General features: G+C 70.9%; 86 protein-coding genes and 1 pseudogene. 37 read left to right on the top strand and 50 right to left on the bottom strand.

Translation table 11 applies throughout. The features are described 5' to 3' along the window. Together BY998_RS24800 and BY998_RS17325 are read left to right on the top strand one after the other, a co-directional pair. Positions 1–140: pseudogene (locus BY998_RS24800) on the top strand (sugar transporter); the annotation flags it as partial. A 23-nt stretch (positions 141–163) separates the two neighbouring features. Beyond that, positions 164–841 (top strand): phosphorylase, encoded by a 678-nt coding sequence (locus BY998_RS17325; protein ID WP_110352855.1) that lies wholly within the window; start codon positions 164–166, stop codon positions 839–841. A gap of 136 nt (positions 842–977) precedes the next feature. Here BY998_RS17325 and hpnH read toward each other — a convergent pair whose 3' ends face one another. Beyond that, the gene (gene hpnH / locus BY998_RS17320) at positions 978–2,141 is read right to left on the bottom strand and encodes an adenosyl-hopene transferase HpnH (RefSeq protein ID WP_110352854.1); all 1,164 of its coding nucleotides are present in this window, start codon (positions 2,139–2,141) and stop codon (positions 978–980) included. A gap of 743 nt (positions 2,142–2,884) precedes the next feature. Here hpnH and BY998_RS17315 point away from each other — a divergent pair. Further along, complete coding sequence (locus BY998_RS17315) at positions 2,885–5,533, top strand: MMPL family transporter (protein ID WP_110352853.1); 2,649 nt, start codon at positions 2,885–2,887, stop codon at positions 5,531–5,533. A gap of 19 nt (positions 5,534–5,552) precedes the next feature. Here BY998_RS17315 and BY998_RS24795 read toward each other — a convergent pair whose 3' ends face one another. The 6 genes from BY998_RS24795 to BY998_RS17285 form a co-directional block, all read right to left on the bottom strand. Next, a complete protein-coding gene (locus BY998_RS24795; RefSeq protein WP_245421628.1) occupies positions 5,553–5,816 on the bottom strand; it encodes a hypothetical protein in 264 nt (87 codons plus the stop codon). Positions 5,817–6,238: 422 nt separating this feature from the next. Then, positions 6,239–7,081 (bottom strand): hopanoid biosynthesis-associated protein HpnK, encoded by an 843-nt coding sequence (gene hpnK, locus BY998_RS17305; protein ID WP_110352852.1) that lies wholly within the window; start codon positions 7,079–7,081, stop codon positions 6,239–6,241. A gap of 129 nt (positions 7,082–7,210) precedes the next feature. Continuing rightward, entirely contained in the window at positions 7,211–8,635 is a 1,425-nt protein-coding gene (gene hpnJ / locus BY998_RS17300; RefSeq protein WP_110352851.1) for a hopanoid biosynthesis associated radical SAM protein HpnJ, read from the bottom strand. Between the two features lie 57 nt (positions 8,636–8,692). Then, a complete protein-coding gene (gene hpnI, locus BY998_RS17295) occupies positions 8,693–9,892 on the bottom strand; it encodes a bacteriohopanetetrol glucosamine biosynthesis glycosyltransferase HpnI (RefSeq protein ID WP_110352850.1) in 1,200 nt (399 codons plus the stop codon). A gap of 218 nt (positions 9,893–10,110) precedes the next feature. Beyond that, positions 10,111–10,728, bottom strand: a complete 618-nt coding sequence (locus BY998_RS17290) for an ABC transporter substrate-binding protein (protein ID WP_110352849.1) — start codon at positions 10,726–10,728, stop codon at positions 10,111–10,113. Continuing rightward, on the bottom strand, positions 10,719–11,846 hold the full coding sequence (locus tag BY998_RS17285; protein WP_110352848.1) for an HpnL family protein: 1,128 nt from the start codon (positions 11,844–11,846) through the stop codon (positions 10,719–10,721). Before BY998_RS17285 ends, BY998_RS17290 begins: the two co-directional genes overlap by 10 nt. A 211-nt stretch (positions 11,847–12,057) precedes the next feature. On the opposite strand from BY998_RS17285, the gene BY998_RS17280 reads away from it, so the two are divergent. Then, a complete protein-coding gene (locus BY998_RS17280; protein ID WP_110352847.1) occupies positions 12,058–13,239 on the top strand; it encodes an amidinotransferase in 1,182 nt (393 codons plus the stop codon). A gap of 227 nt (positions 13,240–13,466) precedes the next feature. Here the strand turns inward: BY998_RS17280 and BY998_RS17275 are convergent, their stop codons facing one another. The 6 genes from BY998_RS17275 to BY998_RS17250 form a co-directional block, all read right to left on the bottom strand. Then, positions 13,467–13,679 carry a hypothetical protein gene (locus BY998_RS17275; protein ID WP_110352846.1) on the bottom strand — a complete coding sequence of 71 codons (213 nt, stop codon included), beginning with the start codon at positions 13,677–13,679 and terminating at the stop codon, positions 13,467–13,469. Positions 13,680–13,748: 69 nt separating this feature from the next. Then, positions 13,749–14,360, bottom strand: coding sequence for a glutathione S-transferase (locus BY998_RS17270; protein WP_110352845.1), 612 nt, complete (start codon positions 14,358–14,360; stop codon positions 13,749–13,751). Positions 14,361–14,448: 88 nt separating this feature from the next. After that, the gene (locus BY998_RS17265; protein WP_110352844.1) at positions 14,449–15,594 is read right to left on the bottom strand and encodes an alpha/beta hydrolase fold domain-containing protein; all 1,146 of its coding nucleotides are present in this window, start codon (positions 15,592–15,594) and stop codon (positions 14,449–14,451) included. A gap of 213 nt (positions 15,595–15,807) precedes the next feature. After that, complete coding sequence (locus BY998_RS17260) at positions 15,808–16,029, bottom strand: hypothetical protein (RefSeq protein ID WP_110352843.1); 222 nt, start codon at positions 16,027–16,029, stop codon at positions 15,808–15,810. Between the two features lie 97 nt (positions 16,030–16,126). Next, the gene (locus BY998_RS17255) at positions 16,127–16,975 is read right to left on the bottom strand and encodes a metallophosphoesterase (protein WP_110352860.1); all 849 of its coding nucleotides are present in this window, start codon (positions 16,973–16,975) and stop codon (positions 16,127–16,129) included. A gap of 41 nt (positions 16,976–17,016) precedes the next feature. Then, complete coding sequence (locus tag BY998_RS17250) at positions 17,017–17,649, bottom strand: cation transporter (RefSeq protein WP_110352842.1); 633 nt, start codon at positions 17,647–17,649, stop codon at positions 17,017–17,019. Positions 17,650–17,949: 300 nt separating this feature from the next. Between BY998_RS17250 and croR the strand changes: the two genes are divergently transcribed. The 14 genes from croR to BY998_RS17180 all read left to right on the top strand — a co-directional run bounded on the left by croR (position 17,950) and on the right by BY998_RS17180 (position 34,011). Next, positions 17,950–18,423, top strand: coding sequence for a 3-hydroxybutyryl-CoA dehydratase (gene croR / locus BY998_RS17245; RefSeq protein ID WP_003606989.1), 474 nt, complete (start codon positions 17,950–17,952; stop codon positions 18,421–18,423). A 7-nt stretch (positions 18,424–18,430) separates the two neighbouring features. Then, positions 18,431–19,261 (top strand): RNA methyltransferase, encoded by an 831-nt coding sequence (locus tag BY998_RS17240; RefSeq protein ID WP_110352841.1) that lies wholly within the window; start codon positions 18,431–18,433, stop codon positions 19,259–19,261. A 210-nt stretch (positions 19,262–19,471) separates the two neighbouring features. Further along, on the top strand, positions 19,472–20,974 hold the full coding sequence (locus tag BY998_RS17235) for an ATP-binding protein (protein ID WP_110352840.1): 1,503 nt from the start codon (positions 19,472–19,474) through the stop codon (positions 20,972–20,974). A gap of 124 nt (positions 20,975–21,098) precedes the next feature. After that, entirely contained in the window at positions 21,099–22,691 is a 1,593-nt protein-coding gene (gene crtI, locus BY998_RS17230; protein ID WP_110352839.1) for a phytoene desaturase family protein, read from the top strand. Continuing rightward, positions 22,688–23,113 carry a DUF2141 domain-containing protein gene (locus BY998_RS17225; protein WP_110352838.1) on the top strand — a complete coding sequence of 142 codons (426 nt, stop codon included), beginning with the start codon at positions 22,688–22,690 and terminating at the stop codon, positions 23,111–23,113. Before crtI (BY998_RS17230) ends, BY998_RS17225 begins: the two co-directional genes overlap by 4 nt. A 7-nt stretch (positions 23,114–23,120) precedes the next feature. Further along, positions 23,121–24,083 (top strand): ABC transporter ATP-binding protein, encoded by a 963-nt coding sequence (locus BY998_RS17220; protein WP_110352837.1) that lies wholly within the window; start codon positions 23,121–23,123, stop codon positions 24,081–24,083. Beyond that, positions 24,080–25,273, top strand: coding sequence for an ABC transporter permease (locus tag BY998_RS17215; protein ID WP_110352836.1), 1,194 nt, complete (start codon positions 24,080–24,082; stop codon positions 25,271–25,273). The genes BY998_RS17220 and BY998_RS17215 overlap by 4 nt, the downstream gene beginning before the upstream one ends. A gap of 102 nt (positions 25,274–25,375) precedes the next feature. After that, positions 25,376–26,275, top strand: coding sequence for a type 1 glutamine amidotransferase (locus BY998_RS17210; protein ID WP_110352835.1), 900 nt, complete (start codon positions 25,376–25,378; stop codon positions 26,273–26,275). A 66-nt stretch (positions 26,276–26,341) separates the two neighbouring features. Beyond that, on the top strand, positions 26,342–27,895 hold the full coding sequence (gene crtI / locus BY998_RS17205; RefSeq protein ID WP_110352834.1) for a phytoene desaturase family protein: 1,554 nt from the start codon (positions 26,342–26,344) through the stop codon (positions 27,893–27,895). 62 nt (positions 27,896–27,957) lie between these two features. Next, positions 27,958–28,713, top strand: coding sequence for a lysophospholipid acyltransferase family protein (locus BY998_RS17200; protein ID WP_110352833.1), 756 nt, complete (start codon positions 27,958–27,960; stop codon positions 28,711–28,713). Positions 28,714–28,718: 5 nt separating this feature from the next. Further along, positions 28,719–29,879: a glycosyltransferase family 2 protein gene (locus tag BY998_RS17195; RefSeq protein WP_110352859.1), complete on the top strand. Its 1,161-nt coding sequence runs from the start codon at positions 28,719–28,721 to the stop codon at positions 29,877–29,879. A 158-nt stretch (positions 29,880–30,037) separates the two neighbouring features. Then, a complete protein-coding gene (locus BY998_RS17190; protein ID WP_110352832.1) occupies positions 30,038–31,177 on the top strand; it encodes a Ppx/GppA phosphatase family protein in 1,140 nt (379 codons plus the stop codon). 67 nt (positions 31,178–31,244) lie between these two features. Continuing rightward, positions 31,245–31,961: an RlmE family RNA methyltransferase gene (locus BY998_RS17185; RefSeq protein ID WP_110352831.1), complete on the top strand. Its 717-nt coding sequence runs from the start codon at positions 31,245–31,247 to the stop codon at positions 31,959–31,961. A gap of 244 nt (positions 31,962–32,205) precedes the next feature. Beyond that, positions 32,206–34,011 carry an adenine deaminase C-terminal domain-containing protein gene (locus tag BY998_RS17180; protein ID WP_110352858.1) on the top strand — a complete coding sequence of 602 codons (1,806 nt, stop codon included), beginning with the start codon at positions 32,206–32,208 and terminating at the stop codon, positions 34,009–34,011. Between the two features lie 114 nt (positions 34,012–34,125). On the opposite strand, the gene BY998_RS17175 is transcribed toward BY998_RS17180, so the two are convergent. After that, on the bottom strand, positions 34,126–35,025 hold the full coding sequence (locus tag BY998_RS17175) for a DUF3313 domain-containing protein (RefSeq protein WP_110352830.1): 900 nt from the start codon (positions 35,023–35,025) through the stop codon (positions 34,126–34,128). Positions 35,026–35,288: 263 nt separating this feature from the next. On the opposite strand from BY998_RS17175, the gene BY998_RS17170 reads away from it, so the two are divergent. Then, a complete protein-coding gene (locus BY998_RS17170; protein ID WP_110352857.1) occupies positions 35,289–36,770 on the top strand; it encodes an MFS transporter in 1,482 nt (493 codons plus the stop codon). On the opposite strand, the gene BY998_RS17165 is transcribed toward BY998_RS17170, so the two are convergent. The 3 genes from BY998_RS17165 to BY998_RS17155 all read right to left on the bottom strand — a co-directional run bounded on the left by BY998_RS17165 (position 36,727) and on the right by BY998_RS17155 (position 39,367). Further along, the gene (locus tag BY998_RS17165; RefSeq protein WP_110352829.1) at positions 36,727–37,242 is read right to left on the bottom strand and encodes a DoxX family protein; all 516 of its coding nucleotides are present in this window, start codon (positions 37,240–37,242) and stop codon (positions 36,727–36,729) included. The genes BY998_RS17170 and BY998_RS17165 overlap by 44 nt on opposite strands. A gap of 78 nt (positions 37,243–37,320) precedes the next feature. Beyond that, on the bottom strand, positions 37,321–38,487 hold the full coding sequence (locus BY998_RS17160) for a multidrug effflux MFS transporter (RefSeq protein WP_110352856.1): 1,167 nt from the start codon (positions 38,485–38,487) through the stop codon (positions 37,321–37,323). 253 nt (positions 38,488–38,740) lie between these two features. Beyond that, on the bottom strand, positions 38,741–39,367 hold the full coding sequence (locus BY998_RS17155; RefSeq protein ID WP_110352828.1) for a hypothetical protein: 627 nt from the start codon (positions 39,365–39,367) through the stop codon (positions 38,741–38,743). Between the two features lie 199 nt (positions 39,368–39,566). On the opposite strand from BY998_RS17155, the gene BY998_RS17150 reads away from it, so the two are divergent. The 4 genes from BY998_RS17150 (at position 39,567) to BY998_RS17135 (ending at position 44,234) form a co-directional block, all read left to right on the top strand. Then, the gene (locus tag BY998_RS17150) at positions 39,567–41,360 is read left to right on the top strand and encodes a serine hydrolase (protein ID WP_245421627.1); all 1,794 of its coding nucleotides are present in this window, start codon (positions 39,567–39,569) and stop codon (positions 41,358–41,360) included. A gap of 277 nt (positions 41,361–41,637) precedes the next feature. Then, complete coding sequence (gene adh, locus BY998_RS17145) at positions 41,638–43,161, top strand: aldehyde dehydrogenase (RefSeq protein ID WP_110352827.1); 1,524 nt, start codon at positions 41,638–41,640, stop codon at positions 43,159–43,161. A 63-nt stretch (positions 43,162–43,224) separates the two neighbouring features. Next, the gene (locus tag BY998_RS17140; RefSeq protein WP_110352826.1) at positions 43,225–43,641 is read left to right on the top strand and encodes a hypothetical protein; all 417 of its coding nucleotides are present in this window, start codon (positions 43,225–43,227) and stop codon (positions 43,639–43,641) included. A 107-nt stretch (positions 43,642–43,748) separates the two neighbouring features. After that, positions 43,749–44,234, top strand: coding sequence for a hypothetical protein (locus BY998_RS17135; protein ID WP_146221794.1), 486 nt, complete (start codon positions 43,749–43,751; stop codon positions 44,232–44,234). Positions 44,235–44,336: 102 nt separating this feature from the next. On the opposite strand, the gene BY998_RS17130 is transcribed toward BY998_RS17135, so the two are convergent. The 6 genes from BY998_RS17130 to BY998_RS17105 all read right to left on the bottom strand — a co-directional run bounded on the left by BY998_RS17130 (position 44,337) and on the right by BY998_RS17105 (position 54,223). Then, positions 44,337–45,623, bottom strand: a complete 1,287-nt coding sequence (locus BY998_RS17130; protein ID WP_110352824.1) for a type III PLP-dependent enzyme — start codon at positions 45,621–45,623, stop codon at positions 44,337–44,339. Further along, on the bottom strand, positions 45,616–47,145 hold the full coding sequence (locus BY998_RS17125; RefSeq protein WP_110352823.1) for an AMP-binding protein: 1,530 nt from the start codon (positions 47,143–47,145) through the stop codon (positions 45,616–45,618). The genes BY998_RS17130 and BY998_RS17125 overlap by 8 nt, the downstream gene beginning before the upstream one ends. A 7-nt stretch (positions 47,146–47,152) precedes the next feature. Further along, positions 47,153–47,404: an acyl carrier protein gene (locus BY998_RS17120; protein WP_110352822.1), complete on the bottom strand. Its 252-nt coding sequence runs from the start codon at positions 47,402–47,404 to the stop codon at positions 47,153–47,155. Positions 47,405–47,505: 101 nt separating this feature from the next. Continuing rightward, positions 47,506–48,405, bottom strand: a complete 900-nt coding sequence (locus BY998_RS17115; protein WP_110352821.1) for a transglutaminase family protein — start codon at positions 48,403–48,405, stop codon at positions 47,506–47,508. Beyond that, the gene (locus BY998_RS17110; protein WP_110352820.1) at positions 48,402–50,942 is read right to left on the bottom strand and encodes a circularly permuted type 2 ATP-grasp protein; all 2,541 of its coding nucleotides are present in this window, start codon (positions 50,940–50,942) and stop codon (positions 48,402–48,404) included. The genes BY998_RS17115 and BY998_RS17110 overlap by 4 nt, the downstream gene beginning before the upstream one ends. After that, positions 50,939–54,223 (bottom strand): transglutaminase family protein, encoded by a 3,285-nt coding sequence (locus BY998_RS17105; protein ID WP_245421625.1) that lies wholly within the window; start codon positions 54,221–54,223, stop codon positions 50,939–50,941. The genes BY998_RS17110 and BY998_RS17105 overlap by 4 nt, the downstream gene beginning before the upstream one ends. 242 nt (positions 54,224–54,465) lie before the next feature. On the opposite strand from BY998_RS17105, the gene BY998_RS17100 reads away from it, so the two are divergent. Then, on the top strand, positions 54,466–55,626 hold the full coding sequence (locus tag BY998_RS17100) for a putative zinc-binding peptidase (protein ID WP_110352818.1): 1,161 nt from the start codon (positions 54,466–54,468) through the stop codon (positions 55,624–55,626). Positions 55,627–55,707: 81 nt separating this feature from the next. On the opposite strand, the gene BY998_RS17095 is transcribed toward BY998_RS17100, so the two are convergent. From BY998_RS17095 to msuE, 10 genes are all read right to left on the bottom strand, one after another. Then, positions 55,708–56,379, bottom strand: coding sequence for a DUF2147 domain-containing protein (locus tag BY998_RS17095; protein WP_110352817.1), 672 nt, complete (start codon positions 56,377–56,379; stop codon positions 55,708–55,710). Positions 56,380–56,692: 313 nt separating this feature from the next. Beyond that, positions 56,693–56,902: a hypothetical protein gene (locus tag BY998_RS17090; RefSeq protein ID WP_110352816.1), complete on the bottom strand. Its 210-nt coding sequence runs from the start codon at positions 56,900–56,902 to the stop codon at positions 56,693–56,695. A 324-nt stretch (positions 56,903–57,226) separates the two neighbouring features. Then, complete coding sequence (locus BY998_RS17085) at positions 57,227–58,636, bottom strand: FAD/NAD(P)-binding protein (protein WP_110352815.1); 1,410 nt, start codon at positions 58,634–58,636, stop codon at positions 57,227–57,229. A gap of 38 nt (positions 58,637–58,674) precedes the next feature. Next, on the bottom strand, positions 58,675–59,637 hold the full coding sequence (locus BY998_RS17080) for an aliphatic sulfonate ABC transporter substrate-binding protein (RefSeq protein WP_110352814.1): 963 nt from the start codon (positions 59,635–59,637) through the stop codon (positions 58,675–58,677). Positions 59,638–59,724: 87 nt separating this feature from the next. Next, positions 59,725–60,693 (bottom strand): sulfonate ABC transporter substrate-binding protein, encoded by a 969-nt coding sequence (locus BY998_RS17075; RefSeq protein ID WP_110352813.1) that lies wholly within the window; start codon positions 60,691–60,693, stop codon positions 59,725–59,727. An 18-nt stretch (positions 60,694–60,711) separates the two neighbouring features. Further along, entirely contained in the window at positions 60,712–61,887 is a 1,176-nt protein-coding gene (ssuD, locus tag BY998_RS17070; RefSeq protein WP_110352812.1) for an FMNH2-dependent alkanesulfonate monooxygenase, read from the bottom strand. Positions 61,888–61,918: 31 nt separating this feature from the next. Further along, positions 61,919–62,707 (bottom strand): ATP-binding cassette domain-containing protein, encoded by a 789-nt coding sequence (locus BY998_RS17065; protein ID WP_110352811.1) that lies wholly within the window; start codon positions 62,705–62,707, stop codon positions 61,919–61,921. A 39-nt stretch (positions 62,708–62,746) separates the two neighbouring features. Next, on the bottom strand, positions 62,747–63,595 hold the full coding sequence (locus BY998_RS17060; RefSeq protein WP_110352810.1) for an ABC transporter permease subunit: 849 nt from the start codon (positions 63,593–63,595) through the stop codon (positions 62,747–62,749). Between the two features lie 8 nt (positions 63,596–63,603). Further along, entirely contained in the window at positions 63,604–64,605 is a 1,002-nt protein-coding gene (locus tag BY998_RS17055; protein ID WP_110352809.1) for an aliphatic sulfonate ABC transporter substrate-binding protein, read from the bottom strand. A gap of 8 nt (positions 64,606–64,613) precedes the next feature. Further along, positions 64,614–65,189, bottom strand: coding sequence for an FMN reductase (gene msuE, locus BY998_RS17050; RefSeq protein ID WP_110352808.1), 576 nt, complete (start codon positions 65,187–65,189; stop codon positions 64,614–64,616). Positions 65,190–65,608: 419 nt separating this feature from the next. Here msuE and BY998_RS17045 point away from each other — a divergent pair, with 419 nt between their 5' ends. Continuing rightward, positions 65,609–66,784, top strand: a complete 1,176-nt coding sequence (locus BY998_RS17045) for an MFS transporter (protein ID WP_110352807.1) — start codon at positions 65,609–65,611, stop codon at positions 66,782–66,784. A gap of 58 nt (positions 66,785–66,842) precedes the next feature. Here the strand turns inward: BY998_RS17045 and BY998_RS17040 are convergent, their stop codons facing one another. The 8 genes from BY998_RS17040 to BY998_RS17005 form a co-directional block, all read right to left on the bottom strand. After that, positions 66,843–67,547, bottom strand: a complete 705-nt coding sequence (locus BY998_RS17040; RefSeq protein WP_110352806.1) for a metal ABC transporter permease — start codon at positions 67,545–67,547, stop codon at positions 66,843–66,845. A 123-nt stretch (positions 67,548–67,670) separates the two neighbouring features. Continuing rightward, the gene (gene tatC, locus BY998_RS17035) at positions 67,671–68,471 is read right to left on the bottom strand and encodes a twin-arginine translocase subunit TatC (RefSeq protein WP_110352805.1); all 801 of its coding nucleotides are present in this window, start codon (positions 68,469–68,471) and stop codon (positions 67,671–67,673) included. Further along, complete coding sequence (gene tatB, locus BY998_RS17030; protein WP_110352804.1) at positions 68,468–68,905, bottom strand: Sec-independent protein translocase protein TatB; 438 nt, start codon at positions 68,903–68,905, stop codon at positions 68,468–68,470. The genes tatC and tatB overlap by 4 nt, the downstream gene beginning before the upstream one ends. Positions 68,906–69,050: 145 nt before the next feature. Continuing rightward, a complete protein-coding gene (locus BY998_RS17025) occupies positions 69,051–69,326 on the bottom strand; it encodes a twin-arginine translocase TatA/TatE family subunit (protein ID WP_110352803.1) in 276 nt (91 codons plus the stop codon). Positions 69,327–69,485: 159 nt separating this feature from the next. After that, positions 69,486–70,499, bottom strand: a complete 1,014-nt coding sequence (gene nagZ, locus BY998_RS17020; protein WP_110352802.1) for a beta-N-acetylhexosaminidase — start codon at positions 70,497–70,499, stop codon at positions 69,486–69,488. A 347-nt stretch (positions 70,500–70,846) separates the two neighbouring features. Beyond that, a complete protein-coding gene (locus BY998_RS17015; protein ID WP_110352801.1) occupies positions 70,847–72,232 on the bottom strand; it encodes an SPOR domain-containing protein in 1,386 nt (461 codons plus the stop codon). A gap of 31 nt (positions 72,233–72,263) precedes the next feature. After that, on the bottom strand, positions 72,264–74,024 hold the full coding sequence (argS, locus tag BY998_RS17010) for an arginine--tRNA ligase (RefSeq protein ID WP_110352800.1): 1,761 nt from the start codon (positions 74,022–74,024) through the stop codon (positions 72,264–72,266). 86 nt (positions 74,025–74,110) lie between these two features. Beyond that, positions 74,111–74,566, bottom strand: a complete 456-nt coding sequence (locus BY998_RS17005; protein ID WP_110352799.1) for a thioesterase family protein — start codon at positions 74,564–74,566, stop codon at positions 74,111–74,113. A 156-nt stretch (positions 74,567–74,722) separates the two neighbouring features. Between BY998_RS17005 and BY998_RS17000 the strand changes: the two genes are divergently transcribed. Then, positions 74,723–75,241: a hypothetical protein gene (locus tag BY998_RS17000; protein WP_110352798.1), complete on the top strand. Its 519-nt coding sequence runs from the start codon at positions 74,723–74,725 to the stop codon at positions 75,239–75,241. Between the two features lie 22 nt (positions 75,242–75,263). On the opposite strand, the gene BY998_RS16995 is transcribed toward BY998_RS17000, so the two are convergent. Then, positions 75,264–76,565 carry a deoxyguanosinetriphosphate triphosphohydrolase gene (locus BY998_RS16995; protein WP_110352797.1) on the bottom strand — a complete coding sequence of 434 codons (1,302 nt, stop codon included), beginning with the start codon at positions 76,563–76,565 and terminating at the stop codon, positions 75,264–75,266. 87 nt (positions 76,566–76,652) lie between these two features. On the opposite strand from BY998_RS16995, the gene BY998_RS16990 reads away from it, so the two are divergent. Together BY998_RS16990 and BY998_RS16985 are read left to right on the top strand one after the other, a co-directional pair. Beyond that, the gene (locus BY998_RS16990) at positions 76,653–76,979 is read left to right on the top strand and encodes an iron-sulfur cluster assembly accessory protein (RefSeq protein WP_110352796.1); all 327 of its coding nucleotides are present in this window, start codon (positions 76,653–76,655) and stop codon (positions 76,977–76,979) included. Positions 76,980–77,106: 127 nt separating this feature from the next. After that, complete coding sequence (locus tag BY998_RS16985) at positions 77,107–78,996, top strand: hypothetical protein (RefSeq protein ID WP_110352795.1); 1,890 nt, start codon at positions 77,107–77,109, stop codon at positions 78,994–78,996. Between the two features lie 69 nt (positions 78,997–79,065). Here the strand turns inward: BY998_RS16985 and BY998_RS16980 are convergent, their stop codons facing one another. The 3 genes from BY998_RS16980 to BY998_RS16970 form a co-directional block, all read right to left on the bottom strand. Next, on the bottom strand, positions 79,066–80,463 hold the full coding sequence (locus BY998_RS16980) for a septal ring lytic transglycosylase RlpA family protein (protein WP_110352794.1): 1,398 nt from the start codon (positions 80,461–80,463) through the stop codon (positions 79,066–79,068). 279 nt (positions 80,464–80,742) lie between these two features. Further along, a complete protein-coding gene (locus BY998_RS16975) occupies positions 80,743–81,099 on the bottom strand; it encodes a ribbon-helix-helix domain-containing protein (RefSeq protein WP_110352793.1) in 357 nt (118 codons plus the stop codon). Further along, positions 81,083–81,766: a ParA family protein gene (locus tag BY998_RS16970; RefSeq protein ID WP_110352792.1), complete on the bottom strand. Its 684-nt coding sequence runs from the start codon at positions 81,764–81,766 to the stop codon at positions 81,083–81,085. Before BY998_RS16970 ends, BY998_RS16975 begins: the two co-directional genes overlap by 17 nt. A gap of 377 nt (positions 81,767–82,143) precedes the next feature. On the opposite strand from BY998_RS16970, the gene BY998_RS16965 reads away from it, so the two are divergent. Further along, entirely contained in the window at positions 82,144–82,710 is a 567-nt protein-coding gene (locus tag BY998_RS16965; protein WP_110352791.1) for a hypothetical protein, read from the top strand. Between the two features lie 486 nt (positions 82,711–83,196). Here BY998_RS16965 and BY998_RS16960 read toward each other — a convergent pair whose 3' ends face one another. The 3 genes from BY998_RS16960 to BY998_RS16950 form a co-directional block, all read right to left on the bottom strand. Next, positions 83,197–84,495: a hypothetical protein gene (locus BY998_RS16960; RefSeq protein ID WP_110352790.1), complete on the bottom strand. Its 1,299-nt coding sequence runs from the start codon at positions 84,493–84,495 to the stop codon at positions 83,197–83,199. Positions 84,496–84,727: 232 nt separating this feature from the next. Then, the gene (gene cobF, locus BY998_RS16955) at positions 84,728–85,486 is read right to left on the bottom strand and encodes a precorrin-6A synthase (deacetylating) (protein WP_110352789.1); all 759 of its coding nucleotides are present in this window, start codon (positions 85,484–85,486) and stop codon (positions 84,728–84,730) included. Positions 85,487–86,027: 541 nt separating this feature from the next. Continuing rightward, on the bottom strand, positions 86,028–86,828 hold the full coding sequence (locus tag BY998_RS16950) for an invasion associated locus B family protein (RefSeq protein ID WP_110352788.1): 801 nt from the start codon (positions 86,826–86,828) through the stop codon (positions 86,028–86,030). 24 nt (positions 86,829–86,852) lie between these two features. On the opposite strand from BY998_RS16950, the gene BY998_RS25180 reads away from it, so the two are divergent. Next, entirely contained in the window at positions 86,853–87,395 is a 543-nt protein-coding gene (locus tag BY998_RS25180; protein ID WP_210205503.1) for an SDR family oxidoreductase, read from the top strand. A 122-nt stretch (positions 87,396–87,517) separates the two neighbouring features. Here the strand turns inward: BY998_RS25180 and BY998_RS16940 are convergent, their stop codons facing one another. After that, positions 87,518–88,420 carry a DNA-binding response regulator gene (locus BY998_RS16940; RefSeq protein ID WP_110352787.1) on the bottom strand — a complete coding sequence of 301 codons (903 nt, stop codon included), beginning with the start codon at positions 88,418–88,420 and terminating at the stop codon, positions 87,518–87,520. Then, on the bottom strand, positions 88,413–91,628 hold the full coding sequence (locus BY998_RS16935; protein ID WP_110352786.1) for an ATP-binding protein: 3,216 nt from the start codon (positions 91,626–91,628) through the stop codon (positions 88,413–88,415). The genes BY998_RS16940 and BY998_RS16935 overlap by 8 nt, the downstream gene beginning before the upstream one ends. Positions 91,629–92,085: 457 nt before the next feature. Here BY998_RS16935 and urtA point away from each other — a divergent pair, with 457 nt between their 5' ends. From urtA to BY998_RS16900, 7 genes are all read left to right on the top strand, one after another. Next, positions 92,086–93,339 (top strand): urea ABC transporter substrate-binding protein, encoded by a 1,254-nt coding sequence (gene urtA, locus BY998_RS16930; RefSeq protein ID WP_110352785.1) that lies wholly within the window; start codon positions 92,086–92,088, stop codon positions 93,337–93,339. A 109-nt stretch (positions 93,340–93,448) separates the two neighbouring features. Then, positions 93,449–94,375, top strand: a complete 927-nt coding sequence (gene urtB, locus BY998_RS16925; protein ID WP_110352784.1) for an urea ABC transporter permease subunit UrtB — start codon at positions 93,449–93,451, stop codon at positions 94,373–94,375. A gap of 12 nt (positions 94,376–94,387) precedes the next feature. Then, positions 94,388–95,569: an urea ABC transporter permease subunit UrtC gene (urtC, locus tag BY998_RS16920; protein WP_110352783.1), complete on the top strand. Its 1,182-nt coding sequence runs from the start codon at positions 94,388–94,390 to the stop codon at positions 95,567–95,569. 10 nt (positions 95,570–95,579) lie between these two features. Continuing rightward, positions 95,580–96,368 (top strand): urea ABC transporter ATP-binding protein UrtD, encoded by a 789-nt coding sequence (gene urtD / locus BY998_RS16915; protein WP_110352782.1) that lies wholly within the window; start codon positions 95,580–95,582, stop codon positions 96,366–96,368. 133 nt (positions 96,369–96,501) lie between these two features. Further along, on the top strand, positions 96,502–97,191 hold the full coding sequence (gene urtE / locus BY998_RS16910; RefSeq protein ID WP_181425545.1) for an urea ABC transporter ATP-binding subunit UrtE: 690 nt from the start codon (positions 96,502–96,504) through the stop codon (positions 97,189–97,191). Positions 97,192–97,330: 139 nt separating this feature from the next. Then, on the top strand, positions 97,331–98,560 hold the full coding sequence (fmdA, locus tag BY998_RS16905; protein WP_110352780.1) for a formamidase: 1,230 nt from the start codon (positions 97,331–97,333) through the stop codon (positions 98,558–98,560). A gap of 2 nt (positions 98,561–98,562) precedes the next feature. After that, positions 98,563–98,880 carry a zinc ribbon domain-containing protein gene (locus BY998_RS16900; protein WP_110352779.1) on the top strand — a complete coding sequence of 106 codons (318 nt, stop codon included), beginning with the start codon at positions 98,563–98,565 and terminating at the stop codon, positions 98,878–98,880. Positions 98,881–99,214: the final 334 nt, after the last annotated feature.

The raw sequence follows: 99,214 nt of genomic DNA, 5'->3' as shown, positions 1-99,214 counted from the left end.
TCCGCATGCGCAACCGCGACCTCGTCTACGTGTCGAGCGCGCCGTTCGCCGAGGTGGGCAAGGTGCTCGGCGTGTTCTCCACCGTGGCCGCTCCGGTCGCCTCCGGCGCCTCCCTCTACTCCGTCGCGCGCCAGCGGTGAGCCGCGGCGCGGCGGCCGCTCCGATGGGCGCGGGGACGGTTCTCGCCGTGGTCGGGCTGGCCCGCGAGGCGCGCATCGCCGCCGGGCCCGGCGTCGAGACGATCCAGGCCGGAGGCAATCCCGCCCGGTTGCGGACTGTCCTCGACGGGCGCCCGCCCGCCGGACTGCGCGCGGTGATCAGCTTCGGCATCGCCGGCGGGCTCGACCCGGCCCTCCGGCCAGGCGACGTGGTCGTCTGCACCCGGCTCGACGCAGACGGGCGCGATCCGGTGGATTCCGATCTCGCCCGACATCTCTCCGAACGCCTCGCGGGATCGCGGGATCGCGTCGTCGCCGGCGGCCTTGCGGGCTCGGACGTCGCGATCATGGCGGTGGCCGACAAGACGGCGCTGCACGCCCGTACGGGCGCCCTGGCAGTCGACATGGAATCCCACGTGGCGGCCGCCTACGCCGCCCGCCACGCCCTCCCCTTCGCGGCGATCCGCGTCGTCTGCGATCCTGCCGGACGCGCCCTGCCCGCCTTCGCCGCCTCGGCCCTCACGCCCGCGGGCGAGCCGGATCTCCGGGCGGTGCTCGGGGCGCTGCTGAGCGGTCGAGCCCGGATCGGCGAGCTGATCCGGCTCGGCCGCGACTCCTCGGCGGCGTTTGCTGCACTCACGCGCTGCCGGGCACGGCTCGGCCCCGGTCTCGGCCTGCCCTGAGCCTCGGATGGGTCGCTCCGGCGCCTGGACTCCGCCTCGAGTCCTCTCCGACGCCATGATTGGAGCCCGGACATGAAAAGGCCTGCGCGGCGGAACCGCGCGGGCCTTTTCGTTGGACGTCTGCCGACGTGAGCCCTCAGGCGGCGGTGCGCTTGCGGGCTTCCTGCTTGGTGTCGACGCCCGAGGCTTTGATCTCGGAGAGCTTCTGGGCGACGTTGCGGGAGAACACGAACTCGGCCGGGCGCTGGTTCTCCAGGCTGACCTCCGGCGCCATGTCGCCTTCCGTCTTGATGCCGCGGATCGCGTGCACCAGCGGCTTCCAGGGCTTGCGCACGGAGTCGACCACCGAGGAGGCCTCGTAGCCCGAGTGGACCATGCAGTCGGCGCACTTCTCGTAGTTGCCGGTGCCGTAGGCGTCCCAGTCGGTCTCCTCCATCAGCTCCTTGAAGGTCGCGGCATAGCCCTCGCCGAGCAGGTAGCAGGGCTTCTGCCAGCCGAACACGGTGCGGGTCGGGTTGCCCCACGGGGTGCAGTGGTAGGTCTGGTTGCCGGCCAGGAAGTCGAGGAACAGGCCCGACTGCTGGAAGGTCCACTTCTCGCGGCCCTTCTCCTTGCCGTGCCGGAACACGCCGCGGAACAGGTCCTTGGTCGCCTTGCGGTTGAGGAAGTGCTTTTGGTCGGGCGCGCGCTCGTAGGCGTAGCCCGGCGAGACGGTGATGCCGTCGATGCCCATACGGGTCACCGAATCGAAGAAGTCGGCGATCTTGTCCGGCGAGGAATTGTTGAAGAAGGTGCAGTTGATGGTGACCCGGAAGCCCATCTCCTTGGCCTTGGCGATCGCCGCCACCGCCTTGTCGTAGACGCCGCGCTGGCACACCGAGCCGTCGTGCATCTCCTTGTCGCCGTCGAGATGGATCGACCACGTGAAGTAGGGGCTCGGCTTGTACTCCTTGATCTTCTTCTCAAGGAGCAGCGCGTTGGTGCAGACGATCGCGAACTTCTTCTGCGCGATGATGCCCTGCACGATCTGCGGCAGATCCTTGTGGAGAAGCGGCTCGCCACCCGCGATCACGACTACGGGAGCCCCGCACTCGCGCACGGATTCGAGCGCCTCGTCCACCGGCAGGCGCTTGTTCAGGATCTCGTCGGGGTAGTCGATCTTGCCGCAGCCGGCGCAGGCGAGATTGCAGCGGAACAGCGGCTCCATCATCATGACGAGCGGATAGCGCTTCCGCCCCGTGAGGTGCTGCTTGAGGATGTAGCCGCCGATCTTCGCGACGTACCGTATGGGGATTCCCAAGACGCGGCTCCTTGAATGCTGTTCCCGGATTCAGCCGGGCTGATTAGCGTGAGAAGGACAAGAATTCCAGCGCATTAGGCTGGAATCATTCCGAGAGGGCGTTTGACGCGCCCGATTTGTGCTGACTGTGTCGTCGCGGACGCGCAGGCGGTTTCAGGCATCGGGGTGAGGCCTTCGGCTGGGCGGACCGAAACGGGAATGATCTGCTGATTTCCGGGTTCTGCGGCGGATTTTTGACCTTGCGAAACTTGAGCCAAGCAAGGACGGCCGGATCGTTGACGATATCGTGTGCGCCCCGTGCCGCCGGACCGCCCTCGGTCCAGCTACCGAGTCGCCCGCTGGGAACTCCGCTGGGACCCTGGGCGCCTCGGCCTTTCGGGTGCGGTGCGAAATCGCACTGCCCCGCGAGGGTTGCCGGCGATTGTGCCGGCGCGTTGCATTCCCTCGCCGGGACAAGTAGGTAGCGCGCCAACGACACGGATGATCGGCGTGGAGTCTCTTCGGAGTCTCGTCCAGGCGCGGTCCGTGTCCGCCGGGAAGGGACCGCCGACCGGCGGCGTCCATCCGGGCTTCCTACCCCCCGGGGGTCACGTCCGGCGGGTCATGACGAGGATCGATTCGGCGCGCCGCCGCCTTCTGAGGACGCCGCGTCCTGTGTCGCGGGAGGGAACGGGACCGTAAAAACGTCCCGGACCGTCGTCACGGGGGTGTCGGACCGGATCGCTAGGCAGGCAGGGTTTTACGTGATCGAACGTCTCGTCGCGTTTTCCGTCCGGCGTCGCTGGCTGGTTCTGGTGGCCGCGGCGCTCCTCACGATCGCGGGGGCTGCTGCGGCCGCCCACCTGTTCCGCATCAACACCGATGTCGAGCGGCTGATCGAGCCGAGCGTCTCCTGGCGCCAGGACGAGATCGCCTTCGAGAAGGCGTTCCCTCAGCGGACGAATCTCGTCGCCGCGGTGATCGACGGCGAGACGCCGGAGATCGCCGAGGAGGCCGCCGCGCGCTTCGCCGACGCCCTGAAATCCTACCGTTCCGAGATCGAGACGGTCTACCGGCCCGACGGCGGCCCCTTCTTCGACCGCAACGGCTTCCTGCTGATGTCGCAGCAGGAACTGGAGCAGGCCACCGAGCGCCTGATCGAGCAGCAGGGCCTGCTCGGGCCGCTGGCCGCCGATCCCTCCCTGCGCGGCGTGATGCGGGTGCTCAGCCTCGGCGTGAAGGGCGTGAAGAGCGGCGACGCCAAGCTCGACGATCTCGCCCAGCCGATGACCCAGATCGACGAGACCCTGCGCAAGGTGCTCGACGGGCAGCGCGCCCGCATGTCCTGGCAGACCCTGCTCGCGGGCGGGCGCAGCGAGACCACGGACACGCGCAAGTTCGTGATGATCCAGCCGGTGCTCGACTACAACGCCTTGGAGCCGGGTCGCGAGGCGACCAAGCTGATCCGGCGGGTCGCCGCCGAGCAGAACATCGATGCGGCGCACGGCCTGCGCATCCGCCTGACCGGCCCGGTCGCGGTGGCCGACGACGAGTTCGCCACGCTCGCCGACGACGCCTTCCTCAACTACTCGCTGACGACGGCGGCCATCGTCCTGTTCCTGTGGCTGGCGCTCCGCTCCGGCCCGCTCGTCATCGCCGTTCTGATCACGACCTTCTCGGGCCTCGTCGTCACGGCGGCTCTGGGTCTGGCCATGGTGGGCGAGCTGAACCCGATCTCGGTGGCTTTCGCCGCCCTGTTCGTGGGCCTCGGTATCGATTTCGGCATCCAGTTCGCCGTGCGCTACCGGGCCGACCGCTACGAACTCGGCAGCGTCGACGCCGCGCTCCGCGGCGCGTCGCGCGGGGTCGGCTGGTCGCTGACGCTGGCGGCGGTCTCGCTGCTGGCGGGCTTCTTCGCCTTCCTGCCCACGCAGTTCCGCGGCGTGTCCGAACTCGGCCTCATCGCCGGCGTCGGCATGATCGTGGCCTACCTGTTCTCGCTCACCCTGCTCCCGGCCCTGATCGCGGTGTTCAACCCGCGCGGCGAGAAGCGGGCGGTGGAGACGACCTGGATGGCGGGCGTCGATCACTGGATCGTCGAGCACCGCAAGTGGGTCCTGATCGTCGTCGGCCTGATCACCCTCGCCGGCATCCCGCTTCTCCTGAAGCTGCCGTTCGATTCCAACCCGATGCACCTGCGCAGCCCGAAGGTGGAATCGATCGCGACCTATCTCGACCTGATCAAGGACCCGGCCACCAGCCCCAACTCGATCGACGTGCTCGCCCCGAACGTCGATGCGGTGCCGGACTTGTCCAAGCGCCTTGAGGGTCTCGACACGGTCGCCAAGGTGATCTCGATTGACACCTTCGTGCCCCGCGATCAGGACCAGAAGCTCGCCACGATCCAGGAGACGGCGCAGCTTCTCGGACCGGCCCTCAACCCGGCCCGCAAGCCGCCGCCGCCGACGGATGCCGACAACGTCAAGGCGCTCAAGGAGACGGCCGCGGCACTGAAGACCATCGCGAGCGGCGACACGGCCGGCGCCAAGGCGGCGGACCGCCTGTCGGGCACCCTCGACACCCTCGCCGCCGCCCCCGCCGAGAAGCGCGAGGCTGCCAGCGTCGCGCTCACCACCGACCTGAAGACGCTGATGAGCCGCCTGTCCGGGCTGCTCGATCCGAAGAAGATCACCCTCGACAACCTGCCCAAGCCCCTGAAGGCCGAGTGGGTGACGAGCGACGGTCGCGCCCGCATCGAGGTCCACCCGAAGGGCGATTCGAACGACGACGAGGTGCTTCGCCGCTTCGCCAAGGAGGTGCAGACGATCGATCCCCACGCCACGGGCGCGCCGATCGCCACGACGGAATCGAGCTACACCATCCTCGGTGCCTTCGTGCAGGCCGGCCTGACGGCGCTCGCGCTGATCTTCATCCTGCTCTCGGTCGCGCTGCGCAAACCCTGGGACGTGGCGATGACGCTCGGCCCGCTGGTGCTGGCGACGCTGTGGACGCTGATGGCGCTCAAGGTCATCGGCATGCCGCTGAACTTTGCCAACATCATCGCCCTGCCGCTGATGCTGGCGGTCGGCGTGGCCTTCCACATCTACTACGTGATCGCGTGGCGGGCGGGTGTCGTCGACATGCTGGCCTCCAGCCTGACGCGGGCGATCTTCTTCTCCGCGCTGACCACGGGCACCGCCTTCGGCTCGCTGATGCTGTCGAGCCATCCGGGCACGGCCAGCATGGGCGAATTGCTCGCGCTGTCGCTGTTCTTCACGCTGATCGCGGCCTTCTTCGTGGTTCCGGCCTTCCTCGGCCCGCCCCCGAAGCAGCCGGATGCGAGCCGTCCCGAAGGCGAGGAAGCCGGCCGCCTGCCGGGCACGGTCGCCCGGGAGCATGTCGCGGTGAAGTAAGGCGGTCGGCGGAGCTGCGTCAGTCGCTCTCCAGACGGGCCTGAATCGCCTGCAGGATCCACGCGTCGCGGGTCAGTCCCGCCTTGGCCGCGGCGGCATCGATCTGGAGCGACAGTGCCGGCTTGACCGGCAGGCTCAGGATGAATGCGGTCTCGCCCTGCGTCGGATCGGTGGGATCGTAGACGAGGCTCGTCAGCACGGAAGCGAAGCGCCGGACCGCCTCCCGCTGGCGGTCGAGCGTCAGGCTCTCATCCTTGGCGACGAGTGGGCAGTAGATGGCCACCGCGCGATCCAAGATGACCGCGCGCGAGACGCCTTGGCTCCTGAGACGCTGGACCACCGAGGCGAGAGGATTGCCTGGGTCAGGGCTGCGTCGGCGTCCGGGTGCGGTGGCGGCGGCGGGCCGCAATCGAGTCCGGCCGCCGAAGCGGCCGTGCCGGTCAGACCCACTGCGATGATCCGGGCAACGAGGGCGGTGGTGCGTCGTCTCATGGCGGTTGCGTTCCTCGCGTCCTCGACGCTGACCCTGCGGGAGGCTTTTCCGCCGCCTTCCGCATGCCTGCCCCTGCGGACTTTCGAGCGTCGGCCACGGCTTCCGGTGAAGGATGCTCTCCATCGGATCGGATCGCGTTGATCTCGATCAGGCTCCGGGCGGCGCCTTGACGCCGACGCCCCGGGGCCGGCGGTCAGCCCTTCTGGGGAGGCCTACGGCAGAAAATCCGAGAAGCCTCCCCGCGCTGCGCCGCTCCGGTCGGCGGCCTCCCGCGCTTGCGGCGCGATCAGCGCGTCCCGCTCGGCCGCGTACTGGTAACCCGGCGCCTCCCCGGCAAAGCCGCCCGAGGTCGCGGGGTGGGTGTAGAGTTCGGTCAGCCCGTCCGGCAGGTGACGCAGCAGGGCGGTGACCCGGTCCGGGGTCATCGCCCCGGACCATGCGAGGCCGAGCGTCCGGTCCGGGATCAGCAGCCCCGCCTGCCGTGCCCGCACGGCAAGGAGCGCTGCCCAGGGCGCCGTGTCGAGGGCGGGCTTGCCCTGGAAGACGGGCTCGGCGCGCCGGAGCAGGTCGCGCGGCTCGCGCGGCACCCGCAGCGCCCGCATCCCGTAGGCGCGGCCGATCCGAAGCACCATCCCGGCGATCAGCGGGTGGATATGGAAATGCTTGTGGGCGTTGACGTGATCGAGCGGCAGGCCGGTCGCGCGGAAAGCCTCGAACTGCGCGGTGATCTCGGCGGCGAGCTGCCGGCGCGCGCTGGCCTTGAGGGCGAGGTCGAGGCCGAGGCGCTCCATGTCGCGCCGCATCAGCCCCTGCCCGTCGGTGAGGTCGGGAAGCGTCTCGGGCGGCAGGGTCGGCCATGCTTCGACCAGGACGAGATGCAGCCCGATCCGCAGTGAGGGTATCCCGCGCGCTCGTTCGACGGCATCGGCGGCACCGGGCGCGGAGACCATCAGGCTGGCGGCGGTGAGAACCCCCTCGCGATGGGCCTGCTCGACAGCCTCGTTGACCTCCTGGCTCAAGCCGAAATCGTCGGCGGTGACGACCAGTCGCTTCACGGAAATCCCCTCATCACGGGTGTCGAGAGGGCCTGCCCTCTCGCGGGTCGATGGCAGAGCCCTGGAAGCAAGAAAGGCCGGGCGGGTGCCCGGCCTTTCCTGTTTGCTCGGTCGCGCGGCGGAGCAGTGTTACGCGGCGGCCTTGCGGTCCCGGAGGAAGTGCCAGAACTCGACGCCCTCGCGCAGGCGACGCTTCATCATGTCGGGCGAGCGGACCATCTCGTTCACGATCGAGGCGATCTTCGGGGCGCGGAAGTAGAACTTCCGGTAGAATTCTTCCACCGCGGCGAAGATCTCGCCGTGCGAGAGGTGCGGGTAGTGGAGCGGCGCGATCTGCACGCCGTTCTCATCGACCAGCTCGGCATTCTCGACATCGAGCCAGCCGTTCTCGACCGCCTGCTTGTAGAGGAACGTGCCCGGATAGGGCGCGGCCAGCGAGACCTGGATGGTGTGCGGGTTGATGCGCTTGGCGAAGGCGATCGTCTCCTGGATCGTCTCCTTCGTCTCGCCCGGCAGGCCGACGATGAAGGTTCCGTGGATGGCGATGCCGAGGTCGTGGCAGTCCTTGGTAAACTTCTCGGCCACCTCGACGCGCATGCCCTTCTTGATGTTGTTCAGGATCTTCTGGTTGCCGGACTCGTAGCCGACCAGCAGCAGGCGCAGGCCGTTCTCCTTGAGCACCTTCAGGGTCTCGCGGGGCACGTTGGCCTTGGCGTTGCACGACCAGGTTACGCCGAGCTTGCCCAGCTCGCGGGCGATCTCTTCCGCGCGCGGGAGATTGTCCGTGAAGGTGTCGTCGTCGAAGAAGAACTCCTTCGTCTGCGGGAATTCCTTCAGGCAGTACTTGATCTCTTCGATCACGTGGGCGACCGAGCGGGTGCGGTAGGTGTGCCCGCCGACCGTCTGCGGCCAGAGGCAGAAGGTGCAGCGGCTCTTGCAGCCGCGGCCCGAGTAGAACGAGATGTAGGGATGCTTGAGGTACCCGATGAAGTACTTTTCCATCTCGAGGTCGCGCTTGTACACGCTCGTGACGAAGGGCAGCTGATCCATGTCCGTCATGATTTCGCGGTCCTCGTTGTGGACCACGACGCCGTTGGCGTCACGATAGGACAGACCCTTGATCTCCGACATCGGCACGCCGTCGGCGACTTCCTTGACGGTGAAGTCGAACTCGTTGCGGGCGCAGAAATCGATGGCCGGGGCCTGGGCCATGGCGCCGGCGGCATCGACCGCGACCTTGGCGCCGATCAGGCCGGCGATCAGCCGCGGGTTGGCGGCCTTGAGCGCCTCGACGGTCTTCACGTCCGACTTGAAGGACGGGACCGAGGTATGGAGCACCACGAGGTCGAAATCGTTGGCCTGGGCCACGATCTCCTGAAGCTTGATGTTGTGCGGCGGCGCATCGATCAGCTTCGAGTTCGGCACCAGCGCGGCCGGCTGAGCCAGCCAGGTTGGGTACCAGAACGACTTGATCTCGCGCTTGGCCTGGTAGCGCGAGCCGGCGCCGCCATCGAAGCCGTCGAAGGTGGGGGCCTGCAGGAAAAGCGTGCGCATGGGGTTCAAGGCCTCAAGGCTCGAGCGAATGACTGTAGAGGGCGAATGGTTTGAAGCTTAGACCGACGTCGCGCGCGACTCGCGACCGAGGCCGTGCTCCGGAATGAGCGTGCCGTCCGCAACCACACGGTAATCGTGACCTTTCCATGTCACCGCACCCGAGACGAAGCTCCAGGTGAAGTTGATGAAGGAGAGCATGTCACGTATCGGCAACAGCCAGTAGGCGTGGGGCGCGAGACCGAAGGCGCGCTCGATGCGCAGGCACAGCAGGATGCGGCAGGCGAGCGCGAGCGCGGCCACCGCCAGCGCGCCGATGCCGGCGCCGGGCATCAGCGCGGCGAGCAGGGCCAGCGGGAAGGCGTGGGTGACGACCGAGCCGGCATAGCCCTTCGGATCGACGTTGCGGATGGTGCGGTTCCAGCGCAACTCGTGCCGCCACAGGCCGGAGAGGTCGGTGTCGACGCAGGCATGCCCGATGGTGAAGGCGGGGATCGCCATGCGGCCGCCGTCGGCGCGCAGGGCCTCGCCGATGGCGTAGTCGTCGGCCAGATCGTCCTTGAAGGCGCGGAAGCCGCCGATGCGGGCGAGCGACGCCGCCGTCATGGCGATGGTGGAGCCGAAGCAGGGCCGGGCGAGATCGAAGCTGGTGCCGAGGATGACGTTGGGCACGAACTGCACGTCGATGGCGAGCGCCGCGAGCTGAGCGAAGGGGCCGCGCTCACCCGGTACGCCGTGATAGAGGCAGGTGACGCCGGTCACGCCCGGCTGGGAAAGGGCGGCGACGACGCGCTCCAGGTAGTCGGGGCGCACCGACATGTCGCTGTCGGCCAGAACCACGACTTCGTGGGCGATCTTCTCCGACATGTTGATGAGGTTGGAGACCTTGCGGTTCGAACCGTGCTGGCTCGCATCCACCACGAGGTCGAGGCGCAAGGAGGGATGGGCCGCGCGCAGGCGCTGCACCACGGCAAGTGCCGGGTCGGCGGCGTTCTGTACCCCGAACACGACCTGTACCGGGCCGGCGTAATCCTGGCGGCAGAAGCTGTCGAGATTCTCGAACAGGTCCGGCTCGAGGCCGCAGAGCGGCTTGAGGATCGTCACGCCGGGGCGGGGCGCGTCGGGTGCCAGGGCGGCCGGCGCGGCGCGGTCGGCGAAGCGGCCGGTGAGCCAGGCGGCGAGCAGAGCGTAGACGCAGCCGGCCAGCGCCATCGTCAGCAGAAGCGGTGCGATCCAGCCCAGCAGCTCGTTCAGGTCCATGGCGCCGCGTTGCTCGCTGCTGACTGGCTATCGAATCCCCGCCGCGGCGGGGCGTCTGGTCGGGCCCTGAGGCCGTGCCCCGCCGGGCGCGGCTCCGATGCCCTGCTGTAAGGCGCTCCCGACCCCCGAACCGGTCTCCGTTTCGGGCAGAGCGCTGCTCCGGAATCGTCCCGAAAGCCGACGACCGGCTTTCGGAGCGACGTCCTAGGACACGGGTCTCAAGGCGAGACTTTGACAGCGAGCATCCCGTCGGTGCGTTCACGCATGAATTTCAGCAAACCGTCGGCGCCGCCGGTCTTGAGCGGGTCGGAAAAGCCCGCCCGCATGGAGGCGACCTCGCTCACGTTGCCGTTGAGCAGCACGTCCTGCACCCGGTTCTCCGGGTTGACGACGTAGTCGACCTCCGAATCGTCGCCGTCCTTGTTCGAGACCCGGGTGAAGACGACGCGGTTGGGCCCGCGCGCCTCGCTCTGGGGCTTGATCTCGAACTTGCCGCCCGCCGCCTGCGACAGGCGGTTGGCGTAGAGCGTGACGAAGTACTTGCCGAAGGTCTCGGTCAGAGCTTCCTGCTGCTCGGGCTTGAAGCTCTTCCACTTCGGACCGACGGCGGTGCGCACCATGCTGGCCGTGTCGAAGGTCGCGGCCAAGGTGTCGCCGACGATGGCGAGGCGCGCTTTGAGGTCGCCCGCGCCGTTCTTCAGCGCCTCTTCGAACTTGGCGTAGAGGCGCCGGATCGGCTCGACGGCTGGATCCTCCGCAGCCCTGGCGGCCTGCGGCGCCCCCGAGACGGCGAGCACCGCGGCGGCGGCGAGAAGGGTGCGGCGGTTCAGGCGCACTTCTGGAGCGCTCCAGCTTCGTTGTCCGGGGAAAGGGCGGGATTCCGCGCGGCCGGGAAATAGGCCGGGGCGAGCGGGGCCGGAGCGAGGCGGCGGCCGAGCCGCGCCCGGATCGCGCCGAGACCCTCGCGCACCGCATCGGCCGCGTCCGGCTCGGCGGTGGCGGCGGCCTTGCGCTCCATCAGGTGCCAGAGGGCGAGGCTCGGAAGGCCGACGGCGAGGTCGGCCACCCGCTTGACCAGTGAGAGGGCGAGCGCGGCCTCCGGGGGGATGCCGAACAGGGCGCACAGGGCGATCAGGCCGCCTTCCTGGGCGCCGATGGCACCGGGCACCACGAAGGCGGCGCCGCGCACGGCCTGGGCGAGGCTCTCGATGACGAGAGCGTCCATGAAGCTGATCGAGTAGCCCATCGCGTTGAGCGCGATCCAGACCTCGACCGTGCCGACGACCCAGCCGACGAGATGGACGAGCAGGGCGGCGCCGACGCGGGCACGGTTGCCGTAGAGGCGGCGCAGGTTCTCGTAGAGCACGTCGACGGCGCCGAGCGCCCGCCACTCGCGGCCCGCGGCGAAGCGGCTGAGCGCCGCCTCGATCAGGCGGTGACCGCTGCGGCGCTGGATGACGTAGAAGGCGATGAGCGCCGGCACGGCGATCAGCACGCCGCCCGCGACCGTGCGCACCATCGGCCCGTCGCCGGTGATCTGGATCAGCAGCAGAAGCCCGGCCACCGTGAAGAGGAGCTGGGTGATCGCCTGGGTCATCAGGTCGACGAACATGCTGGCGCCGGCCATGCCGCCCGGGGTGCCGCGGCGGATGAGCAGGCGCGCGCCGATGAGGTCGCCGCCGACCTGCGCCACCGGGAGAAGCGTGTTGATGCCCTCGCGCACGAAGCGCAGCGAGATGCAGTCGCGCAAGGTGGGGCCGGCGCCGCGGGGGAAGACCACGTGCCAGCCGAGACCCGCCCAGGCGACCGCGGCGAAGCGGGCGAGCACGACGACGACGGCGCCCCAGCCCGCGCCGACGAGCGCGGCCGTGACATCGGACACGCCGGAGGACAGGAACAGCGCCAGCGCCGTACCCAATCCAACGATCGATGCCAGTGTAGTGAGACGCTTCATCAGCCTCTTTCGATAATCGGCGAAGGCTAGTGTTGTCGAAATCCCACCCGTGCCGGCCTTCGAAGCTTGGCCGACGCTGCGGAGCGTTTCCGCAGGTTGCAGCTTTGCCCAGCCCTGTCTATCACCCGATTGACACACCGGGGAGCAAAGCGGCGCCCGCGGTGGACGCTGGCGACGATTGTCGCGAGACGCCGCTTCAATGGAGCCGATAATGGATCGCGAGCCGCAGATCACGGCGGATTCCGCCCTGGTCGACGACGCCTCGACGAGGGGCCTTTCGGAGGGCTACGAGTCCCGCCGCGACATCCCCGCCACCCGCAGCCCGGTGATGGCCTGGAACGAGTGGGACCCGCTGGAGGAGGTGATCGTCGGCTCGCTCGACGGCGCCACGATCCCGACCCATCACCTCACCGTGATTTTCAACCTGCCGCGGGCGGCCCAGCCGTTCTACCGCTTCGCCTCCGGCTGGAAGTATCCGAAGTTCATGAAGAAGTTGGCTCAACAGGAGCTCGACAACTTCATCAATATCCTGGCCGGCGAAGGCGTGAAGGTGCGCCGTCCCGACCCGGTCGACTTCTCGAAGAAGTTCAAGGCCCCGCGCTGGACCTCGCGCGGCTTCTGCGTCGCCTGCCCGCGCGACCCGTACCTCGTGATCGGCGACGAGATCATCGAGAGCCCGATGTGCTGGCGCTCGCGCTACTTCGAGGGCGACGCCTACCGTTCGCTCTTCAAGGAGTACTTCCGCGCCGGCGCGCGCTGGACCTCCGCGCCGCGTCCTCAGCTGACGGACGACCTCTACAACTACGATTACCGGGTGCCGAACCTGAAGGCCGGCGAGCCCATGCAGTTCACGGTCAACGAGTTCGAGCCGGTCTTCGACGCGGCCGACTTCGTGCGCTGCGGCCGCGATCTGTTCGTGACCCGCTCGAACGTGACGAACCTGATGGGCATCGAGTGGCTGCGCCGCCACCTCGGCCCCGGCTTCCGCATCCACGAGATCGAGAGCCGCTGCCCGCAGCCGATGCACATCGATTCGTCGTTCATGCCGCTGGCGCCGGGCAAGGTGCTGGTCAATCCCGACTATATCGATGTCGAGAAGCTGCCGGCCGTGCTCAAGAAGTGGGACGTGCTGATCGCGCCGCGCCCCGACCCGGTCGAGGGCTTCATGAGCAAAATCTCGATGTGCTCGCCCTGGACCTCGATCAACGTGCTCGCCATCGACGAGAAGAAGATCGTCGTCGACCAGAGCCAGCCGACCCTGATCAAGGCCCTGAAGGATTGGGGCTTCGATCCGATCCCGGCGCCGTTCCTGTCCTACGGCCCCTTCGGCGGCTCGTTCCACTGCGCCACGCTCGACGTGCGCCGCCGGGGCGTGCTGAAGTCGTACTTCTAGGGACACGGTCCCGCCCTCGGGCGGGTCTCGTGCCGGAGCCCGCCGCGGTGTTGCCGCCGGCGGGCTTTTTCGTGTTCGGCGCCGGCGCGGTGCCTGGATCGCTTCGCTGTCGTTCGCGATGACGGCGCAGGTCTCTGCGTCATGGCGAGGTGAAGCCGAAGCAATCCGGATTCACAACGTCCCGGGATAAGCCTCTCGGCCGGAACGTCTTTACCGGCAGGCGCGGCTCAGTCGCCGATGAGCCGTCCCGGTACCCGGGTCGCGCGCCGGTAGGTCGTGCGCGCCAGCACCAGCGCGCCGCCGAACTGGAGAAAGCCGTTCTCGGCGAGCCCGTCCGGCGCGAGTTGGACCTGGAGGGCGAGGCGCGTCAACGCGTTGAGCGCGACGACGGCGAGACAGAAGGTCACGGATGCGAGGGCGGCGGCGACGAAGTCGGGCATGACGGGGCCTCCCGGTGGGGACGGCCAAGCTTAGCAAGGGCTGAGCCAGCCGGAAGACCCCTCGACGGTTCAGCCCGCGGGCGGGCGCGTCGCCACCATGGAAGGCCGCTCCTCGAAGCGCGCGAACCACGCGGCCAGATCGGGGGCGTCGTCGCGCCAGGCGATGTCGGAGAAGCGCAGGTCGAGATAGCCCAGCGCGCAGGCGAGCGCGATGGTGCCGATATCCACGCGATCGGCGCGTTCGTCCGACCCCTCCTCGAACCAGGCCAGCGCGCTCTCGATCTTGGCGGTCTGCCCCTCGATCCAGGCGGCAGAGCGCTCGGATTCCGGGCGCGCCGTGAGTTCGTAGCGGATCAGCAGGGCGGCATCGAGCACCCCGTCGGCGGTGGATTGCTCGTTGAGCGCCCGCCAGCGCGCGGGGCCCTGCGCCGGGAACAGCCGGCCGCCGGCTTCCGCATCGAGATATTCGCAGATGACCCGGCTGTCGGCGAGGCTCTCGCCCGTGTCGAGGATCAGCGTCGGCACCTGGGCGAGCGGGTGCTGCGCCAGCACCGAGCGGTCGCGCTTGACCGGGTGGACGGCGCTCGGCAGCAGCTCCAGCCGCTCGGCGAGGCCGAGTTCCTGGGCCGCGACCATCACCTTCCGCACGAAGGGCGAGCTGTGCGAGTGAAACAGCTTCATCGGCTTGACGGCACTCTTCCTGGTTTGCGAGCGGGCACCGGCCCGGACGGGGCCGCGTGCCGGGTGGGATCGGGGTTCGAGCCGTGACTCAGCGCTGCACGGCCGCGGGGGCCGCGGTCGGAGCTTTCGGGATCTCGACGCCCAGGCGCTTGACCGGCCAGCCGTCGCCCCAGCGGCGCATGTCGCTGAAAGCGGGATCGTTCTTCAGGCTCGTCGCGTCCTTGCCGGCGAAGGCGGCGGAAGCCGCCATATCGAAGGTGCGCCAGAAGGCGAGGTAGTCGAGGCTGTCGGCGCGGGCGTTGTTGATCTGCGAAACCAGGGTCGTCTGCTCGCCCGACAGCGCCATGTCCGCCGACCAGCGGAAGGGCGGCGGCTTCTCGCCCGGCGGGTCCGGGGGCAGCTTGATCGCGCCGCCGTCATAGGCGGCGTCGAGCCCTGCGGGCGCGGCCAGCGTCGCGGTGAGCGCCGGGAAGCCGTGGTCGTCGGAGAGCGCGCGCACGAACAACTTGCGCTCCGGCGGCACGGAATGGGCGTCGCGCAGGATGCGCCGGGCGGCGGCGTCGGCGGCCCGCGCGTCCCGGTCGCCGATCACGGTGACGAGCAAGGTCTTCGGGGCGATGCCGTCGAGGTCGCCCAGGGGGATGCCGCGGGACTTGGCGTCCCGGGCGATGCCGCCGGGCATCGTCACGTAGACAAGCTTGGGCGCGGGCAGGCCCTCCTTCTCGGCCTCCGCCGCGAGGTGGGCGGCGAGCGGCGCGCCGGCCAGATGCCCGATCAGGGCGAGGCGGCTCGTGTCGGGCCGGGCGTCGGCGTCGTTGGCGAGGTCGGCCAGTGCCGACTTGAGGAGGCGCGCGGCGATGGCCGGGGCGTCCGCCGGGCGGGTGCGGTTCACCTCCTGGAAGCGGGGGAACAGCACGAGCCAGCCGTGGCGGGCGAGATGGTCGATCCAGGCGCCGTAGGCCTGCGGGTTCGGCGCGCCCCAGGCGTGCAGGAACACCGCGACCGGCCGTCCGCCCTCCGGCGCCGGGCCGGCCTTGTGGAAGACGTAGCTCGCTCCGCTCGCCCGGCCCACGGCGCGCTTGGCGATGGTGGCGGACTTGTCGCCGATCCCGCCCGGACCCTCCGTCGGCTGGCTGGGCGGCGCGGCGGCGAGGGAAGGCGCTGTCACGGACAAGGCGGCCAGCACGCCCAGAACGGGCAGGCGCAGGGCGGCGGGTCCGGGTTTCAGGCGCATCACTCTCTCGACGATCCGGAGAACTATGGGCCGGACCCGTCCGCGCGGGCGGATATTCGGATCCGACCGCGCCTGAATAGCAGATTCCGGCGCCGAGGCGACGCCGGAGCGGCTCGCGGCGACTATTCCCCGAGTCAGTGTCTCCCGGGAAACTCCGGTCGTGCCGTTCTCACGGGCGCGGGACGATCCTGATCGAGCGTGTCGGGATAGATTCTAGTCCCGCTCCTTCACCCGGCGGCACTCGGTCTTGAGATAGCTCGTCTTGCCGACCTCGTCGCGCAGGTCGGTGCGGGCGATGATTTCCTGCCAGCCGCTGGTGCAGCCGAGTTCGTTCGCCACCCTGACCTTGCGCACCTCGCTCGCCCGCTCGTCGTTGCAATCCTGCTGCGGAACGGCGTTGGCGCAGACGAGCACCACGGCGATGAAGGCGTTCATGGACGAATCTCCCGGATCTTTTGTCGGTCTTCCCCGCCTTGAGGCAGGTGCCGTCTCCTACGCGTGAGCCGGCTCCGGGGTTTCGTCGAGAGGTCCGCTACGCGACCTCGACGACGAGGTCGTTGCGAAACGTCCCGCCCTCCACCGGGTTGGCGACCCAGCGGGTGCGTCCGACGCGCATGTCGTGGCCGGCGTGGAAATGACCCGAGATCCAGGCCGCGGGCCGGACGGCGTCCGGCAGGTCGTCGAGGACGGTGGTGGCGTAGAAGGCCGGCACCCACCAGGGCACGCCCGGCGCATCCCGGAAGGCGTCGGCGGCGAGCGGGCTCGCAGGGTGATGCGTGACGACGACCGTCGGCCCCGGATGGCTCCGGGCGAGGCTTTCGAGCAGGGCGGCCTTCTCGCGGGAATGAGCCTCCATCGCATCGGCCGGCGACCAGGGCTGGCGGTCGGCCCGGCGGATCGAGCCGCGATACTCCCGCGAGCCGGTGACGGGATCGGTCATCCGCGCGGCGGCGTACGCCACCGGGTCGTCGGGCCGGTCGGGCGTGTCGTCGGCGAGCCAGCGCCCGGCAAGCGACCAGTCGCTCCAGAGCGTCGTGCCGACGAAGCGCACGCCCCCGATCACCGCGTCCTGCCCACCCTGGAGCAGGTGGATGCGCTGCCCCAGCCCGTTCAGCCGGGCGACCTCGCGCTCCAGGGCGGCGAGGAGTTCGGACGCGGTGCGCGGGTCGCCCGTCGGGGCGTAGTGCTCGTGGTTGCCCGGCACCAGCACCACCGGCCGCTCGCCCGCGAGCGCCAGCACCGTGGCGAGTCCGGCCTCGGGCTGGCCCTCGTGCAGGTCGCCCGCGCAGACGAGGACGTCGAAGGGGTTTGACGGCGGCGGGATCAGATCGGGCCGGCGCCGTTCGAGATGCAGGTCGGAGAGGGGAAAGAGGCGCAGCACGTTTGTCCGGAACAGGTTTTGGGGAAAGATCGAGGGCGAGGTCAGGCCTCTGCGCGGGCGGCCTCGGCCGCGGCCCGCCACTCGCGCCGGGCGGCTTTGAGCACGTCGAAGGCCGAATCCGCGTTGATGATGGCGATGCCCAGGGCCGCCACGAGGTCCGGCCAGGGAGCGAAGGCGGGCCAGCGCGCGAGGATCACGGCCGTGGCGAGACCCGCCACGATGATCGCCACGTTGGCGGCCACGTCGTTGCGGGCGGAGAGGTAGGCCGCCCGCGTCAGGCTGCCGTGGCCGTCCCGGTGGCGGGCCAGCATCAGCGCGCAGGCGAGGTTGACGAGAAGCGCCCCGATCCCGGTCAGGGTCAGCGGCACGGGGGACGGCGCGGTGAAGTCGGAAAACTTCTCGTAGGCGGCCCAGGCCGTGGCGAGGCCCGGCACCAGCAGGATGGCGGCGAGCAGGGTGCCCAGCCGCGCCCGGTTGCGCAGGCTCCAGCCAAGCCCGGCGAAGATCAGGAGGTTGATCGCGGCGTCTTCGAGAAAGTCGAGGCTGTCGGCGATGAGCGCCACCGAGCCGATGGCCAGGGCCACCGTGATCTCGATGCCGAAGTAACCGAGATTCAGCGCCGCCACGCGGGCGACGACGGGGCGCAGGCTCGGTGTGGGCGGCGGGTGGGGCACCGGCGGGTTCCATGGCAGGTGGAAGCGGGCCGGTGATTGCCCGAGGCACCCGGCCCTGTCGAGGGCACGTCCGCAATCCGGCCGATCCTTCGGGGTCGCGGCTCCGGGCTTCGCTCAGGCGCCGCGTGGGCGCGGGTGAACGATCTCCGATCGGATCGACCGGAAACCGGATCACGCCGCTGCGTCCGCATTGGCCCTATTGTCCGGCTGGATTTGCGCGCACGCCTGTGCGAGGCGAAAGCTTTGCCAAAGGGCTGCCGTGCGCTCCATCGAGCGGCCCGGACCGAGGAGGCCTCGACGATGTTGCCTGAACTGCGCGTGCTGTACTTCGAGGATCTCGAAGTCGGGCTGACCGAGATCCTCAAGAAGGAGATCTCCTCCTCCGACGTGGTGGGCTTCGCCGAGATCACCGGCGACCGCAATCCGATCCATCTCTCCGAGCACTTCGCCGCGCGCACGCCCTTCGGCACCCGCATCGCCCACGGCCTCTACACGGCGGGCCTGATCTCGGCGGTGCTCGGCACCCGCCTGCCGGGTCCGGGCGCAGTCTACATCTCGCAGACCCTGAACTTCCGCGCGCCCGTGCGCATCGGCGACATCGTCGAGGTGAAGGTCGAGGTGGCCGAACTGATCCCCGAGCGCCGCCGCGCCCGCCTCGCCTGCACCTGCTCCGTCGGCGACGAGGTGGTGCTCGACGGCGAGGCCCTGGTGAAGGTGCCCAAGAAGGAAGAGGCGGACCCGCTTGCCATGCGCATGGGCGGCGGCCGGGCGTAGCCCGCCATTGTCCGAACCGATCGCCATCGACGACCCGGACGACCCTCGGCTCGCCGCCTACCGGGCCGTGCGCGAGCGCGACCTCGTGGGGCGCCAGGGCCGCTTCATCGTCGAGGGCGAGGTGACCCTGCGGATGCTGTTCTCAGCCCGCGCCCGCTTCGCGGCGGAATCGGTCCTGCTGGCGCCCGAGCGCTGGCCGGCCTTCGCGGACCTGTTTCGCGAGAGCGGGCCGCCGGTCTACCTCGCCGGCCGGGACGTGATGAGCGCGGTCGCAGGCTTCCCGATCCATCGCGGCGTGCTGGCGGTGGGCCTGCGCGGCGAGGAGCCGGCACCGGGGGCGCTGATCCCGCCCGCCCCTGCCCCGGCCCTCGTGGTCGGCCTCGTGGGGCTGACCAACCACGACAATGTCGGTGGCCTCTTCCGCAACGCCGCCGCCTTCGGCGCCGACGCGGTCTGGCTCGATGCCGCCACCTGCGACCCGCTCTACCGCAAGGCGATTCGCGTCTCGGCCGGCGCGGCGCTCACGGTGCCCTTCGCCCGCGCGGCGAGCGGGGCGGCGCTGCTGGATCTGGCCGAGCGCCACGCCCTCGCGCCGCTGGCGCTCACTCCCGGCGGCGGCGAGACGCTGGACGCGCTGGAGCCGCCGGCGCGCACGCTGCTACTCCTCGGCACCGAGGGGCCCGGCCTGCCCGACGCGCTGATGGCCCGGGCCCGCCGGGTGCGTATCGCCATGGCGCCGGGCTTCGACTCCCTCAACGTGGCGACGGCCGGGGCGATCGCGCTGCATCATCTGACAGGGCGGCGGCTCGGAGGCGGGGCCGCCTGCGAAGGCCGCTGAGCCGGCGGGCAATCCGCTCCGTCATGGCGAGGCGGAGCCGAAGCCATCCAGCGCTCCGAACGATCCGGAGAGGTGGCGCCCCTGGATCGCTTCGCTTCCCCTCGCGCTGACGGCGCGGGGTGCGGCCTCCCGCCTGTGGACGGCCCGGCCCGCCGCGGACCCTGCCCCGCCCGCCCATGTTAGACAGCCAGGGCGCCAGCGGGGTACGGGATGGGCTACGAGATCGATCTGGGGCGGGCCGGCGACAGGCCCGGGACGATGGACCTCACCGAGCTGCTGGCCACACGCCTGCTCGTCCAGGGCAATTCCGGTTCCGGCAAATCGCACCTGTTGCGCCGGCTGCTGGAGCAGAGCGCGGGCCTCGTGCAGCAGGCGATCATCGACCCGGAGGGCGATTTCGTCACGCTGGCCGAGCGCTACGGCCACGTCGTGGTCGAGGCGGACGGCAACGAGGCCGAGCTTCTGCGCATCGCCGCCCGGGTGCGCGAGCACCGGGTCTCGGTCGTGCTCTCGCTCGAAGGGCTCGACGCCGAGGACCAGATGCGCGCGGCCGCCGCCTTCCTCGGCGGCCTGTTCGATGCCGACCGCTCGCTCTGGTACCCGATGCTGGTGGTGGTGGACGAGGCGCAGCTCTTCGCCCCCGCCGCCGCGGGCGAGGTCTCCGACGAGGCCCGCCGCCTCTCGCTGGGCGCCATGACCAACCTGATGTGCCGCGGGCGAAAGCGGGGGCTCGCCGGCATCGTCGCTACGCAGCGTCTGGCCAAGCTCGCCAAGAACGTCGCGGCGGAAGCCTCGAACTTCCTGATGGGCCGCACCTTCCTCGACATCGACATGGCGCGCGCCGCCGACCTGCTCGGCCTCGATCGGCGTCAGGCCGAGACCTTTCGCGACCTCGCGCGCGGCCATTTCGTGGGCCTCGGGCCCGCGATCTCGAAGCGCCCGCTGCCCATCGCCATCGGTCCGACCGTAACGGAGAGCCGCAACGCCGCTCCCGCCCTTCTGCCCCTGCCCACCATGGGCGAGGAGGCCCGCGCCCTGATCCTCACCGCCTCGCCCGAGGAAGAGGCGCGACTTCCGCTCGGTCCCCGGCCCAAGCCCGTGCGCGCCCCCGGGCCCGACGTGCTGGTCCAGCTCGCCAATTACCGGCCGCCGGTGCGCGAGGATCTGCCGGAGGAGGAGCCGATGGACCCGGCCGAGCGCGAGGCGGCGATCGCCGAGGTGCTGGCCTCGGTGCTGGCGGATTCGGACGCCGCCGCCTGCACGCCCGCGACCCTCTACCAGGACTTCACCGTCCGTTGCCGCATCCGCCGGATCGGCGGCGAGGCGATGGGCCTGCCCGAGTTCAAGCGGCGGCTCGCCGTGGCCCGGGCCGGCGTCGACGAGGCCATGGCCGAGGGGCCGGCCTGGGAGCGGGCGCAGGGGATCGCCGCCGGCCTGCCGGAGGATCTCGCCGGGCTGTTCCTGCTGATCGCCCGCACCGCGCTTCAGAACGCGCCCTGCCCCTCCGACGCTGCCCTGGCGGAAGCCTACGGCACGAGCTCCGCGGGTCGCGCCCGGCGCATGCTCGGCTATCTGGAGGAGCGCGGCGCCATCGTCATGCGCCGGGATCTGCGCGGCGCGCCGATCATCGCCGTGCCCGATCTCGATGCCGAGACCGGGCCGCAGATCGGGGCCGCCGCGGTGGTGCCGCTTCGGCGGCGTGGTCGGACGTGATCCGGGCTGGAACCCGACGCAGCCCAAGAAAATCGCGCGCGACAATCCGCGCGACTTGCCGGCCGCGCGCTTCCGGCCAAGATTGCCCGTCACGTTTTCGTGCGGATCGAGGAGCCCTGGGGCGTTGTTGAAGTCGCGTGAAGGTTTGCGCACCCTGTCGGGCCGTCGCGTCATCGTCGTCGGAGCGGGGCCGGGAGGGCTCGCCACGGCGCTGCTCCTGGCCAAGGCCGGCCTGCACGTCACGCTGATCGAGCGCGACGCGGCGGTCGGCGGGCGCACCAAGACCGTCGAGGCGCCGGGCGGCTACCGCTTCGACATCGGCCCGACCTTCTTCCTCTACCCGCAGATCCTCGCCGACATCTTCGAATCCTGCGGCGAGCGCCTGGAGGACCATGTCCGCCTGGAGCGGCTCGACCCGCAATACAATCTCGTTTTCGAGGGCGAGGGCGGCGTCTCGGGGCAGATCCGCGCGACCGGTGACGTGCCGCGGCTGAAGGAGGAGATCGCCCGCCTGGCCCCGGCGGACGCCGAGAACGTGGAAAAGTTCTTCGCCGAGAACCGGACCAAGCTGAACTACTTCAAGCCGGTGCTGGAACAGCCCTTCGACAATTTCCTGTCGATGGCGAGCCCGGCGATGCTCGCCGCCCTGCCCCATCTCCATCCCGGCCGCAGCGTGGACCGGGATCTCAGGCGCTACTTCGCCGATCCGCGGGTGCGCCTCGCCTTCTCGTTCCAGACCAAATACCTCGGGATGTCGCCCTTCCGCTGCCCGAGCCTGTTCACGATCCTCTCGTTCCTCGAATACGAGCACGGGGTCTACCACCCCGTCGGTGGCTGCGGCGCGGTGTCGGAGGCGATGGCGGGGCTCGCCCGCCGCATGGGCGTCGACATCCGCCTCGGCCAGACCGTCGAGCGGGTGCTGTTCGAGGGCAAGCGCGCTTGCGGCGTGGTCGTCGGCGGGGAGACGCTGAAGGCCGACGCGGTGGTCGTGAACGGCGATTTCGCCAAGGCGATCCGCGATCTCGTGCCGGAGGAGCGCCGCCCGCGCTGGCGCGACGCCAAGATCGGCAAGGCCCGCCTCTCCTGCTCGACCTACATGCTCTACCTCGGCATCGAGGGCAAAATGCCCGAGAGCCTGGGCCATCACACGATCCTGTTGTCCAAGGAGTACGAGCGCAACATCACCGAGATCACCGGCGGCATCCTGCCGATGCAGCCCTCGATCTACGTGCAGCACGCAGGCTTCACCGATGGCGGCATGGCGCCCCCCGGCCACACGTCGCTCTACGTGCTGGTGCCGGTGCCGAACCTGAAATCCGGCATCGATTGGGAGGCGGTCGGTCCCTCCTACCGCGAGCTGATCCTGGAGCGCCTGAAGCTGCTCGGAATTCCCGACCTGGAGAGCCGCATCCGCTACGAGCGCGTGGTCGATCCCCGCGACTGGCGCGACGAGTTCGCGGTGCACGAGGGCGCGACCTTCAACCTCGCCCACGACCTGCTCCAGATGCTGTGGTTCCGCCCCCATAACCGCTTCGGGCCGGGCCTCTACCTCGTTGGCGGCGGCACGCATCCGGGCTCGGGCCTTCCGGTGATCTACGAGGGCGCGCGCATCTCCGCGCGCCTGCTGATCGAGGATCTCGCCCGGGAGAAGGCCCCCGCGATCCTGGCGGACCTTCCGGGCACCTCGCCGCTCGCCACGCAGGGCGACCCGAGTTGAGGCGCGCCCTCACGAGCCTCGCCGCGCTGGCCGTGCTCGCCGGCCCGGCGCGGGCCGCGAGCGTGGAGGTCGTCGTCGAAGGGGCCGAGCCGGGCGCGGGCGAAGTCTACGTCACCCTCTGCCAGGGCGGCTTGTCGGAGGCCGCCTGCCCGGTCGGCCGAAGCGCCCCCGTCCGCGGGTCCCAGTCGCGCTTCGTGTTCACCGGCATATCCCCCGGGATTTGGGCGGTCGCGGCCTTCCAGGACAGCGACGGCAACGGCCGGCTCGACCGCACGGGGCTCGGCCTGCCGCTGGAGCCCTACGGTTTCTCGGGCGCGGTCGGGCGTCGGGCCAGACCGGATTTCGTCGAGGCGAGCTTCGCCCTGCGCGAGCCCGGCGCCTCGATCCGGGTGCGTCTCGCTCGCCCGCTGCCGCGTCGCTGACGGGCCGGTGATGGCCCCCGCCGCCCCGCCCCTCGCCCGCGTCGAGGGCGCCGCTCTCGCCTATCGTGGCCGCCCGGCCCTGCGCGGCGTCGAACTCGTTCTCTCCCGCGGCACCACGCTGGCGCTGCTCGGGCCGAACGGCGCCGGCAAGACCAGCCTGATCCGCCTGCTCGCCGGGCGGCTCAAGCCCGATGCCGGCTCCGTGCGCGTTCTCGGCGGGGACCCGCATGCCGATCGCGCGGTGCGCGAGAGGATCGGCTTCGTGCCGCAGGAGATCGCGCTCTATCCGCGGCTCACGGTGAGCGAGAACCTCGACGTCTTCGCGCGGCTCGCCGGCTTGTCGCGCGGGGAGCGGCGCCGGGCCGTCGAGGCGGTGACCGGGCGCTGCGCTCTCGACTCCGTGCGGCGTCAGGTGGTCGCCACGCTCTCGGGCGGCTACCAGCGCCGGGTGAACATCGCAGCGAGTCTCCTCGCCGCCCCCGACCTGATCCTGCTCGACGAGCCGACGCAAGGCGTCGATCTGGAAGCCCGCGCGGCGATCCACGCGGTGCTGGCGAAGCTGCGCGCGGACGGCGCCGGCCTCGTCCTGAGCACCCACGACTTCTCCGAGGCCGAGCGGCTGGCCGACCGGGTCGCCATCGTCGCCGACGGGCGGATCCGCCGCGAGGGCGCCCTGGCCGAGCTGATGCGCCCGCTCAACGAGGCGCCGCCCGAGCACGAGGCGGTGCTGGAGGGCGCGCCCGACGCCGCGGCCGGGGCGGCCCTGCGCCGGACGGGGTTCTCGCCGCACGGGACCGATCCGCGCTTCTGGCGGGCCGACCACGGCGCCGCGGGCGGGCTCGACGGTGCGGCCCTGCTCGCCGCCCTGCGGGCGGAGGGCGTGCCGGCGACCGAGATCCGCGTGCGCCGCCCCGGCCTCGAAACGCTCTACCGGGATGCGCTGGCGCCGGATCGCGGGGCGGCGGCATGATCGCGGCGGCCTTCCGGGTGATGTGGCTCTCGCTGCTGCGCGACCGCGCGGCTCTGGTGATGGCCTTCGTGCTGCCGACCGTCATCTTCGTCATCTTCGCCGCGATCTTCTCCGGCGCGATCGGCGACCGCATCCGCATCCATCTCGGGCTGGCGGACCTTGCACGGACCGCCACCACGCAGCGCCTCGTGAGCGCGCTCGAAGCCGACCCGAGCCTGCGCATCGAGCGCCTTCCGGGAACGGGGGAAGAGGCGGCCATCGCCGCCGTCCGGCGCGGCGAGGTCGATGTGGCGCTGGTGCTGCGGGGCGACCTGTCGGCGCAGGCGAATGCTGCCGGGCAGCCGGTTCTGCTGATCGAGAACCCCTCCCGGGCGCTCGCCACGCCGATCGCGCTCGGTCAGCTCCAGCGCGTCCTCAACGAGGCCCTGCCCGACGTGGTGCTCTCGCGCATCGTCGCGGACGTGGAGCGCTCCGGCAAGATCGGCGCCGACGAGCGCGCCTTCCTCGACGAGGCGTTCGCCGAGCAGCGCGCCAAGAAGGAGCCCTTCTCCTTCGCCCGCATCGTCGAGACCCGCACCACCGCCCGCGGAGGCGGCAACGACCGGGTGAGCTACTACGCGGGCGCCATCACCGCCGTGTTCCTGCTGTTTGCCGCCATGCAGGGGGCGCTCTCCCTGGTGGACGAGCGCGAGGGCGGCTTGGCCGACCGCCTCGCCGCCGGCCCCGGCGGCCTGCCGGTCATCGTGATGGGCAAATTCCTGTTCCTGCTCGGGCAGGGCGTGGTGCAGGCCGGGCTGATCTTCTCGGCGGCCGCGCTCCTGCACGGCGTCGACATCCGCGCGCACTGGATCGGCTGGCTCGTTACCTCGGCGCTCGTCTCGGCCATGGCTGCGGGCCTCGCGCTCGCCGCCTGCGCCCTCTCGGCGACGCGCCAACAGGCGCATCTGGCCGCGACCTTCGGCGTGCTGCTGCTCTCGGCGGTCGGCGGCAGCATGGTGCCCCGCTTCCTCATGCCGCCGTGGCTGCAGCAGGCCGGCTGGCTCACCCCGAACGCCTGGGCGATCGAGGCCTACCAGACTGCGCTCGGCGAGGGCGCCGCCGCCGCGCTGCCCGCCTGGGGCGTGCTGGCGGGGCTGGCCGCCGCGGGATTGGCGGTGGCGGTCGGGGTGGCCGGGCGCAGGCGCGTCTGAGGCGTATCGCCTCGCGGCGACCCGCACCCGCGACCGGAGCGGCGGGATCGGGCACAGGCAGGCCGATCGGACCCGATCCCTGCCGGAACGACCTGATACCCCATGACCCATGCGATGCTGCGCCTGCTGATCGCCGACGGCAACGACCGCGACGGCCGCGCCAAGCGGGAGGCGGCCGTCGGGCAAACGACCTCGCAGGCCTTCGCTTCGGTGGTGAAGGATCTCGCGCCGGAGATGGCCTGCACGCTGGTGAACCCGGCCGATGCCGGCCTTGAGGCCGCCCTGCCCCGCGGCACCGGCCTTGCCGCCTTCGACGGCCTCGTCCTCACCGGCTCGACCCTGCGGCTCGCCGATGGCGGCCCGGCGGTGGAGCGTCAACTCGCGCTGATGCGCGCGGCATTCGAGGCCGGTCTCACCGTGTTCGGCTCGTGCTGGGGCATGCAGGTCGCCGCCGCCGTGGCCGGCGGGGAGGTCGGCCGCAATCCCCGCGGTCCGGAATACGGCTTCGCCCGGCGTATCGCCCCGGTCGATGACGGCCGCGCGCATCCCCTGCTCGCCGGCCGCGGTTCGGCCTGGGACGCGCCCGCGATCCATCTCGACGCCGTGACCGGGGCGCCGCCCGGCGCGCGCGTGCTGGCGGCCAACGCCGTCCTCGACGTGCAGGCCATCGAGATCCGCCGGGGCAGCGGCCTGTTCTGGGGCACGCAGTACCATCCGGAGACCGACCTCGACGAACTCGCGGCGATGCTGCGGCTCAGCGCGGACGAGGTCGTCAGCGAGGGGCTCGCCCCGGATCGCGCCGCCGTCGAGGCCTATGCCGGCGAGATCGCCGAACTGGCCGGGAGCGAGGGTCTCACGCGCCGCCACCGCGCCTGGCGTCTCGGTCTCGGCAGCGACATCCTCGAATCCGGGCAGCGGCGGCGGGAAATCGGCAACTTCCTGGCGCTTCTATCCACAATCCGGGGCGTGAAAGGGCGGGAGCGCGACCGGGTGGCACGTTGACCCGCCCCGCCCGGCATCTAGCTTTGCCATGAAGGCCCTGTTCGGGCCCCGGGAGACGCGTTTCCAATGAGCCAGGGTTCCTCGGTCGCGGTCATCGGCAGCGGGCTCGGCGGTCTCGCCTCGGCCTGCGTGGCGGCGGCCCGCGGGCATCGCGTCACCGTCTACGACAAGAACCCGTGGATGGGCGGCAAGGCCGCGGTGCTGCACGAGGGCGGCTTCCGCTTCGACATGGGGCCGACCATCCTCACCGTGCCCCGCGTGCTGGAGCGGATCTTCGCCGAAGCCGGCAGAAGCGTCCACGACTACATGGATCTGCGCCGGCTCGACCCGCAATGGCGCTGCTTCTTCGATGACGGCTCGCGCGTCGATCTGATCGAGGACGTCGATGCCATGGCTGCCTCCATGGACCGGTTCGCACCCGGACAAGGGGTGGGCGACGGCTACAAGAAGTTCATCGCCGTCTCCGAGCACCTGCACGGGGTCTCCGAGCGCTTCTTCTTCTGGAAGGCGGTGCAGGATCTGTTCGACACGATCGACCTGCGCGCCAACATGAATCCCGGCACGCTGCGCGACGTGCTGTCCTTGCGCATGCACGCCACCGTCGCCAGCACCATCCGCGGCAAGGTCAAGGACGCGCGCCTCGCGCAGATGCTCGATCACTTCGTGCAATATGTCGGCTCCTCGCCCTACGGCGCCCCGGCGGTGCTCTGCGCCATCGCCCACATGCAGACCGCCGAAGGGGTCTGGTATCCGATGGGCGGCACCCGCGCCGTCGCGGAGGGGCTGATGAAGCTCGCGGGCGAACTCGGCGCCACGATGAAGCCGGCCGACGAGGTTCTGGGCCTCGACATCGCCAGCGGACGCCTGCACGGCCTGCGCACCCGCGACGGCGTCGCCTCCTACGATGCCGTCATCTCCAACATGGATTCCGTGCGCACCTACCGCGAACTCGTCGGCGGCGAGGTCGGCAAATCCTACGAGAAGAAGAGCTTCGAGCCGGCCTGCTCGGGCGTGGTGCTCTATCTCGGCCTGAACAAGCGCTACGAGCACCTCAACCACCACGACTTCGTCTTCTCCCGCGATCCGGAGGAGGAGTTCGACTTCATCTACCGCAAGGGCGAGCCGGCCCCAGACCCGACCGCCTACCTCGCGGCCCCCTCTTCCACCGATCCGAGCGTGGCTCCGGAAGGGGGAGAGGCGCTCTACGTCCTCGTCCACACGCCCTATCTGCGGCCGCACCACGACTGGTCGAAGATGTTCCCGGCCTACCGCCGGACCATCCTGGAGAAGCTCAAGCGCACCGGCGGCATGCCGGATCTCGAGGAGCGCATCGTGGTCGAGCGCCACCTCACCCCCCAGGATATCCACGACCGCTACAAGGTTCTGAACGGGGCGATCTACGGGCTCGCCTCGCACGGGCGGATGATGGGCGCCTTCAAGCCCGGCAACCGTTCGCGGGAGGTGCGCGGCCTCTACCTCGCCGGCGGCGCCGCCCATCCCGGGCCCGGCATGCCCATGGTGATGATGTCCGGCTGGATCGCGGCCGACGCCCTCGACCAGGATTTGCGCGGCCAAAACCTGCCCGGCAAGGCTGAGCCGGAGCTGCGCAAGAGCGCCTGAGGCCGTTCGCCGTGCCGGCGAAGCCAGCCCCGCCGGAGCGTTCGGCCCCGCTCTGGCGGTTCATGAGCGCCTATTTCGATCGTTTCGTGCGGCGCCACATGAATGCCCTGCGGATCGCCCGCTGGGGCCGTCCGCCCGGCATCGACGGGCGGGCGCCGCTCGTGATCTACTGCAACCATCCGGCGTGGTGGGATGCGGCGATCCTGGTCGTGGCGGCCGAGCGCCTGTTCCCGGAGCGGGAGAGCTTCGCGCCGATCGATGCCGTGATGCTGGAGAAGTACGGCATCTTTCGCAGGATGGGCGCCTTTCCCGTGGATCTCGACAGCGCGCGGGGCGGCGCGCAATTCCTCTCCGCCTGCCGCGCGATCCTCGGGCAGCCCGGCCGCGTGCTCTGGATCACTGCCCAGGGCCGCTTCGCCGACGTGCGCACCCGTCCGCTCGGGCTGAAGCCCGGCGTCGCCCGCCTGCCCGAGATCGCTCCCGGGGCGACGGTCCTGCCGCTCGCCATCGAGTACGCCTTCTGGGACGAGCGCGGCGCGGAAGCCTGCCTCGCCTTCGGCGCGCCGTTCACCGCTGACGAACTCCTGGCCCTGCCCCGTCCGGAGCGCCTCGCCCGGCTTGAGGACGCGCTGACCGCCACCCTCGACCGGCTCTCGGCGGACGTGATCGCCCGCGACCCCGCCGCCTTCGAGTCGCTGCTCTCCGGCCGGCGCGGTGTCGGCGGGGTCTATGACGGCTGGCGCCGGCTCGCGGCTGCCCTCACCGGCCGCCGCTTCGAGCCCGGACACCGGGATCGCCCTCCGGGGCAGGAGACATGACCGCGATGACGCTTGCGCTGCTCGTCCTCGCGATCGTGAGCCTCGCACTTGCCCTGTTGCCGGCCGCGGTGACGGCGGCCAACCTCACGATCCTGCGCACGCCGGAGCCGCCGCTCCGCAGCGACGGACTCGTCTCGATCCTGATCCCGGCCCGCAACGAGGCGGCGGTGATCGAGGGCACCGTGCGCGCGGCGCTGGCCAGTGCCGGCATCGCCGTCGAGGTTCTGGTCGGCGACGACCACTCCACCGACGCGACCGCCGCCATCGTGGCGGGGCTCGCCCGCTCCGACCCGCGCCTGCGGCTCGTTTCCGTGCCCGCCCTGCCGGAGGGCTGGACCGGCAAGAACCACGCCTGCACGGTGCTGGCGGGCGAGGCCCGGGGCGGGTATCTGCTCTTCCTCGACGCCGACGTGACGCTGGCCCCGAACGGAGCGGCGGCGCTGGCCACATCTGCGGGCGCCAGCGGGGCGCATCTCGTCAGCGGCGTGCCGCGGCAGGTGATGGAGAGCCTCGGCGAGCGCCTGACCGTGCCGATGATCGACTTCCTGCTCATCGGCTACCTGCCCTTCGGCCTGATGCGGGCGCTGCCCACGCCCTCGCTGGGAGCGGCCTGCGGGCAGATGATCCTGATCGAGCGCGCGGCCTACGCCGCGACCGGCGGGCACGGGGCGATCCGCACCTCGCTCCACGACGGCGTGCGCCTGCCGCGGCTGTTCCGCGAGCGCGGCCTGCGCACCGATCTCGTCGCCGGCCACGCGCTCGCCGCCTGCCGGATGTACCGGAGCTTCGCCCAATCCTGGGCCGGCTTCTCCAAGAACGCGCACGAGGGCATGGCGACGCCGCGGGCGCTGCCGATCTGGACGGCGCTGCTGTTCGGCGGCCACGTTCTGCCCTGGCTGATCCTCGTCCTGGCGCTCGGCCTCGGGGCGGACGGCGCCGCCCTGGTGGCGGCGGGCGCCTGCCTCGTCTCGCTAGCGACGCGCGCGGCCATCACGCTCGTGGTGGCCGAGCCGCCGGCGACGATCCTGCTGCACCCGGCCACCGTCTGCACTGCGCTCGCGATCCAGTGGAACGTGCTGCTGCGCCCGGGCCGCGCGGGCAAGGGGGTGTGGAAGGGCCGCAGCTATCCCGCCGGCGGCACCGGGCCGCAGCAAAAGCCGGGTTGAGTGCCTCCGTCGCAGCTTCAACCGGGACCATTCCTTGCGGCAAATCGTGTGGCGCCGGCAATCGAGCCTTTGCAGTTGCGGAACAACGCCTGTAGCTTTGGAGCCACGATGGCTCGGCGTCTTGCCGGGTCGCGTCGCCAGGAAGTTCGGCCGCCTCGATGAGGGATGAGAGCGCCGCCGCTGTGTCGGCCCGCCCCGCCGACCCGCAAACTTCGCGGGAGGGTTCCCGCGCGATCACGGGAGGACGCCCGATCGAGGCCTATCCCCCGCGCTACGAGGCCGGCCGCCAGGAGACCGGTCGCCACGGCCGCCGCGACGCCTACGCGGCGCTCGACCTCGGCACCAACAATTGCCGCCTGCTGGTGGCCGAGCCCACGCCCAACGGCTTCCGGGTGATCGACGCCTTCTCCCGCATCGTCCGGCTCGGAGAGGGCCTGGGCACCTCGAACCGCCTCACCGAGGCGGCGATCGAGCGCACCGTCGAGGCCCTGCGCATCTGCCGCGGCAAGATGAAGGCCCGCGCCGTGGCCCGTTCCAAGGTGATCGCCACCGAGGCCTGCCGGCTCGCCGTCAACGGGTCCGAGTTCGTGGCGCGGGTGCGCGCGGAGGTCGAGCTCGACCTGGAGATCGTGGACCGGCAGACCGAGGCCTACCTCGCCGTGACGGGCTGCGCCGCCCTGGCCGACCCGCGGGCGGAATCGGTCGTGATCTTCGATATCGGCGGCGGCTCCACCGAGATCGCATGGCTCGACGGGGCGGCGGCCAACCCCTCGACCGACCCCACCCTGCGCATCCGCGCCTGGGATTCGCTGCCCGTCGGCGTGGTGACGCTGGCCGAGCGCCACGGCGGCACCGAGGTGACCCGGCGCACCTTCGAGGGCATGGTGGAGGAGGTCGGCGACCTGATCTCCCCCTTCGCGATCCGCGCGGCGGCGGCGGCCACCGCCCCCTACTTCCACCTGCTCGGCACCTCGGGCACGGTGACGACGCTCGCCGCCATGCACCTGCGGCTCGCCCGCTACGAGCGGCGCCGGGTCGACGGGCTCTGGATGAGCGACGGCGAGGTCAGTGACGCGATCGAGGATCTGCTCGACACCCGCCTGGAGCAGCGCGCCGACAATCCCTGCATCGGCCGCGACCGGGCCGACCTCGTGCTCGCCGGCTGCGCCATCCTGGAGGCGATCCGCCGGGTCTTCCCCTCCGAGCGTCTGCGCATCGCCGACCGGGGCCTGCGCGAGGGACTGCTCATGAACATGATGCGCGAGGACGGCGTCTGGCGCCGCGGCCGCTACCGCTGAGACAGCCCCGGTCTTCACGGGCCGGCCGGACCGCGATAGGGACGGGTCCTTGAGAGGGACGGTGACCATGAGCGACCGGCGAGGCGGGACCAGCGGCCTGCGCGGCGACCTGAAGCAGCGGGTGAAGACCGGGCGCGGCCGCACCCTGTCCCAGAAGCGCTGGCTGGAGCGCCAACTCAACGACCCCTACGTCGCCCGGGCCAAGCGCGAGGGCTACCGCTCCCGCGCGGCCTTCAAGCTCATCGAGATCGACGAGCGCTTCAAGCTGCTGAAGCCCGGCCAGCGGATCGTCGATCTCGGCGCCGCGCCGGGCGGCTGGTCGCAGGTGGCGGCGCGCACGCTCGGGGAGAGCGGCCGCATCGTCGGCATCGACCTGCTCGAGATCGAGCCGATGCCGGGCGCGACCTTCATCACCCTCGACTTCCTCGACCCGTCCGCACCCGAGCGCCTGACCGAGCTTCTGGGCGGCAAGGCCGACCTCGTCCTGTCCGACATGGCCGCCAACACCACCGGCCACAAGAAGACCGACCACCTGCGCATTATCGGGCTCGCCGAGACCGCCGCCGCCTTCGCCCGCGAGATCCTGGCGCCGGGCGGCGCCTACCTCGCCAAGGTGTTCCAGGGCGGCACCGAGGGCGACCTGCTGACCGAGCTGAAGCGCGACTTCGCGATCGTGCGCCACGTCAAGCCGGCGGCGAGCCGGGCGGATTCGAGCGAGCTCTACGTTCTGGCAACCGGCTTCCGGGGGCAGTCCGACACGGTCGAGGCGAACGACGAGGCCTGACCCGGGCGTCGGTTCGCGGAGGGACCATCCGTTCCCCGTCATGGCCGGCCCATTTGGCGAGCCGGAGCTGGAGCCATCCAGGGCGCTGCCCTTTTTCGGATCGGTCGCGCCGCCGGATCGCCCTGCTGACGCTCGCGATGACGGCCCGTCAACGGAGGCGAGCACGCCGGGTGCCCCGCAGGCGGCTTCCGTGGCACGATGCCTGCGGGTCGCTTTCGACCGCTGCGCTCAAGTGCAGGTTCCGATGACCGCAACGCCCCTGAACCGCTTCGCCGTCGCTCCGCTGGCCGCGATGACCCGGCGCCTCGCCGAGGTCGCCTCCGGCCGCGCCGAGCCCGACCGCGTCATCACCGGGGCGCGGGTGCTCTCGACCTATTCCGAGCGCATCCTGCCCGACCGGGAGATCTGGATCGCAGGCGGGCGCATCGCCGCCGTGAAGCCCGCCGGCACTCATCGCGGCGGTGCGTTGCGGACCGACGTGGCCGGCGGCCTGATCGCGCCGGGACTGGTCGATCCGCACCTGCATATCGAGAGCAGCATGGTCACGGCCTGCGCCTACGCCGAGGCCGCGCTGATCAACGGCACGACCACGATCGTCTGCGACAGCCACGAGATCGGCAACGTGCTGGACGTGAACGGCGTCGAATGGATGCTGGAGGATGCCCGCATGGCGCCCCTCAACATCTTCCTCACCGTGCCGAGCACGGTGCCCGCCACGACGCCGGACCTCGAAACCGCCGGCGGCGACCTCACGGCCGCGAAGATCGCCGCCCTGTTCGACGCCTGGCCCGAGGCGATCGGGCTCGGCGAGAAGATGGATTTCGTGGCGGTCGCCGCCGGGGACGAGCGGGCGCACGCGATCATCCGCGCCGCCCTGGAGCGGGGGCGCCCGGTCTCGGGCCACGTCTACGGGCGCGACTTCGTGGCGGCCTACGCGGCGAGCGGCGTCACCGACACCCACGAGGCCACCGACGCCGACATCGCCGACGACCTCCTGGAGGCCGGCCTCTGGATCTTTCTGCGCGGCGGCCCGCCCACGACCCCCTGGCACTCGCTGCCCAAGGCGATCGGCACGGTGACCGAGTACGGGGCCGCCTGGAAGCGGGTCTGCGCCTGCACCGACGACCGCGATGCCGACGACCTGCTCGCCTTCGGCCTCGACTGGGTGGTGCGCGAGGCCGTGGCCCGCGGCATCCCCGGCCCCGCCGCCTGGGCGATGGGTTCGCTGCACGGAGCCACCCGTTTCGGCCTCGACGGGGAGATCGGCGGGCTGGGCGGCGGGCGCCGGGCCGACCTCGTGCTCCTGAGCGACGACCTCGTGCCCCAGGCGACATGGTACGGCGGCGAGCCCGTGGTGGAGGACCGCCGGCCCACCCCGCTCCTGGAGGCGGCGCTGGCCCGGCCCTACCGCTACCCGGCGCCGGCCTACGCCACGCTGCGCCTGCCCGACCCGCTGTCCGCGCTGATCCCCCCTCTCCCCGCCGGCCCCTGCACCGTCAACGCGATCCGCACCACGCTGCCGGGTATCGAGCTGACCCACGAGCGGCTCGCGCTCGCGCCCGGCGCCGACTGGCCGGAGACGCTGGCCGCGCACGGCCTCTGCCATGTCGCCGTGATCGAGCGGCACGGCCGCGTCGGCTCTGTCGCCCACGGCCTGCTCTCCGCCTTCGGGCTGACGCGCGGCGCGGTGGCGAGCAGCGTCGGCCACGACTCGCACAACGTCATCGTTGCGGGTCTGAACGAGGCCGACATGCGCGCGGCCCTCGACGCCATCGCCGCGCACCGGGGCGGGGTCTGCGTCGTGGAGGAGGGCCGGGTCGTCGCGATGGTGCCGCTGCCCGTGGCGGGGCTGATCTCCGACAAGCGGGTGGGCGACGTGGCCGAGGAGGTGAAGGCGCTCAAGCGCGCCTGGGCGCGAGCCGGCTGCAGCATCCCCTATATGGGCTTCAACCTGATCCCGCTCGCGGTGATCCCGCAGATCCGCATCACCGACAAGGGTCTGGTGCTGGTGCCGGAGATGCGGTCGGTGCCGCTGTTCGAGGCGGCCTGAGCCGCTCTCGTCCTCGCGAGTTCAAGCGGAAGCAATCGCGGCACGACCTTTTGAGACGGGCCGCGCGGCCGGATCGGTTCGCTCACGCTCGCGATGACGGAGGAGCGTGTTCCCTCAGCGGGCGGTCGAAATGCCCGGCCCCTTGTCGGTCCATTCCGGCGGCAGGCCGATCATGTCGCCGAGCATGCCGTCGAAGCCCGGTGCGCGGCCGAAGGCCTCGCAATCGGGGTCGAGGGGCGCTTCGCCCAGCGTGGTGATGCGGATGCGGTCGTAGGTCGGGAGCAGGAGTTCGCCCTTGAACGGGTCCTTGCCCGTGGCGAGGTAGGAGCCGAAATCCTGGCCGAACTCGCCCGCAAGGTCGTAGGCGTCGCCGGCCGCGGAGAAGCGGGCCTGGTTGGTGAAGGCGTTGGCGGCCCCCGCCCAGATCATCCCCGCGCGCTGGCGGTTGCGGGCGTCGAGAGCCTCGGCCTCGATGGTCAGGCTGCCGAGTCCGATCGGCAGCCGGGGCACCGGAATCCGGCCCACGGTGTTGGCGAAGCCGATGCCGACCTGCCCGGCCACCGAGATCGCCGTGGAGGCGGCGACGGTCGCGCCGGAGGCCGGAATGTTGGTGAGATCGACCCGCGTGATTGCCGAGCGGACGGTGAGGTCGGCCCGGCCCGACGAGACCACGTCGTAGCGCAGCGAGAGGTCGTAGCAGAGCGCCCGGTCGGCGGCGTTGGCGATGACCCGCCGCTCCACCTCCGTCAGGCCGGGGCCGGAGACCGCCGCGGTGAACCGGGTCGGCACGATGCGCACGGTGCGCACCGTCTGCGGCAGGGTCGGGTCGATGAAGAGCTTGGATTCGGAGGCGACCGCGTCGCTGGTGACGAACTGGTCGCGGCGCGAGAGCGAACTGCCGTCGGTGAGCACGACGTCGCCGCAGCCGGCGACCCCGGCGAGCAGGACGGCGGCCAGCGCGAGGCGCCCGGCGCGGGCGGGAAGGCGATGACGTCGTGGCGACCGCAGAAGCATCGGACACTTTCGTGGATGATGGGTCCGGCGCCCTGGGCGCTCGGGGACGCGCATCCCGCCGCGAGCGGCCGGACAGCGTCTCTTTTCAGGCGGAAGCCTAGCTGTACGGGGCCGCTCCCGGAAGGTTGGCAGACGTGCCGCCCGGCACATCCCGGGGGGCTGTGACCGTTCAGCCACGTTGTTTATTCCCGCCCCAAGCCGCCTTCAGGTTCCGGCGCCTCACGCCTGCAACTCTTTCGCACGCCCCGCGCTTGTCCCTGCCGATGCGTCCAACCCAGATCGTCCCCCTCGTCGTCGCCACGGCGCTGTTCATGGAGAACACCGACTCGACGGTGATCGCCACGGCACTGCCGGCCATCGCGGCGAGCCTGCGGACGGACCCGATCGCCCTCAAGCTCGCGCTCACCGCCTACCTCGTCAGCCTCGCGATCTTCATCCCCGTCTCGGGCTGGGCCGCCGACCGCTACGGCGCCCGCAACGTCTTCCGCGCGGCGCTCTGCGTGTTCATGGCGGGCTCGCTCGCCTGCGCCGCCGCGAACTCGCTCTCCGGCTTCGTCGCCGCCCGCTTCGTGCAGGGCATGGGCGGGGCGATGATGGTGCCGGTGGGCCGCCTCGTGATCCTGCGAAGCGTGCCGAAATCCGAACTCGTGGGAGCGCTGGCCTACCTCACCATCCCCGCGCTGATCGGCCCGATCATCGGGCCGCCGCTGGGCGGCTTCATCACCACCTACGCCGACTGGCGCTGGATCTTCTTCATCAACATCCCGATCGGGCTCGCCGGGATCGGGCTCGCGACCCTGTATTTCGGCGACATCCGCGAGGAGACGCGCCCGCCGCTGGACGTGGTCGGCTTCATCCTCTCCGGCGGCGGCCTCGCCCTGCTGATGCTCGGCTTCGCCTCGACCGGGCGTCACCTCCTGCCGGACGGCGTCTCCTGGGCCTGCATGGGCGGCGGCCTCGCGCTGGTGGGCCTCTACCTGCGCCACGCGCGGGCCACCGAGCATCCGCTGATCCGGCTCGATCTCCTCAAGCACCACACCTTCCGCGCGGCGGTGACCGGCGGCAGCCTGTTCCGCATCGGCACGGGGGCGATCCCCTTCCTGCTGCCGCTGATGCTCCAGATCGGCTTCGGGCTCGATCCGCTGCATTCGGGGCTCATCACCTTCTCGGCCGCCGCCGGCGCGCTGCTCATCAAGATCGTCGGCCCGCGCATCCTGCGCGCCTACGGCTTCCGCCGGGTGATGGTGACGAACGCGCTGGTCGCCGCGGCCTTTCTCGCGGTCAACGGGCTGTTCACGGCGCAAACCCCGCACTGGATCATCGTCTGCGTGCTGCTGCTCGGGGGCTGCGTGCGCTCGCTGCAATTCACCTGCGTCAACGCCATCGCCTATGCCGACCTCGAATCCCGCGAGATGAGCGCGGCCACGAGCCTCGCCAGCGTGGCGCAGCAATTGTCCCTCAGCCTCGGCGTCTCGATCGGCGCCCTCGCGCTCGAAGGCGCCGCCGGCTGGCGTGGCCATGCCGGGATCGAGGCGACGGATTTCTCCGTCGCCTTCGGGGTCGTGGCCGTGATCTCGGCGGCCTCGTTCTTCATCTTCCGGCGGCTGGCGCCGGATGCCGGCGCCGAGGTGTCGGGCCAGCACCGGGTCGCGCGCGGCGGGCCGACCCCCGCCGACGGATCGGTTCAGGCTCTCGCGCCCGTCACGCCGCGGCCCGCGCCGGAGCCCGGCCGCCCGCCCGCTTGACGCCGCCGGACTTCGCCCGGGCCGGCGCCTTGGCGGGGGCTCGCGCCGGGGCCGGCGTCTCGCTGCTGCGGAAGAAGCCCTGCCAGCCCCAGGCGCCGGGGCCGGTCATCGCGTACATCAGGAAGGCGCCGGCCAGCCCGAGATCGGCGAGGAAGAACGTGCGCTCGGTCACCGCGGCCGCGCCGGCCTGGAGCCAGAACGGGTGCAGCAGCGCGGCCATGCCGGCCACGAATCCGGCCATGGCAAGGCCGGTGATCCGCGGCATCACGCCGAGGATCACCGCCAGCGGCCCGAATACCTGCACGATGACGGCCGCCGTCGCGACCGCGTTCGGGGCGGGACAGCCGGCACCCGCCAGCGTGACCGCGAAGCCGGAGACGTTGAGGGCCCTGGCGATGCCCGTCGGCAGCAGGGCCGAGGCCATGAGGAGGCGGGCGGCGAGAAGCACGCCGTTCTGGGCTGAACCGAACACGAAGGGACGCTCCGACGGGAGAAGGGTTCCCGGAGCCTGTGCGGACAGCCTGAATCGTCGGTTAAGCGGATCGCGGCATCAACCGGAAACGCCCGCCCGGTACAGGCGTCCGCGCTCGGTCCAAGCGACGACGAGGAGCGCGAGCCCGCCGAGCGCGGCGTAGCCGTAGGCCACCGGCATCACCGTGCCGTCGAAGGCGCGCCCGATCACGAAGCCGCAGAAGGCCCCGAGGATCGTCGTGTAGAAGCCGAGGAACGAGGAGGCCGTACCGGCGATGGCTCCGAGCGGCTGGAGTGCCAGCGCGTTGAAGTTCGGCAGGGCGAAGCTGATCAGGAACTGGTTGAGCGCCAGCACCGACAGGAACATCCACAGCGGCGGGTGACCCTGGAAGTGCAGGCCGATGCCGACCTGCACCAGGGCGACCGCCGTGAAGGCGGTGATGCCGGCATGTGAGAGCGTGCGCATTCCGAGCCGGCGCACGATGCGCGAATTGATCAGCGTCGCCGCGCCCATGGCGCCCGCCACCGCGCCGAAGGCGAGGGGGAACAGGCCGCCGAGGTGGTAGAGGCCGGTGTCGAACACCTGCTGGGCCGAGCCGACATAGCCCATGATGCAGCCGGTCAGCAGGCCGAGCGCCGTGGCGTAGCCGATGGCGATGCGGGTGCGCAGCACCGTGGCCAGCGCCTGGCCCGTGGCGCTGAGCGAGAGCGGACGGCGGTATTCGGGGTGGAGCGTCTCGGGCATGCGCAGGGCGAACCAGAGCGCGAGCACGCCGCCGAGCAACAGCATCGAGACGAAGACCCAGATCCACGAGCCGAGAAGCAGCATGGTCGCGCCGATGGCCGGCCCGAGCATGGGCACGATCAGGAACACCATCATGATGAGCGACATCACGCTCGCCATCTCCCGCCCCGAGAAGCGGTCGCGCACGATCGCCGTCGAGAGCACCCGCCCGCTGGCCGCGCCCATCCCCTGGATCACCCGCGAGGCCAGCAGCCACTCGTAGCTCGGCGCCAGCATCGAGAGGATGCAGCCCGCGGTGTAGATGCCGAGGCCGATCAGCAGGGTGGGCCGCCGTCCGAGCGCGTCCGAGACCGGCCCGTAGACGATCTGCGCCACCCCGAAGCCGATCATGTAGACGTAGACGAGGAGCTGCAGGCTGTTGGGGTCGGCGACCGCGAACCGCTCCTGGATCAGCGGAAAGGCCGGCAGCAGGTTGTCGATCGACATGGCGGTGACCGCCATCATCAGGGCGACGATGCCGACGAACTCGGCGAATCCCGGCCCCGACCAGGGCGGCGCGATCGGCGCCCCACCCGGCACGGCCTCGGAGGCGGGAGTGCCGGATGCGGGCCGGGAAGAGGGTGTCACGGTCGGACGGGCTTTCGCGGACGATGCCGCCGCTCGAGGATCGGCGGCGGACGGGAACGGAGGGGTGGATTTGGGTGTCCGGCGCGGGCTGCCCCTCCCCGCCGAAGGGGAAGGGTTCGGGGCCCGCCTACTTCCGCGTCTCGCCGCCGTCGCCCTCACCCAGAACCGCGCTGAGCCGGGCGTAGTTCTGCGTCACCAGGGCGATGTTGCCCTGCGAGGGTTGGGCCGGCTCGGCCTCGGCCAGGGCCGCCTTGAGTTCCTTGACGGCGGCGGCCTTCTCCTTGGCCGGAAGCTTCGTATCGGCCTGGACCGCCGCGAGCTGCTTCTTCAGGAGCGCGGTGGCGCCGACATAGGTCTTGGTCTCGGGATCGACGCCGCCCAGAACCGCATCGACGGTGTCGCTGGTGTCCTGGAACTGTTCGAGGCTCGCGAAGCCGTTCCGCTTCACGATCGCCTCGGCCTCGCGCTGCGCCTTCTCCTCGGCCTTCGGGTCCGGCTTGTCGGGTGCCGCGCCGGAGAGCTTGGCGAGTTCGGGCTGGGCGGTCAGCAGGCCGTCGATCAGCCGCTGGGTCAGGGCGACCTCCTGGCCGGGCTCGGGCGCCTCGGATTTCGCGTCAGACTTGGCCGGCGGGCTGGCGGCGGGCTTGGCCGGGAGCTTGCTCTGGGCCAGTGCGGGTGCGGCACCGAGGATCGGCGCCGCGGCAAGGGAGGCCGCGACGGATGCGGCGAACAGGGTGCGCGATAGGATCGTCATGGTCGGTTGCCTCTGAGGTCTCGTCGGCTGCGCCGGGCGCTTCTCGCAACGGGTCGCGGCGAAACCGTGATCGCGCCGGCCTGATGGCATTCGCCGGATCGCCCGCGCCGTGCGCTGCCGCAGCGACGCACCGCCACGCCGTGGCCGCAAAACCGGCCTCTGAATCGCCCGCCCGCGATCACGAGGAGATGATTGCCCCGTGAGCCATGCCGATGCCCGCCGCCGCGCCGTACGTCTCCGCCTCGCGATCCTGCTCGTCGCCTTCCTTCCCGTCGCCCTGCTTCCCGTCCACCTTGTCGCGGCGAGCCCGGCGAACGCCGGGGAGACCTACGCGGGCAGGGCCGGCGCGCTCGTCGCACCCTATGTCGAGGCCGGGCTGTTCTCGGGTGTCGTCCTCGTGGCGAAGGATGGGCAGCCGGTCTTCCGCCGCGCCTACGGCCTCGCCGAGCGCGAGTGGGAGATTCCCAACACGCCGCAGACCCATTTCCGCATCGGCTCGCTCACCAAGGCCTTCACCGCGGCCGCCGTGCTGATCCTCGCCGAGGCCGGCCGGCTCGGGCTCGACGATCCCGTTCGCCGCTTCGTTCCCGGCCTGCCCGAGGCCTGGGCGGGGGTGAGTCTGCGCCACCTGCTCCAGCACCGCTCCGGCATCATCAACTTCACGGCGCTGCCGAATTATTACGACCAGATCGCGCGGGTCGATCACACGCCGGGGCAGATCGTGGCGCTCGTCGCGGGCGAGCCGCTGCTGTTCCCGCCGGGCGAGCGCTTCGAGTACAGCAACACCAACTACGTGCTGCTCGGCATGGCGATTGAGGCGGCCTCCAGCCTCCCCTACCCGCAGGTCCTTCGCGATACGATCCTGACGCCGCTGGGGCTGAAGGAGACCGGCTACGACGACCTCACCGCGATCCTGCCGCGCCGCGCCTCCGGCTACCGGCGCGGGCGGGCGCAGTGGCGCAATGCCGTGCCGATGGCGGCGAGCTCCGCCTACGCCGCGGGCGCGCTCTACTCCACGGTGGACGACTTGCTGGCCTGGAACGAGGCGCTCGGCGGCACCCGCCTGCTCTCGGCGGCCTCGCGGGCGGCGATGTTCGATGATCTCGGCACCGGCTACGGCCTCGGCTGGTTCGTCTCTCGCGCCTTCGCCAGACCCGGCGAGCCGGGCAGCGGCCACCGCGTCTTCGGCCATGCCGGCTCGATCCCCGGCTTCCTCTCGATCAACGACCTCTATCCCGACGACCGCCTCAGCGTGATCGTGCTCTCGAACACCGAGACCGCGCCGGCCCAGAAGATCGCCCGCGACCTCGCCGCGCTCCATCTCGGCCGCTACGAGGCGCCCGAGGAGATCGTGCTGGAGGACCTGATCCTCGACCGCTACCCCGGCACCTACCGCCTGGGGCCGCGCGCCTTCCTCACCGTCGCCCGCGACGGGCGAGGCCTGACGGCCCGGCCCACGGGAGAGCCGGCCACGCCCTTCGTGCCGGAGAGCGACCGCACCTTCGTCAGCCGGGTGGCCGACATGCGCCTCACCTTCGAGACCGAGCCCGACGGCAGGCCGACCGGCGTGATCCTGCACCGGGACGGCCGCGACCGGACCGGGCCGCGTGTCTCCGAGGAGGAGGCGCGGGCCGCTCTCGCCGCGCCGCCGGCCACCCACCGGGAGGTCGCCATCGACCGCTCCGGCCTTCCCGCCCTGGCCGGGCGCTACGCGCTGGCGCCGGGTCGCGAGATCGCGGTCACGGCGCAGGACGGGCGCCTGTTCGCGCAGGCGACCGGGCAGCCGCGCCACGAGCTGTTCCCCGAGGGCGAGCGCGCCTTCTTCCTGCGCGCGCTCGATGCGCAGATCACCTTCCTCGCCGACGAGGCGGGCCGTGCCACGGGCCTGATCCTGCACCAGAACGGCTACGACACCGAGGCTCCGCGCCTGCCCGACGGGACGCCCGGTCGGCCCCGCGCACTGGACAAAGGGCGGGGTCGCCAGAGGGGCTGAAAGGGTCTAACTCAAGGAGCCGCGACCGTCCTCGCCGACGGTCGCCCCGTCGCACTCGGCGCGGCGCGGAACACGCGATCGAAGGGCGGCCGCCAGAAGCCGCTTTGGCCAAAAGTCCACCTTGATCCGGCGGGGCAGTTACTCTTGTCTCTCGCCGCAAATCGACAAGAGCGGTCGTTGAAGCATCGTCCCGGCAGGTTACGGCCGGCTCCCCGCGAGACGACGATGCGACAGCCAAGACGTCGCGCACACGACCTGGCGCAATGGAGGAAACGCGATGAACAAGCCCGAATTTCTGGCGGACGCCAAGACGAAGTCGCCCTTCTCGGCGCGCTACGACAACTTCATCGGCGGCCAGTGGGTCGCCCCGTCGGCCGGCCGCTACTTCGAGAACACCTCCCCCATCACCGGTAAGGTGATCTGCGAGGTCGCCCGCTCCGACGCGCAGGACATCGACAAGGCCCTCGATGCGGCCCACGCCGCCAAGGATGCCTGGGGCCGCACCGCGCCGGCCGAGCGCGCCCGCATCCTCCTCAAGATCGCCGACCGGATGGAGGACAACCTCGACCTGATCGCGCTGGCCGAGACCTGGGACAACGGCAAGCCGATCCGCGAGACCACCGCCGCCGACATCCCGCTGGCCATCGACCATTGGCGCTACTTCGCCAGCTGCGTGCGGGCGCAGGAGGGCGGCATCTCCGAGATCGACCACGACACGGTCGCCTACCACTTCCACGAGCCGCTCGGCGTCGTCGGCCAGATCATCCCGTGGAACTTCCCGATCCTGATGGCGGTGTGGAAGCTCGCCCCGGCGCTCGCCGCCGGCAATTGCGTGGTGCTGAAGCCCGCCGAGCAGACCCCGGCCTCGATCCTCGTGGTGATGGAGCTGATCGGCGACCTGCTGCCGCCGGGCGTCATCAACGTCGTCAACGGCTTCGGCCTGGAGGCCGGCAAGCCGCTCGCGTCCTCGCCGCGCATCGCCAAGATCGCCTTCACCGGTGAGACGACCACCGGCCGCCTCATCATGCAGTACGCCTCGCAGAACCTGATCCCGGTGACGCTGGAGCTCGGCGGCAAGTCGCCGAACATCTTCTTCGGCGATGTCGCCAACGAGGACGACGACTTCTTCGACAAGGCGCTCGAAGGCTTCACCATGTTCGCCCTCAACCAGGGCGAGGTCTGCACCTGCCCCAGCCGCGCGCTGGTGCACGAATCGATCTACGACCGCTTCATCGAGCGCGCGATCAAGCGCGTCGAGGCGATCACGCAGGGCTCGCCCCTCGACCCGGCCACGATGATCGGCGCCCAGGCCTCCTCGGAGCAACTGGAGAAGATCCTCAGCTACGTCGATATCGGCAAGCAGGAAGGCGCCGAGTGCCTCACGGGCGGCGCCCGCGGCAACCGCGACGGCGAACTCGCCGAGGGCTTCTACATGCAGCCGACGGTGTTCAAGGGCCACAACAAGATGCGGATCTTCCAGGAGGAGATCTTCGGGCCGGTCCTCTCGGTCACGACCTTCAAGGACGATGAGGACGCGCTCGCCATCGCCAACGACACGCTCTACGGCCTCGGCGCCGGCGTCTGGACCCGCGACGGCACCCGCGCCTACCGCTTCGGCCGCGCCATCCAGGCCGGCCGCGTCTGGACGAACTGCTACCACGCCTACCCGGCCCACGCGGCCTTCGGCGGCTACAAGCAGTCCGGCATCGGCCGCGAGACCCACAAGATGATGCTCGACCACTACCAGCAGACCAAGAACATGCTGGTCAGCTACTCCTCGAAGAAGCTCGGGTTCTTCTAAGCTTCATTCGGAGAAAGTTCGAGACTGACTTCAGCCCCGGCCGCAAGGCCGGGGTTTTTTGATATGCGAGGACGGTGCGGGTTCGAGGGTGAGGCGGTGGGCGTTTGGTACACGCGCATGGGACCGGCGGGCTGGGTCGGGCAGATCGACCACGTCCGCGTCTATCTGAGCGACGAGGAGGGCGAGATCTGCCGCGCCCAGGCGGCGGTGGCGGCGGCGGTGACCGCTTCGCTCGCGAGTCTTCGCGACGCGGCCTCGGCCTATCTCGATCTCTTCGTGGACAGAGGGAAGGCCTGCGGCCGCGCGCAGGAGCCCTGGTGGCTGGACGAAGTCGAGTTCCGCGATCAAACCGAGGAAGAGACGGTCTGCTACGCGCTCCACTTCAGCCTGCACGGCGACGATGGCGGCCTCTGGACGGTCGGCATGCGGGCATCCGCGGACGGGCATCTCCCGTTCCGGTTCGAGCGATGGCAGGGCTGAGGGGTCGGGCGGAGAGCTGGCAGGGCGCACCGCGTCTGCGCCTGCTCAGGCCGACCGATCGGCTCCTCGCCTGGGATCGCGAGGTGATGGGCGTCTAGTACGACTCCTTGCAGATCCTCTATCCCGATCCCGGATACGGGATGGCCGTGGCCCGTGATCCGGGGTTTCATCGGATCCAGCGCAGGGTTTCGACGTCCTATCTCCCCCAGATTTCGGGGTTCATGCAGGACAACGTTGATCTTTTGCCGTTCCTCGGAATGTATCAGGGCGTTCACACCTTGATGAAAGTCGCCAACCAAAGTCCTGATTCGCAGACGAGGCCTGGACACGAGCAGGGCTTTGCCGAGTTGCAGGCGAAGTTCGGTATGTCGCGCTCCCATATCCGCAACATTTTATCCCTGGCGGAGGAGGCCGACCTTCTCACGGGGGCCGGTCCGGGTCGGAAGCACATCGCCCTCACGCCGCGCGGCCTCGCGGCGATCGACCGTTTCGTCGCCGACACGCTCTCGTCGAGCGATCTCGGCTACCGCTTGGCTCTCGCAGAGCTGGGTCATCCCGTAGAGCCTCCGACACGGGTGCCGTCCACTCTGTAGGCCGAGGGAGGGCGCCCTGCGGCTTCCCTGGTGGCTTCAGCCGGAGGCGTGCCAGCGATCGCTGGCTAAGACCGGTGCGGCGACGGGCGCAACGCGTCCGGGTCAGCCGCGCAGCCGGATCAGTTCCGCTCGACCTCGGTCGACCAGCACTTCGGCCGGCATCGGGTGGCTCAGGAAGCCCGTCGGGCTCGCGGTCAGCCCGTAGGCGCCCGATTGCAGCACGGCGACGAGGTCGCCCTCGGTCAGCGGCGGCAGGGGGGCGGCGCGGGCCAGCATGTCGAGCGGCGTGCAGAGCGGGCCGACGACCGCGGTCGCCGCGCGCTCGCCCCCCGCATCCGTCACCGCTGCCAGGGGGAAGTCGCGCTTGACGATCTGGCCGAGATTGCCGCTCGCCGCGAGGTGATGATGCATGCCGCCGTCGGTGATGACGAAGCGGCTGCCGCGGGACTCCTTCACCGCCAGCACCCGGGCGACGTAGAGCCCGGCCGGCCCGGCGAGATAGCGGCCCGGTTCCAGCACCACGCGGGCGCCCGCGAGCGACGGGTCGGCCCGCAGCGTCTCGATCAGCGGCGGCAGGCCGCTGCGGAGCGCGTCGAGATCGAGCGGAGTATCGCCCGAAAAATACGGGATGCCGAGGCCGCCGCCGAGGTCGATCGTCTCCAGCGGTCGCCCGATCTTTTTCGCGATCCGCGCGGCGAGTCGAAGGCCGTAGGCCCATTGGCCCAGTAGCGTGTCGGCCTTCAAACCTTGCGTGCCGGCAAAGAGGTGGAGCCCGACGAGGCGCAGCCGCCCCTGCGCCTCCACCGCCTCGACGGCGGCGTCCATCTCCTCCTCGTCGAACCCGAAGGGCGAGGGTTTTCCGCCCATGCGCATCGCCCCGCCCTGTGCGGTCGCGCCGGGATTGATCCTGAGCGCCACCCGCACGGTCACGCCGTGGCGCTCGGCCGCCGCGGCCACGCGCGACAGCTCCTCGCGGTTCTCGAGGTGGATCTCGCCGATGCCGCCGGCGATCACCCGGTCGAGGTCGGCCGCGCTCTTGCCCGGACCCGCGAACAGAATCCTTTCCGGAGGAAGCCCGGCCGTCACGGCCGCGTCGAATTCCGCGCCGGAGGCGATCTCGGCCCCCGCCCCCTCGTCGAGGAAAACGCGGATCACCGCCGGGTTCGGGTTCGCCTTGACCGAGTAATCGACCTCCGCGAAGCCGGCGACGGCTGCACGCAGCGCCCGGTAGGCCCGCCGCAGCAGGTCGGTATCGTAGACGAAGAACGGCGTGCCGAATTCTTTTGCGAGTTCGGTCAGCGGCACCTCGCCGATGCGGAGCGTTCCCGCTTCATCGCGCGAGAAATTCTCGGCGATCAGCGCGGCGGCGAGGTCGGGCGCGTCAGCCATCGGCCCGGATCTCGGCGGCCGCCCGCTCGGCGGTGAGGCGCTTGTAATCGACCTTGCCGTTGGGCGTCGTCGGCAGGGCCGACACCGCCTCGATGGTGCGGGGCACGAGGTGGGGTGCCAGCGCCCTGCGCAAGGTCTGGAGCACGTCGGCGGTGCCCGGCGCGTCCTCGGCCGGCACGGTCACCGCGTGGATGCGCTGGCCGAGGCTCGGATCGGGCAGGCCGATCACGGCGGCGGCGCGGAAGGCGCCGGTCTCCATCAGGGCCGCCTCGACCTCGGTCGGGCTGACGCGGAAGCCCTGCGTCTTGATCATCGTGTCCTCGCGGCCGATGAACCGGAAGAAGCCGTCGGCATCCTCCACCACGAGGTCGCCGGAGCGGCAGACCAGCCCCGGCTCCCGGCCCGCTTGCGGGAACGGGTCGGGCACCAGCACCCGGGCGGTGTCCTCGGGCCGCTTCCAGTAGCCCATCGAGACGGTGGGGCCGCGGTGGTGCAGGATGCCGGGCTCGCCGGGCCGTGCCCGCCGCCCTTCCTGGGTCACGGCGAAGATCTCGGTCTCGGGGATGGCCCGGCCGATCGAGTCGGGCCGCCGGTCGATCTCGTCCGGCGGCAGGTAGGTCGAGCGGAAGGCCTCGGTCAGGCCGTACATCAGCACGATCGCCGTTTGCGGCAGCCGCGCGCGCAGGCGCTCGATCGTCGGCACGGCGAGGCTGCCGCCGGAATTGGTGATCGCCCGCAGGGCCGAGAGATCCGCCTTGGCCAGATGCGGCGCGGCGCGCGTCATCAGGGTCCACAGCGTCGGCACGCCCGCGAGCAGGGTGATGCGGTGGGCCTCCAGCGCCCGCACCACGTCGTCGCCGAGGCGGGGCGTCAGCAGCACGATCCGCGCACCCTGCTCGACGCTCGTGAGAAGCTGGTTCAGCCCGTAATCGAAGGAGAAGGGCAGCACCGAGAGGATGCGGTCTTTCCTGCCGATGCCGAGATAGGTCCGCACGATGCGGGTGCCGGCGATGAGGTTCTCGTGCGAGAGCATCACCCCCTTGGGCAGGCCCGTGGAGCCCGAGGTGTAGAGGATCGCGGCGAGTCCCGGCGGGGCCGGCTCGCCGGGCGCCAGGGGCGTCGCCCCCTCCCCGTCCTCGCTTTCGAGGATCGCGAGGCCCGGCAGGTCGTCGAGGCTGCCCTCCAGCCCGGCGGCGTGGACGGGGTCGGTGAGCAGCGCGCGCGCGCCGCTGTCGGCGACGATGTGACGGACCTGGCGCGGGCGCAGGGACGGGTGGATCGGCACGAACACGCCGCCCGCCGCACTGACGGCGAAGAGCGCGACGCATTCGCGGATCGACTTCGGCAGGAGGATCGCGATCCGGTCGCCGGGCCGCAGCCCGAGGCGACGCAGGCGCTGCGCCAGCGCCGCGACCCGCGCCCGGAGCGCGCCGTAGCTCAGGGAATCCGCCCCGTCCACGATGGCCGGGTGATCGTCCGCGCCGGCTCCCTCGAGCAGGTGGTGCAGCAGCGTCGGAGTCATCGCGGGGTCAGGCGTCGGAGCGCCGGTCGTCGATGAAGTGGGCCAGCGTGTCGACGCTCGCGAAATTCGCCAGATCGAAGCTGTCCTCGTCGATCTCGACGCCGAACCGGTCGCCGAGATGCATCATCAGGTCGAGGATGCCGATCGAATCCAGCGCGTCGCTCGTCACGAGCGAGGTCTCCCCCGTGACCGAGCCGGGGGGAAGGCCCGGGTTGCGGGCCGCGATGAAGACGAAGATCGCCTCCCGCACGTCGGCCATCGACTGAACCACGGCTTGATGTCCCTCGAACCGTCCCGCGCTGGTGTCGGGTTGCGGGCTTAAGCCCAAACGGGGGGACAAGTCCATCGTCGAGCCGTCCGTCAGGCGGCCTCGTCCTCCGGGACGACGTCGACCTCGACGGTGAGCTTCTGCGCGCCGGCCGCGGAGACGATCCCGTCGATGGGGGCCACGTCGGCGTAGTCGCGGGCGCGGGCGACGACGATGTGCTCGTCGCGCACCACGCAATCATTGGTGGGGTCGAGGCCGATCCAGCCGTCCCGCGCGCCCGAGCCCTCGCCGCACCAGAGCGCGACCCAGGCATGGCTGGCATCGGCCCCGCGCAGGCGCGGCCGGCCGGGGGGCGGGCGCGTGCAGAGGTAGCCGCTGACATAGGCCGCGGGCAGGCCGAGGCCGCGCAGGGCGGCGATCATCACGTGGGCGAAGTCCTGGCAGACCCCGGCCCGCAGCGCGAAGGCCTCCGCCAGCGGGGTCGAGACGGTGGTGGCCTCGGCATCGAAGCGGAAGTCGCTGCGGATGCGGTGCATCAGCGCGATCGCGCCGCCCAGCGCGCTGCGTCCGGGCGGAAAGCTGGCGCGGGCGTAATCCGTGACCGCGGGCACGATCGGCACGCGCTGGCTCGGGAACTGGAAATGGGCCGGCCCGTCGGGGCCGAGCGTGGGCAGCCGCAGAGCCGCCGCGCGCACCGCCTCCCAGGAGGGGCCCGCCTCCGGCTCCGGCGGGACGGGACGCTCCACCGCCACCCGGGAGACCGCCTCGACGGCGAAGGTGCGGTGGGGCTCGTCGATGAGCAGGGTGAGCGTGTCGGTGCCGAAGAAATCGGCCCGCTCCAGCCGGCTCTTCGGCGCCGGCGTAACCGTGAGCGCGGCCTCCAGCACCCGCTGCCCCTCTCCGTCGCGGGGGCGCAGACGCAGGTTGCAGCGCGCGGAGCGGACGGCCCTGGCGTAGCGGTAGGTCGTCAGGTGACGCAAGGTGTAGATCAAGCCAGACCCGTCAGCTTCTCGGGCCGCAGGGCGTCGGGGCCGTTGGGGAAGTAGCGGCTCGCGATCCGGTCCGCGAGGCCTTCCAGCTCGGTTTCGATGTGCTCCAGGGCCTCGCCCTCGGTCTCGGCGGCGTCCGCCGTCTGCAGCGTGCCGGCCAGCGCCAATGCCCGGCGGCGGTGCGTCTCGGGCAGGCCGTCGGCGGCCAGCGCCGGCAGGACCTCGAGATGGGCCACGATCGCCTGCACCTGATAGGCGACCGAGCGGGGATTGCCGGGATCGAGCACCGCCATGTCGCAGACCGCGTCGCGGCTGACGCCGGTGAGGTAGCGGCTGCCGTAGGCGATCTGGGAATCGGCCAGCGAGAGCATCACCCCGAGATCCTCGGCGCTCGCCTCGCGGTCGCAGAAATCCACCGCGAAGCGGCAGGTGTTGATCGCCCGCTCGACGCGCCGTCCCATGTCGGCGAAGCGCCACGCGGTGCCGTGGCCCATGTTCTCGTGGGCGAGGCCCGCCAGCGCGGCGAGGTGGCCGAGCGCCCGCTCGGCCTTGCCGAAGAGCTGCGCCTCGGTCGGCGCCCAGGCCTCGGCATAGACCAGGGTGTCGCGCAGGTCCGCCAGCGCCCGCCAGGATTCCATCGGCAGCCGCTCGCGCAGGGAAGCGGCGATGCGCCGGGCCTCCATGACGTGGGCGAGCGCCGAGCCGTAGCGCATCTTGCCGGAGAGGGCCTCCTGCGCCAGGGCCGCGGGCGAGAGGTCCGCGGCCTCGACCGAGCCCCACTCCTTCAGGAGCGCGCGGATGGCCAGAGCCGTCGGCCCGCCCTCCTCCCCGGAGGCGTCGGCGGCGAGCGCCCCGCTGAAGCCGCCCAGATGCGCCTGGACGAGGCGGATCACCGCCTCCGCCCGCTCCAGGTATCGCCCGAACCAGAACAGGTTGTCCGCCGCCCGCGACGGGAGATGGCCGGCGATGCGGCGGATGCGCGGCGCGGTGGAGAGCAGGAGCGGCGGCGCGTCGATGGGGGTATCCGACAGCACCCAGACATCGGCGGAGCGGATGCCGGCGCGCATCTCGCTCGGGTCGGCGCCGTCGTGCTCGGCCACGCGGCAGAAGGCGCTCGGCAGCACGCGCCAGCCCTCGGGCGTCGCGGCGGCGAAGACGCGCATGACGAAGGGGCGCGGCGCCAGCCGCCCGTCCTGCCAGGCCGGCATGGTCGAGAGCGGCGCGGGCTCCTGCGCCACCCAGTCGAAGGGGCGCTCGCGCAAGGCGGCCAGGGCGCGGGCGCGGGCGGCGTCGAGGGCCGGGCCGGCCAGCATCGCGTCGCGCTCGGGTCCGCGCACCGGGGTCGCGGCGGGGCGCAGCGTCAGACGGTCGAGATGGGCCAGCACGTGGCGAAGGCCGTCCGGATCGCCACACCACCACGTGTCGGGGCCGGCGAGCCGCAATTCCTCGCCGGTGAGCGCTCGGGCGATGGCGGGCAGGTAGGGGCTGAGCGCGGCCGATTCGAGCACGCCGGAGCCCGGCATGTTGCCCACCACGGCGCCGCCCCGGCGCAGGGCCTGGAGCATGCCGGGCACGCCCAGGCGCGAGTCGGAGCGCAGCTCCATCGGGTCGAGATAGTCCGCGTCGATCCGGCGCCAGACCGCGTCGGCCCGCTTCAGGCCGGCGACGGTGCGCACGTGCAGGAGCCCGTCGCGCACGACGAGGTCGTCGCCCTCCACCAGCAGGAATCCGAGATAGCGGGCGAGCGCGGCCTGCTCGACATAGGTGCTGCTGTAGGGGCCCGAGGTCAAAAGGCAGATGCGCGGGTCGCTGCGGGCGCATGAGGCGGCGAGCCCGGCCCGGAAGGCCTGGAAGAATCCGGGCAGGCGCTCGACGTGAAGGTCGGCGAACAGGTCCGGGAAGGCGCGGGCGAGCACCATCCGGTTCTCCAGGGCGTAGCCGAGGCCGGAAGGCGCCTGCGTCCGGTCGGCCAGCACCCGCCAGCACCCGTCCGGGCCGCGCCCGACATCCGCCGCGTAGATCGGCAGCCAGCGCCCGCCCGGCGGCGCGATGCCGTGCACGGGCCGCAGGTATTCCGGGCTGCCCGCCACCACGCCCGCGGGCAGGAACCCCTCCGCGACGAGCCGGCCCGGCCCGTAGATGTCGGCGACGATGCGCTCCATCAGGCCGGCGCGCTGGACGATGCCGGCGGACAGCTCCGCCCAGTCGGCGGCATCGATGACGAGCGGCAGCGAGCCCAGCGGCCAGGGATGCTCCCGCCCGTCGCCGTAGACCCGGTAGGAAATGCCGGCGTCGCGGATGTGGCGCTCGGCCGAGAGGAAGCGGGCGGCGACCTCGCGGTCGTCGAGCCGGGCGAGCCGTTCGAGGAAGCGCGGCCAGCCGCCGCGCAGCTCTCCGCGCGCATCGACCATCTCGTCGGCGAGGCCGGGACGGGGCGCGTAGCCTTCCGTCCAGCGCCGGATGCGCGACGCCGGATCGTCGGTCGCCCAGGCGGAGGCGTCGGGCGCGGGCCCGTCCGCGAGGGCGGCCGAAGATGTCATCGGGGTGCGGGCGCGCGCAGGTCGAGGGTCAGGGGGAACTCGCTTGAGCGCTCCTCGGGCGGCATGGCGATCCGGCCGGGGGTGTGGCCCATGGCCTCGAAGCGGGCGAGCCGCCGCCCCTCCGCCTCGTAGGCGTTGACGGGGAAGCTGTCGTAGTTGCGCCCCCCCGGATGGCTGACATGGTAGCGGCAGCCGCCGAGTGAGCGGTCGCTCCAGGCATCCAGGATGTCGAAGGTGAGCGGCCCGTGCGGCGGGATCGTCGGGTGCAGGGAGGAGGCGGGCTGCCACGCCTTGAAGCGCAGGCCCGCGACCGCCTCGCCGCTGGCGCCGGTCGGCGTCATCGGCAGGCGCCGACCGTTGCAGGCGATCACGTGCCGGCCGGGCACGAAGCCCTCGACCCGGACCTGAAGCCGCTCGACGGATGCATCCACGAAGCGCACGGTTCCCCCGGCGGCCCCCTCTTCGCCCAGCACGTGCCAGGGCTCCAGCGCCTGGCGCAGCTCCAGGCCGACCCCGCCCTGCTCCACCCGGCCGAAGACGGGGAAGCGGAACTCGCGCTGCGCCGCGAAGGCCAGGGGGTCGAAATCGTAGCCGCCGGCCCGCAGTTCTTCCAGAAGGTCGAGGAAGTCGGCCCAGAGGAAATGCGGCAGCATGAAGCGATCGTGCAGGGCCGTGCCCCAGCGGACACAGCCGCCCGTCCGCGGCTCGCGCCAGAGCCAGGCCACGATGGCCCGCAGCAGCACGGCCTGCGCGAGGCTCATGCGCGCGTCCGGCGGCATCTCGAAGGAGCGGAATTCGAGCAGACCGAGACGCCCCGTCGGCCCGTCGGGCGAGTAGAGCTTGTCGATGCAGATCTCGGCCCGGTGGGTGTTGCCGGTCACGTCGGTGAGGACGTTGCGGAACAGCCGGTCCACCAGCCAGTGCGGGATGTTGGCCCCGTCCGGCCCCGGCACCTGGGCGAGCGCGATCTCCAGTTCGTAGAGCCCGTCGTGGCGCGCCTCGTCCATGCGCGGCGCCTGGCTCGTCGGACCGACATAGAGCCCGGCGAAGAGGTAGGAGAGGCAGGGGTGCCGCTGCCAGGTGAGCACGAGGCTCTTGAGCAGGTCGGGCCGGCGCAGGAAGGGCGAGTCGGCGGGGCTGGCGCCGCCGAGCACGACGTGGTTGCCCCCGCCCGTGCCGGTGTGGCGGCCGTCGATCATGAACTTCTCCGCCCCGAGGCGGGTCTGGCGGGCTTCCTCGTAGAGGCCGCGGGTGATGTCCACCGCCTCGCGCCAGGAGGCGGCGGGGTGGACGTTCACCTCGATCACACCGGGATCGGGGGTGACTTTGATGACCGAGAGCCGCGGATCGTAGGGCGGCTCGTAGCCCTCGATATGGATCGGCCGGCCGACCGTCTCGGCGGCGCGCTCGAGATGCCCGACGAGGTCGATGTACTCGTCGGCCCGCTCCAGCGGCGGCATGAACACGCAGAGCACGCCGTCGCGGGGCTCGACCGAGAGCGCGGTGCGCACGGCCACGCCCTCGATGCCGGCGCCGTTGGCCCGGTCAGCCCCCTTCGCCAGGGGCGCCTCCCCGGGGCCGCCCGGTTCGGGGGGCAGGCCGCCGCGGGCCTCCAGCGGGTCCTGCGGCTGGTAGTAGGGGTAGGAATCCGGCGGCACGTGAGGCAGCGAGCCGAGCGGCAGGCGAAAGCCCAGGGGCGAGTCGCCGGGGTTGAGATAGGCGCCGCCGCGGCGGAAGCTCCAGACTTCAGAGATCCAGGCGCGGCCGGTCTCCGCCGCGAGGTTGGCGAGGGGCAGCACGTAGCCGACGGGGGTGTCGAGGCCGCGCCCGAACACGCGGGCGTAGCGGGCGTCGGTCTCGGGGCTGCCGGTGCGGGGCGCCGCGGTGGTGACGTTGGCCGGGAGCTCGCTCTCGCGGCTCCTCCAATAGACCGCGTCCTCGTAGGCCGGGAAGACGAAGCGGGCGAGTTCGAGCCGCTCGGCGAGCGCGCCGACCAGCCGCTCGGCATCGGCGAGGGTGGCATCCCTCGGCCCGTCCTCGACCGCGACGAGATCGGCATTGCGCCAGACCGGCACGCCGTCCTTGCGCCAGTAGAGGGCGAAGGCCCAGCGCGGCAGGCTCTCGCCGGGATACCACTTGCCCTGGCCGTAATGCAGCATGCCGCCGGGCGCGAAGCGATCCCGCAGGCGCCGGACCAGCTGATCGGCGAGGCCCCGCTTGGTCGGGCCGACGGCGGCGACGTTCCATTCGGGCGCCTCGAAATCGTCCACCGAGACGAAGGTCGGCTCGCCGCCCATGGTCAGGCGCACGTCCTGCGCGGCGAGGTCGGCGTCGATGCGCTCGCCCAGCGCGTCCATCGCGCTCCAGACATCCTCGGAGAAGGGCTTTGTGATGCGCGGCGCTTCCGCCACGCGGCTGACCGTCATCTCGTAGGCGAACTCGACCCCGGCCGGCTCGGAGAGGCCGGTGATCGGGGCGGCGCCGTTGTAGTGGGCGGTGGCCGCCAGCGGGATGTGCCCCTCGCCGGTGAGCAGGCCGGAGGTGGCGTCGAAGCCGATCCAGCCGGCCCCGGGCAGGTAGACCTCGGCCCAGGCGTGCAGGTCGGTGAAGTCTGTGGTGGTTCCGGCCGGCCCGTCGACCGCCGTGGTGTCGGGCACGAGCTGGATCAGGTAGCCCGAGACGAAGCGGGCGGCAAAGCCCAGGCGCCGCAGCACCTGCACCAGCAGCCACGCGGAGTCGCGGCAGGAGCCGCTCTTCAGGGTCAGGGTCTCGGCGGGCGTCTGCACGCCGGGCTCCATGCGCACGCCGTAAGCGACCTCGGTGCGCAGCATCGCATTCAGCGCCACGAGGAACGTGACGGTGTGGGTCTCCTCGGGAATGCGCGCGAGGAAGGCGTCGATCTCCGGACCCTGGGCCGCATCGAGGACGAGGTAGGGGGCGAGCGCGACCTTCAGGTCCGGCTCGTAGTCGAAGGAGCGGCGCTCGGCGTAGGGCTCGACGAAGAAGTCGAACGGATTGATGACCGCGAGGTCGGCGGTGAGATCGACCTCGACCCGGAACTCGCTGGTCTTTTCCGGGAAGACGAGCCGGGCGAGCCAGTTGCCGGCCGGGTCCTGCTGCCAATTGATGAAGTGGTTCTCGGGCACGACCTTCAGCGCGTAGGCCGGCACCCGGGTGCGGGAATGCGGCGCCGGGCGCAGGCGGATCGTCTGCGGCCCCAGCGCGATCGGCCGATCGTAGCGGTAATGCGTGACGTGGTGCAGGGCGGCTTGGATCGACACGGAGGCTCCCGGGCAGTCTTGATCGAGGCTCACGGCGGAGCCGGGCGGCCGCGCTGGGCCGCTGGTTGCACGCCTTATACATCCCGGATGAGGCGGGATGGCGCTCAATCAAGCAAGAACCGTGCGGCTGGATCGAGCCGGCTCCGAGCGGGGCGGGAACTTCGCGGGCTCGCGGCCCTTGGTTTCCTGATTCCGGCACACGGCCCGGTTCCTGCAGCATCCCCGCCCCGGCGGGAGGCCCCATGCGTATCTTCCAGTGCCAAGCCTGCGACCAGCCGGTCTCGTTCGAGAGCACGGTCTGCGAGAGTTGCGAGCGGCGCCTCGGCTATGTCTGCGACTGTCACGCCGTCTCGGCGCTGGAGCCTTGCGGCGAGGATGCGCGCGGACCCCTCTTTCGCGCCTACGCCCATCCCGGCCGCAAGTACCGCCTCTGCGCCAACGCGGCCTACGAGGCCTGCAACTGGACGGTGCCGGAGGAGTCGGACGAGCCCTACTGCGTCACCTGCCGCCACAACCGGGTGGTGCCGGACCTGAGCCTGCCGGCCAATCTCGAGCGCTGGCGCCAGATCGAGGCGGCCAAGCGGCGGCTGTTCTACTCGCTGCTGCGCCTGGAGCTGCCGCTGGTGACGCGGGCGCAGTACTCCGACGGGCTCGCCTTCGACTTCCTCGCCGAATCGGCCGGGCCGCCGGTGATGACGGGCCATCTCGACGGGCTCATCACCCTCTCCATCGCCGAGGCCGACGACGTGGAGCGCGAGCGCCGCCGCACGATGTTCGGCGAGTATTACCGCACCCTGCTCGGCCACTTCCGGCACGAGATCGGGCATTACTTCTGGAACCTGCTGGTGCGCTTCGATCCGAGCCTGCCGGCCTTCCGCGTCCTGTTCGGCGACGAGCGCGCCGATTACGGCGCGGCACTCCGGCGCCACCATTCCGAGGGGGCGCCGCCGGACTGGCAGGAATCCTTCGTCTCCTCCTACGCCACCGCCCATCCCTGGGAGGATTTCGCCGAGACCTTCGCCCACTACCTGCATATCGTCGACACGCTGGAGACCGGCAGCGCCTTCGAGATGCGGCTGAGTCCGAAGCTGAGAGGCGGCGGCGAGGGGGCGCAGGCCTCGACCTGCATCGACTTCGACCCCTACGAGACGCCCGATTTCCAGCGGGTGATCGAGGCGTGGCTGCCGCTGACCTACGCGATGAACTCGCTCAACCGGAGCATGGGGCAGCCGCCGCTCTACCCCTTCAAGCTGGCGCCGGCGGTCATCGCCAAGCTCGCCTTCGTGCACGAGCGGATCTACGCCGCGCGCAGCCCCGGCGGCCTGAGCGAGGCCGCGAGCGACGAGATGCTCAAGGCGGTGATCGCCGGCCTGCGCCAGCGGGTGGCGGCCCCGACGGCCTGATGTCCGTCCGGGATCGTTCGGCGCGAGGGCTGCCGGACGCGGCGTTCGCGTCGTCCGGCAGCCCGTTGGTGGGAAGGCGGGTTACTCGGCCGCCGGAGCCGCGGCGGCCGGGGCCTTCGGCGCGGCGGGCTTGGCGGCCGGCTTGGCCGGGGCGGCGCTGCCGGTCGCGGCGGGGCCGCCGGTCGCCGCCGTGCCCGGGGCGGGCTTGGGCGCCCATTCGGCGTCGGCGCGGGGTCCGTTCGGGCCGTTGGTCGGGCCGGCGAGCTGGCCCGGCACCGTGTCGCTCACCTTCTTCCAGGTCTGCGACTGGCACAGGAAGGCGATCAGGCACCCCTTGACGGTCAGCTCCTCCGGCTCTTCCGACCAGATCGTGACGTCGTAGAACTTGCCGTCCTCGGCGTTGTAGATCTTGCCCTCGTAGCGCGCGTCCTCGTTCAGCTTGAGGCCGAGGATGAGCTGGTGGCCCAGCGAGGCGCGGGCGCGCTTCTTGGGATCGGGATTGCGGAAATCGACCCGCGGCTTGCCCTCGTCGTTGAGCGGGGTCTTGAGCCACACGGCGTAGCCGCAGAGGTTCTTTTCCTGCGGGCCGCACTTCTCGACGCGGATGCGCGCCTTGCCGTCCTGGGTCAGCCAAGTGCCGCTGGGGTCGCGGTGCGGCGCGGCCGAGGCGGCGGTCGCCAGCAGCGCGCCGAGGGCGGCGAGGCCGGCGCCGCGAAGGAAGGCCGCGCGCGCACCGATCGGTCCGAACTTCATGCAATCATCCCCACTCGGGCGCGGCGGCGATCCGGGCCGCACCGCTCAACCTGACGATCCGTCCGGCCCTGCGTGGCCGGGTCGAGGCCGGTCGCCGTGCGGACCGTTGCCCCTTCGCCGCAGCCATCGAATGGGAAGGTGACCGGATCATGACCGCCGCGGGGCGGTTTCGACGCAATTTGCCCGTCCCGCGCCCGGGACGGGAGCCGCCCTCGCCGCAGGGGGCGACACGGGGTGCAGCCTGCCGAGCGCGCACGAAAAAGGGGCCGGTGCGCGGCACCGGCCCCTTCGGACGAAGAGTCGAGCTCCGACCTTACTCGGCCGGGGTCACGTCGGCGGTGAAGTGGCCGCACCAATCCTTGGAGGCGACCACCGGCCAGAGGCCCTGGCTCTGCGGATCGGGCTGGCTCACCGGCGGGTTGAAGCGGCAGAGGCCCTGGTCGCCCGCGGCCTGGGCGCCGTTGGTCTTGTGGTCGTCGAAGAAGCGGCAGCTCTGGCAGGCAGCGTTGCTGTTGGTGGCCATGGTCTCACTCCGAGGATTGGTCGTTGTTTCCTGGCGATCGGTCCGTCCCGGCCTCTCGGCCGGCGGCCCCGCCGTCACGATCTTTCATTAGAACAACTCCAAACTCGGATCAAGCTCTTTAGAACGATTCCGAATAGTGAGCCGGCATTGGGCATGACCGCCCGGTGGCGCCGAAAAATGCCGGGACCACAGCGCTTTGGCGCCTGGAGAAGCGTCGGACGCTGGCGATGACGGGGCGAGGTTCGAGCATCACGAACGCGTGAGAGGGCGGAGAGCCGGGCTCTCCGCCCTTTCCGGACGGCACGAGAACGGGGTTCGGTGGCGTCAGGCCGCGGCGGCGCGGTCGAGGCTGGTCGCGACGAGTCCGGCCAGATCGGCGGCCTCGTTGCGGATGTCGGGCACCGCCGTGCATTCCCACAGCACCCCGCGCAGGAGCGGCCCGAGAACCCAGAGCGGTCCCGCGCCCTCCCCGGCCGTTCGGCCCAGCGCCCGGTAGTCGGCGCCCGCATCGAGGCCGAGGCCGAACGGGCCGGGGCGCACGAGGCCGCGCTCGGAGAGCCGTCGCAGCAGCGGGTCGCGGTTCTGCGCAAGATGGCCGAAGCCGGTGGCGTCGATCATCGCCTGCACGCCGAGGCGCTCCGGGGCCCGCGCGCCGCGCAGGCGCAGGGTCACGACCGCCTGCGCCGCCTCGTCCTCGACCGCGAGCAGGCGGCCGGCCCGCACCGTGAGCGCGCCGCGCTCGATCTCGCGGGCGATGGTCGCGGCGGCGGGCGGCGCCGTGCGGTGGCGGTGCACGTCCCAGAAGGGGCGCAGGTGGCGCAGGAAGCGGGCGCGCTCCGTGGGCGGCAGGCCGCGCCAGATCGTGTCGGTGAGCGGGCGCAGGGCGTCGATCACCCCGTGCCAGGGTACGCCCGCCGCCTCGGCCCGCGCCACCTCGGCGCGGATGCGCGCCAGCAGCCGCGTCAGGGAGGCGAAGTCGGCCGGCTTCAGATCCGGGATCGGCCATGTCGGCGTGGGGGCGTGGGCGTTGGGCAGGAGCCCGCGGCGAGACAGGGCGAGGATGGCCCCGGCAAAGCCGTGCGCCCGCAGGCTCGCCACGGCGTCGAGCATGGTGAGCCCGGTCCCGACGACGAGGACCGGCGCGTGCGGGTGCAGGCGCCCGAACTGCTCGGGGCTCCAGGGATCGAGGCTGTGGCGGCTGCGCGGCGCGGCCGCGGCGAGGTTGCCCATGGCCAGCACGGCGCCGGCGACGCCGTGCGCCTGTCCGCCCTCGGTGCGCAGCAGGAAGCCCCCGGCCCGCGGCTCCAGATCGACCACCCCGTCGGGGACGAGGCGCAGGCGCGGCCCCCCGGGGCCGGTGACCAGCCCCGTCACGGCGCCGGTGAGCAGTTCGGTGAGGTAGCTGCCGTAATGGCCCCGCGCCACGAAGGTCCCGGCCGGCGTCGCGGCGACCCCCGCGTCGGGTCCCTTCCCGCTCAGCTCCCCGCGGGCGAGCCAATCCTCGAAATGCCCCGGTTGGTCGGGGAAGGCGCTCATGTTGGCGGCGCGCACGTTGAGGAGATGGGCCGGGTTGCCGGTGCCGTAGGCCAGCCCGCGCGCGAAGCTGCCCCCGCGCTCGCACAGCAGCACCGGCCGCTCCGGCGGCAGCACCGAGAGGAGCTGGAGCGCGGCCATGGTGCCGCTGAATCCCGCTCCGATCACGGCGATCGGGGGCAGGCTGGCTTGACGGGTCATCGTGTACGGTCCTTCCGTGCGGCTGGCTCTCCCTCGGGTCAGCGCGACGGCGCGTCCCAGACCGGCAGCGCGGAGGCATCCACGGCCCGCGGCAGCAGTCCCTCCGCGCGGAAGGCGTCGGCGATGGTCTGCTGCTCGGACAGACCCTCGCGGGTCACCGGCTCGACCCGGTAGGAGCGGCGGGCATTGGCCTGTTTGACCACCGCCGGCTCGATCTTCCACAGGGCGGCGAGGCGCTCGGCCGCCGCGTCGGGGTTTGCCTTCACCCAGAGGCCGGCCTCGCGCAGCTTGCCGACGAGCAGGGTCAGCACGTCGGCGCGCTTCTCGGCATAGGCGTCGGAGGCGAGATAGTAGCGCTTGTAGGAAGAGAGGCCCGTGCCGTCCCGGAGGATGCGGGCGCCCGCCTGGACCTGCGCCGCCGAGAGGAAGGGGTCCCAGGCGACCCAGGCATCGACGCTGCCGCCGGCCAGTGCGCTGCGCCCGTCCGCCGGGGTGAGGTAGGCCGGGGTGATGCTCTTGAAGGAAAGCCCTTCCGCCCTGAGCGCGGCGAGCAGCAGGTAATGGCTGCCGGCGCCCTTGGTGACCGCCACTTTGCGGCCCTTCAGCTCGGCGACGCTCTTCAGCGGCGAGTCGCCCGGTACCAGGATCGCCTGCGCCTCGGGCGAGGCGGCCTCCTGCGCGACATAGGTGATCCTGGCCCCCGCTCCTTGGGCGAAGACCGGTACGGTGTCGGCGACATCCGCCGAGACGTCGATGCGCCCGACGTTGAGCGCCTCCATGATCGGCAGGCCGCTGGTGAACTCGTGCCAGGACACGGTGACGTTCAGGGGCTTGAGGGCCTTTTCCAGCGTCTCGTCCTGGCGCAGCAGCGAGACCAGCGCGGAGGAGCGCTGGTAGCCGATGCGCAGGGTGGTTTCCTCCGCCACGGCCGGGCTGCGGCCGAGGGCGAGACCGAGCGCGAGGCCGGCGAGGACGAGACGGGCGGCGGACCGGCGGTTCATGGCGGACTTTTCGGTTTTTCAGGGCGGCAGAGGGCACGTCCCCTCCCCCTTGCGAGGAGGGGCGGGGTCGAGAAGGAGAGCTTCCCTTCAGCTTCCGGGCTTGCGCACGGCGCCGGCGATGTCGACGGCCTTCGGCACGAGCTTCAATCCGTGGAAAGCGTCGGCGATGCGCTGCTGCTCGGCGGCGACGGCCGCGTCGAGGGGCCGGATGCCGTAGGTCTGGCGCTTGAGGGCCACGCTCAGGATCGGCGCCGGGATGCCGACGGAGGGGCTCAGTTCCCGGGCCACCGCGTCGGTGTTGTCCTTGGCCCAGGCATCGACCTCGGCGACCGCCGCGACGATGGCGTCGAGCGCGGGTCCGTTCTCGGCGGCGAAGCTCTCGGAAGAGAGATAGAACTGGTGGTTCGGCACGAGGCCGGTGCCGTCGGCGAGCACCCGGGCGTTGCCGCCGGCTTCGGCCGCCGCGAAGTACGGGTCCCAGATCACCCAGGCATCGACAGCGCCGCGCTCGAAGGCCGCCCGCGCATCGGCGGGCGCAAGGTAGACGGGGGTGATGTCGGCGAGCGTCAGCCCGGCGGCCTCGATGGCGCGCACGAGCAGGTAGTGGACGTTCGAGCCCTTGTTCAGCGCGACCTTCTTGCCACGCAGGTCCGCGACCGACTGGATCGGGCTCGCCTTCGGCACCAGGATCGCCTCACCCTTCGGCGCGGCGGGCTCGTGGGCGACGTAAACGAGCGCGTCGCTTGCGGCTTGGGCGAAGATCGGCGGGGTCTCGCCCGCCGATCCGAAATCGACGGCACCCGCGTTGAGCGCCTCCATCAGCGGCGGGCCGGAGGGAAACTCCGACCACTGCACCCGGTAGCCCAGCGCCTTCAGCTTCGGCTCCAGACTGCCGCGGCCCTTCAGCAGGACCAGCGTGCCGTATTTCTGGTAGCCGACCCGAACCACGCGCTCGTCGGCATGGGCGGCGAGCGTGAGGCTGACGAAGATCAGCGCGGCCAGCGCCAGCCAGAGGCGCGGCAGCAGCGAAGGCGCGGTGACGGCGCGGGCGGGCATCGGCGAAGCTCTCTCTGCTCAGTGGGCGCTGACGCGGCGGGACGGCACGATGTCGTTGGCGATGACCTCGCCGAACGGACCGTTGTTGCGGGCCGTGCTCGGGGCCGTGCCGGTGGTGGCGCGCAAGGGGAGCTTGGGGAAGACCAGTTCGGCGAAGCGGTAGGCCTCCTCCAGATGCGGGTAGCCGGAGAGGATGAAGCGGTCGATGCCGAGATCGATGTACTCCTTCATCCGGTCGGCGACCTGATCGGCCGATCCGACCAGGGCCGTGCCCGCCCCGCCGCGCACGAGGCCGACGCCGGCCCAGAGGTTGGGCGAGACCACGAGCTTGTTCCGGTCGCCGCCGTGCAGCGCCATCATCCGGCTCTGGCCGACGGAATCCTGGCGCTTCAGGGTCGCCTGCGCTTGGGCGATGGTGGCGTCGTCGAGCCGCGAGATCAGCCGGTCGGCCGCGTCCCACGCCTCGCCCTCGGTCTCGCGCACGATCACGTGGAGGCGGATGCCGTAGGAGAAGGTCTTGCCCTTCTTCTCGGCCGCCTCGCGGGCGCGGGCAATCTTCTCCGCGACGCCCGCCGGAGGCTCGCCCCAGGTGAGGTAGACCTCGCAATGCTCGGCCGCGACCTCGATCCCGGCGGGCGAGGAGCCGCCGAAATAGAGCGGCGGATAGGGCGCCTGGACCGGGCGGAAGATCACCCGGCCGTTCTCGGTGCGCAGGTGCTTGCCCTCGAAGTTCACGGTCTCGCCGGCCATCAGCCCGCGCCAAATGTGGAGGAACTCGTCGGTGACGACGTAGCGCTCGTCGTGCTCGAGGAAGACGCCGTCGCCCTTCAACTCCACCGGATCGCCCCCGGTGACTACGTTGATGAGCAGGCGTCCGTCCGAGATCCGGTCCAGCGTCGCGGCCATGCGCGCGGCCATCGACGGTTCCTGCAGGCCGGGGCGCACGGCGACGAGGAAGCGCAGGCGCTGCGTGAGTGGGGCGAGCGCCGAGGCGACGACCCAGGAATCCTCGCAGGAACGGCCCGTCGGCAGCAGCACTCCGTAATAGCCGAGATCGTCCGCGGCCTGCGCGATCTGGCGCAGATAGGGCAGCGAGACGTCGCGGGCGCCTTCCGAGGCGCCGAGATAGCGGCCGTCGCCGTGCGTGGGCAGGAACCAGAGAACGTCGGTCTTGCCGTCGGTCTGGGCGGTCATGGGGTACGCTCCGAAAAAACGAAGGAAAGGGTCAGGCGCGGTGGCCGAGGAGCCGGTCGAGGATGCGGCCCTCCAATTCGGCGAGCGCCGCATCGCCCCGGCGGCGGGGCCGGGGCACGTCCACGGCGACGTCCAGCGCGATGGCGCCCTCCTCCACGACGAGGATGCGGTCGGCCATCGCCACCGCCTCGCCGACATCGTGCGTGACGAGGATCGCGGTGAAGCCCTGGGCCTCCCAGATCCGCTCGATCATCGCCTGCATCTCGATGCGGGTGAGCGCGTCGAGCGCACCCAGCGGCTCGTCGAGGGCGAGCAGCGCCGGGCGGCTGACCAGGGCGCGGGCGAGCGCCACCCGCTGGCGCTGGCCGCCGGACAGCGTGGCTGGCCAGTTGCCGGCCTTCTCGGCGAGCCCGACCTCGTCGAGGACGGCGAGCGCCCGCTTGCGCCGCTCGGCGCGGGGCGTCTCGCGACCGAGCCCGACCGCGACGTTGTCGGCGACCCGGGTCCAGGGCAGCAGCCGCGGCTCCTGGAACATGATTTTTTTGGACTGGCCCGCGCCTTGTCCCGAGCCGCCGTTGATCGACACGCGGCCGGCGGTGGGTTCCTCGAGGCCGAGGATGAGGCGCAGCAGGGTGCTCTTGCCGCAGCCGGAACGGCCGACCACGGCGACGAACTGCCCGGCGGGCACGTGCAGGTCGAGCCCGCGGATGACGGCGGCCCCCCCGTCGAAGCTTTTCGAGAGGCCGCGCAGGGTGATGGCGAGGCCGGCCTCGCGAGGGCGCGCGGCGTCCTCGACGCGCAGGGCGGTGGCAGCGGACATGGAACTCACTCGCGGAAGAAGGACGCGCGGAAAGAAGGATCAGGCGTTGCGGTAGGCCGGGTTCCAGGCGAGGCAGCGCCGCTCCAGCGCCCTCGTCAGGCTGTCGGCGAGCTTGCCGAGGGCGGCGTAGATCAGGATCGCCAGCACCACGACATCGACCAGCATGAACTCGCGGGCCTGCATCGCCATGTAGCCGAGACCGGAATTGGCCGAGATCGTCTCGGCCACGATCAGCGTCAGCCACATGATGCCGAGCGCGTAGCGCACGCCGACGAAGATCGAGGGCAGCGCGCCCGGCAGCACCACGCGCCAGAACAACTCGCGCCGGTTCATGCCGTAGACCCGGCCCATCTCGATGAGCTGCGGATCGACCGAGCGGATGCCGTGCAGGGTGTTGGCGTAGACGGGAAAGAACACGCCGAGCGCTACGAGGAAAAGCTTGGCCCCCTCGTCGATGCCGAACCACAGGATCACCAGCGGGATCAGCGACAGGTGCGGAATGTTGCGCACCATCTGAAGCGTCGTGTCGGTGAGCTTTTCCGAGAGGTTCGAGAGGCCGTTGGCCAGCCCGAAGGTCAGCCCGATGCCGCCGCCGATGAGGAAGCCGGCGGCCGCCCGGGCGAAGCTGACCCAGAGGTTCTCCCAGAGTTCTCCGGTCTGGGCGAGGCGCCAGCCCGCGGCGGCGACGTCGAGGGGGGCGGGCATGAACCGGGTCGAGACGAACCCGAAGGAGGCCGCCGCCTGCCAGCCGGCCAGGACGAGGGTCGGCAGCAACCAGGGCAGCAGCTTCGCCGTCGGCAGGCGCAGGGGCTTCAATCGAAGCGGCGCGGCGGCCTCGGCGCGGTGCGCGCGGCCGGGGAGCGATCGGATCGCGGCGGAATCGGCCATGGTTCGGCTCACCCGTTCTTCTGGGTTCGGTCGGAGGCCGCGGGCGGCGCCCAGACGATGTCGGACACGCGCACGGAGCGGGGGATCACGCCGAGCCGAAAGAAGCGGTCGGCGATGCGCTGCTGCTCGGCGGTCACCGCCGCATCCATCGGCGCGATCACGAAGCGGATGCGATCCACCGCGCGGCGCGTGGCGGCGAGCGGCACGCCGGTGATCTTCGACAGGCTCGCCGCGACGCTGGGACGGTTGCGCTCGCACCAGATCGCGACCGCGCCCAGCGCGGCGATGGCGGCCTCGAGAACATCCGGCCGCTCGTCGGCGAAGCCCTTGTTCGCGAGGAAGAAGTTGTTGGTGGGCGTGATGTCCGGGGCCTGGACGAGGATGCGCGCGCCCTGCCCTTCCTCGGCGATGGCGAAGTAGGGATCCCACACCGTCCAGGCGTCGATCGTGCCGCCGGCGAACGCCGCCGCGCCGTCGGCCGGCGCGAGCAGGACGGGGGTGATGTCGCGGTAGCCGAGGCCCGCCTTCTCCAGCGCGGCGACGGTGAGGTTGTGGGCGCTCGACCCCTTGGCGAAGGCGACGCGCTTGCCCTTGAGGTCGGCAAGCGTAGCGATCGGGGAGCCCTTCGGCAGCAGGATCGCCGAGCCCGAGCCGCCGTTGGGCTGGGCGGCCGCATAGACCAAGTTGGCACCTGCGGCCTGGGCGAAGATCGGCGGCGCGTCGCCGGTCTGGCCGAAATCGATCGCGCCGAGGTTCAGGGCCTCCAGCAGCGGCGGCCCGAACGAGAACTCGACCCAGCGCACGCTCACGCCCTGCGGCTTGAGTGCGGCCTCGATCGCGGCCTGCTCGCGGGCGACCGCGAGGATGCCGTTCTTCTGGTAGCCGATGCGCAGGACGCCCGGCTCGGCGGCCCGGGCCGGGCGCGGGCCAAGGCTGCTGCCGGCCGCCGCGAGACTCGAGACGAGACCCGTTGCGAGACCTGCGGCGAGGAGGCGGCGGCGGTCGATCATCCCGTGCCTCAGCGTGCGGCGGCGGCAGACAGGGCGGCCGGGAGATCGGCGGCCGGCGCGGCGTCGAGGAGCCGGGCGAGTTCGGCCGCGGCCTGCGCCACGCGGGTCCGCACGATCGCGTCGGCGACGCGGCCCTCACTGATCTCGGTGTCGCCGGCATAGACGGCGGTCGGCGCGGTCTGGGCCGAGAAGAAGCCGAACAGCGGGCGCAGGGAATGCTCGACCACCAGCGCGTGGCGCGGGCCGCCGCCGGTCGCGGTCAGCACCACCGGCTTGCCGACGAGGGCTTCGGGCGCCACGAAGTCGATCAGGTGCTTGAACAACCCCGCATAGCTGCCCTTGTAGACCGGCGAGCCGACGATCAGCGCGTCGGCGTTCTCGATCGCCTCCACGATCCGCGCCGCCGGCAGCGGCAGGGCGGAGCGGCTCGCCACGGTGATTCCGGTGCCGGCATCGACGAGGTCGTAGAGCTTCAGGTCGATCGGGCGCAGGCGCGACAATTCGGCGGCCACCGCCTCGACCAGGGTGCGGGTGCGGGAGGGGCGGTGCGTGTTGCCGGAGAAGGCAACGATCCGTGCGGGCATCGCGGGTGATCCAGACTTTGACCGCAGTCGCGACCGACCGACAACCGAATGCTTAGAAAAAGCACTGCGGCAGCGAAGTCTTTGTCGGAATGCGGAGCGTTGTGATGGCGTTGTTGTCGTGAAATGTAGTGAGCCACTGTGCGGCAAATCAACGGATAGTTTTTACGTTGTTTTCCGCAGTCGGAGGATGGCCGTACCGCCGCGATGGGTTGGGCCGGAAGATTCTTCCGCGTCTTCGCGGGGCCTGTGCGGATGGCCTCTGTGGGGACCTGTGACGGCTCGCGCGCCCGCGCCGCCCGTTCTGTCCTGTCCTGAGTGCAGGCCTGCCTCCCGGCGGCTCGGCTGTCCGGCTCCCGGCGGATGGCCATGTTGCAGGCTCATGCTGCAGCGCAACGGGTGCGCTGCACCGGAGCATCCGCATGGCACCTCTGCCGATCCTCGCGCTCGCCGTCGCCTCCTTCGGCATCGGCACGACCGAGTTCGTCATCATGGGCCTCCTGCCGGAGGTGGCCCGCGACTTCGACGTCACCATCCCGCAGGCGGGTCACCTCGTCTCGGGCTACGCGATGGGCGTCGTCATCGGGGCGCCGCTCGTGGCGATGGCGACCGCGCCGCTGCCCCGCAAGACCGCCCTGCTCGCCCTCATGGCGGTGTTCGTCCTCGGCAACCTCGCCTGCGCCCTGGCGCCGGATTACTGGCTGCTGATGGCCGCGCGCGTCGCCACGGCCTTCGCCCACGGCGCCTTCTTCGGCATCGGCGCCATCGTCGCGCGCAATCTCGTGCCGCGGGAGAAGCGCACCCAGGCCGTCTCGCTCATGTTCGCCGGCCTGACGCTGGCCAACGTGCTCGGCGTCCCGCTGGGCACTGCGCTCGGTCAGGCGATGGGCTGGCGCGCCACCTTCTGGGCCGTGGTCGGGATCGGGCTCGCGGCGAGCGCGGCCATCGCCTTCGCCCTGCCCAACGGGATGCCGGGCACGCGTGGCGGCCTGGCCAAGGAGTTCAGGGCGCTCGGGCGCTGGCCGGTGCTGCGGCCGATGCTGGTCTCGACCCTGTCCTCGGTGAGCTTCTTCACGGTCTTCACCTACATCGCGCCGTTCCTGCTCACCGTGACGCATCTGACGCCGAGCGGCGTGACGGGAGCGCTGTTCGCGGCGGGCGTCGGGCTCACCGTCGGCAATCTCGCGGGCGGCTGGCTTGCGGACCGCAGCCTGATGCGCACCGTGCTCGGCAGCTTCGCGGGCCTGATCGCGGTGCTCGTCGCCCTCTCGCTGGTCGCGCCCTTCGCGGTGCCGGCGCTGGCGGTGCTGGTGCTCTGGAGCGGGCTCGCCTTCGCCCTGGTCTCGCCGCTGCAGGTCTGGGTGGTGGAGGCGGCGAGCGACGCGCCCAACCTTGCCTCGACGCTCAATCAGGGCGCGTTCAACCTCGGCAACGCGCTCGGCGCGTGGCTCGGCGGCACGGCACTGACGCTCGGCGCGGGCTATTCGGAGTTGCCGGCCCTGGCTGCGGCGGTTTCTCTTCTGGGCCTCGGGCTTGCCGCCACGGCGGTGGCGCGGCCCCTGTGGCCGTCCCTGGCGGGAAACCAGGGACGGTCCTGACAGCCGCCGTCATCGCTTCGGCTCCGCCTCGCGATGACGGCTGTGGCGTCGAGACGCCTCACATCGGCGGGGTGAGGCCGTCCTTGCCCACCGCGACGAGCTTGCCGTCGAGCTTGCCCCCGTCCTTGGCCGCGACCACGAAGATCTTGGCGCCGGGCGTCAGGATCGCCTTGTCGGCGGGCTCGAAGGCGACGATCGGCGCCTTGGGCGGCACGACGATCGTCTTCGAGCCGTCCTTGTCGTAGGTCACGGTCAGCGTGCGCTCGCCGCCGCCGGAGCCGGCGTCGCTGCTGGCGACGGTGGCGTTGGTCATGGAGCTCTTGACCTTCGGGGCACCGCCCGCGCCGGCGCCGCCGGCCTTCACGGTGCCGTTGGTCATGGAGCTCTTCACCACCGGGCCGCCGCCGCCCGCGGTGTGATCGGGGATCGCATCCCAGGCGTAGTGACCCTCCGCCGTGCCGCGCATGGATTCGGGAAAGAGCACCACTTCGAGCGCCGTCATCGGGTTCTCGCCCTTGGTGGCGGTGCCGATGAAGGTGCCTTCCTTGATCTGGTCGAGGCTCGACTTCACCACCCAGGCGAACTTGGCGCCGCCGAGCTGCACGGTCTGCGAGGTGCCGTCGGTGGTCTTGACGGTGACCGAGCCGCCGTCGCTGCTCTCGATCGTGCCGCGCACCCGCTGCAGGTCCGGCGCGGCCTGGGCCGCGCCCGCGAGCGTGGTCAGGGCGGCGAGCGTGAGAGCGGTCCGCATCGTGCGTAACATGGTGTTCCCTCCGTATTGGATCGGAGGGTTATGGTTCGCGGATTCCGGCCCACAAGCTTGCGCACAAGAGTGTGATGCGCAAGAGAGCTTAGTTTCCGCTTATGCGCCGGGAGGCCGGCTCTCTCAGGGCTCCAGCCCCTGCGCCCGCCGCCGGGCGGCGCGGATCTTCTCCATGCGGGCGACCGAGAAGACGGAAGCCTCGTAGAGGAGCAGCATCGGGATCGCCAGCGAGAGCTGCGAGATCACGTCCGGCGGCGTCAGGATCGCCGCGGCCACGAAGACGAGCACGATGGCGTAGCGCCGCTTCTCCCGCAGGAAGGCCGCGTCGATCACGCCGATCTGGCCCAGAAGCGTGAGGATCACCGGCATCTGGAAGGCGAGACCGAAGGCGAAGATCAGCGTCATGATCAGCGAGAGGTACTCGTCGACCTTCGGCAGGAGCTTGATCGTCGCCTCGCCCGGCTGCCCGATCTGCTGCAGCGAGACCGAGAACTGGATCAGCAACGGCATCGCCAGGAAGTAGACGACGAGGGCGCCGAGCAGGAAGAAGATCGGCGTGGCCACGAGATAGGGCAGGAAGGCCTGCCGCTCGTTGCGGTAGAGGCCGGGCGCCACGAAGGCGTAGACCTGCGTGGCGATGACCGGGAAGGCCAGGAAGCCCGCGCCGAACACGCTGAGCTTGATGTTGGTGAAGACCTGCTCGAGGAAGTGCGTCGCGATCAACTCGGCGTTCTGCGCCCCCACGATCGAGACGTAGGGGTACACGAGCACGTTGTAGATCTGCTTCGAGAAGAAAAAGCACGCGAAGAACATCACGATGAACGCGATCAGCGACTTGATGAGTCGCGAGCGCAGTTCGATCAGGTGCTCCAGAAGGGGTGCCCGCGAGGCCTCGATCTCGGCCTCATCGCGCTCGTCGCTCATGGAGTCGGGCCTGTCTCGGGTTTGCTGCCGGGGGTGGTCGGGGCGGGATCGGCGACCTGCGCCGCCTGCTGCTGGGGCGTCGGCCGCGGCACGTCGAAGCTGCCCGTCTCGTTGGACGCGGCGGCGCTCGCCGACGGGCCGCCGCGTCCGTCGACGGCGCTGCGGATCTCGTTGCGGATCGTGTCGACGGGGTTGAACGTCGGCCGGGCGGCGTCGACGGTGCGCTTGACGCCCTCGACGTCGCGGCGGACCTCCTCGAGCTCCGCCTCGCGGATCGCCTCGTTGAACTGCGACTGGAACTCGCCGGCCATGCGGCGGACCTTGGTCGTGATCTGGCCGAGCGTGCGCAGGGCCTTCGGCAGGTCCTTGGGTCCGATGACGATCAGGGCGACGCCGCCGATCAGCATCACCTCGCCCCAGCTCATGTCCAGCATCGCGTCGTCCGTCCCGCGGCCCCGCGCCCCGATCGGACGGGTGCGCGGCCCGCGCTATCCCGCCCGGCGCCGATCTTCAACGGCGCGCAGCGACCGTCCCCGGCCTCTTATCCCGATCCGACCCGGCTCGCGCTCGGGAAGCGGCTCAGACCGCCTTGTGGTCGCCGGCGGGCACGTGGGTCTGCTGCGGGGCGGCGCCCGGCGCGCCCTGGTGCGGCAGGGTGCGCACCGGGTCGTTCGGCCCCACGGGCGGAACGGCGGTGGTCTGGGTGGGCTGGGTCTCGTCGTCGGCCATGCCCTTCTTGAAGGCCTTGATGCCCTTGGCGACGTCGCCCATCAGCTCCGACACCTTGCCGCGGCCGAACAGCAGCATGACGACGACCGCCACGATCACCCAGTGCCAGACACTCATGCTGCCCATGGCAACCTCCTGCGCCGCAACCGGCGGCGCCCTCCTTTGAACTGGGGCGAACCTAGGGATCGACTGGCGCGAACACAAGCAGCACAGGGGGAAGGAGCGGGCAAACGCCACGCAGGCTTTGCCCTTCTTTGTCGCAGGTTGCCTCGTCCTCAGGCCTTCTCAGGCGCTGGCGAAGGCCGCCTCGAAGCGGGCGCGGGCTTCCGCCGCGTCGAAGGGATCCGGCGGCGCGAGCCGGGCCAAGGCGGCGCGGGCGCGGGCGTCGGCCTCGCCGGCCAGATCGGGGGTCGCCTCGGCCACCGCCCGCATCTCGTCCATGCGCCCGTTGCAATGGAGCACCACGTCGATGCCGGCGCCGTAGGCCGCTTCCGCCCGCGCGCGGAACGGGCCCTGAAGCGCCTGCATCGAGAGGTCGTCGGTCATCAGGAGACCGTCGAAGCCGATCGCGCCGCGCACGATCTCGCGGATCACGCTCGGCGAGAGCGTGGCCGGCCGTTCGGGGTCGAGGGCCGTGAACACCACGTGCGCGCTCATGGCGAGCGGCAGGTCGGCGAGCGCCCGGAACGGGCGGAAATCGGCGGCCTGCAGGCTCTCCCGGTCGGCCTCGACCACCGGCAGGTCGAGATGGCTGTCGCAGGTCGCCCGGCCGTGCCCGGGAATGTGCTTGATGACCGGCAGCACCCCGCCCGCCATCAGCCCCTCGGCCACGGCGCGGCCGAGTTCGGTCACGGCCTCGGGCGTGTCGCCGTAGGCGCGGTCGCCGATGATGTTGTCCGAGCCCGCCACGGGCACGTCGAGCATCGGCGCGCAATCGACATTGATGCCGACCGCGTGCAGGTCGTGGGCCATCAGCCGGGCGCCGAGCCGGGCCATCGCCGCGGCTCGCTCGCCGAAGGCCTTGAAGCGACCGCCGGCCGGGTATTTCGGCCAGTGCGGCGGCCCCATGCGCTGCACCCGTCCGCCCTCCTGGTCGATCAGGATCGGCGCATCGTCGCGCCCGACCACCGCCCTCAGGGACGCGGTCAAGGCGCGCACCGCGTCGGGCGTGCCGATGTTGCGCTTGAACAGGATGAAGCCCCAGGGCCGCAGGTCGCGGAAGAAGGCCGTCTCCTCCGGCGTCAGCGCCGTGCCGGAGCAGCCGAGGATGACGGCGCGGGGCGTGCTGGCGGAGGTCATACGGGCCGGCATTCCTTGGGGTGACGGGTCGGCGCGCGGTGGCGGCGCAGGGTGGGACTAATACGATGTCCGGTCGATCGCTTCGGTCTCGTCTGCATCCCTGCTTCGGCATCGCCTCGCGGTGACGGAGGGGGCGAACCCCGAAGCGATCGACCGAAAAACAGCATGAGCGGCGGGTCGCGCCATGCCCCCCGGCGAGCCGGCGTGAGTCTCGGAGCCTCCTTCGAGGCCCGCTGGCGCGGGGGCCTCGGGATGAGGGGGCGGACGGGATCAGCGCCCTGGAACAGGCTCGCCGGATCGCCCGTCGAAACGGGCGATCCGGTCGGGGTTTAGTCCGCGGTGATCGCTCAGTTCTTGGCCACGAAGCACTGGCCGCCCGAGCCCTGCAGCGCGGTGCAGAGGCTGGAGGCCTCGCTCTTGCCCAGGGGCCCGACGCGGACGCGGAAGAGGGTCTTGCCGTTCACCTCGGCCTGTCGGATCAACTCGGGCTTGCCGGAGAGCTGGCTGTACTTTCCCTGCATCTCGCGGAAGGCGGCCCGCGCCTCGCTCTCGCTGCCGCGCACGCCGAGCTGCACCGAGTAGCCGCTGACGGGCGCGGTGAGCGAGGCCGAGGCGGCGGGCGATTCGGTGCCGGTGCTCGCGGTGGTCTCGGGCGAGACGGAGGCGACGCGCTGCGGCGCCTTCGGCTGCGGCACGGGCGGAGCCGGCGGCGCCTCGGCGACGGGCGCGGCAACCGGGTTCGAGGCCAGGCTGCGGGAGGCGGACCGGCGGGGTTCCGACGAGGGCGTCGCGGTGCCGGCGCCGGCCGAGTCGGGCAGCGTCATGGTCGGGATCGGCGAGGCCGGAGCCGGGGGGGCCTCGGCCTGCGGCTGAGCCTGCGGCTGGTGGACCGGGGTATCGGGCTTGACCGAGACGGTGCGCACCCGGCGCGGCTCCCCGAGCGAGTCGGTGAGCAGGCCGCCCTGGCCGGGGGTCGCGCCGCCCTGTCCCGGCTCGCTGCCCTCGTTGCGCGCGGCGGCCGTGCGGGCGGCCTGGTTCACGTCGAGGGGTTGCTCCTCGCGGTTGACGATCTTGATCTGACCGTCCTTGGCGTTGCGGTCGTAGATCTGCTTGTTCTGGTCCGGAATCTCGACGCCGTCGCTGGCGGCCGGCTGCACCTTCAGCGGGGTCTTGTCGGCGAGCACCGTGATCGGGCCGCCGCTGCCGCCATGCGTGCCGCGCCACGCGAGCGCGCCGCCGACGCAGACGGCCACGACGGCGAGGCCCGCGCCGACCTGCACGAGGCGGTTGCGGCCGCGGGGACGCTCGGCGGGACGGGTGCGGTAATCCGTGTCGGCCTCGGCGAAGGCCGCCGGGTCCGAGGTCTGGCCCTCGGCGTACATGCCCTGCTCGACCGAGGCGAGATACTGGTCGAAGGCGTCCGCCGGGCTGCGCGACGCTTGCGGCGGCGGCGCGTCGACGAAGGTCGGCTCGACGCGGGCCGGCCGGCCGCTCTCGGCGGCGCGGATTTCGGGGGCCGCCTGCGCGCCGCTCTTCTCCCGCGCCTCCAGCAGGGCACGGAAGGGGTCGTCCTGTCCGACGATACGGGCGAGTTCGGCAAGGGGATCGCCTTTGGGGTCGCCCTTGGGGGCGGCCGCGGGCGCCTTCGCCTGAGCCGCCTCCTGCGACGTCTGACGCAGCTCGCGCTCGAAGGCGTCGAAATCGACCGTCGCGCGCGATGCGTGTCCCGTCATGGCCTCATCCTCTCAACATCACCTTCCGGCGTCACCGCATCTCGTCGGGTGCGGAGACCCCCAGGACCGCGAGGCCGGAGGCGAGAACGCCGCCCAAGGCCTCGACGAGGGCCAAGCGGGCCCGGGTGGACTTTCTGTCGGTTGGATTAACAATCCGTAATTGCGGCAAGTCTTTGCCCTTGTTCCAGAAACTATGCAGCGAAGACGCGGTCTCATAGAGATAGAACGCGATTCGATGCGGTTCGTGCGCCGCCGCCGCAGATTCGAGCACCCGCGGATACTGGGCAATGAGCCGCATCATCTCGATCTCACCGGGATCGGTGAGGGCCGAGAGGTCGGCATCCGCGAGCAACGCCTCCCGGGAGACGTCGTCGCCGGGCATCGCCTCGCGGGCCTGGCGCAGCACCGAGAAGCGCCGGGCGTGGCCGTACTGCACGTAGAAGACCGGGTTGTCCTTGGACTGCTCCACGACCTTGGCGAGGTCGAAATCGAGCGTCGCGTCGTTCTTGCGGTAGAGCATCATGAAGCGGATCGCGTCGCGGCCGACCTCGTCGATGACCTCGCGCAGGGTCACGAACTCGCCCGCGCGCTTGGACATCTTCACCGGCTCGCCTGCGCGCAAAAGCCGCACCAGCTGGCAAAGTTTGACGTCGAGCCGGGCTTCCCCCTCGCTCACGGCCTTCACGGCCGCCTGCATGCGCTTGACGTAGCCGCCGTGGTCCGCCCCGAGCACGTCGATGAGTTCGTTGGCGCCCCGCAGCCACTTGTCCCTGTGATAGGCGATGTCGGAGGCGAAGTAGGTGTAGGAGCCGTCCGACTTCAGCAGCGGCCGGTCCACGTCGTCGCCGAAATCGGTCGAGCGGAACAGGGTCTGCTCCCGATCCTCCCAATCCTCGGGAAGCTGGCCCTTGGGCGGCGGCAGGCGCCCCTCGTAGACGAGGCCCTTCTCGCGCAGGGCGTCGAGGAGTTCGGCGACCTTGTTGCCCCCTTGGCCGCCCTGGAGGGTGGCTTCGGAGAAGAACACGTCGTGGCGGATGCCGATGGCCGCCAAATCCTCGCGGATCCGATCCATCATCGCGTCGATGGCGAAGCGGCGCACCGGCGCCAGCCACTCGGCCTCCGGCTTGTCGAGCAGCGAACGGCCATGCGCGGCGGCGAGCCCTTCGCCGACCGGCTTGAGGTAATCGCCCGGATAGAGCCCCTCGGGGATCGTGATCGTCTCGCCCAGAGCCTCGCGGTAGCGCAGGTATGCGGAGCGGGCGAGCACGTCGACCTGCGCGCCCGCATCGTTGATATAGTACTCGCGCGTCACCGGCCGGCCGGCGGCGGCGAGCAGGTTGGCGAGCGCGTCGCCGAACACCGCCCCGCGCCCGTGGCCGACATGCATCGGCCCCGTCGGGTTGGCCGAGACGTACTCGATGTTGACCGGGCCCCCCGGCATGTTTCCGCGCCCGTACGCGTCGCCCTCGCGAAGGGCTGCACGGATCACCTCGTGAAAGACGCCCGGAGCCAGACGCAGGTTGATGAAGCCGGGGCCCGCCACGCTCGCCTCGGTGATGCGGGGATCGGCGCGCAACTCCTCGGCGAGCACCTCGCCCAGCGCCTTCGGGTTCTGCTTGGCCTCCTTGGCCAGCACCAGGGCGGCGTTGGTGGCGAGATCCCCGTGGGAGGGATCGCGCGGCGGCTCGACCAGCACCCGCGACAGGTCGAGCCCCTCGGGCAGCCGGCCGGAGCGGATGAGCGATTCGAGCGCTTCGCGCACGCGCGTCTCGAAGAGGGCGAAGATGTTCATGGGGCTCGGGCGTTCGTCGTTGCGTCGGCCGCGCGTGGCGGGCGGCCGGACTGTCGGGGGCGGCATAGCAATGGCGGACGGGGGTGTCACGGCGCGCCCGCTTCCGGCGCGAGGCGCGTCAGCACCGCGCGCAAGCGCTCCGGCAGCGGCACCGGGCGGCGCGTGTCGCGGTCCACGTAGACGTGGACGAAATGTCCCTGGGCGGCGGCCTCGGGCTCGTCCTCACGAAAGATCGCCACCTCGTAGCGGGCGCTGGTGCGGCCGAGACGGGCCACCCGCACGCCGGCCGTGATCCGGTCGGGGAAGGCGACCGGCGCGAAGTAGCGGCAGCCGGTTTCCACCACGAGGCCGATCACCGCAGAGCGGGCGATGTCGAGGGCGCCCGCCTCGACCAGGAGGCCGTTCACCGCCGTGTCGAAGAAGGCGTAATAAACCACGTTGTTGACGTGCCCGTAGACGTCGTTGTCGCCCCAGCGCGTGGCCAGCGGCACGAGGCGGGGATAGGCGGCGCGGGTCTCGCGGGGCTCTCGGTCGGCGCTCAATCGGGTCTCCCTCGGCTGGTCATCCGGCACCGCATCGCCCCTCGCGTGCGGATGGCGCGGGGACAAGGCGGCCTCTCGGTAGAATGCAGCGTTGCAGGCAGGACGCGAAAGGCGGCGTGGTCGCCGGAGACATCCCCGTCACGGAGGCCGCACCCGATGAAGTCCCTTGCCCTCGCCGCCACGGCGCTCGTCGCCCTGACCCTTGCGCCCGCGACCGCGGAGGCCCGCGACTTCGGCGGCCACGGTGGCTATGGCGGCGGGTATCGCGGCACCGTCGGCCACCACGGCGGCTTCGGCCATCGTGGCTACGGTGCGCGCTTCGGCCATGCCGGCCGGTTCGGCGGCTATCGCGGCGGATACCGTGGCGGCTTCGGGCATCGCAGCGTTGGGCATGGCGTCGGGCTTGGCGGCTTCGGCTACCGGGGCGGTTATGCCGCCCGCGGCTTCTACGGGCGGGGCTACGGTTACGGACGGGGCGCAGGGCTCGGTCTGGCCGGCGCCGGAATCGGTCTGGCTGGCGCTGGCCTGGGGCTCGGCCTCGGTCTCGCCGGCGGCGCGACGGGCGGCTACGGCTACGGCGGTTACGCGGCGCCGACCTACGGCTACGCTCCGGTCGGCTACGGCAACGCGCCGCTCTACAACACCGGCTACGGCGCCACCTGCTACTGCGAGTAGGCCCCGGACCCGCTGACGGCGCTCAAGGCTCCGTCAGCGGCAGGCCCCGGCTCGGCGGGCTCCAATGCAGGTCGGGCGTCACCGCGAACAGCCGGGCATGTTCCAGCGCCGCGTAGGTGTCGGTCATGCCCGCGATGTAGTCGGCGATGCGTCGGGCCACGCGGGATTCGCCCGCGCCCTCCAGCCCCTGCGACCACTCGGCGGGCATCCGCCCCGGGTCGGCGCGGAAGGCGGAGAACAGGTCGGCGACGATGGTGTTGGCCCGGGCGCGCACCGCCATCACCTCGGGATGGCGGTACATCCGCGCGAACAGGAAGCGCTTGATCTGCGCGTCGGCTTCCGCGATCGCCGGGGAGAAGGCGATGACGGGGTGGTCCGCGGCCCGGATGTCGGCGACCGAACGCGGCGCGAGAGCCGCGATCCGCGCCTCGCCCTCGCGGATCACGTCCTCCACGAAGCGGGTGATGACGCGCCGCGCCAGCTCGTGGATCTTTCGCGACGGCTCCAGGCCCGGATGCAGGGCTTCGATCTCGTCGAGCAATCCCTTCAGGAACGGCACGGTGGCCAGATCCGGCAGATCGAACAGGCCGGCCCGCAGCCCGTCGTCGAGGTCGTGGGCGTCGTAGGCGATGTCGTCGGCCAGCGCCGCGCTCTGCGCCTCCGGGCCGGCGAAGCGCGACAATTCGAGGTCGTTGAGGGCGTTGTATTCCAGCACCGCCGCGGGGATGCCGGCGGCGGCGTAGCGCTGGACGGGGGCGCCTGAGGCGTCGAGGAGCGGGCCGTTGTGCTTGACCAGACCCTCCAGCGTCTCCCAGGTCAGGTTGAGCCCGTCGAAACCGGCGTAGCGCCGCTCCAGCCGCGTGACGATGCGCAGCGCCTGGGCGTTGTGGTCGAAGCCGCCATACGCGGCCATGCAGGCGTGGAGCGCGTCCTCGCCCGTATGGCCGAAGCAGGTGTGGCCGAGGTCGTGGCTGAGCGCCAGCGCCTCGGCGAGATCCTCGTCGAGGCCGAGCGCCCGGGCGAGCGCGCGGGCGATCTGGCTCACTTCGAGCGTGTGCGTGAGCCGGGTGCGGTAATGGTCGCCCTCGTGGTGCACGAAGACCTGCGTCTTGTGCTTCAGCCGCCGGAAGGCGGTGGAATGGATGATGCGGTCGCGGTCGCGCTGGAAGTCGCTGCGGGTCGGCGAGGACGCCTCCGGGATCAGCCGCCCGCGGGTCGCCCCCGGGTCGGTGGCATAGGGCGCCCGCCAGCGCTCGCCGTTCTGCCGCACCTGTGCAACCCTTCCCCGTGATCGGCCGCGTTGCGGCCCGTCCGTCCCGCTCATATCTTGGGTCGCAACGGCCGGCGACAATCGCGGGCCGGACACGAGACACCGGCACGAGACACCGGTTCGAGACGGGACCGCTCCACGATGGCCGACATCAACCTCACCGCCCGCGCCGCCAAGCGCATCAACGAGATCATGGGAGGCGAGCCCGCAGGTTCCTCGCTGCGCATCAGCGTCAACGGGGGCGGCTGCTCCGGCTTCTCCTACGCCTTCGACATCACGAACGCCCGCGAGGGCGACGACGTGGTGATCGAGCGCGACGGCGCCACCGTGCTCGTCGATCCGGTCTCGCTCGAATATATGGGCGGCTCGACGATCGACTTCGTCAACGACCTGATCGGCCAGTCCTTCAAGATCGAGAATCCCCAGGCCACCGCCTCCTGCGGCTGCGGCACCTCCTTCGCCCTCTGAGCCGGGCCGCCGGCCGCCGAAGGTGAAACCGCGTGGCAACGCAGCAATTGCCACGCCTGTGGAAAACCGGCAGGGATGGGGGACGGCCCTCCACCGATCCCCCGCCAGCCTGCGATCCGATCCAGCCATGACGTCATCGACGCGCCGTCCCGTCCTCCTGCGGGCACTGCTCGCTTCGGCCTGCGCGGTGGCGCTGCTGACAGGCGTCGCACCGGCGGCGCCGGTATCGGCGCAGGAGGCGGCCTCCGCGGTTCAGGATCTCGTCCTCGACAACGTGACGCTGGCTTTCGGCGAGACGCTGATCACCGCGCCGAAGGTGACGGTGAGCGGCACCCGCCTGTCGCGCGACGACCTGCTCGCGATCTTCAAGACCGATTCGAAGGATCCCTGGCCGGTCCGCCTCCAGCGCCTCGATGCCGGCAGCCTCACCCTGCCGGAACTGCGCGTCGAGCGCCGCGCCGGCGAGAAGCGGCAGGTCGTGACCTACCGCGAGGTCACGGCGCGCACGGTGCGCGCGGGCCGCATCAGCGAGTTGACCGCGGCGGGCGCGACGCTCAGCGTCGAGGGCGCACCGCAGGCGGGCAGCGGCAGCTACGGCCGGATCCGGGCGGAAGAGGTCGATCTCACCGCGCTGGCCCGGCTCTACGCCGAGGCCGGCAACGGGGCGAGCGCCCTGCAGCGGCTCTACGCCTCGCTCGCGGTGGACACCATCGCCTTCATCGACGAGCGCGGCACCACGATCTCGATCGCCCGGCTCACCGGCCGCGACCTCGCCGGGCGCCAGACGGCCGCGACCTGGGGCGGGGCCGTGGAGGCCTTGGGCGGGGCCGATCTCGCCGAGGCCGACCCGGCCAAGCGCGCCCGCGCCGCCGGACTGCTCGCGGATCTCGCCGAATCCGTCTCGGTCGGCAGCCTGGAGGCGACCGGCCTCGCCGTGAAGGAGGTGCAGGGCGACGACCCCCTCTCCTTCAGCATCGGCCGCATGGCCTATGCCGGCGGCGGGGCGGAGCCCGGCCTGACGCTCGCCGAGATCGGCTTCGGCGCCAAGGAGGCTCAGGGCAAGATCGGCCGGCTCTCGCTCACCGGCTTCTCCCTCGAACCGACCATCGCCGCCCTTCGCCAGCTCGCCAAAGCCCCCGCCCCGGCCGACAAGGCGCCGGCCAAGGGCGCTGCCCCGGCGCCGGACCCGCAGGAGGCGGATCTGCGCCGCCTCACCCCCGTGCTCGGCACGCTGACTCTGTCCGATCTCGGCCTCGACCTCGCCCAGGCGGCTTTGGCTCCGCCGGCGGGCGTCGATCCCCTCAAGATCCAGAAGCCGCTTCCCGCCCCGCTGCTCCCGGCGACGCTGCGGGTGGGCCTGCGCGGCGCCAGCATGACCTTCGGCCCGCCCAAGGACGGCGTGCCCACCGAGAGCCGCCTCTCGCTCACCGGCCTGACCATGCCGGCCTCGGTCGTGGAGAGCGTTCCGGGCCTCGGCTCGCTCGGGCTCTACGGCTACCGCGACCTCGACCTCGACCTCGTGGCCGACACCGCCTGGAGCGAGGACAAGCGGGAGCTGAGCTTCAAGGAGCTGTCCCTTTCCGGCAAGGATATGGGGCGCCTCCACCTCAACGCGATCCTCGGCGGCATCGGCCCCGAGGTGTTCGATCCCGATGCGGCGGTCTCCGGCTTCGCCATGCTCTCGGCCACTGCCAAGGCACTGGACCTGACCCTGGAGAATGGCGGCCTGTTCGAGCGCTTCATCGACGCGCAAGCCAAGGTTTTGAGCCTGAAGCCCGACGAGTTGCGCAAGGAATACGTGACTGCGAGCGTGATCGGCGTGCCGGTCATCCTCGGCAACTCGGCCGCCGCCAAGGCGATCGGCGCGGCCATGGGCAAGTTCGTGGCCAAGCCCGGCACCCTCTCGATCAGCGCCAAGTCCAAGAGCGGCGAGGGCCTCGGCATGGTCGATGTCAGCACGGCGCCGACGCCGGCGGCCGTCCTCGACAAGCTCGAGGTGAACGCCAAGGCCGAGTAATTTTCGGCTTCAGCGCGTCTTGAAGCGGTCCGTGCCGCCCCGTCCGGGGGCGGCGGACCACGATGTCCGTCAGTTCGCCGCTGCCACCTGCGAGCGCTTCGGCTTCGTGCCGGGCGCGCTCGGGGCCTGTGCCGCGCCCGTCTTCGTCGCCTTGGCGGCCGGCTTCGCGGCGGCCTGGGGCGGTGCGGCGGCGAGGCGGGCGACGGCGAGCTTCGAGGCGTTGGGCACCGCCGCCGCCCGTGCGGCCGGATCCGATGGGGCCTGCCTGCCGGCGGAATTGGAGGCGATCCGGGTCGGGGCGGCCTGCATCGGGGCAGCTTTCCCCTGCGCGGGTTTCGCGGAGCCAGCCTTGACCCCTGCGGCGTTGACCGCTGCAGCATGGGCCGGGGCGGAGGCCAGACGCAGCGGCGTGGCCGAGAGCGCACCGTCCTTGTGCCAGCCGGCCTCGGCTACCATGCGGCGCGGCTCAGGCGCAGCGGTCTTGCCCGATGCCGGCTGGCTCGGGGAATGCTTGGCGGGCGCGGCGGCCATCGCCACCGGCGCGGGGCGGAACGGGGCTGCGCGCCCGGCGGTCGGCTGCAGAGCCGCCGGGACGGCGACGGCGGCGCTCGCCAGGACGACGGGCGCGGGCCGGGGCGGACGGGCGGCGGGCGCCGTCTCCGGCGCGTCGTCGTCGCGCTCGCCCGCCGGGCGGAAGGCGAGCGCCCGCGAGGCGCGCTCGAGCCGCTCGGGGGCGGCCTCCGGCTCGGACGGACCGAGATCGGCCATCATGACCGGTGCCCGCCCGCCCGAGGCGGGGCGGCCGTCGGTGCGCAGGGTGGCGAGCAGCTTGCGGTCGTCGCTGCCGGCGATCGAGGCCTTGCCCGCATATTCGATGCGCACCCGCGCCGTGCCCCGGCGATGGAAGTCCAGCGCCCGGGCCGCCTCCTCGGACACGTCCATGACGCGACCGGCGTGATAGGGGCCGCGGTCGTTGACGCGCAGCATCATCGAGTAGCCGTTGTCGAGGTTGGTCACCCGAACGTAGCTCGGCAGCGGCAGGGTCGGGTGCGCGGCGGCGATGGAGTGGCGGTCGAACACTTCGCCGTTGGCGGTGACGCGCCCGTGGAACGCGCTGCCGTACCAGGAGGCGAGGCCCTCGCGGACATAGCCCTTCGCATCCTCGCGGGGCACGTAGGTCTTGCCCGCCACGACGTAGGGCTTGCCCGAGAAGCGCCGGCCGCCGCCCTTCGGGATCACGTCGCCCTCGTTGTAGAGGCGGCGGCTCGCCTTCACCCCGTATTTCGGGTCGACCCCGCCATCGGACGAGGCGGCGCCCGCGAACTTCTGCGGGTTGTTGGCGCAGTTGGCGGTGGTCAGCGCCACCGCGCAGACCGCCAGCAGGCGCAGGACCGGCAGCGCGCGCCGCACCGGATCCTCCGGGGCCGTGCCGACCCCCGCCAAGACCCGTGCCTCGACCTGTGCCATGTCGCCCGCCCGCTCCCCGCCTACGCCACAGGCCCCTCACGGCCGCGGAAAGCGGGGCCGGAAAGGATCACGCACTCAAACCGGGCCGACGCGATGGGCCGACCCATCCCCAGAGGATCGTCCGGACGCGGTAAAGGAAGGCTGAACGCGCGCGGGCTCCGGCCCGGGCGGTGGACAAGCCGCGCGAGCCGGAGCCTGCAAAACGGGAATGGGCGCGGACAATTCCGGCCGCGGCGGCGCTCGGGCCGCCCCTCCCCCGCCTGGAGGGGGCGGCCCGGCTCAGCGCCGGGGCTCGCTCAGGATCTGGTCGATGGAGCGGGCGCCGCGCCGCTCGAACAGCAGATCGAGCGCTTCCAGCATCAGTGCGTGCATCTTGGTGCGCTCGGCATAGGCCAGGTCCCGGAGCTGGTCGTAGACCGGCGGCTCCAGATAGACCGACATCTGCTTGGCGCGCTCCTTGAGTGTGGCGCCCCGTCCCGGATCCTGTGCCGGGCTCGCCGGGTCGAGCCGGACGACCTCCGCTTCCACCGGCTTGGCGGAGCGCGCCGCGGCCCTGCGCACGCCCCCGCGCTTGGTCTGGGGCGGGTTGGCGGAGGCGACGATCGAGGCGAGGTCGAGCTTAGGCGGCCTTGGCATGCTTGCCTGCTTCTTTGCCCGCGTCCTGGCCGGACGCCTTGCGCGGCCGCGCCGCCTGCATCCGGCGCTCGATCCAGCTCCACAGCCGACGCACCTCGCCCGCGGCCTGACCCTTCGGATTGTACTCGGTCACGCCCTGGCCGACGCCGATGGCGTCCTGGTGGTCGGTGCGGGAGACGATGTTGACGTCGGGCAGGATACCGAGGACCGCGAGGCCGTCGGCGGCGTCGCGGATGCGGTAGGAGCGCGGCGGAGTCTGGTTCAGCACGAAGGCGAACTTCTTTTCCAGGCGGTAGACCGCGGCGAGCGTCGGCTTGAAGGCGCGCAGGTCCGCGGGCGTCGGCCGGCAGGGGATGATGCACAGATCTGCCGCCCGGATCGCCGAGAGGGTGCCGCTGGAATCGATCCCGGGCGTGTCGATGAAGACGTAGTCGTAGGAGGACTCGGCCAGACGCTCCATCACGAGGTCGAGATGCGTGGCGTCGATCTGCGCCACCTCCGGGCCGTCGGCGGTGCGGTGGTCGAGCCAGTCGGAGATGGTGGCCTGCCGGTCCATCTCCAGGATGCAGACCGTGTGGCCCGCCTCCTGCGCGGCGACGGCGAGCGAGATGCATAGGGTGCTCTTGCCGCTGCCCCCCTTCTGCGTGACGAACGTGATCGCTTTCATGCCGGCAGCCCCCATCGTCCTTCGAATCCGACGGGCCGGCCCGTCCTGTGATGCCGGGATGCCCTGATCCGGGATGTCGCCCAACATGGTTAACCGGCCGTTAAACGGCTCGGCCGCGGGCGGTCCTCGACGGGGCGCTCGGCGCGCGACGCCGGACCTGTGGTTGAGATCTGGCCGTTACCGCGACCTGAGGGCTTTACGCCGAGCCGAAGGCTCCGCTAGGATAACCTAAGACAGTTATTGCGGCTAGAAATTTACCTGAGGTTTATGTTTTGGACCCTGCGGGGCCGAGACGGAGATCGCGGGTGAAACGATCCCCGAGGCCTCGGCTTTCGGGCGGTGGCCGTGCGCGTTCCATCCTTCGCCGGTGTCCCGAGATGACGGCCTTCCAACCCGACCTCACGATCGCGTTCGCCGGAACGGCCTGCCTCGGCGCCTGGGCGTACGATCCGCATTCGGACCGCATCGCCCTCTCGCCGGTCCTGGCGCGCCTGCTCGCCGTGCCGATCGAGGATGCGCCCGCGCTGCCGCTGGCTCGGGCGCTGGCCGCGGTGGAGGCGGAAGACGCTGCCCGCTTTGAGAGCATGCTGCGGGCCGCGGGCGAGGATGGCTGCCTCTTCGAGGTGGAGATCCGCACCCGGCCACGGCTGGACGGGGCGCGCTGGCTGCGCCTCATGGGCCGGGGCGGGCACGATCCCGGGGCCGGACCGCGCGCGACCCAGGGTCTCGCCTTCGATCTGACCGAGGCGCGCCGCTCCGATGGCCCCGAAGCGAGCCGGGTTCAGCGGCAGGCCAACCGCATGGCCGACCACGCCGCCGCGATGAAGGGTCTGGTGGCCGGCCTGCGCAACCCGCCCCTGGCCCGCCTCGTCGATGAGGTTGCGGTCGAAATCGGCCACGAACTCGCCCGCTGCCTGCGGGCCGGAGCGCGTCAGGTGCATTAAGCCCCGTCGCCCCGGGCTCGTTTGCCGGCCTCGGCTTTCTCTGTGGTTGCTTCACCACTCGTCGCCACACCTCTCGACAAAAGGATGCGAGGTCGGCGCGACCGCCGTCTTTCCCGTCGGCTTCAGCCGTGTCCATCGCGACGACCTCGCCGGCCGGATGCGGCAGCTCGTCCATGTTCGCGCGACCTGCAAGAGCGTGATCCAAGCGAGCTTCGCCGCTCTCGGCCTGCTCGGCGGGCTGGCGGATACCGACGACCGGCATGCCTTCAACCGGGCGCCGCGGCATTGCCTCGTCGGTGATTATGCCACCATCGAGCGGGGGTCGGTCCTCAGGTTGCGGAGCCGGACCGCGGCCATGCTCGCCCAGACCGAGGCGGCGCCGGCCGGTTCGAGACGGCGCGGGCGGGGCGCTCGACGGCATCTCCGGTCGCATCCGCGGGATCGATGCCGTGGCGGCCAACATCGCCGCGGCCGATCCGCGGCGGTTCAGGGGTGGGCCGTCGCCTCCAGGGCGGGCGGAGGCGCTGTGCCGAAGACGAGCCCGCGCAACGCCTCGGCCGCCGCCTGAAGCGGCAGGCCGAGCGCGGCGTCGTAGGCCCGTCGCAGATCGCCGCAGGCGGCGGCCGGGGGCAAGGCCTGCCCGCGCGGGCCGGCCTCGTTCCTGCCGGAGGCGATCGGCGCCGTCCCCGCCAGCGCCCGGGTCATGATCGACCGGGCGCCGGCATCGCCCCCCTCGCCCAGCACCCGGCGGGCGAGGAACAGGTTGCCCTCCGCGCCGATCGCCGCGCAGGCTCCCGGCTGCCCCGCCGCGGCCTTGTCCATGGCCTGGGCCAGATAGGTGCCCAAAGCGACGAGGGCCTCCGGCTCGGCCCGGCTCAGGCCCGCCAGGACGGTGCGGCTCGCCAGGCGCCGCAGGCTGTCGCCGGCCTCGGCCTCGGAGGCGCCCTCCCCGTAGAGCGCGCGGTAATGGCCGGCGATGCGGTCGACGATCCAGGGCGCCTGCGCCTCGACCGGGCGCAGGAGCGGAAACGATCGGAGCAGGACGCTGCGGGCACCGTCCGGCCCGTCGACCCCGTCGAGGGTGGAATCGGGGAAGCGGTCGGCCCCGACGATGCCGGTGGCGACCCCGGCCCGCACCAGGGTGGTGGTCTCGGGGATCATCAGGTCGTCCGGCCGTACCTTGAGGGCGGCGTCGACGAAATCGGCCTCGACGCCTGCGGCGAGGTAGGCGGCCCGCTCCGGCGCGCTGTCGGCCGCGATCTCGACGCCGAAAGGGCCGATCTCGTAGGGCGCGTGGAAACCGAGCCGGGCTTCGGCAAGAACCAGACGCTCGCGCCCGCGCACGAAGGCCAGGGTGCAGGCCGAGACGCAGTAATCCGGCACATAGGTGACGAGGCCGTGCCGCGCGATCAGGGCGCCGATGGCTGCCCCCTCCTCGACGAGGCCGCCCTCGCTGGTGAGATGGATGCGCTCGACCGACCCGTGGTCGTCGAGGAGGCGGGCGAGCCGTTCGGCGGCGCCATCGGTCAACTCGCCGGAGAGCCGCACGTCGCGCCCCTGCGGGCCGAGCGCGAGGCGGGTCGCTAAAGGCTCCGGCGCGGTTGCGAGCGGGTCGGGCTCGCGGAGGGTGAGGCCGAGGCCGGCCGGGTCCACCGCCCCACGCGGGCCGGGCGCCAACTGGCCCTCGCCCAGGCCGAGCGGCGATGGCCCCGCCATCAAGGTGCAGGCCAGCAGAATCGCGACGCAGGTCGCCCCGCGCACGGCTCGCCGCGAGCCAGCCGTCATCTCACGCCCCCAAGGCATCCGTCGTCCCGATGGTCCGGGTTCTGTCGTCCCGAGAATGTCCATCGTGGAGGTGGCGAAGCAAGGCCTCTGCCAGGGCGAAAAAACGGCCGGAGGCGTCCTTTGCCGCGGGGGCCGGCCGGGTCAGAAGAATCCGTTCCGGGCAGTGCAAAAGAGGGGCGAACGCTTCCCTGCGTCGACACTTTGCCGCAGGCCGCGCGCGGCCCGGCGCGCCTCAGGGCGCCGGGCGGAGCAGCAGATAGGTGTCCATGATCCAGCCGTGACGGACGCGGGCCTCCGCGCGCACCCGGCGGATCTCCTCCGCGACATCGCCGAGCCGGCCCGCGGCGAGGATCTCGTCGGACGTGCCGAGATAGGCACCCCAGTAGATCGTCAGGTCCGGGTCGAGACCCTCGAAGCGCGGGTCGCCGTCGAGCATCACCACGGTGGCGCCGGGCCCCTCGCCGAGCCCTTCGCGCAGGCGGCGGCCCGTCGTGATCCGCACCGGCTCGCCGATGGGGTGGAGCGGGATGCGGTGCGCGGCGGCCAAGGCCTGCACGCTGGTGATGCCGGGGATCACGTCATGGGTGAAGGCGACGCACCCGCGGGCGCGCACGCGCTCCAGGATGCGCAGGGTGCTGTCATAGAGGGAAGGATCGCCCCAGACGAGGAAGGCGCCCCGCTCGTCCTCGCGCAGGTGCTCCGCGATCAGGCTCTCGTAGAGCACAGCGCGGGCAGCGTGCCAGTCGTCCACCGCCGCACCGTAATCGGTGGGTCTGCGGTCGCGCTCCGGATCGGGCGCTTCGACGAAGCGGTAGGGGCGGCCCTCGATGTAGCGGTCGCAGATCGCGCGGCGCAGGCCCAGGAGCCCGGCTTTCGCGTCACCTTTGTCGAGGGCGAAGACGGCGTCCGTCGCCTGCAGCGCCCGGATGCCCTGAACCGTCAGGTGCTCCGGGTTGCCCGTGCCGATGCCGATGACGTGGATGTGTCGCAAGTCTCAGCTTCCGGGCCGGGTGTGTCCCGGCGAAGTCCGCCCTGGTGCGGGCTTGGGATGGAAGCGGCTTCTTAACGCATTCGGCCCAAAAGGGGAGCCGTAGACGCGGGCTTCGCTCAGCCCACCAGCGCCGTCAGGCAAGTGCCGAATAAGGTGACGAAGGTCATCGTCGCCATGAACTTGATGTCTTCGATGCGCTGGCTCATCTCTCGTCTCCGTTGCGGCTCCTCTCTCGCGGCCGCCTTGATCCGTTAAATAACCCCTAACCTTGTGCAGTGGGATTGCGCGGTGCGTTTCGTCACCGTTGCTCACGCAATCCAAACGGCTCACCGACGAAACATCCTTAACGGACGTTCATCGATTGACTGTGGCGATACTGCCGATCGATCTGGGACAGGCAGAACGCGTCACCGCTCGTCGGGTTGCGTCTCCTCGGTCTCGGCTCTGCTTTGCCCTGACCCAAGCAGGCAGCGAGAAACGAAGAAGCCCCGCCGTGGTGACCACGGCGGGGCTTCCTTTCGAGGATGAGGCGTTCTGCGACTTACTTCGGAGCGGCGCTGGCGGCCGGGGCGGCGGGGGCCGGCGCGGCGCCACCCTGCTGCTCGAGCTTCTTGCGCATCTCGTCGCTGCGCTTCTCCATCTCGGCCTGGAGCTTCTTCTGCTGCTCCTCGAGCACCTTCGGATCGATGGCCGGGCCGTCGAAGGCCTTGCCGAAGCCGGCCACCGGCACCGCGAAGACCACCTCGCGCTGGGTCTGGTTCTGGACCCGGACGTTGAGCGTGGTGCCCTTCTTGAGGGCGGTCACCAACTCGTTCGAGACGCCGCCGGCCTCCGCGAAGCAGCCGTTGGGGAAGCAGACCGCGAACTTGCCGCCGGTGACTTCCTTGCCGTCGACGTCGAAGCGCATGCCCGGCGCCAGCATCAGGCCGAGCGGCAGGAGGAAGCGGACGACCTTCACCTCCTGCTTCGTGGAGGCGTTCTTCATGTCGTAGAGCGCGACCGCGAGCACCGGCTGACCGGAATCCGAGACGAAGTCACGGGTGGTGTAGCAGACGTCGGTGCCGGAATTGTTGTCCTTGCCGCAGACCTTGGTCCAGTCGGCCTGGCTCGGCTCCGACTTCACGTTGATGATCTGCGGGCCGGCATTCTGGGCCTGCTGGCCGGCAGGGGCGGCGGGCTGGGCCTGAGCGGGGGCGGGGGTCGGCGCCGGGGCGGCCGGCTTCTTCGCCTGAGCGAAGGCGGTTCCGCCCAGGCCGACGCCCAGGCCCGCCATGGCGAGGAACGCGGCCACGCGCAGCGGGCGCGCAGAAGGCTTGGCCATGGAAGACTTGGCAAGGAACATCGGCGTTATGACCCCTTCAACGAAATGGCGCGTAGACGCGTGACGCGGTGCTTCTTCGGGCGCGCCGCAGACTCGCGGGATGACGGTCCGGCCGTTCGATCCGAGGCGCGGCCGGCGGGAGCGCTGCGCCCCATCGCCGGGCGCGGCATCGGGCGCGGCACGGTTTTTCGCCCGAACGAGACGGCGGCCTGCTTCCCCGTGGAATGCGGCGAAGGCATGACGCCTGCGCCGTACACCCCTGCGCGCGCGGCCTCAAGTGATGTCGAGGCTCGGGAATCACTGTCGCGCCGGGTTCGGTCTTGGCGCTTTCGTGTCCCGGCCCCATCGGGACCGGTTGACCGGGCCTCGCTGCGGGGCGGGCCGCCTCGCCGGACAGCACCGGGGGCCGACCAGCCCGAACGCGTCGCCAAGTTCGAGGAACGCATCCCGATGAGCCGGGCGGAGCCCGACGACATCTCCGGGGCCGTCGCCTTCGTGGCGAGCAAGGACGCGCACTTCGTCACGGGGGGCAACCTGCCGGTCGATGGCGGCCGTTCGGCCTCGAACGGCCCGCGTGCCCTGATCTGACCGCTGTCAACGCCGTCGTCGCGAGTGCATGCGAAGCGATCCAGCTGCGCGCCCTTTCCGGAGGAGGCGGAGCCCTGGATCGCTTCGGCTCCGCCTCGCGATGACGACAGGGGTTCGGCGGATCAATCCAGATCGCGCAGGTGCCGCGCCGCGACCGCCGAGGCGGCGGTGCGGTTCTCGACGCCGAGTTTGGCGTAGATGCCTTCCAGGTGCTTCGTCACCGTGCGGGGGCTCAAGCCTAGGATCTCGCCGATGTCGCGGCTCGACTTGCCGCGGGAGAGCCAGAGCAGCACCTCCGCCTCGCGGCCGGTGATCGGCAGGCGCTCGCGCAGCCGTTCCAGGCCGGCGGCGGCGGGATCGCCGGAGAGCCGCAGCAGGATCTCGGGCCCGGTGCGGCCGATGAAGCTCAAGGTATGGATGCGCCGCTGCGCATCGGTGAGCGTGAGGGGCGCGGCGGCGCCGGCCAGGCATTTGGCCAGCCAGTCGCGCCCGCTCGGGGGAAGGCTCAGCGGCTCGCTCGCTCCGAGCGCGGCGAGCACCTGCGCGGCCTGCGGCGTGCACCACAGGACCGCGCCCGCGGCATCGACCGCGAACAAGGTCCGCCCGGCGGTGTCGAGCGCCGCCCGGGCGCTCTGCGCGGCCCGCGCGCTCGCGAGATGGACGCGGATGCGCGCCAAGATCTCGTCGGGGGCGATGGGCTTGGTGACGTAGTCGGTCCCGCCCGCGCCCAGGCCCTTCACGATGTGCTCGGTCTCCGACAGTCCGGTCATGAAGATGACCGGCACGTGGGCGAGATGGCCCTTGGCCTTGAGCCGGCGGCAGGTTTCGAACCCGTCCATGCCCGGCATCACCGCGTCGAGCAGGATGATGTCGGGAGTGATCTCCTCCACGAGGTCGAGGGCGAGGTCACCGCCCACCGCCACGAGCACGGTGGCGCCGGAGCGCTCGATCGCCTCGGTGAGAAAGCTGAGCGTATCGGGGGAATCATCGACGACGAGGACGATGTCGCGCCGCGTGTCAGGCATCGCGGGCCAACCCCTCCAGAACGCCGACGTAGCGGCGCATGTCGTAGGCGGTCACCAGCCCGCGCATCTGCGCGATGAAGGCGGGCGGCACGGCGGCGTCGCTCTCCAACTCTGTGAGCTTGGCCTCGATGCCGCGCACGTGGCCGATGCGGCCGAGGCGCAGCAGCGCGGCGACGTGCTCGGCCGGCACGGTTCCCCCGCGCGCCGCGCCGTCCTTCGCGGCTTCGGTCGGACGCTCGGGGCGCATGATCGGGCGGGGTTCCGGGGCGGGCCCGGGGAGCGGGCGGGCGGTACCCAGAAGCCCTGTGATCCTCTCCAGAAGATCCTGCATGTCGAACGGCTTGGCGATGATGTCGTCGTGCGGCGCGTCCGCGCCGCGTGTCGGGCTGATCTCGTGGACGTTGGCCGACATCATCGCGATCCGGGCGGTGAAGCCGGTCTCTCGCAGCGTTCGCGCCACCTCCCAGCCGCTCATGCCCGGCATGGCGATGTCGAGCAGGATCAGGGCCGGCTCGCGCGCCTTGGCCAGTGCGAGGCAGGCCGGGCCGTCCGGCGCCTCGGCGACCGTGAAGCCCAGGGGCTGCAGAATCTCGCGCATCAGCGCGCGGTGGGCGGGATCGTCGTCGGCCACGAGAACGAGGCGGCCCGGTTCTGCCAGGGAGGGCCGCGTCACCGCCGCGGGGGCCGGGATCGCGGCGGGCGCGGGGCGGCTCACCGAGGCCAGCATCAGCCGCACCCGGAAGCAGGTGCCCTCCCCGACCCGGCTCTCGACGGTGATCTCGCCGCCCATCACCTGCGACAGCAGATGCGCGATGGTGAGCCCGAGCCCGGTGCCGGGCGCCGCGCGGGCGGCGGGCATCGAGCCGCGCTCGAACGGCTCGAAGATCCGGCCGAGATCGGCCTCCGGAATGCCGAGGCCGGTGTCGCGGATCGTGAAGACGGCGACCTGCCCGCGATAGGTCATCTCCAGGGCGACCTCACCCTCGGCGGTGAACTTGATCGCGTTGGAGAGGAGATTGAGCAGGATCTGGCGCAGGCGCTTCTCGTCGGTCGCCACCACGGCCGGCAGGATCTCGGGCCGGGTGAAGCGGAACGTCAGGCCCGCGCCCTCGGCCTGGAGCCGCACCATGTCGACGATCTGGGCGAGGAAGTCGGCGAGCCGGATCTCGTTGCGGTGGGTCTGGAGCCGGCCCGCCTCCATCCGCGAGATGTCGAGCAGCCCGTCGATCAGCCCCGAGAGGTGCTGGGCGCTGCGGCGGATCACCCGGATGCCGTTGCGGCGGGGTTCCGGGATGCTGGGGTCGCCTTCCAGCAACTGCGCGTAGCCGAGCACGGCGTTGAGCGGCGTGCGCAATTCGTGGCTGATGCCGACGACGTAGCGGCTCTTGGCGAGATTGGCGGCCTCCGCCGTCTCCTTGGCCTGCTGCAGCTTGGCGTCGGTGACTTTGTGGGCGGCGATCTCGGCCTCGTAGAGGGCGGTCTGGCGCGCGGTTTCCTCCTGGGCGACGCGGCGGCTCTCCTGGGCCAGCACGAACAGCCATGCGACCACGCCGAGAATCACGATCAGGATGAAGAACAGGCTGGTGAGCGCGGCGCGCAAGGTTTCCCCGTGCTCCGGATGCGCGGCGGCGGCACCCGCGTGGACGATGACGAGGATCAGCCCGATCACCGTGATCAGGGTCAGCATCAGCGCGATGTAGCGGCCGAGCGGCGCGCCGATCCAGGCGGCGGTGCGGGCAGGCAGGACGCGGGACAGCGCGTCGTGCGCCTGCACCTCCAACCGTCCGTGCGGCTTGCACAGGTCGCCGCAGCGGGCGTCGAGCGAACAGCACAGCGAGCAGATCGGCCCGGAATAGGCCGGGCACCGGGCCATGTCCTCGGCCTCGAACGGGTGCTCGCAGACCCGGCAGGTGATCTCCGGCCGGTCCCAGGCGGTCTGCGGGTCGCGGGCGAGGTAGCGCTTGCCCCCGGTCGCCAGGGCGATGGCGGGTGCGGCGACGAAGGCGGTGGCCAGCGCCAGCATCGGCGCGAAGGGCTGGAGCGCGTCGCCGAACAGGCCGGCATGGATCAGGCAGCCGGCCAGCAGCGAGAGCACCATCGCCCCGGTGCCGACGGGGTTGATGGCGTAGAGATGCGCCCGCTTGAACTCGATGCCCGGCGGCGACAGACCGAGCGGCTTGTTGACCGCGAGATCGGCGGCGAGCGCGCCCACCCAGGCCGAGACCACGCAGGCATAGAGCGGCAGCGTGCTCGAGAGGGTCTTGTCGATGCCGAGTTCCATCAGCAGCAGCGCGATGGCGACGTTGAACACGAGCCAGACCACCCGGCCCGGATGGCTATGCGTCAGGCGCGAGAAGAAGTTCGACCACGCGATCGAGCCGGCATAGGCGTTGGTCACGTTGATCTTGAGCTGCGAGATCACCACGAACAGGCCGGTCAGCGCCAGCGCGACGCCGGGCGAGCCCGAGACGTAGCCGAAGGCGACCGCGTACATCTGCGTCGGCTCGGCGGCGCGCTCCGGCGAGACGCCGTGGCCCAGCGCCAGCACCGTGAGGAAGGCGCCGAGCAGGATCTTGAGCATCCCGGGTACGATCCAGCCGGCACCCGCCGAGAGCACCCCGACCCACCAGCGCCAATCGCCCTTCCCTTCAGGCGGCGGCATGAAGCGCAGGAAGTCGACCTGCTCGCCGACCTGGGCCAGCAGCGCCAGCAGGATGCCGGAGGCGAGCCCGAACAGGCGCAGGTCGAAGCCGGCGCCCGCGGCTTCCAGGCCGGGATAGCCGGTGAAGGCTTCGAACGGCACCGGCCCCGAGAACCAGATGCAGACGAGCGGCAGCAGGTTGAGACCGATCCAGAGCGGCTGCGTCCAGAGCTGGAACCGGCTGATGAGGCGGATGCCGTAGATCACGAGCGGGATCACCGCCCCCGCGCTGACGATGTAGCCGATCCACAGCGGCAGGCCGAAGCAGAGCTGCAGCGCCAGCGCCATGATCGCGGCTTCGATGGCGAAGAACAGGAAGGTGAAGCCGGCATAGATCAGCGACGTGATCGTCGAGCCGAGATAGCCGAAGCCCGCCCCGCGGGTGAGGAGGTCGATATCGACCCCGTAGCGCGCGGCGTAGATGGTGATCGGCGCGGCGGTGGCGAAGATGATGAGCCCGACCACGAGCACGGCGGCGAAGGTGTTGGTGAACCCCGTGGCGAGCACCAGCGTGCCGCCGATGGCTTCCAGCGCCAGGAACGAGAGCGAGCCGAGCGCCGTCTGCGCGATGCGGAAGGACGACCAGCGCCGCGCCTTCTTGGCGGTGAAGCGCAGCGCATAGTCTTCCAGCGTCTCGTCGGCGACGAGGCGGTTATAGTCCCGACGGATCGGGATGATGGACCGGGCGCTCAGGGGGCCGTCCTCACGATGGGCGGATCACCGGCTTGCAACGGATGTGCCGGCCAAGTGTCTCTCCGACTGTCCGTCACGGCGGGGCACGGACATCTCTAGCGCGCGGTGCTCACGGAATCGAGAACGGCACGCTACGGCCCGGGCTGCCGGGCGGACATACGCAAAACAGCGTATGGGTGCGCCGCATCATCACGCCTAGCCTTCCCCTCGTTCGAGCACGGCCGCCGACCGGCAGAGCCGTGCCGAGACGAGATACAGGGGTTGAGGCACGATGGCGGACGACAAGAAGGGCCTGGACTCGGCCCTGCGGCGCAAGCTTCTCATGGGTCTCGCGGGGCTTCCCGCGCTGGCGATGATGCCGCGGATGGCGTTCGCCGCCGCGCCGACCTCGGCCGTCAACACGACCGGGCTCGCGGTGACCGACAGCGAGGTCACGGTCGGCATCCTGCACTCGGCCACCGGCACCATGGCGATCTCCGAGACCGGCTCGATCCAGGCGGAAAAACTCGCCATCGCCCAGATCAACGAGATGGGCGGCGTGCTCGGTCGCAAGATCAAGGTGATCCAGGAGGACGGCGCCTCCGATTGGCCGACCTTTGCCGAGAAGGCCAAGAAGCTCCTCGTCAACGACCATTGCGCCGCGGTGATGGGCTGCTGGACCTCCGCCTCGCGCAAGGCCGCCCTACCGGTCTTCGAGCAGTATAACGGCCTGCTCTATTACCCGACCTTCTACGAGGGCCTGGAGCAGTCCAAGAACGTGATCTACACCGGCCAGGAGGCGACGCAGCAGATCCTCGCCTCGCTCGACTGGGTCGCCAAGGAGAAGGGCGCCAAGTCGTTCTTCATGGTCGGTTCCGATTACATCTGGCCGCGCACCTCCAACAAGATCGCCCGCAAGCATATCGAGAACGTGCTCAAGGGCACGGTCGCCGGCGAGGAGTACTTCCCGCTCGGTCACACGCAGTTCAATTCGGTTATCAACAAAATCAAGCTCAAGAAGCCGGACGTGATCTTCGCCGACGTGGTCGGCGGCTCGAACGTGGCGTTCTACAAGCAGCTCAAGGCGGCGGGCATCGACCTCAACAAGCAGACCCTGCTGACGATCTCGGTCACCGAGGACGAGATCGACGGAATCGGCGGCGACAACATCGCCGGCGCCTATTCCTGCATGAAGTACTTCCAGTCGCTGAAGAACCCGAACAACGAGAAGTTCGTCGCCGCCTTCAAGAAGATGTGGGGCGACAAGATCGTCATCGGCGACGTGACCCAGGCCGCCTATCTCGGCCCGTTCCTGTGGAAGATGGCCGTGGAGAAGGCCGGCTCCTTCGATGTCGACAAGGTCGCCGCGGCGTCCGCGGACATTGAGTTCAAGGAGGCACCGGAAGGCTACGTGAAGGTCCACCCGAACCATCACCTGTGGTCGAAGACCCGCGTCGCCAAGGCCCTGCCGAGCGGCCAGTTCGAGGTGGTCTACGAGAGCCCGGAGCTGATCGAGCCGAACCCCTTCCCGAAGGGCTACCAATAGTCGCGGGCGCTCCGGTCCCCTCCCCTGCGGGAGGGGACATCCGCGACATGACGGGCGTGGCCCGACACTTGCTGCGCTCTCCCAGGAAATTCCGCCGGAGTCACAAACCATGTTCGGCGACTATTCGCTCGCAGACCTCAGCTCAATCTTTGTGATGCAGGGCTTCGCAGGTCTGATCCTGTTTTCCGTCTACGTGCTGATGGCTCTGGGCCTGGCGATCATCTTCGGCCAGATGGGCGTCATCAACATGGCCCACGGCGAGTTCATGATCCTGGGCGCCTACGTCACCTATCTCTGCTCGACCTTCTTCCAGACCTACCTGCCCTCGCTGTTCGGCGCGTACTTCTTCGTCGCCATGGCGCTCGCCTTCCTGGCCTCGGGGGCGATGGGAATGCTGGTGGAATGGGCGCTGATCCGCCACCTCTACAAGCGCCCGCTCGACACGCTGCTCGCGACCTGGGGCCTCTCGCTGATCCTGCAGCAGGCCTACCGCACGATCTTCGGCCCGCGCGAGGTCGGCGTGGAACTGCCCTCGTGGATGATGGGCTCGATCCCCGTCACCGATTCCATCGAGGTGCAGATCAACGGCCTGTTCGTGATCGCGGTCACCACCGTCATCACCGTGGGCGTCGCGGTGCTGATGTACCGCTCGCGCTTCGGTGCGCAGATCCGCGCGGTGATGAGCAACCGCCCGATGGCGGGAGCGGTGGGCATCGATACCGAGAAGGTCGATCGCACCACCTTCGGCCTCGGCTGCGGCATCGCCGGCATTGCCGGCTCGGCCTTCACGATGATCGGCTCCACCGGGCCGACTTCGGGCCAGCTCTACATCGTCGACACCTTCCTGATCGTGGTTTTCGGCGGCGCGGCGAGCCTGCTCGGTACCATCGCCTCGGCCTTCTCGATCTCGCAGACCCAATCCACCCTCGAATTCTTCCTCTCCGGCTCGATGGCCAAGGTGCTCACCCTGCTCGCGGTGGTGGGAATCCTGATGCTGCGGCCGCAGGGCCTGTTCACCCTCAAGGTCCGTCGCTGAGGAGCGCGCCAGATGACGAGCCAAGAAAAGAGTTCTCTGCAGTCCCTGTCGAAGGCGGTCACCGTCAACGACAACCCCTTCATGAAGCCGGTCGAGTGGGTCAGCCTCGCGCTGCTGGCCGGCGTGATCCTGGTCGTCCTGCCGCTTGTGCTCGATGGCTTCCGCCTCAACCTCGTCGGCAAGTACCTCACTTACGCCTTCGTCGCGCTGGGCCTCGTCATCTGCTGGGGCTATGCCGGCATCCTCTCGCTGGGCCAGGGCGTGTTCTTCGGGCTCGGCGGCTACTGCATGGCGATGTACTTGAAGCTGGAGGCGTCCAGCGTCGAGAATACGAAGATCCAGTCGACGCCGGGCATTCCCGACTTCATGGACTGGAACCAGATCACGGAGCTTCCCTGGTTCTGGCACCCGTTCCAGAGCCTGCCGCTGACGCTGCTCCTCGTCGTCGCGGTGCCGGTGGCCTTCGCCTTCCTCATCTCGGTGGCGATGTTCAAGCGCCGCGTCGGCGGCACCTACTTCGCCATCATCACCCAGGCCATCGCCGCGATCCTGACGATCCTGATCGTCGGCCAGCAGGGCTATACCGGCGGCATCAACGGCATCACCGATCTTCGCACGCTCCATGGCTGGGACATCCGCCAGGATAGCGCGAAGTTCATCCTCTACTTCGTCAACGGCGGCCTGCTGATCGGCTGCATCCTGATGGCGCAGTACGTCAAGAAGTCGAAGCTCGGCCGCATCCTCGTCGCCATGCGCGAGAAGGAGGATCGGGTCCGGTTCTCGGGCTACTCGGTGGCGGGCTTCAAGGTCTTCGCCTTCTGCCTCGCGGCGGCCTTCGCGGCGATCGGCGGCGCGATGTTCACCCTGCAGGTCGGGTTCATGTCCCCCTCCTTCGTCGGCATCGTGCCCTCGATCGAGATGGTGATCTACGCCGCGGTCGGCGGGCGCCTCTCCCTCTTCGGCGCGGTCTGGGGAACGCTGCTGGTCAACTGGGCCAAGACGAGCTTTTCGGAATCCTTCCCCGACCTTTGGCTGTTCGGTCTCGGCGGCCTGTTCATCGCCGTGGTGCTGATCTTCCCCAACGGTCTGGCCGGCATCTGGCGCGAGCACATCGAACCCCGCCTGTTCCGGAAGGCCAAGGGCCTGGCCCCCGTGGCCAGCCCCGCCCTGCCCCACGGCACCCCGGCCGAGTGAGGAGACATCGATGAACGCGGCCCTCCTCCCCTCCTCCGCGCCGATCGGCACGCCGGCAGATGACAAAAGTTTCCTGCTGGCGGTCGAGGCGCTCACCGTCTCCTTCGACGGGTTCAAGGCGGTCAACGACGTGTCGTTCTACGTCGATCCGGACGAGATCCGGGTCATCATCGGCCCCAACGGCGCCGGCAAGACCACGGTGCTCGACCTGATCTGCGGGCGGACGAAGGCCAGCTCCGGCTCGATCAAGTACAAGGGACAGGAACTGACCAAGCTCTCCGAGAGCGCGATCGTCCAGGCCGGCGTCGGACGCAAGTTCCAGACGCCCTCGATCTACGACGACCTCACGGTGTTCGAGAATCTCGAGATCTCGTTCCCCCGCGGCCGCTCGGTGTTCGGGGCGCTGACCTTCAAGCGCGACGCCGAGGTGCGCGACCGTATCCACGAGATCGCGCAGACGATCTTCCTGAAGGATCAGCTCGACGAGCGGGCGGAGTTCCTCAGCCACGGCCAGAAGCAGTGGCTGGAGATCGGCATGCTGCTGATCCAGGACCCGGAGCTGCTGATGCTCGACGAGCCGGTGGCCGGCATGAGCGTCGGCGAGCGCATCAAGACCGCCGAACTCCTGAACCAGATCATCAAGGGCCGCTCGGTGCTCGTGATTGAGCACGACATGAAGTTCGTCGAGGACATCGCCCACCGGGTCACCGTGCTCCACCAGGGTCGTGTGCTCTCCGAAGGCTCGATGGAGCGGGTCAAGAACGACCCAAAGGTCATCGAAGTCTATCTCGGTCACTAAATTATTGTTTTTGCGTCATTTGCTTCCGAAATCCGGCGACCACCTTTCGGGATGATGCTTTAAGGGCGAACGGATCATGCTCCAGACTTCCCCCTCTTCCCTCGTGCCGCCGGTGATGCCGGGCACCCAGGCCATGCTGTCGATTTCCGACCTCCACTCGGCTTACGGCCAGAGCGAGGTGCTGCACGGCATCGACCTCGACGTCGCGCCGGGCGAGATCGTTGCCGTGATGGGCCGCAACGGCATGGGCAAGACGACGCTCATGAAGACGCTGATGGGCATCGTGCCGACCAAGTCCGGCACGATCACCGTGGACGGCACCGAGGTCACCACCCTGAAGAGCCATGCCCGCGTGGCGAACGGGCTGGCCTACGTGCCGCAGGGCCGGATGATCTTCTCCACCATGACGGTGCAGGAGAACATCGAGACGGGCCTCACCGTCACCGGCTCGCGGAAGGTGCCGCAGGACCTCTACACGATGTTCCCGGTGCTGCTGGAGATGAAGGGCCGGCGCGGCGGCAACCTGTCGGGCGGCCAGCAGCAGCAGCTCGCCATCGCTCGGGCGCTCGCCAGCAATCCGAAGGTCCTTCTTCTCGACGAGCCGACGGAGGGTATTCAACCCTCGATTATTCGCGAGATGGGGCGTACGCTGAAGAAGATTCGCGACGAGCGCGGTCTGTCGATCGTCGTCTCGGAGCAGGTCTTAAGCTTTGCCATGGATGTGGCCGACCGGGTTCTCGTGATCGAGAACGGCTCGATCGTCCACGAAAGTCTTCGCGCCGACATCGACGAGGCGCAGGTCGCCCGGTTCCTGTCGGTCTGAGCCACGCGCGCCTCCGCTCGGCGGGAGGCGCGCGCGTCAGGGAATGCCGAGTTCACCACACCCACGAGAGCGGCCGGACAAACCCCGGACACGCAACGGGAACGGCTGCCCATTTTCCCTAAGAGGAGCGGCGAAGGAAATGCCCGAGACCCTGATCAAGGTCGATCTCACGCAGTCGGCCTACGACAACGACATGGTGCACAACCGCTGGCACCCCGACATTCCGATGGTCGCGACGGTGAAGCCCGGCGACGACTTCATCGTCGAGACCTATGATTGGACCGGCGGCTTCATCAAGAACAACGATTTTGCCGACGACGTGCGCGACATCGACCTGTCGATCGTGCACTTCCTGTCCGGCCCGATCGGCGTCGAGGGCGCCGAGCCCGGCGACCTGCTCGTGGTCGATCTGCTCGACATCGGCGCCAAGCCCGAGAGCCAGTGGGGCTTCAACGGCTTCTTCTCGAAGAACAATGGCGGCGGCTTCCTCGACGAGCACTTCCCCCAGGCCCAGAAGTCGATCTGGGACTTCGAGGGCATGTTCACCAAGTCGCGCCACGTGCCCGGCGTGCGCTTCCCCGGCCTGATCCATCCCGGCCTGATCGGCTGTCTGCCCGATCCGAAGATGCTGGAGACCTGGAACACCCGCGAGAAGGCGCTCTACGACACCAATCCGAGCCGGGTGCCGGCGCTGGCCACCCTCCCCTTCGGGCCGACCGCGCATATGGGCCGGCTGAAGGGTGACGCGAAGGAACAGGCGGCGGCGACGGGTGCCCGCACGGTGCCGGGGCGCGAGCACGGCGGCAATTGCGACATCAAGGATCTGTCGCGCGGCTCGAAAATCTACTTCCCCGTCTACGTGCCCGGCGCCGGACTCTCCATGGGCGACCTGCATTTCAGCCAGGGCGACGGCGAGATCACCTTCTGCGGCGCCATCGAGATGGCGGGCTGGGTCCACCTCAAGGTGAGCCTGATCAAGGACGGCATGGCCAAGTACGGGATCAAGAACCCGATCTTCAAGCCGTCGCCGGTCACGCCGAAATACGACGATCACCTGATCTTCGAGGGGGTCTCCGTCGACGAGTACGGCAAGCAGCATTACCTCGACGTCACGGTCGCCTACCGTCAAGCCTGCCTCAACGCGATCGAGTACCTCAAAAAATTCGGATACTCGGGCGCCCAGGCCTACTCGATCCTCGGCACGGCCCCGGTCCAGGGCCACATCTCCGGCGTCGTCGATATCCCCAACGCCTGCGCCACGCTCTGGATTCCGACCGGCATCTTCGACTTCGACATCAACCCGTCCGAGGCCGGGCCGACGAAGTTCCTCGACGGCTCGATCCAGATGCCGCTCTCGCCGGATCTTTGATCATGCCGGTCTACGATTACGCCTGCGAGAGCTGCGGTCCTTTCACCGTGCTGCGCCCGATGGCGCAGTTCAAGGATCCGCATGACTGCCCGGATTGCGGCGGGGAATGCCAGCGGGCCTTCCTCACCGCCCCGCGGATCTCCGGCATGGATGCCGGCCTGAAGGCGGCCCACGCCACCAACGAGCGCAGCCGCCACGAGCCGCGGCGCTCCCGCAGCCACGGGGCCGGCTGCGGCTGCTGCTCGCCGAAGAAGACGTCCGCTGCGCCCGCGGCGGCCAAGAGCTTCCCGAACGCGCGGCCCTGGATGATCAGCCACTGATCGGACGACCGCCGCTGCGGCGGGCGCTCGACGTGCCCGCCGTTCCACCGCCGGGAGGATGGATCGAACCGAGAAACCGCTCCGAGAGGGAGCCGCCGGCCGCGACACGACAAGCGGGACGAACCCTGTGGGGAGGCCGGCGCAAAGGACGGGTTGGGGACTGACGATGCTTGAGCGAATGAGACGGAAGACGAAGAAATCAGGACGCCGCGGCGTCGGGATCGGGACGGCCGGGGCCCTGCTGGCGGCCAGCCTCACCGGGGCGACGGGCGCCCTGGCGCAGCAGCCCTCGCCGGTGGGCCAGTTCAACGATCAGACCCAGCCCCGCACCGAT

Origin of the sequence: Methylobacterium sp. B4 (assembly GCF_003201865.1) — a bacterium.
Lineage (GTDB): Bacteria > Pseudomonadota > Alphaproteobacteria > Rhizobiales > Beijerinckiaceae > Methylobacterium.
This window is presented reverse-complemented; position numbering and strand designations above follow the sequence as displayed.

Excerpts from the sequence above, each read along its gene's own strand:
- BY998_RS17325 (WP_110352855.1), top strand. The coding sequence starts at position 164 with ATGGGCGCGGGGACGGTTCTCGCCGTGGTCGGGCTGGCCCGCGAGGCG.
- hpnJ (WP_110352851.1), bottom strand. The coding sequence starts at position 8,635 with ATGCGCACGCTTTTCCTGCAGGCCCCCACCTTCGACGGCTTCGATGGC.
- hpnI (WP_110352850.1), bottom strand. The coding sequence starts at position 9,892 with ATGGACCTGAACGAGCTGCTGGGCTGGATCGCACCGCTTCTGCTGACG.
- BY998_RS17285 (WP_110352848.1), bottom strand. The coding sequence starts at position 11,846 with ATGAAGCGTCTCACTACACTGGCATCGATCGTTGGATTGGGTACGGCG.
- BY998_RS17280 (WP_110352847.1), top strand. The coding sequence starts at position 12,058 with ATGGATCGCGAGCCGCAGATCACGGCGGATTCCGCCCTGGTCGACGAC.
- BY998_RS17275 (WP_110352846.1), bottom strand. The coding sequence starts at position 13,679 with ATGCCCGACTTCGTCGCCGCCGCCCTCGCATCCGTGACCTTCTGTCTC.
- BY998_RS17270 (WP_110352845.1), bottom strand. The coding sequence starts at position 14,360 with ATGAAGCTGTTTCACTCGCACAGCTCGCCCTTCGTGCGGAAGGTGATG.
- BY998_RS17265 (WP_110352844.1), bottom strand. The coding sequence starts at position 15,594 with ATGCGCCTGAAACCCGGACCCGCCGCCCTGCGCCTGCCCGTTCTGGGC.
- BY998_RS17260 (WP_110352843.1), bottom strand. The coding sequence starts at position 16,029 with ATGAACGCCTTCATCGCCGTGGTGCTCGTCTGCGCCAACGCCGTTCCG.
- croR (WP_003606989.1), top strand. The coding sequence starts at position 17,950 with ATGTTGCCTGAACTGCGCGTGCTGTACTTCGAGGATCTCGAAGTCGGG.
- BY998_RS17235 (WP_110352840.1), top strand. The coding sequence starts at position 19,472 with ATGGGCTACGAGATCGATCTGGGGCGGGCCGGCGACAGGCCCGGGACG.
- BY998_RS17215 (WP_110352836.1), top strand. The coding sequence starts at position 24,080 with ATGATCGCGGCGGCCTTCCGGGTGATGTGGCTCTCGCTGCTGCGCGAC.
- BY998_RS17210 (WP_110352835.1), top strand. The coding sequence starts at position 25,376 with ATGACCCATGCGATGCTGCGCCTGCTGATCGCCGACGGCAACGACCGC.
- crtI (WP_110352834.1), top strand. The coding sequence starts at position 26,342 with ATGAGCCAGGGTTCCTCGGTCGCGGTCATCGGCAGCGGGCTCGGCGGT.
- BY998_RS17200 (WP_110352833.1), top strand. The coding sequence starts at position 27,958 with ATGAGCGCCTATTTCGATCGTTTCGTGCGGCGCCACATGAATGCCCTG.
- BY998_RS17195 (WP_110352859.1), top strand. The coding sequence starts at position 28,719 with ATGACGCTTGCGCTGCTCGTCCTCGCGATCGTGAGCCTCGCACTTGCC.
- BY998_RS17190 (WP_110352832.1), top strand. The coding sequence starts at position 30,038 with ATGAGGGATGAGAGCGCCGCCGCTGTGTCGGCCCGCCCCGCCGACCCG.
- BY998_RS17185 (WP_110352831.1), top strand. The coding sequence starts at position 31,245 with ATGAGCGACCGGCGAGGCGGGACCAGCGGCCTGCGCGGCGACCTGAAG.
- BY998_RS17180 (WP_110352858.1), top strand. The coding sequence starts at position 32,206 with ATGACCGCAACGCCCCTGAACCGCTTCGCCGTCGCTCCGCTGGCCGCG.
- BY998_RS17175 (WP_110352830.1), bottom strand. The coding sequence starts at position 35,025 with ATGCTTCTGCGGTCGCCACGACGTCATCGCCTTCCCGCCCGCGCCGGG.
- BY998_RS17170 (WP_110352857.1), top strand. The coding sequence starts at position 35,289 with ATGCGTCCAACCCAGATCGTCCCCCTCGTCGTCGCCACGGCGCTGTTC.
- BY998_RS17160 (WP_110352856.1), bottom strand. The coding sequence starts at position 38,487 with ATGGCGGTCACCGCCATGTCGATCGACAACCTGCTGCCGGCCTTTCCG.
- BY998_RS17155 (WP_110352828.1), bottom strand. The coding sequence starts at position 39,367 with ATGACGATCCTATCGCGCACCCTGTTCGCCGCATCCGTCGCGGCCTCC.
- adh (WP_110352827.1), top strand. The coding sequence starts at position 41,638 with ATGAACAAGCCCGAATTTCTGGCGGACGCCAAGACGAAGTCGCCCTTC.
- BY998_RS17140 (WP_110352826.1), top strand. The coding sequence starts at position 43,225 with ATGCGAGGACGGTGCGGGTTCGAGGGTGAGGCGGTGGGCGTTTGGTAC.
- BY998_RS17130 (WP_110352824.1), bottom strand. The coding sequence starts at position 45,623 with ATGGCTGACGCGCCCGACCTCGCCGCCGCGCTGATCGCCGAGAATTTC.
- BY998_RS17125 (WP_110352823.1), bottom strand. The coding sequence starts at position 47,145 with ATGACTCCGACGCTGCTGCACCACCTGCTCGAGGGAGCCGGCGCGGAC.
- BY998_RS17120 (WP_110352822.1), bottom strand. The coding sequence starts at position 47,404 with ATGGCCGACGTGCGGGAGGCGATCTTCGTCTTCATCGCGGCCCGCAAC.
- BY998_RS17110 (WP_110352820.1), bottom strand. The coding sequence starts at position 50,942 with ATGACATCTTCGGCCGCCCTCGCGGACGGGCCCGCGCCCGACGCCTCC.
- BY998_RS17100 (WP_110352818.1), top strand. The coding sequence starts at position 54,466 with ATGCGTATCTTCCAGTGCCAAGCCTGCGACCAGCCGGTCTCGTTCGAG.
- BY998_RS17095 (WP_110352817.1), bottom strand. The coding sequence starts at position 56,379 with ATGAAGTTCGGACCGATCGGTGCGCGCGCGGCCTTCCTTCGCGGCGCC.
- BY998_RS17090 (WP_110352816.1), bottom strand. The coding sequence starts at position 56,902 with ATGGCCACCAACAGCAACGCTGCCTGCCAGAGCTGCCGCTTCTTCGAC.
- BY998_RS17085 (WP_110352815.1), bottom strand. The coding sequence starts at position 58,636 with ATGACCCGTCAAGCCAGCCTGCCCCCGATCGCCGTGATCGGAGCGGGA.
- BY998_RS17080 (WP_110352814.1), bottom strand. The coding sequence starts at position 59,637 with ATGAACCGCCGGTCCGCCGCCCGTCTCGTCCTCGCCGGCCTCGCGCTC.
- BY998_RS17075 (WP_110352813.1), bottom strand. The coding sequence starts at position 60,693 with ATGCCCGCCCGCGCCGTCACCGCGCCTTCGCTGCTGCCGCGCCTCTGG.
- ssuD (WP_110352812.1), bottom strand. The coding sequence starts at position 61,887 with ATGACCGCCCAGACCGACGGCAAGACCGACGTTCTCTGGTTCCTGCCC.
- BY998_RS17065 (WP_110352811.1), bottom strand. The coding sequence starts at position 62,707 with ATGTCCGCTGCCACCGCCCTGCGCGTCGAGGACGCCGCGCGCCCTCGC.
- BY998_RS17060 (WP_110352810.1), bottom strand. The coding sequence starts at position 63,595 with ATGGCCGATTCCGCCGCGATCCGATCGCTCCCCGGCCGCGCGCACCGC.
- BY998_RS17055 (WP_110352809.1), bottom strand. The coding sequence starts at position 64,605 with ATGATCGACCGCCGCCGCCTCCTCGCCGCAGGTCTCGCAACGGGTCTC.
- msuE (WP_110352808.1), bottom strand. The coding sequence starts at position 65,189 with ATGCCCGCACGGATCGTTGCCTTCTCCGGCAACACGCACCGCCCCTCC.
- BY998_RS17045 (WP_110352807.1), top strand. The coding sequence starts at position 65,609 with ATGGCACCTCTGCCGATCCTCGCGCTCGCCGTCGCCTCCTTCGGCATC.
- BY998_RS17040 (WP_110352806.1), bottom strand. The coding sequence starts at position 67,547 with ATGTTACGCACGATGCGGACCGCTCTCACGCTCGCCGCCCTGACCACG.
- tatC (WP_110352805.1), bottom strand. The coding sequence starts at position 68,471 with ATGAGCGACGAGCGCGATGAGGCCGAGATCGAGGCCTCGCGGGCACCC.
- tatB (WP_110352804.1), bottom strand. The coding sequence starts at position 68,905 with ATGCTGGACATGAGCTGGGGCGAGGTGATGCTGATCGGCGGCGTCGCC.
- BY998_RS17025 (WP_110352803.1), bottom strand. The coding sequence starts at position 69,326 with ATGGGCAGCATGAGTGTCTGGCACTGGGTGATCGTGGCGGTCGTCGTC.
- nagZ (WP_110352802.1), bottom strand. The coding sequence starts at position 70,499 with ATGACCTCCGCCAGCACGCCCCGCGCCGTCATCCTCGGCTGCTCCGGC.
- BY998_RS17015 (WP_110352801.1), bottom strand. The coding sequence starts at position 72,232 with ATGACGGGACACGCATCGCGCGCGACGGTCGATTTCGACGCCTTCGAG.
- argS (WP_110352800.1), bottom strand. The coding sequence starts at position 74,024 with ATGAACATCTTCGCCCTCTTCGAGACGCGCGTGCGCGAAGCGCTCGAA.
- BY998_RS17000 (WP_110352798.1), top strand. The coding sequence starts at position 74,723 with ATGAAGTCCCTTGCCCTCGCCGCCACGGCGCTCGTCGCCCTGACCCTT.
- BY998_RS16995 (WP_110352797.1), bottom strand. The coding sequence starts at position 76,565 with ATGAGCGGGACGGACGGGCCGCAACGCGGCCGATCACGGGGAAGGGTT.
- BY998_RS16990 (WP_110352796.1), top strand. The coding sequence starts at position 76,653 with ATGGCCGACATCAACCTCACCGCCCGCGCCGCCAAGCGCATCAACGAG.
- BY998_RS16985 (WP_110352795.1), top strand. The coding sequence starts at position 77,107 with ATGACGTCATCGACGCGCCGTCCCGTCCTCCTGCGGGCACTGCTCGCT.
- BY998_RS16980 (WP_110352794.1), bottom strand. The coding sequence starts at position 80,463 with ATGGCACAGGTCGAGGCACGGGTCTTGGCGGGGGTCGGCACGGCCCCG.
- BY998_RS16975 (WP_110352793.1), bottom strand. The coding sequence starts at position 81,099 with ATGCCAAGGCCGCCTAAGCTCGACCTCGCCTCGATCGTCGCCTCCGCC.
- BY998_RS16970 (WP_110352792.1), bottom strand. The coding sequence starts at position 81,766 with ATGAAAGCGATCACGTTCGTCACGCAGAAGGGGGGCAGCGGCAAGAGC.
- BY998_RS16965 (WP_110352791.1), top strand. The coding sequence starts at position 82,144 with ATGACGGCCTTCCAACCCGACCTCACGATCGCGTTCGCCGGAACGGCC.
- BY998_RS16960 (WP_110352790.1), bottom strand. The coding sequence starts at position 84,495 with ATGACGGCTGGCTCGCGGCGAGCCGTGCGCGGGGCGACCTGCGTCGCG.
- BY998_RS16950 (WP_110352788.1), bottom strand. The coding sequence starts at position 86,828 with ATGTTCCTTGCCAAGTCTTCCATGGCCAAGCCTTCTGCGCGCCCGCTG.
- BY998_RS25180 (WP_210205503.1), top strand. The coding sequence starts at position 86,853 with ATGGCGCGTAGACGCGTGACGCGGTGCTTCTTCGGGCGCGCCGCAGAC.
- BY998_RS16940 (WP_110352787.1), bottom strand. The coding sequence starts at position 88,420 with ATGCCTGACACGCGGCGCGACATCGTCCTCGTCGTCGATGATTCCCCC.
- urtA (WP_110352785.1), top strand. The coding sequence starts at position 92,086 with ATGGCGGACGACAAGAAGGGCCTGGACTCGGCCCTGCGGCGCAAGCTT.
- urtB (WP_110352784.1), top strand. The coding sequence starts at position 93,449 with ATGTTCGGCGACTATTCGCTCGCAGACCTCAGCTCAATCTTTGTGATG.
- urtC (WP_110352783.1), top strand. The coding sequence starts at position 94,388 with ATGACGAGCCAAGAAAAGAGTTCTCTGCAGTCCCTGTCGAAGGCGGTC.
- urtD (WP_110352782.1), top strand. The coding sequence starts at position 95,580 with ATGAACGCGGCCCTCCTCCCCTCCTCCGCGCCGATCGGCACGCCGGCA.
- urtE (WP_181425545.1), top strand. The coding sequence starts at position 96,502 with ATGCTGTCGATTTCCGACCTCCACTCGGCTTACGGCCAGAGCGAGGTG.
- fmdA (WP_110352780.1), top strand. The coding sequence starts at position 97,331 with ATGCCCGAGACCCTGATCAAGGTCGATCTCACGCAGTCGGCCTACGAC.
- BY998_RS16900 (WP_110352779.1), top strand. The coding sequence starts at position 98,563 with ATGCCGGTCTACGATTACGCCTGCGAGAGCTGCGGTCCTTTCACCGTG.